This window comes from Corynebacterium sp. TUM25020, from assembly GCF_056388495.1.
In genome coordinates this window covers 1-115,343 of sequence record NZ_JBWJFG010000005.1, presented here as the reverse complement: position 1 = coordinate 115,343, position 115,343 = coordinate 1, and the positions used below count along the sequence as shown (strand labels likewise).

Sequence of the window (115,343 nt, the reverse complement as noted above, 5' to 3'; positions counted from 1 at the left end):
CTGGCAGCGCGACCAGTCGAGTTGGGCGGCCACAACGGCCGATCAGGTTAGCTCTGCTTGACGGCGGAAATGTCGAAGTTCAGCGCGATCTTTTCGGAAACAAGCACGCCCACCATCAAGAGCGGTGTTCCACTCCAGGCCAAAGTCACGGCGGTTAATGCTGGTGGAACCCTCGAAGCCGACGCGGGTCTGGCCCCACGGATCCTGCACCTCACCGGTGAAATCGAAGTCGATGGTGACGGGCTTTGTCACATCCTTAATGGTCAGGTCGCCGGTAACGCGGAGGGTGGATTCGCCGGCGGCGGTAATGTCCGTGGAGGTGAAGGTGATGTGCGGGTACTTCTCCGTCTCGAAGAAATCACCAGTGGTCAGGTGAGCGTCGCGGTCGGCATTGCGGGTATCGACGCTGTTGACGTCGATCTTGACCTCAATCTTTGCGCCTTCCAGGTTCTCGCCGGTGGTGGCGGTGCCCTCGAAGTCGGTGAATGCGCCACGAACCTTGGTGACCATGGCGTGGCGGGCGACGAAACCAATCTCGGAGTGCGCTGCGTCGATCTGGAAGTTGCCGGAGTAGTTGTTGACGTTGGTCATGTTGAACCTTTCAGTTGGTGTGTCAGTTGATTACTTCTTTTGATGCGCTGGCCTCAAAGCTACACCCTATTAGTTGATGTATCAACTATTTTGACCGATATGCGATACTGGTGCACATGACACAAGAAGACACCTCTCCCCCGCTACACAACGATGCGAACAAGGGGACAAAGTGGCTGAACAGTCGCGAACAGCAGGTGTGGCGAGCGTGGATCAATGCCCACATCAACATCAATGCCGAACTAGCGCAGCAGCTGTCGGCGGAAACGTCCCTATCCCTGGCGGACTACGAGGTTCTGGTCCACCTTTCGGAAGCACCGGACCACCGGCAGCGAATCGTCGCACTGGCAAACATGATGCAATGGAGCCGTTCGCGCCTTTCGCACCAGATCACGCGCATGTCTAAACGCGGTCTTGTGCGCCGTACAACTTGTGACGCCGACGGTCGCGGGGCCTACGTAGTCTTGGAACCCGCAGGCCTCGAGGCGATAGCCACCGCCGCCCCCGGCCACGTGGCAAAGGTGCGGGAGCTGGTCTTCGACCAGCTTAGCGACGCAGAGATCGAGCAGTTCTACGAAATCCTGGCGAAACTAAACGGGAAATCCTAGGCACTAGGCTCCTAGGTTCCTAGGTTCCGGCACTAGGGCATGGGGGAGATATCGCGGGCCATGTCGGAGAACTTAGAGAATTGCAGCTGGTTGGCAACAGTCACGGTGCCGATCGGGCCGCCACGGTGCTTAGCCAAGATAATGTCCGCCTCACCCGCACGCTCATGATCGGGGTTCTGGGAATCAGGGCGGTTGATCAGCATAACCATGTCGGCATCCTGCTCCAGCGAACCCGATTCACGCAGGTCAGAAACACGCGGGAGAGCATCGTCACCACGCGACTCCACACCACGGTTCAGCTGCGAAATCGCGATCACGGGGACGTTAACTTCCTTGGCCAGAAGCTTGAGCTGACGGGAAAACTCCGAGACCTCTTGCTGACGGGACTCCACACGCTTACCGGAGGACATCAGCTGTAGGTAGTCCACCACAATCAACTGCAGATCCACTTGTTGCTTCAAGCGGCGGGCCTTGGAGCGGATCTCCATCATCGTCAGGTTCGGCGAATCGTCGATGTAAATCGGTGCATCTTCAATCTCACCGATGCGCACCGTCAGCCGATCCCAATCATCGTCAGTCAACTTACCGCCGCGCATGGAGGCCAGGCGCACCTCCGCCTCTGCGGAAAAGATGCGCATCATCACCTCCGACTTGCTCATTTCCAAGCTGAATAGCGCCGATGCCTTGCCATGCTCAATGGAGGCAGACCGCATGAAGTCCAGCGCCAGCGTAGATTTACCCACACCGGGACGCGCCGCCACAATCACCATCTGTCCACCGCGCAAACCATTGGTTAGATCGTCAAGATCCTTAAAACCGGTGGGGATACCCATTTCGATGCCATCTTGGCTTTCCAGCTGCTCGATCTCCCCCACCGTCGATGCGACCAACTCCGCGAAGACTTCATAGTCCTCCTTCGCGGCATCGTTGGTAATGGCGAACATCTCCTGCTGTGCGCGGTCCACCACGTTGTCTACATCTGCACCCTCGGTGCCCGCATAGCCCAGCTGCACAATCGTGGTACCGGCCTGCACCAGGCGACGCAACGTGGCCTTCTCTCGCACAATCGAGGCGTAGTAGCCCACGTTTGCGGAGGTCGGAGTCTTTTGGATGATGCTATGCAGGTATCCTGCACCACCGATGAAACCCAGCACGCCGTCGCGGTCCAAGCGCCCGCCAAGGATGACTGGGTCGACTTCCTTACCCTCGCCGTAGAGCTGAAGTATGGCGTCAAAAATAGTCTTGTGCTTCGGCACATAGAAGTCGTCGCCGACAAGGACTTCTACGACATCCGCGATCGCGTCCTTGTTGAGCATCATGCCGCCGAGTACACCCTGCTCGGCCTCCGGGTTCTGCGGCATTTCGCGGACGATCTGCTGGGTGCCCGAACCTCCGCGACGCCCACCGCGGCCACTGCCGAAGTCACGACCGCCAGCGAAATCCTGGGATCCGCCGAAGTCATCAAACGGCTCGTCGGGCAGCGGGGCGCCGTCGTCGAAGTTCATGCCTGCATTCTTGCTCATGTCGACCACATTAGTGGCAGCAACGGACAACCTCGAACCCCCGCCCTGTGCCCGCTTTTTGTGCTCACCCGCCCCGTGCGAGAACAACTTGTGAGGGCATTGCAAATCAAGTTATCCACAGGCACTGTGAATATACCTGTGGAGGAAATGTGCATAACTTCCAATAGCCCAGGACGGGTTGTGGATAACCTGTGGACAGTCAACACTCTCACCTGCACTTTCTTCTATTATCGCAGGTCAGGGGCGTGTGACTGGTGTGAAAACCTCTTTTTTCATCGGTGGATAACTTGGGGATAAACAAACCCGCAGGCCAGGCGGTTGCCCTTCTGTAAACGCCCAGGTCGCCTGAAAGTTCAAAATATTCACGTATTATTCACCTTCGGCGCGGGGTTTTGCACAGCCCTTATCCCCTCCTCAGGCATTGCCTAATTTTCAGTTTGCTGAGCGGAAGCAAAATATTGGTTCTCCCACGAGACGCCACCATCGTGAACTAGCCTATTCTCCATGAACGCAACGCCCGACCACTCCACAGCCGACCCAACCTCCACCGCGACCACTCCCCTGCCCGCCCTCGCAAACGCTAGCGCCGAACACCCCCTCGACCTCCTTATCGTCGGCGCAGGCCTCTCTGGCATCGACATCGCCTACCACGTCTCCAAAAACTTCCCTTCCTGGAACTGGGCAGGCGTCGATTCCAACTACGACGTCGGCGGCACCTGGGCCACCTTCCAATACCCCGGAATCCGTTCAGATTCCGACATGGCCACGTTCTCCCTCCCCTTCAAGAAATGGCCACACAAGGGCACGCTCGGCTCAGGCAAGCAAATCCGCGACTACTGCCACGAAGCCGCCGCCGAAATCGGCATGCTCGACCGCCTACAGCTCTCCACCTGGGTCGAATCCGTAAACTTCCACACCAACCGCGGGCTGTGGGAGGTCACCATGCGCCTCGGTCGCACAGGCCGCGCAAACTCCGAAGGCACCGACGATTTCGGCCTCGCGCAGCCCACCCTCACCACGTGGACGCGCCGTCTCCACTTCGCCACCGGATACTACCGCCATTCGGAGGGCTTTACCGCGCACATTGAGGGCGTCGATACCTTCCAAGGCACCGCCCTACACCCACAACAATGGCTCCGCGACCTCGACGTGCGCGGAAAGAAGGTTACCGTGATTGGCTCCGGAGCCACGGCAATTACGCTGGTTCCGGCGCTGCATTCAATGGGCGCGGACGTCACGATGCTGCAGCGGACTCCCACGTACATTGCCCCGCTGCCGGAGACGGACACGATCAGCTCCCTCGTCGGCCTGGGTCTCAGCACACAGCCGGGCACATTCGGTCATCGTTTGGCCCGCAGCCTGCATATTGGGCGCGACATGGCGCAGTACCACCTATGCCAGACATTCCCCAGCATCGCGAAGTTGGTGTTCCGGGGCTGGAATCGTCTGTACCTGCCCGCTGACGAGGTGCGCCGGAACTTCACTCCCCCGTATGGGCCGTGGGATCAGCGCGTCTGCAAGTCCCCCGGCGGCGACTTCTTTAAGGCCGTGCGGGGTGGGGCGCGAGTCGTCACTGACCATATCGACCGCGTTGACGCAGGTGGGGTGCGGTTGCGCTCCGGCGGGTACATCGAGGCCGATGTTTTGGTGATCGCCACGGGGCTGCAGCTTTTGGCCTTTGGTGACGCCAACTTCTCCGTGGACGGCACTCCCGTACCGACCGAATCTCTGGTGGCTTATCGTGCCATGATGGCCAATCGCCTGCCGAATTTCTCGTACACCATTGGGTATTTGAACCAGTCGTGGACGCTGCGCGCGGATATGACTTCGCGCTATTTGGTGCAGCTGTGGAAGGACATGGAAGCGCGGGGCGAGCAGTGGGCTTGCCCGCTGTTGCCCGCCGGAGAGGCCGCTGACCTGCCGCTTTTGGAGATGTCCAGCGGTTATATTCAGCGGAGCGTGGCGACTCTGCCGCGTCAGGGTGCTGGGGATCCGTGGCGGATGGAGCAGGATTACATCAAGGAGCGGCGCACCTACACGGGCGCGGACAACAAGCATGACATGGCATTTGGCGTGGAGGCTTTGAAGGCTGCGGCGCCGCTGGCGGCTGGAGAGGGCGGCGGCGGTGCCGCTGAGCTGCGACAATAGCTCTGGCTGTGGTGGCCCTGGTTGCGGACACCGGCTCCGGCAGTGGTAGCCCTGGTATGCGGACCCTGGCTCTGGCTGTGGTGGCCCTGGTATGCGGCCAACAGCTTCGGCGGTGGTCCTTCCCCGTAGCATCAGAGGTCCTTCCCTAACCCCAGCGCGGGCGAGTTTGTGTGCTTCAGAACGGAAAATGTCGCTAGAACGGGAATCTATTAACCGCAGCGGTTTTCATTAATGCGAACCCGCAGGTCACAGCGCTGAAGAATTTTCTAAACTTTTCAGCCGCCCGCCACATTCCCGATCTAACGACATTCCTGGCCCGCCGGAGCCCCTCCAGGCACCAAACCGGCCCCACATTCCCGACCTAACGACATTCCGGGCAAGGTTCGCCGTGGCGTCCAAAAGCCCCAACCTGCACCCCGGTAACGGAAAAGACCCCACGCGTAGGTGCGTGGGGCCTTAACCTGCTGTTGTCTAAGTTAGAAAAGTTTTCTTCTGGTGCGTTCTAGTTATTGGCGCATCATCGCAGTTCAGGGCATTAAAATCCGACCGAGCCGCCGAAAAACCAGCCACCCGTGTTGTCTAGGCACGGGCAAAAGGGCTCGCAGGAATGCCATGACCTGCCGGTCACCGGAAAACGGCGAAACCGGACAGTTACGAACTTACGCGGAAACAACCTCGAAGCTCAGGGATGCAACGATGCCTTCGTGCAGCTGAACGTCCACAGAGTAAACGCCGGTTGCCTTAACATCGCCCTTGCGCAGCTTGATGCTGTGCTTGTCCAGGGAACGACCGTTGGCCTTCTTCACTGCATCAACAATGTTGTCTGCGGTGACAGAGCCGAAGATCTTGCCGGTCTCTGCAGTGCGGACCGCAACGGTCACGCCACTCAGGTTCTCCAGCTCTTCCTTAACCTCGCGTGCGTGATCCAGGTCGCGAATCTGTCGTGCTTCCTGCGCGCGCTTAATTCCTTCGATCTGCTTCTCAGCACCGCGGGTTGCAACGATTGCATAGCCGCGCGGAAGCAGGTAGTTACGTCCGTAGCCAGCCTTGACCTCTACGATGTCGCCGGGGACACCGAGGTTGTCAACGTTGGCGGTGAGGATCAGCTTCATGATCCAGCCTTTCGTTGTGCTTTGGTTCGACCAATTATGTTCAAAAAATTTAACGCTGACCAGCGACTTTTAAGCCAACCGATCAGAATGGCGGTTCGTCGTCGCCATCACCAAATCCGGACTGTGGTGCAGAGTTCCACGGGTCATCGTCCATGGCAGCGTTGCGGCCACCGAAACCCTGGTTGTTCTGTCCCCGATTACCCTGACCCTGGCCACCGGCATTGCCGCCACCAAAGCCACCCTGGCCGCCAGCATTGCCGCCGCCAAAGCCACCGTTTCCACCGTTGCCCTGACCCTGGCCACCCTGGCCTCCTCCACGGAACGACTTATTAATGTCCGCAGTTGCGAAGCGCAGCGACGGGCCTACCTCTTCGACCTCAATCTCGAAGACAGTACGGCGCTCGCCATTGCGATCGTCGTAGGAGCGCTGGCGCAGACGGCCAGTCACGATCACGCGGTCACCCTTGCTCAGGCTGTTGGCCACGTTCTCGGCAGGTTGACGCCACACGTTGCAGGTCAAAAACAGCGGCTCACCGTCGACGAATTGACCAGCTTGCTGGTCGTAGCGACGAGGTGTGGAAGCCACGCGGAAGTTTGCAACTGCAGCTCCGTTGGGCGTGTAGCGCAATTCCGGATCCGCAACGATGTTGCCGACCACAGTGATCTGGGTGTCTCCCTGTGCCATGTTTCTTTCCTAACGTTGTGTGGTGAAGGGCGGTTGAGCAGTGTTTAGTCCTGTTCGAGCCCCGTTAGAACCCTGTTCAGGTCTGTTTAGGTGTAGGTACAGTCCGTTCGGAGCCTGTAGCTCGCCTCAATGGCGATTGTAGCTACTGGTCCTTCCGCAGCACCTTGGTGCGCAGAATCTGGTCGTTGATGTTGAGCAGGCGGTCGATTTCCAGCACGGTAGCCGACTCACACTTCAGGTCGAGAACTACGTAGATGCCCTCGTCCTTCTTGTTGATCGGGTACTCGAGGCGACGCTTGCCCCAGATATCAACCTTTTCCACGGTACCGTTTTCCTTGCGGACAATATCCAAGTACTTGTCCAGCGACGGGGCAACGGTGCGTTCATCCTGGGAAGGGTCGATGATGATCATCATCTCGTATTGACGCACGGACCTCATCACCTCCTATGGTCTAGTGTTTCGGCCATACCCCTTTTGGGCATGGCAGGAGGGTCGTTGCGTCAGCAACGTTCCCAGCCTACCTGGTGCCCCCCCGATTTAAGAAATGCCCCGTCGCGCGACCTGACCCCGCGCTACTAACCCCTTGCTTCCCGTCCCCGCGCTACTTACCCGTATCGCCGACCATTACGCCGCGACGAATACCGCCAAGCTCACCGGCACAATTGTCAGGAACACGATGGCGATGCAGAACAACGTCCACACCTGCTTCTTCGACTTGCCGTACATAAAGCTGGCGAAGCTGCCGCCGAAGAACAGAAATCCCGTGAATACGCTCGCCATGGTGATCAATATGGTCGTGTTATCCATCGTTGCTCTCTTTCTTCGTAGCACCCACTTTTTTCTTTGTGACGCCCACTTCTCCGTCGCCACCATCGTCGAGTACACCGGCCAATGGATCACGGCCAGCGTGTGCATCACGTACCGGGTCGGGGATCCGTCCCATAATCTGTCGGATCACCAGCACCGCCATGTACACCAGCAGCGCCAGTCGCAGCACGGTCACGCTATCGACCAGCCAATTGGGTGCTGCTTGGTTGGAGGGTAGGAATTGCCACATGCGCAGGTACCAGTAGACGGCCTCCAGAGCCGCCCAGCCAAAGACGAGTCGCCAGCGGGGGAGTGCCAGCACCAGCAACGGCACGAGCCAGATGGAGTACTGGGGGCTCCACACTTTATTAGTAATCATGAAGGCCAAGGTGGCCAGGAATGCCACCTGAGCTACTCGCGGGGTCCGCGGCGCGGCGAAAATGACTAGCCATGCCAGTGCTAGCAACACGAGGAGAAGCAGTACGCCGGTCAGCAGGTTCAGCGCATCAGCGCCTTCAACGGACTTCGAGGGGGACACGCCGTTCCAGGCGTCATTACCCGTGATGTGTGCAATGACGGCATAGATGGTCGAGCCTTCCCAGCCGCGTTCAGAGTTCAGTCGGAAGAACTCAGACCAGCCTGTCGGCGCGAGGAGGATGATCGGCAGGTTCACAGCGATCCAACTGCCGAGGGTTCCGCCGACTAGCTTGGCCAATGGACCCCAGGCGCGCTGGCGCAGGCAGAGCAGGATCAACGCTCCGCCGATGAAGGCAGGCCACAGCTTCAGAGCCACGCCCACGCCGGTAGCCACACCCGCCCAGCCGGGGCGGCGGTTGGCCCAGAAGCTAAAGATAGCGACAGCGGCGGCGCAGGCCAGCAAGTCGAAGTTCGTGAATGCGTGGACGATGACCAGGGGAGAGGCGGCCATCAGCAGGGTGTCCCATACCCGGTTGCCGGTCAGCTTCGTCATGAGACCGGTCGCGACCATCCAAAAGAGGCCTAGGAAGAATGCGTTAACGCCGAAGTAGATCGCTGCAGAATCAGCCGTCGGCAAGGGGAGGAAGTCCCACACCACGCCTACCGGCTGGGCGATAACCGCCACGAGCCACTGGTACAAACCGGTAAGCACCGGGTATTCCATGTACCTGGTGGCGCCGTCACCGTCAGTAAAAGAAGTTAAATAGGGGAAGTCGAGTGTATCCAGCCCGTGACTGCCGAATAGCGAAATCGTGTCGGAGTAGCAGGCGGAGGTGAATTGGCGCTTCCCGGACCAGTCAATATAGGGGAGACCCTCAGGGTCAAAAGCTGTGCGGAGGCACTGGGCCTTCTGTAGCCATCCAAATGCCAGGAAGGTGGCAGCGGTGGCCAGAAGTACGCGTAGGGGAGTCCACCACCGGGCCCGCCCGATGAGGGCATGGGCGCCGGGTGGTCCGCCGATGAAGCGGATGAAGCCCTGCGCCATCGGCTCGGTGCGGGAGGGCAGTACTCGCTGCTCGGCGGTCATTTTTCTATTGGTTGAGGAATCCATCGATCAGGTCTTGTAGATCGTTGTTCGCCGGCGGGTTACCGCCCCGCGGGGCGGGTTGGCGCGGTGCCGGCTGCGGCGACTGGGGGGAAGGGGGCGCGGCTGGTGCAGGGGATTCTGGCTCCGTCTGTGCTTCGCCCTCGGTTCCGGCCCCAGCGGCCGCGCCAGCGCCAGCGTCAGCGCCAGTGTCAGCGCCACCGCCACCGCTGTAGGCACCGGAGCTGCCTGACGAGGCAGCTGCTCCGGTACCAAACTGCTCGATCTCGGAATCTGCCAGCTGGCGATCCAGCACACCCTTCCAAATCTGGGCGGGCAAGCCGGAACCGTACATAATGCCGCCGTAGCTGTTGTGAATTGGCTTGCCGTCGGCAGTACCAACCCACACTGCGGTGGAGAGCTGCGGGGTGGAGCCCAGCATCCAGGCATCCTTGTTCTCGCCCGTGTCACCCAGCTGCGCGGTACCAGTCTTGGCTGCAGATGGGCGACCACCGGCCAGCACGTTGCCATTGGAGTAGGCGGCGATGGGCTGCATCGCCTGGATCACTCCGTTGGCAACTTCCTCGGAGACTACGCGGTCGCCGTCGTCTTTAGTGTTATCCAGCAGGACATCACCGTTGGAGTTCTCCACCTTCTGTACAAAGTGCGGACGGTGGTAGACGCCGCCGTTGGTCATGGTCGCCAGGGCGGTGGCCATATCCAGCGGGCTGGACTGGTACATGCCCAGGGTAATGCCATCGGCGGGCTTGCCGTTCTTCTCCTGGAGCGTCTTGCCCACGCCCGGTAGCTCCTCTGCCACGCCCAGGCGGTGCGCCATATCGGCCACATCTTGCGGGCCGCCCTTCAGCGATTGGGTCAGACGGATGAAGCTGGTATTCAGCGACTGCTTTAGCGCCTCGGCGATGGAACAGGTGCCACAGCTGGCGCCACCAACGTTTGTAACCTGCGCATCACCGGTCATGACAGGGGAGGAGTCGAATTGGTCGTAGATGCTGCCGCCCTGGTCGAGGTATGCGGCCAGCGTGAAGATCTTAAACGTCGAACCAGTCTGTAGACCTGCACCGGCGAAGTCGAAACCGACTGGGTCATCGCCGCCGTACCAGGAGCGCACTCCACCGGTCTTCGGATCCACCGAAACAACGGCGGTGCGTAGGCCCTTCTGTTGGCCTTCCATCTTCTTGTGGATTTCATCCACTGCTTCGGCTTGCATCTTCGGGTCGATGGTGGTGGTGATCTTCAGGCCACCCGTGTTCACCTGTTCCTCGGTGATGCCGGCCTGCTCAAGCTCTTCAATAACCTTCGTCTTGATCAGTCCGTTGGTACCCGCGGCCTGAGTGCTCTCGGCGGTCTCCGCCGGATCCTTTACCTTCGGGTAAACGGCGTTCTTACGGTCGGCCTCCTTCATCGCACCAATGCCCACCATGCCGTCGAGCACATAGTTCCAGCGCGATTCGGCGCGTTCACGGTTCGTCCATGGATCCAGTCCAGAAGGTGCCTGAATAGTTGCAGCCAGCACCGCGCCTTCCTCCGGGCTGAGCTCCTTGACGTCCTTATCAAAGTAAGCATGCGCCGCTGCGCTAATGCCATAGGCATTGCGCCCGAAGTAAATGGTGTTCAGGTAGGCCTCGAGGATCTCGTCCTTCGACCATTCGCGAGCCATCTTTGCGGAAATCACCAGCTCCTTCGCCTTTCGGCTCAAGCTGAACTCGTCACCCACCAGCGCGTTCTTCACATACTGCTGGGTGATCGTCGAACCGCCACCTGCGCCATCGCGGCCCAGCACCTGGCCGACAGCTGCACGGGCAAAGCCGGAAACTGAGAAACCAGGGTTGCTGTAGAACTCGCGGTCCTCAGCAGCTAGAACGGCCTGGCGCACTGCCATTGGCACTTCGTCCAGTTTCACGTTCTGGCGGTTGCCCTCCGGCGGCACGATGCGCGCCAGCTCAGTGTTGTTATCACTCGCCATGATGTAGGAGATCTGGTTGTTCACCAGCTCTTCCGGCTCTGGCACCTTCGTCACCGAATAGGCCGTAAAGAAGGCCACCAGCGGCACGATAATCATGACCGCCATCACGGCAGCCAACCCTGCAAAAAAGTTGCGCAGGGTTCGCTTGTCGCGCCAACTGCGCTTCTTACGTGTTCTTGCCTTTAGCTTTCCTTCGCCCACGGAGCGGCTCCCATCCTTCTTCATCCGAGTCTGCGGACCATTCTTCTTCAGTCCGTTTCTTTGCGGACCGTTCTTTTGGGGCCTCTTGTTTTGTGACGCCACCGCGCCAGCAGCAGCTCGACGCTTGCCCGGCTGTGCACTGCGATTCTGCCCCGGCTTACGCGCGCCCGGCCTACCCGGCTGGCCTGCCTGGCTGACCCTGCTTCTCTGCCCGACCCGGTGCTGTCCAGACTTACCTGGCTGGCCCTGTCCGGCACGCCGCTGACCCGGTCTACCAGGCCTACCCGGCTGACCCGACCGACTTGGCTGGCCCTGTCCGGCGCGGCGCTGACCAGGCGCACCGCCTTGTGCAGCTTTGCGGGAACCCGGCTTGCCGCCCTTAGCGGCCCGGTGCTGGTTCAACCGGCCTGGCTGTCCAGACTTACCTGGCTGCCCCTGCCCGGCACGGCGCTGCCCCGGCTTGCCCGGTTGCCCCGGCTTCCGCTGTCCACTCCGGTCGTTGCTGGAGCGGCCACTACCGGAATTACCGGCACCACCGCGGGAGTAAGGGTTCTTGGACGGCTTGTCGCTACTCAACTAGACGAGTCTCCTGATTATCGATCGTGATTCCGATCAGCTCTTCTCGGATCAAGTGATTCCATCTACACTTCATGCACACTTCAACGGTGTGTATCGAAAACTCAGCATTCTGCTGTTTATCCACGAGTGTCTCAATCACACCATTGATCTCTCTTACACTACGCGCTGTACCCGACTTTTCACCTAATACAGTGCCGTGAATCCACTGCGTTTCCTTTAAATAAGGCTTTCCACACACCGGACACGGGCGATCAACTGCCCGTCCTAGAACCTCCGCCGAGGATAGGAGCCGCGGGGTGGCGTCACCAATAAAGCGCTCGACCGCACGCACCTCGGATAGGGCGCGACGGCGATCGAGTGACCTATCAATAACCCTTCGCGAAATCGACACACCCATATTGTAAACACGCTCCGGGCAACCCCTTCTCCCCGTAGCTTGATCGATAAACCGGGCTGGCTTGATCGGTTAACCTGCCGATGAAGAGCAGTTTTCCGCGGCTCTCGCCCTACGGTTGTCCGCATGACTACGAATACTTGCAACATCGCTATCGTGGGGCTCGGTAACTGCGCGACCTCGCTGATTCAGGGAATCCACCTTTATTCTGACGCCGATGCGTCCCAGGACGTCCCAGGTCTCATGCACACCAAGTTCGGCCCCTACTCGGTGGGCGACGTGCGCGTGACCGCTGCCTTCGACGTAGACGCGGACAAGGTTGGCAAAGACGTTTCTGAGGCGATCTATGCAGGCATGAACTGCACCATTAAGATCGCCGATGTCCCGCACACCGGCGTGACCGTCCAGCGTGGCCACACCTTTGATGGCCTCGGCCGCCACTACCAGGAGAGCATCACCGAATCCGACGCAGAACCCGTCGACGTGCCGCAGGCCCTGCGGGACGCGAACGTAGACGTGCTGGTCAGCTACCTGCCAGTCGGTTCTGAAGAGGCCGACCGCTTCTACGCACAGTGCGCCATCGACGCAGGCTGTGCCTTCGTGAACGCCCTGCCGGTCTTTATCGCCTCCGATCCGGAGTGGGCGGAGAAGTTCCGCGCCGCTGGCCTGCCGATCGTTGGCGACGACATCAAGTCCCAGGTCGGCGCTACTATCACCCACCGTGTGCTGGCACGTTTGTTCGAGGAGCGCGGCGTGCGCCTGGAGCGCACCATGCAGCTGAACGTCGGCGGCAACATGGACTTTAAGAACATGCTGGATCGTGATCGCCTGGAGTCCAAGAAGATCTCCAAGACCCAGGCCGTCACGTCCAACCTGCAGGAAGGCCCGCTGGCCGGCAAGGTACACGACCGGAACGTCCACATCGGCCCCTCGGACTACGTGGAGTGGCTGGACGATCGCAAGTGGGCTTATGTCCGCCTCGAGGGCTCCGCATTCGGCGAAGTTCCACTGAACCTGGAGTACAAACTGGAGGTCTGGGACTCCCCGAACTCCGCGGGCATCATCATCGACGCTGTGCGCGCCGCCAAGATCGCGCTGGATAGGGGAGTGGCCGGCCCGGTCGACGCTGCCTCTAGCTACCTAATGAAGTCTCCGCCCGTGCAGCTGCCGGACGATGTCGCCCGCGCGCAGCTGGAGGAGTTCATTAACGGGGCATAGCACCTTTACCCTGTCCCGGCGCAACAACCCTGTGCACCCTGCGCCCCTGTACCCCTGTACCCCTGTACCCCACCCAAGGCGGTGGGGTAATTCGTTTCGATGCACAGCTCCGCAACAGCGAACGTCACCGCTATTCACCGCTTTCAGATGGGGGCAAAACCTCCGTGTCCAGCGCCCCGCTTGTGCATTTACAACCAAAACTGTTGTATTTTAGTACCTATGGCTTCCACACCCTTAGAAATCGCCAAAGAATTGCGCCTCCCTCTGACGCGGCTGTACCTGCTGTACTTCCGCCAGACAGAGAACTCGCACATCAGTATGGCGCAACTTTCCATCCTCATGATCCTCGAGGAAAACGGCCCGATGCGCATCAGCCAAATCGCGGCCACCGAGACGATCCGGATGCCCACCGCCTCTAACGCTGTTAACCAGCTAGAGACAATGGACCTGGTCACTCGCGTACGCGACACCTCCGACCGCCGCGGCGTCAGCGTCACCCTGACCGATAAGGGACGCGAAGAGCTGCGTCGCCTTTCCGAAGAACGCGCCGAGCAACTCTCCAGCATGCTGGCTAGCCTCAGCGATGAAGAACTCAAGGAAGTAGCAAAGGCCACCCCAGTTATCGAACTGGTGCTACGTCGCTACACTGAGGCTATAGAGGCAAAGCTGAACAACGACCAGCACTAGAAGCTGGAGCTAGCGAGCAAACTTCCTTGAGCAACACCCCTAAGTCCCACGATCCCCTCCGCCTGCTCCTTACGTGGCGTCCGGAATCTGCCGGTGACGAAGCCGCGCAGGTCGCAGCCTGGCTCGGCCGCACGGAAACCGTGGCAGTGCGCACTGCAACCGTCATTTCGCGTTCCTGGACCGCACAGCCCGAGCTGGAGTTCGATAACTACTCACAGTGGATCGAAAAGGAATCAAAGGCAGTCTCCTCCGCCGCGCAGAAGGCTCTTGACCTGGCAAAATTGCCGGATTCTATGCTTGACGCCGACGAGCCCTCCTCCGTCACTGTCGATCACTCGGAGACGAAGGCTCTTATCGACGCCGCCACCGAGTTCAACGCCGACATGATGATCTTGGGCTCCCATCCTGCCGCGCCGCATTCTCGCTTTAGGATCGGCTCGACGGCGGATGCTTTGCTGCATTACGCTCCGCTGCCTTTGCTATTGGCTCCGCGGACGCCGAAGTTGTCGAAACGTGGCGTCACCAGGGTCAATTGCTGTTACATCGACACCGATCAGTCGCATGAGGCCCTGCGTCGCGCCGCCGATCTGGCGCACCGGTGGAATGTGCCGCTGCGGCTGGTGGCGTTTAGCCCACGCGGGGCAACGATGTACCCGACGGAGACGGAATTTATCGATAACTCCGACATGATGGTCGAATGGCGCGAGCAGGCGCTGGCACTACTGGATCGCGGACGTGACCGCGCGTTGAACCGGCACGGCGACCTGACTGTGCAGATGGAAGTCGGTAGCGGCTATGGCTGGTCCGGCGCGATCAATGCCCTGAAGTGGAAAAAGGGCGATCTGCTGGTCATGGGGTCCAGTACATTGGGTGGTTTCCACCGCGTGTTCATCGGCCCGTCGACAAACCAGATTCTGCGCCACAGTCCGGTACCGGTGCTGCTGAGCACGGTCTAAGCCTTAGGCCATTACCCGGCGTGTAGATTTGAGGGCATTATGAGCACTGATGGTTTGAACGATAGCCCCTCACCTGCTGATAAACCGGGCTCTGACGCCGATCCTCGTGCGAACGACCTGGATTTTCCGGGTGAGCTCTCCGACCTTGATCGTCCAGGCGCGCCCTCGGAGCTCGACTACGAAGCCGACCCTTTGCTCCGCCTGGAGCGCAACAATAAGTCCACCCGCCAGGCGATACGGTTCTTCATCGGCGTGATTGTGTCGACCACGCTATCCGCCATTTTGATTTGGGTGGCCTCGAAGGCCGTTGGCGGGCCGTACTGCGAGGCTGATTCCTCCGCTCAGCTGTGTAGCCGCACGTTCCAGCTGCTCTTCGCTATCGTTCCTACCTCGCTGGCGTTTTTCGGCCTGTTCGGCTCGGCCTTTATCACCTATTACAAGTGGAAGAAGCACCAGCGCTGGCGCCCATGGGTGGCGGTGATCTGGTTCATTATGCCGTTCTGCATGGCTTGGATCACGTCAGTTGGCGCCTACCTGATCCTCGACCACAACCTCTAAAAGGCGCCGCCGCGCGCTACTTTGCGACGACGTTCACCATCTTGCCCGGCACGACGATGATCTTCGCCACCGTCTTACCCTCGATGTGCGCGGCCACGTTCGGCTCTTCCAGCGCAGCGGCCTCAATGTCCTCTCGCGAAGCATCCGCTGCCACGTTGATACGGCCACGTAGCTTGCCCATCACCTGCACGGGCAGCTCGATGGTGTCATCCACCAGCCACTTCTCGTCCCACTCCGGGAAGGGAACGTACGTGATGCCATCGGCGTGCCCCAGCACCTCCCACATCTCCTCGGCAATGTGCGGAGCCACCGGTGCAAGCATCTGCACTAGCGGTTCCACGGCCGCACGCGGAGTCTGGCCCGTGGAGTACGTCTTCGTCAGGTAATTCACGTACTCGATCAGCTTCGCGACGGCTGTGTTGTCGCGCAGCTCTGCATAGTTCTCGTGAACGCCCTGGACGGTCCTGTGCAGGGCCTTCAGGTCATTATCCGTGAGGGCGTCATCGCTCACAGAGCACTCACCCGTGTTCTCATCCACGGCGAGGCGCCACGCGCGCTGCAGGAAGCGCTGCGCACCCACCACGTCCTTCGTCGCCCATGGTCGCGACGTGTCGAGTGGACCCATCGCCATCTCGTATACGCGCAGGGTGTCCGCACCGTAGTCATCGCAGATCTCGTCTGGCGAGACCGCGTTCTTCAGGGACTTGCCCATCTTGCCGTATTCCTGGAATACCTCTTCTTCCTTGTCGACGCCCTCAGCGTCATCGGCTGTGCGAACCCAGAAGAACTTACCATCGCGCTCAGTGACCTCTTCTGCAGGTACGTATACGCCACGGGAATCCGTGTAAGCATACGCCTGGATATAGCCCTGGTTGTACAGGCGGTAGTAGGGCTCGAAGCTGGAGACAACACCCAGGTCAAAGAGCACCTTGTGCCAGAAACGGGCATACAGCAGGTGCAGCACGGCGTGTTCCACGCCGCCCACGTACAGATCCACACCGCCAGAGGGGCGACCTTCGCGCGGGCCAACCCAGTAGCGCTCATTTTCGATGCCTACCAGGGCATTGTCGTTATTCGGGTCGATGTAGCGCAGCTGGTACCACGAGGAACCCGCCCACTGCGGCATGACGTTCGTGTCCCGGTAGTAGGTTTTCTCGCCGTCGCCGAGATCCAGGGTGACCTCAACCCACTCCTTAGCCTTGGCCAGTGGGGGCTGCGGTGCAGAGTCCTTGTCTTCCGGGTCAAAGCTGACGGGCTTGTAGTCCTCTACTTCCGGCAGTTCGACGGGAAGCATCTCCTCCGGCAGGGCGTGCGCCACACCGTTCTCGTCATAAACGACGGGGAAGGGCTCACCCCAGTAGCGCTGACGGGCGAACAGCCAGTCCCGCAGCTTGTACTGGATCTTGCCACTGCCGGTGCCCTTGGCTTCCAGCCATTCAATGGCCTTGTCGATGGCCTCGGCCTTACCCAGTCCATTGAGCTCCAGGCCATCGGAGTTGTTGGAGTTGATGTGCGGACCGTCTTCGGTGAACGCCTCCGTCATTTCGGCTCCGTCTCCGGCCTCAGAGCCAGCTTCAGCGCCCTCAGCGGACAGCACCGGCACAATTGGCAGCCCGAACTCGGTGGCGAACTCAAAGTCGCGCGTGTCATGCGCCGGCACGGCCATGATCGCGCCGGTGCCATAACCCGTCAGCACATAGTCCGCGATGAAGACTGGCACCTGTGCACCATTGACTGGATTGGTGGCATAAACGCCCAGGAAAACGCCCGTCTTTTCCTTATTCTCCTGACGCTCCAGATCTGACTTGGCGGCGATTGCCGCACGGTATGCCTCCACTGCAGCAGTCGGGTTCGCCTGCCCATAGGTCCACCGTGGGTCAACATCCGCGTAGGCGTCATCACCCGCAGAAGAACCAGCCTGCGCGACGAGGGTATCGACCAGCTCGTGTTCCGGGGCCAGCACCATATACGTCGCACCGAAGAGCGTGTCCGGGCGGGTGGTGAAGACATCAATGTCGTGGCCGAGGCAGTCAAATGTAACCTCCGCACCACGGGAACGGCCGATCCAGTTGCGCTGCATCGACTTCACCTTCTCCGGCCAGTCGAGGTACTCAAGGTCGTCGATCAGCCGGTCGGAGTACGCGGTGATACGCATCATCCACTGCTGTAGGTTTTTGCGGAAGACCGGGAAGTTTCCGCGCTCGGAGCGCCCTTCCGCCGTAACTTCTTCGTTGGCCAGTACTGTGCCCAGGCCGGGGCACCAGTTCACCGTGGAGTTGGAGCGGTAGACCAAGCGGTGGCTATCCAGGATCTCCTGCTTCTCGACAGCGCTGAGCTCCGCCCAGTCGGCACGCTCGGTGGCCAGCTTCTCTTCCAGCTCGGAGATGGGGCGGGCCTTACCCAGGGTGCCGTTGGCGTTCTTGGCCTCCGGGTCGAACCAGGAGTTGTAAATCTGCAGGAAAATCCACTGAGTCCAGCGGTAGTAGTCGGTATCCGTGGTGGCGAAACTGCGGCGCTTGTCGTGTCCCAGACCCAGGCGACCCAGCTGGCGTTCCATATTGGAGATATTCGCCATGGTGGTGGTGCGCGGGTGGGTGCCCGTCTGCACGGCATATTGTTCGGCAGGCAGGCCAAACGCATCATAACCCAGCGTATGCAGGACATTTGCGCCCTTCATGCGGTGGAATCGCGCGAACACGTCCGTGCCGATGTAGCCCAGCGGGTGGCCAACGTGCAGGCCCACACCGGAGGGGTAGGGGAACATGTCCTGGATAAACTTGCGATCCTCCGGCAGCTCCGTGCCCGGCTCGGCTAGGTCGCCCGTGGGGTTCGGGGCGTTAAATGTGCCGTTATCGGCCCAGTGCTTCTGCCACCTGGCCTCGATCTTGGCCGCGAGGTCAGGCGTATAGCGGTAGGAATTGTCTGCAGTGCTGCCGTTCGTCATGGTTAAACAGTCTAGTAGGTCGCCCGGACAGGGCAGGTTATTGCGTTTGGCTTGTTGGCCACCTGCGGTAATAGACTGTTTTCCATGATCGTCTTGACCGTCGTGTTGGTATTAGTGGGGCTGGCTTTCTTCGTCGCGGGGCTGCTGGGAGCAATGGGGAAGCTGCCGGGGAATCCAGTGGTTGGCCTGCGAGTTCCGGAGGTGCGTAAGTCCGAGGAACTCTGGATCACCGCACACAAGATCGTCGGCCCGGCTTGGATGGGCGCGGGTGCGGCATTCCTGGGCGCGGCGCTGATCACCTTGAAGGTGAGCGGCTGGATGTGGTTGGTCTTCGCATTGTTGCTGATCGGTGCCGTATTTTTGATCGGCCTGGGCTCTGCTCTGGGCGCCCACACCGTCGCACGCCTGGATGCCCGTGCCGCTCAGCTCGAGGCCGCCGATTCTTCCTGTTGCTCTAGCGGTGACGCCACCTCGGACTCCTGCTGCTCCAGTTCCAGCGAGGCCGCCGGCGCTTCCGACTCCGCTGGCGCTTGCTGTTCCGACGACTCTGGCGTTGGCGCAGACCAGAGTGCTGGCATTAGCGCTGGTCAGGCTGCGGGCTCCGGCGCCAAGGCCGGCACGGTGAGCGCGGAGGCGTGCGCAAGCGGCAAGGCCTGCGGCAGCTGCTCGCTGAATGGCTCCTGCGAAGGCGGCGGCGTGGACTGGGAGGCCGCCCAGCGGGCCGCCTCGGCGCAAGACTCCGCGCAGAACCCGGCACAGGCCTAGTCCAGCACCCCCTAGCCCAAGTACTGTTAGCCCAGCACGGGCCTCGCCCAGTACCGCCTCGCCCTGAGGCTCAAGTCCCAAGCCCCCGACTCCGTCGGGGGCTTGGTTTCTGTCTGCCTTATCTCGCCTCGCTATCTCTCCGCGAATCCTGCCCGCATTGGGGCTCCTAAAGGGTCAATGTCCCAAATCTACGAGTTATTGAAAGTAGCGGGTTTGAAGCTAAAAATGGCGGTCCTCTGACCTGCGAAAATAGAATAGTTATATTCTAAGACGTGGAATTTGGGACATTCACCCCTCCAGCCGGCCATCCAGCCAGCCATCGGCATCCCAAAACTACCCAGACTTCAGCCCGTCGCCCCAGCACCACTGCACCCATCAACCCAGCACCACTGCACCCGTCGCCGCGGCTCCACCACGTCCGCTGCCGCAGCTCCGCCGCCCCAGCTAACCCAGTATTCTCCAGTATTCTGGGGAACCATGAGAGACAGCAACGCCACCGTCGTCGTATCAGGCACCACGAACGTAGATACCTTCGTCACCGTCCAAAACTTCCCTCTACCAGGGGAAACTACCATTGCAAAACCCGGCATAGAGGGTCTCGGCGGAAAGGGCGCTAATCAGGCGGCAGCGTGCGCACATATGGGCGTCAATACCGTCCTTTTGTCTGCGGTAGGCAACGACCCACAGGGCGAGCTGGCTCTGCAGCAGCTGCGCGAACACGGTGTGAACACCGACTACTTGGTCACGAGTAGGCAGCCGACGGGGCGCGCATTCATCATGAACGATCCCAGCGGTGAGAACATCATCATCGTCACTTCCGGCGCAAACGAGCTGGTCAGCCCCGCCCAGCAGCGCGAAACTGTCGACGAGCTGCGACGCCAGGGGCCGGTGCCGATCGTCCTGGCGCAAGGCGAGCTCACCCCTGAACACAGTGCGGAACTGCCGAAGTTGGTGGCGAACTCGGACACTCGACTGGTGCTGAACCTCGCGCCGGTAACCACGCGCGATCCCGAACTACTGGCCGCTGCCGACCCACTAGTCCTGAACGAAGGCGAGGCCGCCGCCGTGCTCGACGCCGCCCCCGGAACTCCTGTCGAGGACCTTATCGAAGACCTGCGGGCCACGGCCCGCTCCGTCGTCGTTACTTTGGGGCAGCGTGGTGCGCTGATCTTGGAAAAGGACGCCGAACCGGTGCACATTCCCGCCGTCTACGTCGAACATGTCGTAGACACCACTGGTGCAGGTGATGCCTTCTGCGGCACGCTCGCCGCCGCGCTGGCACAAGGGGAGACCCTCGTGGATGCCTGCACGCTGGGAGCGGCAGCCGGGGCACTGGCCACGCAGAAGCGCGGAGCCGCTGGAAGCTACGCCACTGAAAACGAAATCCGTCGCCTAGGGGATGCTTAAATGACTGCAAATGCCAACACCGTGCCAGCTAACTCTGTGCCAACCAACACCGTGCCAACCAACTCCATACGAAAGATCATCCTCGACTGCGATCCTGGCCACGACGACGCCATTGCGATGCTGCTGGCCTGGGGAAACCCAAATCTCGACCTGCTGGCAGTCACCACGGTGGCAGGTAACCAGACGTTAGAAAAGGTCACCAAGAATGCGCTGGCACTGGCGAAAGTCGGCAACATCACCGGCATTCCCTTCGCCGCCGGAGCCGACCGGCCGCTGGTGGCACCGCAGATCATCCCGGAGGAAATTCACGGAGACAGCGGCCTGGACGGCCCCCAGCTACCCGCCCCTGGCGCTGAACGAGACCCGCGCCACGCAGTTAACCTCATTGCGGACATCATCCGGGACAACGAGCCGGGAACTGTCACCATCGTCCCGACAGGAGCTTTGACCAACATCGCCCTGTTCGCCCGCATGTATCCGGAACTGGTTGATCGGGTAGGTGGCGTCACCCTGATGGGCGGAGCGCACCACGCAGGCAACATGACTGCCAGCGCCGAGTTCAACATCCTGGCGGATCCGGAGGCCGCGAAGATCGTGTTCGGCGCGGGTTGGCCTGTGACGATGGTGGGGCTGGACGTCACTCACAAGGTGCTGGCCACCCCCGAGCGGATGGCACAACTGACGAACGTCGGCACTGATGTAGCGACCTTCATCGCAGAACTGGTGGAGTTTTTCGGCGCGGCCTATATGAAGGAGCGGCACTACCCAGGCCCGCCGATGCACGACCCTCTGGCTGTGGCAGCCGTCGCGGATCCGCAGGTCGTACACACTGTACTAGCGCCCATTGACGTAGAGACGCAGGGCCAGTTCACGCGCGGAGCGACTGTCGTGGATCTGCGGCGCACATGGGGCAGCCAGGAAGGTTGTCAGGATCCGACCGCACTGGGCACGGCCGATGATTCTGATGTTTCTAGTGCCGACGCCACTACGGCTCCGTTGCGCACACGCGTTGCGGTGGACGTCGACGCGGATCGGTTCTGGGATTTGCTGGTCGATGCGCTGCAACGCATCGGCAACACGGACTTTGCATAATCCCCACACTGCATAGTCCTCACACTGCACAGTCCTCACACTGCACAGTCCTCACACTGCACATGCTGGCGCGGAATGTGAGGAGGTGCTGTGCTTCTTAGCGCAGCCAGCCGAAGGCCAACAGGTAGTTCTCCGTGTCGAGGAGGTCTTCTACGCTGGCCTCATGCCCCAAGACAGTGCGGTAGGCGTTAGCGATATCACTGGTGGTCGCGGGGATCGTATCGTTCGCGAACAGCTCCATCGCAATACGCTCCTCGGTCTGAACGCCATTGAGCACGTCCAGGCCGGTCCCGGTGGAGCTCGTGAATGCTGTCGAAACCTTGCTGAAGATCTCGTTGAAGGTCATCATTTGGCTCACCTCTTTACTTTCGAATTTGAATGGTGCCTTCGCAATGCGGTGGCTCTTCTGGAGATACCGCATTTGTTACAACGGTTGAATCTACCAACAAATTTCCAAAAGTCCACAATCTTCCGCGATATTGACAGAAAATATACAAACGGCCTGCAAAGTGAAGTAGATCACTTCGCAGGCCGTTTGGCGATAGTCGTGTGTCTGAAGCCGGGGCTCTCAACCCCGGTGTTTTTAGTGGTGGCCAGACATACCTGGGAACAGGTTCCAGCCGAAGTAGTGGTTCAGGGAATCCTTCGCCACCCAGACGATACCCAGCAGGATCACGGCTGCCAGTACCGCGTACACGGTCCAGCCGAGAACCTTCATCTGCGTCGAGGCCTCGGTATCTCCAACGATGACACCGTTATCGTCGCGGATAGGGTCACCAGTCATGCAGCGCATGCCAAGGGAGAACAGAACAGGAATACCAGCGCCGAACAGAAGAGCCAGGGCAGCGACTCGGATGATGGCCTGGAAGATTTCAGGGGCAGTCATTGTTCTTCACACTTTCTGTGTTTTTAGCTTTGGCTCCAACGAGCCAAGGTGGGGCTTGTGTGCCTGTGTGTTGTGGCTACTTGCCGTCGTTGCCTAGGCCAGGGTGCTTGGGGTCTGCAACGACCTCAGCGACAGTGTCAGAAGGGGTGGGGTAACCGGCTCCGACCATCTCTGGATCATGCTCGGTAGTGGGCTGGCGATCGGTGGTCTTGGCAGCGGCTGCGGTGGTACCGGTCTTCATGGAGGAGTCGACAGACTCGGAGTCCGCATCCCAATCGTCGTTAACGTTGTTAGCGTCAACCGGGTTCATGCGGGCGCGGATGACGATCGCTGCAGCCATCGCGATCAGCAGGATGAAGTCAACGATCACGCCGCCCATGGTGTTGGTCATCTTGGACACGCCGGTGGCGACCCACCAGGACGCGAAGCCAACAAACGCGGCACACGGCAGGGTAATCAGCCATGCAGCGACCATGCGCATTGCCACGCCCCAGCGGACGTCCGCCCCCTTGCGGCCCAGGCCGGTACCCAGGATGGAGCCGGTGGAGACGTGAGTGGTGGACAGTGCCATGCCGCCTGCAGCGGAGGTCAGGATGATAGCTGCGGAGCTGGACTCTGCGGCCATACCCTGCGGGGACTCGATCTCGACCAGACCCTTACCCAGGGTGCGGATCACACGCCAGCCGCCGGACAGGGTGCCGGCTGCGATGGCAACTGCACAAGCAATGATGACCCAGGTCGGGATGCGGGCGGCTTCGTCGGCGGAGCCAGCTGCAACCAGCGCCAGGAAGATAACACCCATGGTCTTCTGCGCGTCACCAGCACCGTGCGCGAGGGAGACCAGGCAGGCCGTGACGATCTGTCCGTGGCGGAAGTGCTCGTTCTTCACCTTGTTCGGAATGGTGTTCGTCACCCAGTAGATCATGAAGGTGCCGACAGCGGAGACCATTGCAGCGATGAACGGGGAGGCAACCGCAGGCACGATGATCTTGCCCAGGATGGAGCTCCAGGCCACGCCGCCGGTGCCCAGGGCAGCGAAAGCTGCGCCGATGAGTCCACCGAACAGAGCGTGAGACGAGCTGGAGGGCAGACCCAGCAGCCAGGTAAATAGGTTCCAGAAGATGCCACCGATCAGACCGGTGAACACGACAAGGAGCAGCGCGTCGCCATCCCCGCTATTCGCCAAGTCATAAGAATCAAGGTTGACGATGCCCTTGGCGACTGTGGCGGCAACGTTGACGGACAAGAACGCACCGACCAGGTTTAGGGCAGCGGAAATAGCTACTGCAGTGAAGGGCTTCAGGGCACCGGTAGCGATGGACGTAGCCATCGCGTTAGCGGTGTCGTGGAAGCCATTGGTGAAGTCAAAAGCTAGTGCGGTGAGCACTACGATGACCATGATGATGAGCGTCGTTGTCACGACAGTGACCCCTTAAACATTAAGTTACTGCTATTAATGGCGATGAGATCGGAATAAGTTGGTCGCAGGCCACTCGCGTGGTTCCTGTAGTTTTCCGACAGTGAGTTAAGCTACTCCGCCCCTAAAGCCTCAACAACATTGCGGATCTTAACCCCTTCCTAGCACCAGCGACCCCCCAGGTATCAGACATAACTGCTGGTCAAGATGATTCTATGGGGTTCATTTCGCCCCCAACGCATCCTCAATCGACTACCTCTTTATCAATTTGTCCAACAATATTCACTCACGCGACGACCTTTATTAATACTCTGTTTACCTTTAGATAAGTGGCAAGCGCCTCAATGGCCAGACCTTATCGTCGCGCTAACTATGCATTACAGTGCTAACTACACGTGCTAGCTACACGTTTTGCAGAAATCTTTAAGCACTCTCGGGGGTTGCCCATGAATTCCACCAATCCGTCCTCTGCCGACCGCGCCCCGGCAGACGCGCCCGGCGCGACCACTGGCAAAACTGGCACTGGCACTGCCGTCTCGCCCGACCCGATAGATTCCCGCCCTGGCGGAATCGGCCTGCTGATGACTGTGCTCATCACCGCGGCAATCGCTTTCCAGCTCAATGCTTCCATGCTCTCCCCGGTGCTAGCGACTATGGCCCGCGAGCTAAATACAGATGAAGCCGCCACCGGCCTCACCCAAACCGCGTTCTTCACCGGCGGCGCGATGTGTGGCCTATTCCTACCGCGCCTGTCGGATATCGTCGGCCGCCGCAAAATCCTCGTCATCATGCTCGGCGTAATGTCCCTCGGCGGACTCATCGCCGCGCTGGCACCCAATATCGGCGTGCTGATGGTTGCCCGTGCCATGCAGGGCATCGCCGGCCCGACAATTCCCATGACCCTCATCATCTTGCGCAGCCAGGTGAAGGAAGAGGTGCGCCTCGGCACCCTCATGGGTCTGCTGGCAGCCATCAACGGTGGCGTAGCGGGCATCGACGTTATCCTCGCCGGCTGGCTGGCAGAAAACTACGGCTTCCGCTCTGTATTCTGGCTCATCGCCATTATTGGCATCATCGCCACCGTCGTTGTCGCATTCGGTGCACCGGAATCTAAGCCTTCGGACAATGTGAAAATGGACTGGGCTGGCGCTGCGCTGCTAGTGATTTCGGTGCTGTGCATCACGCTGGGCGTCAACGAGGCCGGCAAGGCCGGGGAGGCAAACTGGCTGTACGTCATTGCCATGCTGATCGTCGGCCCCGCGGTATTCCTGGCTTTCTGGAAGTACGAAGGCCGCCACTCGCAGCCGTTGGTCGCCCCGAAATACCTGGCACGCCGCCACACATGGGCGCTTCTGGCCACTACCGTGCTGACAATGACCGGCGTGTTCGCCGCAGTCAACGGTGTAGCAATCTCTCTGGCACAGAACCCAGATGCAGGTTTCGGCCTGGAGGCCGACAAGGCCTCGCTGTGGCTGCTGACCCCCTACGCCCTCGTCGGCTGGGCAGTAGGCCCCTTCGCAGGCCGTTGGGCGCCAAGGGTGGGCTATGGACGGCTGATCATCATCGCCAACATCGCCAGCGCGGTGCTGATGCTGGGGCTCGCATTCGTCGGCGTAAAGTCCCTGGCAGTTCTGGTTATCATCGTCATCCTGCTGGGCGTCACCTACGCGGGTGTCGGAAACATTGTCATCAACAACCTCGGTGTCGTGAACTCACCGAAGGATAACGAGGGCTTCCTGCCCGGCATGAACTCCGCGGGCTTCAACCTCGGCGCCGGCGTATCCTTCGCCATCCTGCCGGTTTTCCAGGTCGCCGGCTCTCCCCAAGGCTCGGACTCCGTAGCGGGCTACACCACGGCGTTTATCGCCGCCGCGGTCATCTTGGGCATCGCTGCGGCTGTAGCATCGCTCATCCCCAAGCAGACTGTCGCGGAGCTCGACCGCGCCATCGTCTAAGCCACACGCCCATTTAGCTGGCACACTCCGCCCCTATCCGGCGCCTGCAACGTTTCTCGACGTTTGCGGTTCGCGGGAATAGGGGCGTCAATAATATAGAGACACATGGCAGAAAAACTTCCGCTGTGGCAGCGCATCATCAATTACCGGCCAGACTTCCTCATTATCCTGATCGTCATCGCGGTCATGGCCGCGGTGATTGTGCCCGTGCGCGGCGAGGCCGCGGATGTCGCAAGTGTCTTGACGAAGATTGCCATCGCCTTCCTATTCTTTCTCTATGGCGCACGGCTTTCCCCACAAGAAGCGCTCAAGGGTCTGCTGCATTGGCGACTGCACCTGCTGATCATGGCGTTCACTTTCGTGGTCTTCCCACTCATCGGCGTAGCCATGATGCCGCTCAAGGGAATTGTCGGAAATGAGCTCTACCTGGGGATTCTCTTCTGTACCCTGGTGCCGTCGACGGTGCAGTCCTCAGTCGCATTCACCAGCATCGCGCGAGGCCACGTCGCCGCCTCGATCGTCGCAGCGAGCGTCTCTAGCCTGCTAGGTGTTCTATTCACACCGCTGCTAGTGCTGTTACTGATGTCTTCTTCGGACGGTTTTCATATTGACGCCAGCACTTTCCTGGACATCGGCGTGCAACTGCTGCTGCCTTTTGCCATTGGCCAGCTCTTGCGCAGGTGGGTGTACAAGTTTGCGGCGTCAAAGGCGACGAAAAAGGTGGATCAGATTTCCATCGGCCTGGTGGTGTACGTCAGCTTCTCGGAGGGCATTGTCTCCGGCGTGTGGGGCTCCGTCAGCTGGCTTACCATCGTTGGCTTGGTAGTGGGCTCCATCGCGCTGGTTCACGTGATGCTCGGGATTACCAGCTTCACCTCCCGAAAGTTGGGCTTCGACTATGCAGACCAGGTAGCTATTCAGTTCGCTGGCACCAAGAAGTCCCTGGCCTCCGGGCTACCGATGGCGGCAGTGATGTTCGGGGGAGCAAGCCTTGGCATGATGATCCTGCCGCTGATGATCTTCCACCAGGTGCAGCTTGTGATCTGCTCCATGCGCGCCAGTTCCTATGCCACGCGGTTCCCAGAGGGAGGGCAAACCGTCGGCGCGCACACCTGGTAAAGCGGAGAACTTCACGGCATAGCTATTCCGGTTTCTGCAGCCGCTTTACATATCCCATGCGCGGACGGAACCCGGCAGGGTGCTTCATCTGCGCCACCGCATCGGCCACAACCAGGCGGAAGCGCGGCTGCATCGGGGGCATTTGCGAGATCGAATACCAGCCAACCTGGGTGGACTCGTCGTCGCCAACCACTGGTTCGTCGTTGAACTCGCCGGTCTCGGGGTCGGGGATGACCGTGCAGCGCACGGTGGTATCCACATAACTCGTCACATCCCCGTTGGGATACTCGATCGGCCCAACTTGCCCCACGCCCAGCAACGCATCGACCTGCACATTTAGACCGGTTTCCTCCCGCACCTCGCGGATCGCCGCAAGATGGGGCTCTTCACGCGGATCAACAATGCCAGTCACGGGCGTCCACTGCCCGTCGTCGGCGCGCTTGACCAGCAGCACCTCTGGCACAGCCCATATTGGTGCATCCTCCGGGACGTCACGGATGACAATGGCCGTCACACCCGGCAGCCACAGCTCATCGTGGCCGATTTTCTTGCGCAGTTCGACGATAAATTCTGGGGTCGGCATGGGCGCTATTCTACGGTGCTGGGGCGGCAGGCGACGGGGGAGGGGGCGTCAAAAAACAAGGTTAACCAGGACTAGATACAGCACCGTGCCTAAAAGAATCGACAAAGTTGTCGAACGGCGCCAGAGATGCAAGGCGACGGTGAAAACCAGGGCGATGCCGACCGCCGTCAGTCCGCCCGGCGCGCTGGCCTGGCCGGAGACGGTGTAGATGACGAGGAGAGTCATCACGCCGACGGGCATTGCCAAGCCAAGCCATGTAACGAGGTCAGACTCGCGGAAGAAACGGAGGGCGGCGAAAGGCAGACCGCGGAGGGCAAGGGTCACCAGGAAGATTGCACCGAGGATCGCCAGGGTGGGTCCCAGCTGCACCCCTTCGGGCAGTCCAGCGGCGGCTAACAATTGCACAGTAGGCACGGGCTCAGCCATCTACTCGACCTCCCGGGACAGGACGTTATCCGCGCCGACCTTCAGCCGCAAAGCACGATCCAAGGGCGGGCACACGAAACGCACGATGAGGCTGAGGAAGTACAGGCTCATGCCAATCACCAGCATGTTGTCAGGTGAGATCAGCAGGCCCACGGCGCCACACAATACGGCCACAATCGGCAGGGAGAGATCCTTGAAGCTCACGAAAGCTTCAATCACCAAGACCGTGAACAGGGCGATCAGCGCAAATTCCATGCCCTGGATCTCGAAGGGAAGAGCGCTTCCGAACAAGGCTCCAACCAGGCCACCGCCGACCCAGCCGACCTGCAGCAGACTCTGCACTGCCAGCACGCGAGCCGTCGACCACCGCGCATCGCGCCGGGCTGCGAGGATCGCATACGTCTCGTCCGTCAGTGCATAGATGCCATATGCCTTAGCCAACCACCCACGCACATGGGCTATGGGGTAGTTCAGAGCGTAGAAGGCATGGCGAAAGTTCACCAAAAATCCGTATAGCGCTGCGCTCAGCGGACCCACACCGCCCGTGACCAGTGAGACAGCCAAGAACTCCATCGAGCCCGCGTAGATGACGAATGAGAAAATCGGCGTCCACCACCATGCAAAGCCGACCTGCGTAATCAGCAGGCCAAAGGCCAGACCCAGCGGCACCATGCCCAAGGCGACCGGCCAGGCGTCGGCGATCCCGGCGCGCCAGTCGCGGTGCGGGTTGCGGCGGTGCACGCTACGGTGCGAGTTGTCTGCGCCCATTTAATTACGCTCTGGGTGGCTCGCCCATGTCACGAACAGGTTGTCGGGGAAGGGGCGCTGCTTCATCAATTGACGCCACGTCTCCGCAGGTCTTTCCGTGAAAACATCCTCGGCGGTTGCGGCCTGCACACCAACGAGCCCGGCATCCACCCAATTACGCAAGTCCTGCATATCCAGCTGCACATAGCTATGGAAAAGCCTTAAGCCCCGCAGCATGGAGGGGTCCACGTGGCCAACGACCTCCGCGACTTGTTCATCCACGCTCGGCGCTTCTTCGGCAGTGCTGACCAGCAGAAATTGGCCGCGCTTTCCGAAACGCGTGGGGGCGGAGGCGGTGGTGGCGTCAAGTTCCAAACGATCCACATCTAGCAGGCCAACCGCGAGCACAACAGGTTCGTTGTTGCCGCCAATGAAGAAAACCTTTGGCTTGGTGAGCTTGTCTGCGAGAGCGGGGAGGTGATTGGCGGCGGCTTCGCTACTCATGAGGCCTAACTGGACTGCCACGATGGTGCCGCCAGCATCTTCAGAGTCGCCCTGGACCTCCAACACCAGCAGTGCATCCGCGCCAGGCAATCCCGGTTCGGCCAGCACCCCCGGCGCATTGCCGAAGACGGACATGTATTTCTGCAGGTTCTCGGCGGTTGCGTCGATAGATTCGACGTATCCTGCGGGATCCACGACGGTGGCCGGGGATTGGAAGATAACGTCCCCGGGTTGCACGTCGAACGGCAGGTTGGCGTTCAGTTCTTGCTGGTCAGCGTTCACGTCTGCGATCTGCCTTTCTGGGCTTAGTCATTCTGCGCTCAGTCATTGTGCGCTCAGTCATTCTGCGCAGCCCACCATTCCTGCAGTGCGGCGACGGCGTCGTCATGATCCATCGGCCCGCGATCCAACCGCAGCTCCTTCAGGTACGCCCACGCCTTGCCCACATCAGGGCCGGGTTTGAGGTTCAGGATCTGCATGATCTCGTTGCCGTCCAAGTCGGGGCGGACGGCGGCGAGGTCCTCTTGTTCCTGCAGCTGTTCAATGCGCTTTTCCAAGTTATCGTAGGTGCGCTGCAGCCTCTGGGCTTTCCGCTGGTTTCGGGTTGTGCAGTCCGCACGGACCAGCAAGTGCAGCAGCGGCAGCAGTTCGCCTGCGTCGTTGACGTAACGGCGCACCGCCGAGTCAGTCCAGGTGGATTCGTTGTTATCCTTTTCGCCCGCGCCGCGTGGGGCGTCCTGGTTTTGGCCTTTGCCCTGGTTATCTGCGTAACCGTGGAAACGCATATGCAGGAACACCAGCTGTCCAATGTCTTGGACATGCTGCTTGGAGTACTTGAGCTTCCGCAGGCGACGTCGGGTGATGCGCGCGCCAACGACCTCGTGTTGGTGGAAGGTCACCGCCCCAGATTCGGTAAAAGCCCTGGTATCCGGCTTGCCAATGTCATGCAGCAATGCCGCCATGCGCAGTTCCAGCGAAGGCTCCAGGCCGCGTTCCGCCTCCAGATTCACGGCGTTGCGCAGCACCTTTAGCGAATGCCAGTAGACGTCCTTGTGCTGGCGGTGCTCGTCCTGCGTGAGCTTCAACGCAGGCAGTTCCGGTAGCACGTGGTCAGCCAGCCCAGTCTCGACCATTAGATCCAGGCCCACCCACGGCGCGGCCCCGAGCATCAGCTTGTTCAGTTCCACAGCCACACGCTCGACGGTGATGCGGTTTATCTGCTCGCTCATCGCCGTCATCGCTTGCTGTACTCGTTTGGTGACGCCAAACTCCAGCTGCGAGACGAACCGGCATGCGCGGAGCATACGCAGTGGGTCGTCGTTGAAACTGATCTCTGGGCTGTCCGGGGTGTCTAGCACTCCGGCCTGCAGGTCTTCGAGTCCGTTCAGGGGGTCGCGGAGCTGGTGGTTGCCGTCGGGGGAAAGCTCCAGTGCGATGGCGTTGGCACGGAAGTCCCGGCGGATGAGGTCTCCGTCGAGGCTGTCGCCGAAGGATACTTCGGGGTTGCGGGACTGGCCGTCATACTGGTCGGCGCGGAAGGTGGTGATCTCTAGGATCTGACCCTTGACCAGTGCAGATACCGTGCCGTATTCAATACCCGTGTCCCATACGGTTTCTGCCCGCGGCGTGACGATATCGACGATTGCCTGCGGCCGGGCGTCGGTAGTGAAGTCCAGGTCGTGGGAGAGGCGCCCCAGCAGGGCGTCGCGCACCGACCCGCCGACGAGATAGAGGCTATGCCCGGCCTCGTTGAAGGCCTGCGTAAGTGGCAGCAGGTCGCGGTCGAGCGCGCGCAGGGAGGTGAAGGCCTCCTGCAGCATGCCGTCGATGGTTCGCTGATTTGCTGCGGTATCGGCTGGCTGTTCCTGTTGTGCCGGGTGTGTCGAGTATGTCCGGTGTGTCAGCTTTGCCTGATGGGCTGGCTGTTCCTGTTGTGCTGAACCGGTCTGTGCACCCGACTGCACAGGACGCTTGCTGGAAGGGGAGTGGGCGGGGTTTGTCACGCTGCCAGATTCTACTAGCCCGCGGTACGGAGCCAACCAGCCCCTAGCTTCCACACCTCACAAGTCCCAAAGCAGTCCCACAACAGCCCCAAAGCGAGTCCCAAAGCGAGTCCCAGATGTCGCTAGATCAGGAATGTGAAAGCCGGAATCCGGATCTCCAAAAATTCACAGCTCTCTGACCTGCACTAATGCAAGGTCGACATTGGTTGTCAATAACAGATTCCCGTTCTAACGACATTTGGCCTCACTGTTGACCACCCAGCCTGCGGATACCTCTCCATCGCTGGTTACATATTCAGTTCCACATTGTGCAGTTAACCGGCTATCGTTATCAGAATGAGTGGAAACGACAGCACCGGAAACGGCACGCCCCGCCGCCGGCGCCGCCGTTCAAGAAGAAGGTCGCGCTCCGGCGGCGGCCAAAGCCAAAACCAAAGCCAAAACCAAGGCCAAAACAACCGCAATAACCAGGGCAAAGGCTCCAATAACAACCAGCCAAATAACAGCCAGCCCAACAGAAACCAGCCCAGCAAAAACAAAAACAAGGGCAAAGGCAAAAACCAGTCGCGACGCGGACGTGGCTCCGGGTCCAACAACCGTCGCCACAACTCAAGGCCTAATTCCTTCGACGAGCACTCCAACCTGCCGACTTCCGTGGAAACCTCCGCGGGCGGCCTCGTGCTCTCTGGCCTGGCCGAAGCTGTGCAACCCAACGGCGACGTCGACTTTTCTTCGATTTACGTAGCTCTGATCGGCCGTCTAGATCGCCGGGGCAGGTTGCTGTGGTCCATGCCAAAGGGCCACATTGAGCCGGACGAATCCCAGCACGCCACCGCCGAACGCGAAGTGTGGGAGGAAACAGGCGTCGCCGGCAAGGTCATCGCAGACCTTGGAACCATCGACTATTGGTTCGTGTCTGAAGGCATCCGCATCCACAAAACCGTCCACCACCACCTGCTCCGCTATGTCGATGGTGACCTCAATGACGAGGATCCCGAGGTCACCGAGGTCCGCTGGTTGCCGGTCAACCGCCTGATCGAACACCTTGCGTATGCTGACGAGCGTCGCCTTGCCCGGCAGGCCTTCGATAGCCTGGCGGATCTCGCCCGCGCAGAGGCCGACGCTGGCCGTGCCACGCCACGCTAAAGAATCGACAAGGTCGGACTGCTAGAACTAGTAGTACTGAATAGAAGTACTTAAGTAAGCATGTAATCGTGCAAAAGGTGAGCGCAATGTCTAGATTCCCCCACGCCTGCATGGCGTTTGGTGTCTCTGTCGCGCTCTGCGGACTCTCCGCCCTCCCGGTCGCCCCGGCAGTTGCGAACCCTATTTCTGACGCCACCTCGGCTCCCGCCACCCACACCTCAGCCCAAGGCGCCGAATCTGCAGCCCAAGGAGCGGACTCCGCGAACCGGTCACAACCCACCACCGCCCCGGATCCGATGAACCCCGAGGCTCGCGACGATACCTACTGGGCCAATCCGCTGGCCCGTGCGACAGACCCGCAACAGGACGTGAACCTGGAGATCACAGGTATCGACACCGCTCCAGCCGATCAAACCAACCCAAGTGCGTCGAGCAATCCCAACAGCTCCGCCAACCAGATCTACACCCTGCGCATCCGCAATGACCGCTCGCACGCCCTGAGCAACCTCTCGCTCACGCTGTACTACCGCACGGCTGCTACCGCCGCCGAAGTCCGCGTCGCACAGCTCGCTAACCAGGGCGAATACTCCCTCAGCAGCCAGCCTTTACAACTCGAAGGCACCCTCAGCCCCGGCGAGACTCGCGAAATCAAGATCTCGTTGCCTGTCGGAAAAGCTGCAGGAGAGGCTGGATCCGCTGATTCTGATGACGCCTCCTCGGCTCAACCGCTCAGCATTCCCGCAGACGCTTTTCGTGAACCCGGCGCTTATCCCCTGTTGTTTAGCCTAAGTGGTCAGGATACGAACCCGGAAGCTGCCAACGAAGGGGGTGTGCAGTACCTGGCGGTGGCGCGCACCACTCTTAGCGTGGGGGCGTCAAAAAGAACGGAGGAACAGCCCAGCTCTCCGGTGACCGTCGTGTATCCGCTGGCCGGGCCTACGTATATGGCGGCCGGACAGACGGGTGACGCGCCCAAGCGCCGGCCCGCGTTTGTCACAAAGGACGTGCTGGCCAAGGAGGTCGCCGAGGGTGGCAGACTGCGTGGCCTGCTGGATGCCTACCGTGAAGCGAAGTCGAAGAAACTCAAGCAGGCGACGTGTATTGCGATCGATCCGGAGCTGCTGGATACCGTGAACCGGCTGGCAGAGGGTTACTTCGTGGGCGAGCGCACACCCGACCCGGTAGAGGAACAGAAACGTCTGCGCGACTCCTGGGACGAGATTTTAGGCGGCAAAGACATCAACGCCCAGCACATGCCCGGCAATGCAGATGCGAAGAAATGGATTGCTGACCTGCGGGAAGTCGTGCAGGGAAACTGCTCGGTGGCATTGCCCTATGCGGGGGCTGACATTAACGCTTTGGGACGGGTCAATTCTGACTGGCTCCGAGTGCGTGGGCTCGGCATGGGTGCCGGGGTAATCCAACGAATCCTGGGTGTGGTGCCGACGCAGAACGTGGTGATTCCCGATGCTGGCTACGTGTCCCCGGAGGCGCAGAAGATTCTGGCGGCGGGCATCAGCAAGTCGCCGGAAGGCGCGCAGCCTGTGGAGTCCGACGAATCGCGACGCTTTGAGCAGACCGTGCAAGGCGAACCGGCTATTCCATCTGCTGGGCATGTCACTGCGCTGGTGGCGGAGAATACCGTCAACGTCGAGTCCCCGGCGTTGCCGCCGGAGGCAACGTCCGCGGCTGACCCGAACCAGCCCGACCAGTCCAGCCAGCCCGACCAGCCCGACCAGCCCGGCCAGCAGCCCAACGAACACCAGCAGCCGAGCGCCGAGGACAATGCTTGGAACCACCGCCTGGTAAATCTTCCCGGCGCGACCCTCAAGAGTGGGAGTACCTCTGCTACCGCCACCGCCCTGACGTATTCCGCGGATCTTGGCACGGTACTCAAGGCACTGGGCGAGCACCCGGATGTTGCGGCTTATTCAAACCCTGAGCTGCGCTTTAACCTCAGCGACGACAGTTCCGCTTCCCGTCTCGCCACGGCTCAGGCTGTGCTGGATCTGGAACTCGACTCCGGGCGCCCCACCTTGGCCGTCCCGCCCGCTGCATGGTCCGTCAATAAGACCCAAGCAGCCGGCTTCCTACAGACGATCAGCCAGCATCTGGAGAACAGCTCTGCTCGTCCCGCGCCGCTGCCGGAGGCCGTACGACCCCGGGGTATCGACATTGCCCGGGTGGCTTCTGGCACCACGACGGTGCCATACACCGACCCTGGCGAGTACTCTTCGCCATATCTCGACACCCTGACGGATGCGACCCGCAAGCTGCGGGAGCTAACGCTTTTTATGCAGAACGATTCCGCCATTGCGCTGACCCGCGAGGGCTTCACCAGCCCATTATTTGCCGATTTGCTGCGTGGCGTAACCACTTATCGCAAGCGTGAACGCCACTATGCCGAAGTGCAGCGTGGGGAACTCAGCACCAAGCTAGGTCGTGTGGAGCAGGTCACCACGCAATTGCGCCGTTCGATCTCTCTGCTGCCACCAGGCAACGTCTTCACCCGCACCTCCGATTCCTCACCGTTGCTTGTCGTTGCGCGCAACGGACTGCCCCTGCCTGTGACGGCCGAGGTTGATTATCGTTCTGACGCCAACACGGATGTCACCGTTCATGTGGATTCCACGGCCTCGCCGATGATCCCGGCGAAGGGCTCCATCACTTGGTCGCTGACCACAGATATCGCGGACACATCCCAGCAGGTCAACCTCTCTTTATGGTTGGCGACGACGAAACAGGACGGAACTGCGGATCTGCAGGAGGGCACCCGCATTTCAGATCCTGTGGAGCTGCGCGTGCAGTCCGTCCCCGGTCTTTCCACGCGTAGCGTAGCGATCATCGGCATTCTCCTACTGGGCATCGGCATGGCGGGCAAGTTCTTGTGGAATCGCCGCAGCGGACGGGGCGGAGGAGATCTCAGCCCTAAGCCGCTGGAACGCGTTGCTCGCCCAGTAGAGGGCGAACAAAACTAGACACGCCCACTTCTCCGTTAGGCAATATACGGCTGGTGCATAAAGATGGAGTAGTGACTTCTGAGCAAGAGAGGGAAGACCTACCAGCTAGCCCCTCGGCTGGGCAACGTGGACGTTTCCGCGCAACCCAGCCGCCGGCGCTAGCGCCGAAGAAAGACCGCGCTAAGACTGATGTGTCGGCGGGCGGAGACGGGGCGTCACAAAGCTCCACAGAGGTAAACCCGACCTCCGCTAGTGGCCACGGCGATGTTGCCATGGTTGGTGACCAAGCATCCGGTGCCCACAATGCGGCAGCCGTTGGCGATAGCAACCCGGCCGCAGGCAGCACGGTGAGTGCAACGACCGAGCGCGAAACCAGCCTTCGCACTGCCACAAGCGGCGGCGACCACAGCAGCGACCACAGTAACGACAACAGCGGCAACTACGGTGGCAACGAAAGTGGTGAGCAGGGCAGCGGGCACAGCAACGGGCAGGCCAGCGATCAGAACGATAAGCAAAGTGACGAGCAGATCGTACGCGCTGGCGGCTCTATGGCGATTGCAACGCTGATTAGCCGCATCACGGGCTTCCTGCGCACGGTATTCATTGCCTCGGCGCTGGGTGGCGCGGTGGCCAGTGCGTTCAACACCGCCAACACGCTGCCGAACCTGGTGACCGAGCTGGTTCTCGGTGCCGTGTTGACCTCGCTGGTGGTGCCAGTGCTGGTGCGCGCCGAGAAGGAGGACGCGGATCGCGGCGAGGCCTTCATACGAAGACTTTTGACGCTTACGTTCTCACTGACCGTTGTCATTACCTTGGTCTCCGTGGCGTGTGCACCACTGCTGGTGCGCATGAGTCTGGATTCCGAGGGCCATGTAAATGTCGGCATGTCCACGGCATTTGCCTACCTGGTACTGCCGCAGATCATGTTCTACGCGATGTTCGCGGTGTTCATGGCGATCCTCAATACCAAGGGAGTGTTCAAACCCGGCGCGTGGGCGCCTGTGGTGAACAACGTGGTCACACTCGCGGTGCTGGGACTGTATATGTTCCTGCCGCGGGACACGAAACTGCAGCCGACGGACAATGTGACCATCACGGATCCACACGTCCTGCTGCTGGGCCTGGGCACCACTGCGGGTGTGGTCATGCAGGCACTGATCATGGTGCCTTTCCTGCGCAAGGCCGGCATTAACCTGCGCCCCCTGTGGGGTATCGACGAGCGCCTGAAGTCCTTCGGCGGCATGGCCATCGCCATCGTCGTGTACGTGGCTATCTCCCAGGTCGGCTGGCTGCTCAACAACCGCATCGCCTCCGATACATGGGAGGTCGCGCCGACAATCTACATGCAGGCCTGGCAGCTACTGCAGATGCCCTACGGCGTGATCGGCGTAACGCTACTTACGGCTGTGATGCCGCGCCTGTCCCGCAATGCGGCGGAGGGCGACGACAAGGCTGTGGTGCGCGACCTAACTGTCGCCTCGAAGCTAACGATGCTGGCAATGGTGCCGATCATCGTGTTCTTCACTTGCTTCGGCACGCTGATTTCCGCGGCACTTTTTGCGTATAAGGAGTTCTCGCTGGATGACGCGAACGTGTTGGGCTGGACCATCAGCTTCTCCGCGTTCACCTTGATTCCCTATGCACTGGTTTTGCTGCACCTGCGCGTGTTCTATGCCCGCGAGGAAGTCTGGACGCCGACCTTCATCATCGCCGGAATTACCGTAACGAAGCTGGCCTTCGCCTACATTGCCCCACAGATCGCCACCGAACCTCGCTTGGTCGTGGTGCTGCTGGGTGCGGCCAACGGCCTGGGCTTCATGGCCGGTGCCATTATTGGCGATCGCCTGCTGCGGCGTTCACTAGGTGATCTACAGTTCCGCAAGGTGACGATGACGGTGCTGTGGGCGCTGGGTTCCTCGCTGGTCGGTGCTCTGATCGCCTGGCGCGTAGATGTGGTGCTGGCGCGCTACGCATTCCAGACACTAGCTAACCCCTGGTTTGTTGTCCGCCTGTTTATCGCTGGTGTGCTGTTCCTCGGTGTTACCGGGTTGATCCTCGTGCGCGCCCCACTGCCAGAGATTCAAACTCTGGTGGGGGCTCTGTCGCGCATTCCGGGGTTGTCTCGGGTTCTTCCTTCTCGACGCCCACTCCCCAGCGACGAACAATCCACCGTCGAGGCTGGTCCCCGTCGTCTCTCGCCTCAAGAACTGGCTGCCCGCGAGGCCATTGCTCTGGACCACATGATGGCGGGCGTGGCGCTCCCACCATTGGCAGCTGGCCGGGTGCGCGGCCCACGCCTGGTACCGGGTGCGCCGCTGCTGGAAGGCCGCTACCGTCTGCTGGCCGACCACGGAGGCTGGTCCGCCGCCCGCTTCTGGCAGGGGCGCGAACTGGCGACGGGCGACATTGTGGGTCTCACGATCATGGATCCGGTGGCCTTTGCCCGTTCGCAGGTGGAACCCGGAGTATCCGTGCCTGTAAACGGCCCGGCAGTGGCCCACGCAAAGGACGAAATGCTGCGTCGCTCGGCCAAGCTCAAGCAGTTCGATGCGCCGGGCATGGCGCAGGTCAATCGTGTCATCGACTACGGCAATCTGGTTGTCATCGTTTCCAGTTGGGTACAGGGCTCGCCTCTGACGAAGGTGGCGGAGAGCCAGCCGGAGCCGCTGGCCGCAGCTTTCGCCGTAGCCTCTCTGGCAGATGCTGCCGCACAGGCGGAGGCCAGTGGCACTGCGTTGGGCTTGGATCACCGCGATCGTGTGCGCATCGGCACTGATGGAGCAGCCGTCCTGGCCTTTCCGGGTGTTCTGCCCCACGATGACACGGCACAGGATGCCCACGGCGTGGCCGTCGCACTGCGACTGCTGCTTGAGCATGTCCCGTATGAACAAGTACCGGAGGAGCTCACCCGTATCTACAAGAAGATCCACGAATTCGATGGAGAGAAGGTCGAACCGGAGGATCTGCAAAAGGCTGCGAAGAGCCTGCGAGACCTGAAGTCGGGTCAGCTGGCGATCCAGGAAGATCAAACCCCGGATCCAAGTGCTCGTTCTGGTTTCGGCGCCGAGGGCAACCGTCCGGTCGGCATGGCTGCTGCGGCGGCTATCGCTTTCATCTCCGTCGTCATCATCGCTGCTTTGGTCGCAGCAGTGGTCAGTGTCGTCGGCGGCGACCGCAAGGATTCGCCGTTGTCCACCGACTCGCTGCGTCAGGGTGCGCAGGCCGTGCGTGGCGTGGATCCTGCGGATGTCCCTTTGAGCAAGCCGCTCGAGTGGCTCCCCGCCGATGTGGACTGGCCGCTGGATCGACCGGACTTGGCGCGCCTGATTACCGACGGAGATCCGGAGACGTTCTGGCAGTCCAACCCCGCAACTGTGCAGCTCGGAGGCGAGCCTGGCACCACTAAGCCTGGAATCGGACTGCTTATGACGCTGCCAGAGGGCACCGCCCTGTCGCAGGTTCAGCTGCGCGGTCTGACCCGCGGAACCACCATGGAACTGCGATTGGCGACCGCCGACAGCAACGGCAAGTTGGCGTCTCTGGATCAGACTCAGCTGCTCAAGACCGTGAAGGCAGATTCTGCCGACATGACCGTGAACCTCGCCGGTACTGGCAGCGCCAGCGATTCCAACTGGGGCGCGGGTAATACGAGCCGTGGCGCAGATGGTGCAGATGGTAACGACACCGGAGCATCTGCCGCAGCGGGGGAGGGCGATGGCAACGAGAATGAAAACGAAGAGAGCAATCGAGAAAAAGGTAAGTACGATACCGACAAGGTCAGCGCAGCAAAGGGCAATCGCCTGCTGATCTGGATTACGGGGCTGCCGCTTCCGAAGCCCGCGACGATCAGTGAGGTTTCCGCCGCCGGCAACTGGCTCGACCAGGCGACTTCCGACGAGGATTCCAGCGCTACTCAGCCGACCCAGCCCTCAGAGCAGCGCCAGCCGGCACAGCCAAAACCGTCGGCACAGCCGGCACAGCCGGCACAGTCACGCCAGCCCGCGCAGTCGATTCAACCCGTCGGCTGACCTGCACTGTGGCTGAGCCAAACCCATAGCGCATAGCGGCGCCCACCTCAACTGTGAAGTTCACAATGAGGTCGGCGCCGTTTGCAGTTATCCACAGGTTCAGTTCTTTGCCCCCACACTTCATTCAGCACAGAATAAAGTGTGTGACACGGGGGCGGCACGGCTCCGACGTCATACTAAGGGGGAAGATGATGCAGGGGGCGTCACCAAGAAAAACGGCTCATAAACGGCCAACAGAGCAAACCGACCACGAGCTACTACGCGGACATAACGAGGGGCAACCCGGCGCATTTCGTGAACTGATCGACCGCCACCAGCGCACGCTGTGGTGGGCTCTTCGACGGGTGAATGTGCCCGAAGCCCATCAAATGGACGTTTACCAGGAGGGGTTGTTGCGAGTGCACCGCTTTGCCTCGCGCTTTAGTGGAAAACGTTCAGCGAGCGTGAGCACGTGGATGGCCACGATTATGCGCAACGCAGCACTGTCTTACATGCAGCGCTATAACCGTGAGGCCCAACCGGGGCGGGAGGACTTCAGTGAGCGGACGCGGACGCTGCCGGCGCTAGGAGCGCGGGAAGAAGCAACGGTCGCACGGCTGGATGTGCACCGCAGCCTGCGACAGCTATCCCCCGAGATGCGCGACGTGGTGGTACTGACGGAGATCCGGGGACTCAGTGAGGCTCACGCAGCAGCACAGCTAGGCATTCCAATCGGCACCGTGAAATCACGAAAGAACCGCGCGAAGCGGATGATGTGTGAACATCTCGGTGGGGCAGAGGAATACGGAATGGCCGCAGCCGGTTAGACTGGGGTGAACGACATCTTCGACCTCAAAGGATAATCATGAACCAGCCATTCCTGCAGGCCAGCGGTATTCTCAATAGCGATTCAACGGAGGCCGCGAGCGCGGACGCCGGCACCCAGAGTGCGGGCCAGGTTCATGACGTCATCATTATCGGGTCAGGACCCGCAGGCTACACCGCGGCAGTGTACGCAGCGCGTGCCGAGCTGAACCCGGTTGTGTTTGAAGGCGTGGAGTACGGCGGTTTGCTGATGCAGACCACCGAGGTGGAGAACTTCCCCGGCTTCCAGAAGGGCATTATGGGCCCGGATCTTATGGAGGAAATGCGCGCACAGGCCGAGCGCTTCGGTGCTGATCTGCGCCAGGAGGAGGTCGAGAAGGTCGACCTTTCCGGCGAGATCAAGAAGGTGTGGGTCTACGGGGAGGAGTACCAGGCTCGCGCGGTGATTCTGGCTACCGGTGCCGCCCCGCGCTATCTGAACGTTCCCGGCGAGCAGGAGCTGCTGGGGCGCGGTGTATCCGCCTGCGCAACCTGCGATGGTTTCTTCTTCAAGGACAAGCAGATCGCTGTGATCGGTGGTGGCGATTCCGCGATGGAGGAAGCCGACTTCCTTACAAAGTTCGGCGAAAGCGTGACTATCATCCACCGTCGCGATGAATTCCGCGCCTCCAAGATCATGGAGGAGCGCGCCCGTAACAATCCGAAGATCAAGTTCCTGACCAACGCCAAGGTCGTAGAGGTTAAGGGCGACAAGAGCGTAGAAACACTCGTTGTGGAGGATACGCAAACCGGAGAGCGTACGGACGTGCCAATGGATGCGATGTTCGTTGCAATCGGCCACGACCCGCGCACGACGGTCTTCGAAGGCCAGGTGGAACTACAGGACAATGGCTATGTGAAGGTCGAGGAGCCTTCCACCCGCACCAGCCTGCCCGGTGTGTTCGCCGCTGGTGACCTGGTGGATTCCCATTACCAGCAGGCCATTACCGCGGCTGGCTCCGGCTGCCGCGCCGCCCTGGATGCCGAGGCATATCTCGCAGCCCAGTAACGGAACGGTCACATTCGGTCACCTTTAGGTAAATTCCACCGTCTGCGCATAGGATATTTACACGTTGAAGGGTAACCTCCAACCTAATGAGAATGTGCCTCAACCAGGAGTTTTGTCACTCTTATGTCCGAGATTGTGAACGTTACCCAAGCCACCTTCAAGTCCGAGGTAGTGGAATCTAGCCAACCCGTTCTGGTCGACTTTTGGGCCGAATGGTGCCGCCCTTGCCTAGCCATGACGCCCATTCTCGACGAACTGGCGGCTGAGTTCGATGGCAAGGCCACAATTGCCAAGGTCAATATTGATGATGAGCGCATGCTGGGCGCCATGTTCCAGGTGATGTCGATTCCGGCTCTCTTAGTGTTCAAGGATGGCAAGAAGGTCGCCGAGTTTAGTGGCGCCCAAGATAGAGACACTCTTCGAGCTGCCATCGAGAAACAACTTTAAACACGCCTGACCTGCCTATAAGGCAGATTGGCGCAATAGACCCTAGAATTGCACCTATGGCTCGACTCTATTCGCAGGGGAATGCGGTAGTGATCTAGATCACAATAAGAGTGGGCGAGAACAAGGCGAGATCAATACCTCGTCGCACATAACTTAGAACAGCGCTAAGGGTGCTCGACCAGCACCAAAGAGCTTTAGAGAATTGGAGTGTTGAGCCCAGTGGATCGTTTGCTTCTCCACGTCGGAGACCGCAGTCCGCGCGTCGCTGAGGTACGCGGTACCTTGGCACGCTTGGGACTGCTGGAAGGGTACGCGGGGGACGCGACCGGTAGCAAAGCACAGCGCTGGACTAGTGAAGAAGAGGTGTTTGACGAGGTTCTGGCTGAAGCGCTTCGAGCGTTTCAGCAGCAGCGTGGAATCATCGCAGACGGTGCCATTACCCCAGGCACCCTGCGTGCCCTTCGAGAAGCCTCCTACACCTTAGGCGCTCGAGTGCTTTCCCTGCAGAGCAATCAATTTGTCGGCGACGATGTTGCGCAGCTGCAAACACAGCTTCACGACCTCGGCTTTTATACGAGCCGTATCGATGGTCACTTCGGCCCGCGCACGCATTCCGCCGTTGTCAATTATCAGCTGAACTACGGTCTGACTAACGATGGCGTGGTGGGGCCCGACACGCTACGTGCCCTGTCCTATCTAGGACGACGCATTACCGGCGGTTCCCCGCAATCGATCCGGGAAAAGGAACAGATCCGTTCTGCCGGACCCCAACTCACGGGCAAGCGAGTTGTGATTGATCCTGGTCTTGGTGGCGCTGACAAAGGCTATATCGTCGATGGTCCTTATGGGCAGATCTCCGAGGAGGAGATCCTTTGGGACCTTGCGGGCAGGGTAGAAGGGCGCATGATTGCCGCTGGAATGGAGACTATTCTGTCTCGGCCACGATCGGCTAATCCAACGAATCAGGATCGTGCGAACATCGCAAATGCTTTTGGCGCAGATGTCATGATTAGCCTGCGTACCGATATTTACCCTAATGAGAAAGCCAACGGTGCAGCCTCCTTTTACTTTGGTTCGCTGACTGGCTATTCGTCCATGGTGGGTGAAAAGCTCTCCGGTTTTATCCAGCGCGAGATCGTTGCCCGCACCTCATTGCAGAATTGCTACAACCACGGGCAGACGTGGGATATCTTGCGTCTGACGAGTATGCCAACTGTGCAAGTTGTGCCAGGCTATTTGACCAGCCCTCGCGACATGAAGATCCTCAGTGATCCCGCCATGCGTGACACCATCGCTGAAGCGATCGTTGTGGCTGTAAAGCGCCTTTACCTATTGGATAAAGATGTCCACGAGACGGGCACGTTTAGCTTTGTTGAGCTTCTACAGGAAGAGCTTCCGCAGAAGTAGGTTCCCCATTGGGCCAGGTGCTTGTTTGCCTCCGATTACGGTAGATAGCTTTTCAGGTCCATTTACCCTTGCATGATCCTCTTCTGCGAAGTCGCTAAACAAGGAATTATTTCCATTGATTTCAAAGCGATAGCGGGGGAAACGCCGATGGTGTTTTACCACTTTGAAGCCCTCCGCTTCCAATATGTCTTCGGAGAGCATGGGAGCAATATCTAGAACGTCTTCATCCGCGGCGTCATGTACTTCGGCAGCCGCTTCCCATCCCCGATAGGACTCCGGAACATACTTCAGGGATTCTAGGGCGCTGTATTCGCCCTCTTTGTCACCAGCTTGATCGTACTGGCGGCTTACACCTCCTCGATCCGTCTCCGTCACCGAAGCACTGCCCAATTGCCTCGCAAGATCTTCGTCAAAGTCCTCTACACGAGCAAAAGCCTCGACGGCTTTCACGCCACGCCTGTGGGCCTCCGTAATCACCGTATCGATTAGCTGGTGTTCCAGGTAGAGACCCATGTATGGGAGGGCTACATGAACCGTACTCAGCAAGATTGCATCGGGTGAAATTGGCCCAGTTGGAAACTTGGAGATGCCCTGCATATACCGCGCAGGGGCAAAGAACACGGTCGCTGCAGGCACAGAGTGCGTACCCGCGTCTCCAGTGCCCACAAACGCCGTATAGCCGCAGATTCCCCATTCCATCATGACGTTATGCAGCCATAGTTGCTTGTCAAAAATCGGATCGCAGTTTTCATTCCCCTTCCTGCCGTAGTCAGCTGGGAACGGCCAAAAAGTCGATATAGCAGCACCTGATTCTAGATCCTCGGAACGCTGAGGGGTTATGGCGCGGATACTTACTTCCACATCTTTTCCTTTCAGCGTTCAGACGATCAATGATGCGCAAGCTGCAGGGTCCTTACTTTCCATAAATCCGAAGGATCCAACAACGTGAATCCTATAGCGCTCATCCCACGGCCGGGCGGAAATGAAGAGTTTTCTCAAAGCCGAATCCCCGATGTTTCACGTGAAACATCGGGGATTTCTAACCGAATTCGTTCTTCTTAGTATCGATCATCCACGCGCCTGTTTAGCGCACGGCCAGGGTGAACGGGTTCTTCGTCCGCGTAACCCGCCGCGATAACCAATGCAATTGAGCGATCTTCTCGCCCCTCCAGTCCGATAGCCTTCTTGACGCCCTCCTCGTTCCATCCAGTGGTAGGGGAGGTAGACAATCCTTGTTCCTGAGCCGCAAGGAGCAAGAACCCGGCCACCAACATTGCATCACGAATACCAATTTCGCGTAGCTTGGCCGCAGAGGCGTTGCCATTAAAACCGCGAACCTTTTCCGTTAAATCTGCGCCAAGGATCTCTTCTGCATCCTCCGGAACTACTCCAGATCGTCCTACCACCACGAAGACCACTGGCGCATCTAGGAATTGCTGCTGGCCAGAGGCATCAAAAATTGCCTGCTTGACACTCTGATCCTGGACAACTACCAGATCTCGCATTTGTGCGTTGAAGGCACTAGGAGCCTCCAATGCATTCCTCACAACCCGGTCCAGAACCTCTTTGCTTAAAGGCTGGCTCTTAAACTTTCGTGTAGCTCGGCGCTGGTCAATTGCTTCAGTCACGCTCAAAGGCATGGGATACCTTTCATTTTAAATATTGGTACTCTATTGATTCGCTGGAGCCCGACTAATGCTTTTTGAACTTCAAAAGCTCAATAATCCTGTCGAAATCCTCAGGCCCACCGAACTCAACAACGATCTTTCCTTTTTTCTTCCCCATCTGCACTGAAACCTTGGTTTCCAGCGCATCTGAGGCGGTATCTACCCAGTTAGAAACCTCATCCGGAAGTTGTTGAGGCTTTCGGATGGTCTTCTTGGAGTTCAATTCGCCGCTATCGCCCCGGTTGAGCAAAGTGACCGCTTCTTCAGTGGCTCGAACACTCATACCCTCTGTCACAATGCGATTAGCCAAGTTCTCCTGAGCTTCAGCCCCGAGCTTCAAACCCAAGAGCGCTCTGGCATGACCGGCGCTGAGTACACCTGCACCGACTCGTCGCTGTACAGAAACGGGTAACTGCAGTAGACGAATCATATTCGTAATGAGCGGCCGTGAACGTCCGATCTTTCTTGCCAGCTGCTCTTGAGTTACACCGAACTCCTCCATGAGCTGCTGATACGCAGCCGCTTCTTCCAACGGATTGAGTTGTACGCGATGAATATTCTCCAGGAGAGCGTCACGGAGCATCTCATCGTCAGCGGTCTCGCGAACGATTGCAGGAATTACGTCGAAGCCTGCGCGACTAGCGGCACGGTATCGGCGTTCACCCATGATGAGTTCATAGGTCGAGTTCTCATCGGGAGCACGACGCACCACAATCGGTTGCATAAGGCCGAATTCCTTGATGGAGTGCACCAACTCTTGTAGCGCTTCTTCATCAAAAACTTCACGGGGCTGCTTCGCGTTCGTGCGAATAGCCTCCAGCGGGATCTCTTGGTACGAAGCACCAAAATCCTCTGTCGATGTTTCACGTGAAACATTGTCTTCTGTGTTCGGCTCGTCGAAGCGACCGGAAATTGATCCTCGACTATTTTGGTCGGCTGCGTTGGGACCATCCGAAACGTCACTGTGACGTTTCGCTCCTATACCTGAGGTACCCCTCTCAACACCTTCTTGAGCAGGTTTTTCCGAGGCAAAATTCTTTACATCATCTGATGTACGATGCTCGCCCTTCTTAATACTGGGGGAGGTAGATGGCGTATCCGTAGTGTTGACTTTTGACTGGGGGAACGAAGCGTTATTTTCACCAGCCGCAGTTGTTAAGCCGTTCGCCTCAGACGTAGACCTAGTCGCCGAGCTATTGCCGAGAACTATGTCTGCGGCACCATCGCCAAGAGACGGTCGAGCTGGCCCAGTCGGGATGAGGGCGGCCAAGCCGCGACCCAACCCACCGCGACGCTGATTGCCAACGGCACTGGGGGAGGGCATTTGTGGCTTTCTATTCCTCGGAGAAGGCATGCGCTGAGTAGCAGTAGCCGCATCTCCGTTTGGATTGTCAGCTGGTTTACTAGGTTGAGGCATCATCTTCGAGTCATCAGCGTTCGAAGGATTCAAAGGCGCTTTGTCATCTTTTGACTTCACTTGTTTGGAGCTCTTCTTAGACAATTTTGAACCCGCTTTATTGTTTTTCCCCACTATTGAACACCACCGTCGTGGAGTTCTGGGGCAATCCCAATGGGGGCCGTTTCTGGGGATGGAACGTAGTCGCCACGTTCCGCAAATTCCTTAGCCGCGTCATAGTAGGCAAGGGCACCGGGAGCACCGCCATCGTATTGAAGCACGGTCATGTTATAACTTGGCGCCTCGGACACCTTTACGTTGCGAGGTATGTGGTTATCCAAAACAACCGAGCCGAAATGCGTGCGCACATCATCACTAACGTTCAGTGATAGCTTCGTACGGCCATCATACATGGTTAGGAGTACACCAGAAATATGAAGATTTGGGTTCAGACTCTCACGAATCATGGCGATATTATCGATAAGCTGGGTCACGCCCTCGAGCGCATAGTATTCACACTGAATCGGAATCAGAACCTCATCTACGGCCGCCATGGCGTTAATAGTCAACAGTCCAAGCGACGGGGGACAGTCAATAAAGACGTAGTCAAAACCTTGTTCTTCCAACCATGAGTCATTCAAAGCCGTGGCAAGTCGGTACTCACGACGTACCTCATTAACAAGGTTAATTTCGGCTCCCGCGAGATCAATCGTTGCAGGCACACAGAAGATATTGTCGTTGTCTCTGTTGCCCTGCATAACCTCATCGATAGTCATCTCATTCAAGAGAACCTCGTAACTTGAGGGAGTCCCAGCATGATGAACAGCATCTAACGCAGTGGAGGCGTTTCCCTGCGGATCAAGATCAATAACAAGCACCCTCATACCCATCAGCGCTAAAGACCACGCCAAATTAACGGTAGAAGTCGTCTTACCTACTCCACCCTTTTGATTGGCGATGGTAATCTTTCTGCACTTTGGCGGCTTCGGAAGCTGGTTCCGATTTGGGTTCTTCATTCGCGCCGCTTGTCGAGCTGCGCGACCAATGGGTGTGTCATCCATGTCGATATTCGACATTTACGTCCAATCCTGAAGTCGAGAACCGATGTTTCACGTGAAACATCGGGGTGTACGTAAAGAATAATGCAGCCTGTCCTACGTCTCAACGAGAGCACAAGGCTAGGAATAGGTGGCACGTTCAAGGAGATCATGGCGTGCCCCTGAGTCTTTTACCAATATTGAAACTTGAAGGTCTCCAATGAATCGATGCCTATTTCACGCGAGGAATTATGATGACGTGAGTCGGCTCAGCAACCTTAGACTCACCAACCAGCTCAATGGTTCCCTCGCCACCACCGGCCTTTGAAATCTCCTTTGCGTCACGCTCCAATTCCTCTGCGACAGAACCACCTTTCAAAGCCTTCATCGCACCACCGACTCGAACTAGGGGGATAGACCAACGAGCCAGTTTCCCTAAAGGCGCAACTGCGCGGGAGGTAACTACATCGGCGCCACCAATGGCTCTTACCACATCTGGTTCTTCCGCACGGCCACGGATAACATCGCAACCCAGCTCAAGCTCATCATTGATCTCTTGGAGAAAGTTATAACGACGCAACAGCGGCTCTAGAAGTTGAACCTTAAGATCCGGGCGTGCGATAGCCAACGGTATGCCCGGAAGACCCGCACCAGATCCAACGTCGATCACTCGCTGACCCGGATCGATTACTTCGCCAAGGACTGCAGAGTTAAGAACATGACGTTCCCAGATACGCGGCACCTCTCTCGGACCGAGCAAACCTCTCTCTATCCCGGCAGATGCTAGAAACTCTGCATATACACGAGCGAGGGGAAGCCGATCCCCAAACACGTCCTCGGCTATCGCTGGTGGTTCACCCAACTGAGGGTTGGCAACGGTGGAATCGTCCTGATTCGCCATCTGGGCACTCCTTCAAAAGGTGGGAGGATGGGCATGTTTCACGTGAAACCACGCCGAATGTTTCACGTGAAACATTCAAACTGATGTACTCCGCCCATTCTATAGCCACTAGCCGGAACGACAGCACCCGGGAAGGGGAGCAGGGCAAACAAAAAACCGCCACCTCATAGGTGACGGTTCTATAAGTAATTGGCAACGTACAGTAGCGAGCTACTTCCGCTTCTTGCCCTTCTTCTTTGGATTATTCGGACGCGCTCCGACCTTAGGAGCAGAGGTACGCTTCGAAGCGGCAACTGCCTCCTTCTCGGCCTCTTCTTCTGCATCCATCTTCTTGTAGAGGAAGAACTGCTGCAAGTAGGACCACGTCATGTTCGTGACCATGTACAGAGCCAGGCCAACCTGCCATGCGAAACCACCCAGCAGGTAAAGAACCGGCATAACCCAGAGCATGAGTTTCTGCATCATGTCCATCTGCATCTGCATCTGCTGAGCCTTGGGATCATTCCCCTTAGCCGGGGATGCCTTGCGGCGCTTTGCAGCGCGATCCATAGACATGCGTGCGGAGAAGTGCATCAGAACAGACGCTACGAGCATCATCGGCACGACAACAACAATGATGTTGGTTCGCGTAAAGTCCACCACGCCATCAGCGGAGAACGCGCGGTAGTTCTGAGGATCCATGGAAATGAAGCCAGAAATCGGGGTACCGAAGATACGCGCATCGAGGAACGATTGAACCTCATCTACTCCGAAGAAATAGTTTGGCGTGTTTCGGGTTTCCTCAACGGACATCCCCAACTGGCCCACACCATTACCGGTACGGTTAAAGGAACGCAGCACGTGGAACAGGCCAAGGAAGATCGGCATCTGCACCAGCATCGGCAAGCAGGAAGCCAAAGGGTTAACGCCCATTTCCTTCTGCAACTTGCGCATCTCGATCGCTAGCGTCTGTCGATCATTCTTGTACTTGCGTTGCAGCTCCTGCATTTTCGGCTGCATTTCTTGCATTTTGCGGGACGAGCGCAGCTGATTGGCCATCGGCTTCACCAACAAAATACGGATGGTGAAAACGAGGAACATGATCGCTAGCGCCCACGTGAATCCCGAGTCCGGGCTGAGGACGTAGCTGAACAGCTTATGCCAGAACCACAAAACGCCGGACACTGGATAATAAATAAAATCCATGGCGACTCGAGGTTTCTCCTGATATTGGTCTAGTAAGGCCTATGTTGCTGACGACCCAGCTAGCAGTTCCACAAACGAACAGCCTAACGGTGTCGCCTGCTCCACAGGCGCAAGGGACGACGAGGAGGGACAGGATCCCAACCTCCCGGATGCCATGGCCCACAGCGGGCCAATCGACCTAGCGTAAGTATTGACCCTTTAATCAGACCATGTCGGCCGATAGCGATTAAAGCGTAGTTACTGCACGTAGGTTCAAAACGGCACGTTGGCCCCATTTTAAGGGGTGAAACATAACTTTGGTAACCAAGGATTACTCGGCGAGCCATTCGAGCTCCGAGGCCGCGCTTCCGCGACTTACCCTCGTGCGCGTTAACCGTGCCTTCTGCACCGTCACCGGGGGAGGGCCCGTCGGATGCAGCTACGCACATCACCGACCAACTCCTCAAAGCTTGCCTCGGCGCTCTTCGGCAAAGCGCGGATCACCAAAGTTGTTCCAACTGGGAAATCCAGTTTGCCTTCATCTAATACAGTCCGAAAGGCATGGCGAATCTTGCGTGATGTATTATGCCTGGTCACAGCGTTTCCAACGGCTTTGGAGACAACCAGTCCCATTCGCGGTCCAGCTGTGGCTGCCTCTTGTAAGGGTGCCGGCAAAGCCTCGGCCCCTTCACCCCCCACTAAAACGTGAACCACCACAGTGCGGCTACCTTTCTTCCGGCCGTTCCGGATCGTCTTCCCAAAAAGGGAAGTTGACCGAAGCCGGTGCTTAGGAGCTAGCACTGTGGTGGCTCTTTCTTTTAATTGACGCCCCTACGACAATCCACCCCAAGATTCTTGGGGTGGAGGGGACGTCAATGCCTTACTTAGGCAGTCAGGGACTTGCGACCCTTGTTGCGGCGTGCGGAAACGATGGCACGGCCAGCGCGGGTACGCATGCGAGTACGGAAACCGTGCACGCGTGCACGACGACGGTTATTGGGCTGGAAAGTACGCTTGCCCTTGGCCACGGTACTTCACTCCTTAACATTCATTAGCTGTGCGCACACCGCATATGACGACAGCAGGCTGCCCAGCGCTAAAGAAGCTGGGATATTGCTTAGCCAGCGATGCGCCCACAAATTTAAGTGGACAGTTGTACCGGCAAACTCCGAGAAGAATGGCGCCGATACCGGAGGCACCCGATAGGCAGCGTGGTGAACTGCTGCCACATATGGGTTGCCATAGACGAGTCAAGGATACGTGCTGTGACGTAAGTTATCCAAATTTTAGAGACGGCGCCCTCGAAGAGGATGCAGCTGCCTCTAATAAATACTCGTCAGAACATCATTGGATGTCTCCAGAAAGCACCTTCCCGTTTCGACGAAACCAACGGGGTGGAAGTAGGTGTGTAAAGCCTAGATCTAACTTCGTCAAATGACGATGGACCTTGTGGAAAACTCCCTCACCCCCAAACACTAAACCTTTACTTTACACCCTATTTATGCAGGTAAAGTGAATATTGAGGCTCTGATTAGAGTTATCCACAAGGAGCCTGTACCTTGGGGATAACATGTGAAGAGAAGTTATCCACAGGTGTGCATAACTATGTGCAAATGCAGGATATACGGCATTTCCCACTGTGTACGACGAGGTGAACAACTACATAAAAGACGGAATTGAGAACTACCGCTGGTTTAACCCCCCGTTTACCTCTACGCCACCCCCGAAAACTCTTACGCTAAGAACAGCCCTGACCCTGGAGCCCCTATGAGCAACTCGAATTTCTCTATCGAGGAACACTTTCCCGACATGTGGGATGCCATCATGCACGATTGGCTCGCGGATAGCTCCTCCGCCAATCCCGACCCCGATCTTCCACCTATCTCCCCCAAACAGCGTTCACTTCTGCGCAAGGTCAAACCGGTGGGGCTTATGGGACGGATCGTCGTGCTTGAAACACCCAATAAGTGGACCAAGGAATCGATCGAAAAAGACCTCATCGATCCCATCAAGCATGTCCTCAAAGCTCGTTTGGATCTTTCCGTCAGCCTTGCGATCACCAGCACGAATGGGGAATCCGTAGAGGCAGAATCAGAGGAACCCAAGCAGGGCACACAGTCTGAGAGTGACACCGAAACGACAGGCGATATCCACGAAGGGGCGTCAGAAAAAAGTTCGGTAGCTACCGCAGACGACCTATCAACCTTCCAGGTAGAAGCACTGGTTCACCAAGCACAGGAAAAAGACGGCTCGGCGGCGGAGACTGAGGAAGAAGCTGCTCAGCGACGGGAGCACGATGCCGATGCTCTCGCAGGACAATACGCTGCGACGGAAAACCACATCGATCCGAACCCATCCCCAACGCCGAAACATTGGACAAATAAGGAACAAGCCCACCGGGTGCCGCCGCGACAGAACGTTGCGCCGCAGCCTTCATCGAACTTCAACGATGGGCTGGATGGCGATTCTCTGCTGAACAAGAACTACACATTCGACAGCTTCGTTGTTGGCTCGTCGAATAACTTCGCCGCCGCAGCCTGCCGGGCTGTTGCAGAAGCACCCGCAAAGGCCTACAACCCTCTGTTTATCTGGGGTGAGTCTGGGTTGGGGAAGACCCACTTGCTGCATGCAATTGGACACTATGCCAAAGAGCTACAGCCAAACATGCGGGTGAAGTACGTGAGTTCCGAAGAGCTGACGAATGACTTCATTAACTCCATCGCCAATGACACTCGTGAATCCTTCAAGCGGCGCTACCGCAATCTAGACATGCTGATCGTTGACGATATCCAGTTCCTTCAGAACAAAGAATCGACGCAGGAGGAGTTCTTCCACACATTCAATGCATTGCACCAGGCAAATAAGCAGATTGTGCTGAGTTCCGACCGACCTCCACGACAGCTGACCACGTTGGAAGATCGCCTGCGCACTCGCTTTGAAGGCGGACTGATTACCGATGTTCAGACTCCGGATCTAGAAACGCGCATTGCGATTCTCACGAAGAAAGCAGAATCCGACAATGTGCAGCTACCTGAGGACGTCAAGGTACTGATCGCGAGCCGCTATGAGAAATCGATTCGTGAGCTCGATGGTGCTTTGATCCGCGTGACGGCCTATTGCGCGCTTAGCCATGAACCGCTGACGGTCGAAACCGCAGAAATTGCGTTACGCGATATTTCGCCGGCCGATCAGGATGTGGAAATTGTTCCTCAGCATGTGATTGAGGTGGTGGCGAACTACTTCAATCTCACCACCGATGAGCTCATAGGCAAGGGTAGGGCCAAGAAGTTTGTGCAGGCTCGGCAGATCGCAATGTATCTCTGCCGAGAACTGACGGATCTTTCTCTGCCGAAGTTGGGAAGTGCTTTCGGCGGACGCGACCACACCACGGTGATGTATGCCGAACGTCGCGTGCGCGAATCCCTCTCGGAGAACAAGAAGGTGTTCGATCAGGTGCAAGAACTCACACAAAAGATCAAGTCCCATGCCCGGGATTAGCCCCGTCGTCTGACCTTTCCACCCCCTATAGAGCGGCCGGGGAGCGAGTTACCCACAGTTTTCCCCAGCTTTACTGAGTTATCCACAAGCAGCCTGGGGATAACTCACGATTCCCTGACCTTTGGTAGACCGGGATTCAATCGAGTTATCCACAATTCCACAATGTTTTCCACAGATGTAATTCCAAACTTGTAATTCAAGGGGTAGCAACGATGTGTCTTAAGAATTCTCGAAATCAACATGGAGAGTTGGATGGCTCACACCACAGCCCAATGAACCCTGGGGAAAACTGCGTCTAAACTGGGTAAACAGCAGTGGACAGATTGTGTACAACTCGCAGGGCAACCGAGTTATCCACATTGCAAATGCGTTATTCACAGTTCATCCACCGACGCATCAACATCCGAACCCACGTCCTGACATGCATGGATTAGGGTTTGTGCACAGGATCCACAACACCTACTACGACTGCTATCTCTCTAAATAAAAGGGAATAAACAGAAATAGAGCTTGTGGGTTAATCTTGATCAGACGAACCTCGAGAAGAACGAGACGCTCGAGCACGACGAAGACACGGAAGTTAGATTGAGCATGGATAGCCAGACAGTGAGTTTCATTGTTCCCAAGGATGACTTCGCATCTGCCCTCGGTTGGGTAGCCCGCTCCCTTCCCAGCAAGCCCACCCAACCCATCTTGCGCGGTGTGATGATCGTTGCCGATGACGAGGGATTGGAACTTTCCGGATTCGACCGTGAGGTCTCTACCCGAGTACGCATCAACGCCGAGGTCAACGAGCCCGGAAAGATTCTGGTTGCCGGAAAACTGGCTTCCGATATTGTCGGCTCCCTGCCTAACAAGCCAATCAATATCGAGTTCGATGGCACGACTGTGACTCTGAAAACAGGTAAGTCCAAGTTCGAGCTCCCGGCAATGACGATCGAGGATTATCCAGTACTACCGGATCTGCCGGATGTCACAGGCACTATCGATCCAAACCTCTTTGCTGAATCTATTGCGCAGGTCGCTGTTGCAGCTGGTCGTGATGACACGTTGCCAATGCTTACTGGCGTACACGTAGAAATCGACGGCGAAGATGTGATTATGGTTGCTACCGATCGCTTCCGTCTGGCGGTCCGCAACTTCCAGTGGAATCCCGCTCAGGCTGATGCGCAGGCAAAGCTGTTGATTCCAGCTCGGACTCTGGCAGATACCGCCCGTTCCATGGATCCGGCCAACACGGATCCAATCGAGATTGCCGTCGGTACAGGCGAAGATATTGGTGCAGATGGCCTTCTGGGTATTTCCACTGAATCGCGTCACACCACGACACGCCTGTTGGATGCAGAATTCCCGAAGTTCCGCCCACTGCTGCCTAAGACGCACACGGCTTTGGCAAGTGTGGAGATTGCTCCTCTTCAAGAGGCCATCAAGCGCGTCTCCATCGTCGCTGAGCGGAACTCGCAGATTCGGATGGATTTCAAGGACAACACCGTTACCCTTTCTGCAGGCGGTAGCGATGTTGGCTCCGCAACGGAAACCTTGGATTGTGCTTTTGCCGGCGAACCACTGGTTATTGCCTTTAACCCCAGTTACCTCAAGGAGGGGCTGGCGGCCATCCACACTCCGCGCGTGGTCTTCGGTTTCACCATGGCTTCTCGCCCCGCGATCCTTCTCCCCGATCCAGGCGAGTTGCCGGAAGCAGACGCTGAGGGGAACTTCGCTACCCCGGAAACGGACTTCACCTACCTGCTGATGCCAGTGCGCCTGCCGGGCTGATCCCGAAACTACGAAAACCAAGGCAAGCCTTTAGCTAACTGTGTACGTCTCCAATCTCCGTCTGAGCAATTACAGGTCGTGGGAGGAACTCGACCTGCAGCTTAGCCCTGGTATTACGATCTTCTCTGGGCCCAATGGCTACGGAAAGACCAATATCGTTGAGGCACTCGGTTACCTTGCACACCTCAGTTCCCACCGTGTGAACTCGGACGCAGCCCTTGTGCGACGCGGTGAAGACATCGCCAATGTGTCCGCCACGGCCGTGAACAATGGCCGCGAACTCACAGCCCACCTCGCCATTCGCGCTCGGGGTTCGAATCGCGCTCACATTAATCGCACGGCCATGAAATCTCCCCGTGATCTGCTGGGTGTGGTGCGAACGACGTTGTTCTCGCCAGAAGACCTGGCCTTGATTAGAGGCGAGCCGGAGCAACGTCGCCATTTCTTGGACACAATCATGATTGCCCGCTACCCGCGCCTGGCGGCGGTTAAGGCGGACTATGATAAAGCTCTACGTCAGCGCAATGCACTTCTCCGGCAGTCTGCTTTTGCCCTGCGCCTTGTTGTCGGTGCTCCGAAGGGAGCCAGCCACAACCTATCCGAGGAGATCAAGGCCGACGCGGAATCTGCGTTGGCCACCCTTGATGTCTGGGATAGCCAATTGGCCGCCTTGGGTGGACAGATCATGTCTGCACGGGTGCAAATCGTCCACGATCTAGCTCCACATTTACAGCAGACCTACCAATCGTTGGCACCACAGTCGCGTCCGGCGCACATGTCCTATACGTCCACCATCGACACTGAGCTGACCGAACTGGGAATTCATCTAGGTGTGAGCGAACCCGACCAGCCCACCGCATTGCTTAGCCCGGAGATTGCCGAGGCTACCTTGCTGCAAGCCTTCGCCACGAAGCGTCCTCAGGAGGTCGAGCGTGGTACCACACTTCTTGGCCCCCACCGCGATGACGTTAACCTGATGCTGGGTCATCAACCGGCGAAGGGATACGCATCTCATGGTGAATCATGGTCTTTTGCTCTTTCCCTGCGCCTCGCCGCGTTTTTTATGCAGCGCGGTGATGGGGTCGAGCCCGTCGTTATTCTCGATGATGTTTTTGCGGAACTCGATGCTTCTCGACGCCACCATCTCGTTAACCTCATCTCCAGCGCTGAGCAAGTGTTGATCACGGCGGCAGTGGATGAGGACATTCCCGAGGCCTTGCGGGATGTTGCGCAGATTTACACTATTGAGGAGTTGAAAGCTCAACCTCAAGAAGTGTCTGACAAAGCGGTGAAGGGTGGCGAAGACAGTGTCGATTGATCCTGTTGCGCAAGCCCTCGATGCTATGAAACAGGCGGGTGGTTCTCCCCAGGCCGAGTTGCCGATGGTGGCGTCACCACGAAAAAAGAAGAAGAAAACACCGGGTGGGCCGTCAAGATACAAGACCCGAATGGATGGCCGATTAGATCGCAGCTATCGGGATCCGAAGCGTTTTGGCTCGTTGATTGGGTTAGAGATCAAACGGCAAGGTTGGCAGCAGCGAGTAAGCGTTGCCAGGATTATGAATGCATGGCCAGAGCTTGTGGGTGACAAAATTGCCGAACACACTCGGCCTGTGCGTTATGAAGAGGACTCGCAGGTGCTGGTAATTGAGTGCGATTCGACTCCGTGGACTACCCAGCTGCGTTATATGCAGACTGTTATTCTGCAGGCGATCGCGAAGCGCGCAGGGGAGGACGTGGTGGCTCAACTTCGCATTGTGGGTCCCAATATTCAGCGGCCGAAGTATGGCAAGCTCCGCGTGCAGGGACGGGGGCCACGGGATGACTTCGGATAAGTCAGTTGGGAGTGTTAACTGATTCTGAATGGCCCAAACGGCCTGTCCAATGGCACCTTTTGGCCTCCAACGCGCTAGAATAGGGTGGTTATTTACGCGCGAGAGAAGGAGTTTGACCCACCGTGGCTGAACCACAGAAGCAGAGCGACTACGGCGCGAATTCGATTACGATCCTCGAAGGCCTGGAGGCCGTTCGAAAGCGCCCCGGCATGTACATCGGTTCCACCGGTGAGCGTGGCTTGCACCACCTGGTGTGGGAAGTTGTGGACAACTCGGTTGACGAGGCCATGGCAGGTTATGCCAAGGAAGTTAGCGTAACGCTATTGGCCGATGGTGGCGTAGAGGTCATCGACGATGGCCGTGGTATCCCGGTAGAGGATCACCCGACCGGCCCGCCGACCGTGCAGGTAGTTATGACGCAGCTGCACGCAGGCGGCAAGTTCGACTCGGACTCTTATGCAGTATCCGGTGGTCTACACGGTGTGGGTATTTCGGTGGTTAACGCCCTGTCCACTCACATGGAGACTGAGATTAAGCGCGATGGCTACCTGTGGCTCCAGAACTTCAACGCGGCTGTGCCTGATGAGTTGCAGCGCGTAAAAAAGGCTCGGGGCACCGGCACGACACAGCGATTCTGGCCGGATCCAGAGATTTTTGAAACCGTTGAGTTCAACTTCGACACGGTGGCTAAGCGCCTGCAGGAGATGGCTTTCCTAAATAAGGGTCTGACCATCAAGTTGACTGATGAGCGCGAACATCTTGAGGACGATGAGGAGCTGGAGAGCGCAGCAGAGGATGCCGCAGCTCCAAAGTCCGCGGAAGAGAAGGCTGCGGAGGCTGAAAAGAAGAAGGGGCCGCGTACCCGCGTATTCCACTACCCAGAGGGTCTGAAGGATTACGTTGCGTACATCAACCGGAAGCGCACCGCGATCCACCCGACGATTGTTTCCTTCGAAGCGGTCGGCGAGGATCACGAGGTTGAGGTTGCTCTGCAGTGGAACAGTGGATTTAGCCAGTCTGTTCACACTTTTGCTAACACCATCAATACTTTTGAAGGCGGTACTCACGAGGAAGGTTTCCGCGCGGCCTTGACCTCGTTGATGAACCGTTATGCTCGTGATCACAAGCTGCTGAAGGCAAAGGATCCGAAGCTCAGCGGTGATGATGTGCGCGAAGGTCTAGCAGCCGTCATTTCCGTTCGCGTTGGCGACCCGCAGTTCGAGGGTCAGACGAAAACCAAGCTTGGAAACACCGAAATCAAGGGCTTTGTGCAGAAGGCTGTGAACGAGCACCTGGCCGATTGGTTGGATGCGAACCCAGCAGAGGCAAAGGCCATCATCGACAAGGCAGTCGCTTCTGCCCACGCACGCGATGCCGCACGCAAGGCTCGCGACATGGTGCGCCGCAAGTCGGCCTCCGATATCGGTGGCCTGCCGGGCAAGTTGGCCGATTGCCGTTCGCGTGACCCGAAGCTCAGCGAGCTGTACATCGTGGAGGGTGACTCTGCAGGTGGTTCCGCTAAGTCCGGCCGCGATTCCATGTACCAGGCCATCCTGCCGCTACGCGGCAAGATCCTGAACGTGGAAAAGGCACGCATGGATAAGGTGCTGAAGAACAATGAGGTTCAGGCCATCATTACGGCTTTGGGCACCGGTATTCACGACGAGTTCGATATTAAAAAGCTGCGCTATCACAAGATCGTGCTGATGGCCGACGCCGATGTGGATGGCCAGCACATCGCCACCCTGCTGCTGACCCTGCTGTTCCGCTTTATGCGTCCTCTGGTGGAGGAGGGCTACGTGTACCTGGCCCAGCCGCCGCTGTACAAATTGAAATGGGCTAAGGGCGAGCCGGGCTTTGCCTTTAGTGATCGCGAGCGTGACGAGCAGTTGGAAGAAGGCTTGGCACAGGGACGCAAGATCAACAAGGATGACGGCATCCAGCGCTACAAGGGTCTGGGCGAGATGAACGCCAAGGAGCTGTGGGAGACCACCATGGATCCGACGGTACGTACGCTGCGCCGCGTGGATCTGGAAGATGCTGCTGCCGCCGATGAGATCTTCAGCGTGCTGATGGGTGATGATGTTGTGGCACGCCGCAGCTTCATCACTAAGAACGCCCGCGACGTGCGCTTCCTGGACGTTTAGCTCCAGCCGGCATCGCCGAAGCGCTCGTGGATTTGCGCCGTCACCTCACCGAGGCCATCACGAACGCCCACCGAAATGGTGAGCGTGAACAGGCCATCGCCTGAATACCCCGCGACGTGCGCTTATTTGTTGTTTAATCGAATGTTGTGAGCGATTCGAAACCCCAAGCGAAGTACACTTCCACGCCGGCACGTCGCCAGCCCACTCTGGTGCCAGTCACGATGGCCGACGGCTCAACCTCGCAGATGCGTATCTTCCTGCCCGGCACCCCACGGGTAGGGGAGAAGGTTGTTAATGACGCCACCGCCTCCAGCTCCGCTGAGAATCCCGTGCAGGATCTGGTGAATGCTGGGTGGGATCGTACTCGTCCCCTCATTGTGATCTGGCCTGGTTTTGGAATGGGCGCTCGGTACTACGACCCCATTGCATGGGAGCTGGCCGACCGCGGCTATCCGGTGATCTCCGGTGAACTGCGCGGTCAGGGTACATCTACGGCGGTAGCCACTCGGAAGCATAAGTGGGGTTATCACCACCTGGCCTCTGGGGATTATCCCCGAACGATCCGCGCGGCAAAGGAAGCGTTGGGCGTCAATAAGAATCACCCGACGCTTATGCTGTGCCATTCGATGGGTGGACAGATCGGCTCGCTGTTCCTAGCTAGGCCTGAGGCTAAGGAGCTGGGGATTCGCGGCATGATGGGTGTCGGCTCTGGAACGCCTTACTACCGGGGCTTTAAGGGGAAGCAATACGCGCGATTGCGTTTCGGAACGTACCAGATCATGCTGAATATTCTGTTATTCGGCTATCAGCCTGCGGGTTTTTTGGACTTAGCGGGTTATGGGCGCCAGTCCGGCGTGCAGCTGCGCGAGTGGTTCCGCTATGGGCACACCAACCGTCTGCACAAACTGGCGGATCAGGATATGGATTACGAAGAAGCTAAGAAAGCTGTTCGTATTCCTGTCTTGCTCACCCGCTGTACGAATGACGAGGACTGCCCGCTTGCTTCCGCAGAACACCTGGGGGCAGAGTTGCCCGCGGATATGGTGACGATTGAGGAACTCGACGCGCCGCTGGGACACAATCGCTGGGCGCGTGAACCGCAGGTCGTGTCGGATCGGCTGGAGACGTTCTGGCGCGAGATCTCTGCCTAGGAGGTAAAACAAAACCCGCGCTCCCGGTAGGAGAGCACGGGTTTTAGTAGGAGAGTTCTTTATGCCTCGCGGCGGGAGAACATCATCCAAGCGCCCGCGATCATGGAGATCAGAGCCAGACCAGCCAGGATGGAGATCTCCGGCTTAACACCGGTGTTAGCCAGCTGAACGTTGCGCTCAGCGGCCGGTGCCTCGGCTGCAGGTGCCTCAGCGGCCGGTGCCTCAGCTGCAGGTGCGTCTGCGGCCGGAGCCTCGGCAGCCGGAGCCTCGGCAGCCGGAGCCTCTTCACCCTTCATGTCGCCCTCGCCCTTCGGAGCCTCAGCCTTAGCGTCGTCCTTCTTCTCACCCTTAGGTGCCTCAGCCTTGGCGTCGTCCTTCTTCTCGTCCTTCTTTTCCTCGGCCTTGTCGCCGGCGTTGCCCAGGACTGCACCCAGAACGCCCAGGCCGACGATGGCGCCGCCGACGCCAGCAGCGATCTTCTTTTCCTTGCTCATGTTGGAGGAGCCGGCCGGCTCGTTCTCGTCGCCAGCGCCCGGCTGCTCGTCGCCAGCGTTGGTGTCGTTCTCGGCCGGAGCTGCCGGAGTGCCGGTGCCGTTCTCAGCGGTCTGAGCGTTAGCAACCGGGGTCAGCAGGGCTGCGGAAGCCAGAGCGGTAGCAGCGGCGGTAGCGGTGAACTTCTTGGACAGCTTCATGTCATTCTCCTGTGTTCTCGTGTGTCGCCGAGATTTGGCATTGTGGGGTGAAACGTTTGACTTTCTTAAAGTAATCTTTGCCAAGGTATTTAGCAGTGCTAAGAATTACAAAAGTGCCTGTTCAGGCGCGTTTAGGAAGAATTTTCACTAAACAAGCTGGTCAACGCGAGATTGCATATATGCGCAAGTATTTTCATCAGTCACTTTGATTTACCCCCGTATGGAGGAGTGAAAAGGCCTTTCCCTAGAAAGTCATCTTTCGCGGCGACCCCTGGGAATACATAGAAGTACCCACCTCCATACGGGCGGATGTAATCCGCCAAAGGCTCGCCCTCAAGCCGCTTTTGCACGGTAATAAACTGCCGCTGAAGATCCTGCTGAAAGCACACAAACACCAAACCTACGTCCAGCGTGCCATTGTCCAACACGCCGTTGTCATAGTTATAGGCGCGCCGGAGCATCAACTGGTTCGCTGTCTCCTCGGTGCGTGGGTTCGCTAGGCGAATGTGTGCATCCACCGGAATCACATCACCTGTAGGGTCATCGAGGTAGTTTGGCTCCTCCCACTCGTCGCCACCGGAAAGCGGTCCGCCGCTGAATCGTTCGCGACCGAAGATCTGCTCCTGTTCCGCGATGGAAATGCGATCCCAGAACTCCGTCAGCATCACAATTAGACGCACGGCCATGTAGCTGCCACCGGCTGCCCACTTCGGCTCGCCAGTGCCTGCCCACACCAACTCATCGTGCTGTTCGGGCGTCGGGTTAACGATTCCATCCTTAAACCCCAGGTGGTTGCGTTGGGTACCGCTCGGACGCGGCGGGTTTTGGTATCCCGACTGGCGCCACCGCACCGCCATTGCCCCGCGCGTGTGGCGCAGAATGTCGCGGAGCGCGTGCATTGCCGTGTCCCGGTTGTGTGCACAAATCTGGATCACCAGGTCGCCATGGCACTGCGTGGGATTCAGCGAATCATCCGCGAAGGCCTTCATGGTCTTGAGGTGCTTTGGCTTCTTGGCCTTCAACCCGAAGCGTTCGTCGAACAGCGTTGCGCCCGCCCCGAGCGTGATCGTCAGTCCGTCCACCGGCACGTCCTCGCCCAGCTCCCCGGAATCCGTCGCTGGGTATGCGATCCCATCAGGCGCCGCCGGCCCACCGGTGGTCAGCACGCGCGCCCGCTTGGTGATTGTCTGCAGCAGGTTCTTTAGCCCCTCGGGTCCCTCTGCGAGTACATCTAAACCGCAGATAATCAGCTCTTTTTGCGGTGGAGTAATTACGCCCTGCTGGTGCTCGCCTTCAAACGGATAGTCGGGCAGATCGTCGTCGTTGTCGTGGTATTCCTCGGCGGTGGCGCCGGTTTTTGCAAGGGTAGTGACGCCACCCACTCCAGCCAAGCCAAGCATTCCGCCCAACATTGTGCGCCTCGAAACCCGGGCGCCTTCGGGACGGTTTTTCTGCTCGCCGTGGTCGTCTGCGGTGGCACGGGAATGAAAAGGACAGTTCACTACATCCTCCTGATCACGGTCATGGTTGCCAGCGGGGCAAGCAGTTCGTTTAGTTTGCCGATGGCTGCCCCCAACTCACGCTGATCGGCTTGATCCCACGCGGTGAAGGGTTTCTTTCCGTCGTATTTAGCGGCCATCTTCTTGGCTACCTCGTCCGTCCGATCCAGTTGCCGATCCAATTCGTGCAGCTCTGCCCCGCGGTCTTCCACCAGTTCGCGCAGTGGTTCGAGGGTAGACCGGGTGGAATAAAGGGCGGCCCGTACTGCGCTGCCCGTGATGTGTGCTCCAAAATCGTTGTGGCTCTTCAGGTCAAAACGTTCGACCTCCTCGGTGACCTCGTGGGTTCGCAAACCGTAGTTGGGTGCAAAAATCGCAAAATGCTCGATGCCGTCCGCCACTTCGTGGACGTCTTCGTTCAGATTCTCGGCTGGGTCGAGCAGATCGCCCATGGACGCGCCGTGCCACAGTCCCCACTCCAGCCCGTGATAGCCCGAAAGATCCTTGGCCTGATTGCCGTTGGCCTTCGAACTGGTGCCGAAGTCCGCGATGTCATCCACCGGCCCCGGCCACTCGTGGTTGGAATCATCTAGCCTGCGGTAGGCCAGGTAAGCTGTCTTCCAGGCTTCTTTGGCGGCTGTGCGGTCGCCGGAACGCACGGCGCGCAACAGCGCGTCGTCTTTAGACACCCAGTCGCGCACCTGAGGTTTTTGTGCACGCGCATGGGCGATGGATATGGCCGTGACCTCTTTCTCCGTGATCGGTTTCATTTTTGGGGCGTCACGAAGAGAAGAATCGGTGACCTTAAACTCGTCGCTAGAGATCGCCTTTTTACCCTGGAAGACGCAGGTCAGGTGGTATGTGCCGTCGGTCAGCTTCACGGACCAGGAGCGGGTGGCGGAACTGCCGACGCGCTCGAGGGTCTGGTAGGCGAAACCCTCCTGGTCGGCGACGTAGACCGTGGTGGAGGCGTCCGCGGTGTTGGTCACTCGGATGTGGTTGAGGTCGCCGTGCAGATCGCCGGGGGAGGGGCAGGCGCGGCGGCTCTTGATGTGAATGTCGGCGTCAGCGTTTGTGCCGTTGTCGCTATCCTCGCTAGAGCAGCCGGATAGCAGCAATGCGCTCGCCGAGACAGAGGCCACGGCGAGGGCTGCGACAACCCGGGCGGGCTGCCGCCGCGGGCGGGGTCGATCCGATGATTCAGGGGAGGTCATAGCTGGTACCGATGGTGGCTAATAATGGCGCCTATTAGTTCTAGCTCTCGGATCCGCCCTTGCGGTTGGAAATCCAGGTGAGGAAGCCCAGTACTATTACGGCTACTGCGCCCATGCCCAGCCAGGCACCGAGGTGGTTGGAGTCATCGGATCCACCCGCAGCATTGTTCTTGCTGTTGGAAGCTGCAGCGTTCTGCACGTCCTTCTCCGTGACCTTCGGGTCGTTCATACCCTCGGCGACGTCCTTCAGCTTCTTGCCCGCGCGGTCGCTGTCATCCACCCGCTCGATGGAGTCGTAGTCCTTGGCGACGGTGCCATCGGTCTCGTTGAGGAACAGCTTCTCGGCGCTGGCATTGTCGAAGTCGAACATGTTGTCCAGCTTGCCCGCGCGGTTATCGAAGCTGTGCTCGCTGAGGCGGCCCAGCTCCCAGTTGTCCTGGATGAACTTCGTCACCGAGGTCTGCTCGGTGTAGGTGCTGTCCACGTGGTTGACCTTAGAGTACGGGGAAATAACCAGCATCGGCTGGCGGGTACCCGGGCCACACTGGCCGTTCTCGTCACCGGCTACGCCGACCTTCTTGGCTGCAGTGGTGCAGATCTTGGAGTCGATCGGCTTTCCGGTTTCCTCCAGCTTGGTCGTGTCCTTGGAGCCATTCAGAACCTTCGGGGCACGGTGGTCGTACCAACCATCGGAGTCGTCGTAGGCGATGACGATGGCGGTGGAATTCCACTGATCAGAGTTCTGGATCTCGTTGATGTAGTGGGTCATGAAGGCCTGCTCATCCAGTGGGTTGGAGTAGCCCGCATGGCCGTCCTGGTAGTTGGAGGCCTTCAGGTAGCTCACGGCCGGCAGGTTGTTGTTCTCCAGGGCGGTATCGAAATCCTGCAGGTCGTACTGGTGGTTGGCCTGATCGGACTTGCCGATCATGTCCGGGTTGCTGGGCTCCAGGTGGTGCGGGTTGGCGGTGGATGCGAAGTATTGGAACGGCTGGTGGTGCGGGTTGTAGTCTGTCTTCTCCTGGCCGGTCAGGGTCTTGTGGGTGGCGCCGCAACGAGCGCGGGCATCGTCCGTGGCCTTCTCCGTCGGGCGGAAGCCACCCTGGAACCAGCCCCAGGTGATGTCCTTCTCGTTTAGCTGGTCACCGATGTTCTTGTTGTGCAGCGCAGCTACCTCGTCGGTCTTGGAGGAAGAGCTGTTGGAACAGTCGTCGTACAGCGGATCCGGGTCGCCTACGACGGTAACGGTTTTGCCGTCCTTGGATACTCCGGCGAACTCGTCGGACTCACCCGGTGTGATCTTCACCTGCTCGCCGTTCGACGGATCGTGGATGGTGGCGCCGGCGACGGTGGCGCCCACCAGGTTCAGCGCGCCGGGGGTCGACGGGCCGAAGATGGTGGAGTAGCTGTTGTCGTTCATGGCGTAGTGCTGCGCGTAGTTCCACAGACCCGTGACGGTGTTGCCGTCGTAGTAGCCCATGGTCATGCCCGGGCGGGCGTATAGACCCTCGTTGTCCTTATCCACGTCGGTGGAGACGGTCTCCGGGAACTTGTCCATCTTGCCGTTGTTAAAGGCCTCCTGCAGCGCAGAGTATTCGTGATTCTGGTCCACGGTGACGGCCTGATCTGGTCCCAGTCGGAAAGGCTTAACGGAGTTGGGGTTGTTCTTGCCTAGGAGATCTTCGCTAGCCAGGTTGTTGACCTTCGGGGTGTCCTTCTTCGCCTTGAACTTCGGGGCATTTTGGTCGTTGGACTGTAGCTTTTCGCCGTCCTTGTTTGCGGCCTTGGGGTAGGTGGCGAAGTAGTGGTCGAAGGAGATGTTTTCGCTGTAGATGACGACGACGTGCTCGATGGGAGTCTTCGGCTTGGCCTGAGCGTCGTCGGCGGCGGCAACACCCATACCGCCGGTGGCTGCAGTAAGCAGCAGGGCGCTGGAGGCGGCCATCGACGCGACCTTGCGAAATGCGGTGAGGGGCTTAGGAGAGTTCATGATTGGGGTTTCCTCTTGCGATAGCGGTCATAGCTGCGAATCGACTATGGCTGCAATAGGGTCAGTGCTCTAACATCTTTGATCTAACTCCTGGTTTGTCTGCCGTGCAGCACGAGAATGGAGCTTCCGCGCGTGTTTAACAGTTATTTACCTATGCGACATCTCGAATTCACCTCAAGGGGCGGGAAACGTGGCGTCACAAAGCCTCCAAAGCACAGTAAACCCGCAACTAGGGGGTAGAATAGATAGGTCTGAAGGCTAAACAGAAAGGCTTCTCAAAACAGTGAGCGACGACAATAACGGTAGCGACAACCTCTTCGATCGAGTCACACCGATCGATCTGCAGGAGGAAATGAAGTCCAGCTACATCGATTACGCCATGAGCGTGATCGTCGGACGCGCCCTGCCCGAAGTCCGCGATGGTCTTAAGCCCGTGCACCGGCGCATCCTCTACGCGATGTTCGACAACGGCTACCGCCCCGAGCGCAGCTACGTGAAGTCCGCAAAGCCCGTCGCTGACACGATGGGTAATTACCACCCGCACGGCGACAGGGCGATCTACGACACCTTGGTGCGCCTGGCACAGCCATGGTCTATGCGATACCCGCTGGTAGACGGTCAGGGTAACTTCGGCTCCCGCGGTAACGATGGCGCGGCCGCTATGCGTTACACCGAGTGCCGCATGACGCCCCTGGCGATGGAGATGGTGCGCGATATTCGTGAGAACACCGTCGAGTTCCAGCCCAACTACGACGGCAAAACCACCGAGCCGACCGTGCTGCCGTCCCGCGTGCCGAACCTGCTGATGAATGGCTCCGGCGGCATCGCCGTGGGCATGGCCACGAACATTCCGCCACACAACCTGAACGAGCTGGCAGAAGCCATCTACTGGTTGCTCGACAATCCGGAGGCGGAGGAGGCGGACGCACTGGAAGCCTGCATCGCGCGGGTCAAGGGACCGGATTTCCCAACCGCTGGCCTGATCGTCGGTGACAAGGGCATCCAAGACACCTACCGCACAGGCCGTGGTTCGATCCGCATGCGTGGTGTGACCAGCATTGAGGAAGAGGGCAACCGTCAGGTCATTATTATCACTGAGCTGCCATATCAGGTGAACCCGGACAACCTGGTGGCCTCGATTGCGGAGCAGATCCGCGATGGCAAGATCGCCGGCATCTCCAAGATCGACGATGAATCCTCCGACCGCGTTGGCATGCGCATCGTCATCACCCTGAAGCGCGACGCTGTACCGCGCGTGGTGCTGAACAACCTGTATAAGCACTCCCAGCTGCAAACCAGCTTCGGATCCAACATGCTGTCCATCGTCGACGGCGTGCCGCGCACTTTGCGTTTGGACCAGATGCTGCGCCACTACGTAGATCACCAGATCGACGTGATCGTTCGCCGTACTCAGTACCGCCTGGACGAGGCCGAGAAGCGCGCCCACATCCTGCGTGGCCTGGTGAAGGCCCTGGACATGCTGGATGAGGTTATCGCCTTGATTCGCCGTTCCCCGACGGTGGATGAGGCCCGCAGTGGCTTGATCGACCTGTTGGATGTCGACGAGGTGCAGGCCGATCACATCCTGGCAATGCAGCTGCGTCGCCTGGCCGCCATGGAGCGCCAGAAGATCATCGACGAGTTGGCAGAGCTGGAAGAGACCATCGCCGACCTAAAGGCGATCCTTGCATCCTCGGAGCGTCAGCGCGAGATCGTTCGCACTGAGCTGCAGGAGATCGTAGAAAAGTACGGTGACGAGCGTCGCACCCAGATCATCGCGGCGTCCGGAGATGTGTCCGAAGAAGACCTCATTGCCCGCGAGAACGTGGTCGTCACCATTACCTCCACCGGCTATGCGAAGCGCACGAAGGTGGATAGCTACCGCAGCCAGCGTCGCGGCGGTAAGGGCGTGCGCGGAGCCGAGCTGAAGCAGGACGATGTGGTGCGCCACTTCTTCGTCTGCTCGACGCACGACACCATCATGTTCTTCACGAACTTCGGCCGGGTATACCGCCTGCGTGCTTTCGAGCTGCCGGAGGCTACTCGTACCGCTCGTGGTCAGCATGTGGCCAACCTGCTGGAGTTCCAGCCGGGTGAGCAGATCGCACAGGTCATTCAGATTCAGTCTTACGAGGATGCCCCGTATCTGGTGCTCGCCACCGCACACGGCCGCGTGAAGAAGTCCCGTCTGACGGATTACGATACGGCGCGTTCCGGTGGCCTCATCGCCATCAACCTCAACGAGGGCGATCGCTTGGTCGGCGCCCAGCTGTGCACCGCCGAGGATGATTTGCTGCTGGTTTCCGAAGAGGGCCAGGCCATGCGCTTCACCGCGGATGATTCCACGCTGCGGCCGATGGGTCGAGCCACTGCTGGTGTGAAGGGCATGCGATTCCGTGAGGAAGACCAGCTGCTGGCGCTGACGGTCGTGGCTGAAGACTCCTCCTTGTTCGTGGCTACTTCTGGCGGCTACGGCAAGCGCACCCCGATGGAGGAGTACCCGTCGAAGGGCCGTGGTGGCCTGGGTGTGGTCGCGTTTAAGTACGACAAGAAGCGCGGCAAGCTGATCGGCGCGCTGACCGTCAACGACGACGACGAAATCCTGGCCATGACCTCCAACGGCGGCGTAATCCGCACCGAGGTGCGTCAGATCCGCAACAGTGGCCGTGCGACGATGGGCGTACGTCTTGTGGACCTGGCGAAGGGCAACGAGCTGGTGGCCGTGGACCGCAATGTGGAGGAAGAGGCAGAAGAGTCTGCCGAGGCCACCGCGAAGGCGGAAGCCGACTCTAAGTAAGTCGTCTACGGAAAGCCCAACAAGTAAGTCCAAGTAGCCTGGCGGTTAAAACCGCTAGGCTACTGTCGTAATTGCACAAAAATCTGAACGAGTAACAACAAAGTGCCGAACAAGCACCAAACAGGCACCAACCAAGCACCGACAAGCACGGAGATGCGATGACGCACCAAACGCCCCCGCCGAATGCGAAGAATGCGAAGAACATTCAGAACTCCAAGAGCGCGCAGGCAAAGAACGCGAAGAATGCGAAGAACGCAAAGCCAACCGCGGAGGAGACAAAGAATGCTCAGGTAGCTGGGCAAACCACGGCGAAGGATCAAGCCAAGGCAGAAGCCCAGGGCACCGTAAAGCCTGGTAACAAGGCCTCGGAGACTGTTGCGTCCAGCCAGCCCGACCAGAGTGCTGTGTCCACTCAGCCGGAGGCGAAGCCCGATGCGTCAGGCAAGGCGGGCAAGCCCAGTAATCCCGCTAAGCGTGGCGTGCAGCGAACGATTACGTACATCGAGCCCGTCAGTGCCCTGAAGATGGCGCTCATCTTCAATCTGGCGTTGTTTGCCGTGTGGTTTGTGGCCATGGCGCTGATCTACATTGTCCTCAGCGTTGCGGGCACGTGGGATCGTTTGGACTCGCTGGTGGGTGACCTGACGAGCTCTGATGGTTTCTCTGCGGGCATGTACTTCGGCGGCGTGATAGCGATTGGGCTTTTCGAGGTTGTGTTGTTCACTCTTCTAGCGCCGGTTGCCGCATTGATTTACAACGCCTCGTCGAGCATCCTCGGCGGTGTTCGCATCCAGCTGGATCGCTAGTTCTTCTGTTCTTTGTGACGCCTACTTTTCAGCGATAAAAAAGCCATCTGACCAGCCGATTTGGTGATTGCCTGGATTGGTGGGTAATGTTTCTACTCGTTCGAGGGCCTATAGCTCAGGCGGTTAGAGCGCTTCGCTGATAACGAAGAGGTCGGAGGTTCAAGTCCTCCTAGGCCCACCAATCGAACACCTTTCGCTAGAGAGTCAAAGCATCTGATATAGTTTCGGAAGCTTCGTTCGATAGTCAAGGGGCATTAGCTCAATTGGTAGAGCATCTGCTTTGCAAGCAGAAGGTCAGGAGTTCGATTCTCCTATGCTCCACAACAAAACACGGTGAAGGCCCTCCCGGAAAGTAAACCCGGGGAGGCCTTCATTTTTGCTTGTTCGGCTTTTCCTTCTTGCTTTCAGCGATGCGTTTACGAAGGAACTTGGCACGTTCGCTGTCGCCGTAACCGTGTCGTTCCAACACTTCCAGTACAGCTTCGTCGCCGGTGATTTCTCCTTGGAAGATACGTCGGACGTCCTCTTCGTCTTGGGTTGTCATGGTATATCCGGCCATGGTCATGGAGGCGCGGACAGCGGCTACTTTTTGATCTTCGGTGCGATTGTCGGCGGTCATGTCGTGTTCCTTCTGATCTGCTGTGCAGTTGTCTACGGCGGGCAGGTGCTTAGACATCTTTGGTGGGTGTAGAACTCAGTTTAGTGGCGGGGAGCGACGTCCCAGTTGGTATGCCATTCAATATCGAACACTTATCTGCCGGACTGTCTTGTAGCGAAAGGTCTGTGGGATACCGCAGATCCCGCCAGCACTACCCAAACGTCAGCGAGTAAAACTCCACACCTTTGCCAGCCCGCACGCTCAACTCACCCTGGTGCTGCTCGCGTTCGCGCAGGATATCCACCGTGCCATCCGCGTTAACCGGGAACCGGCGAGTAGTGCCGTCGCTGTAGTCCACTGAGATCTCACCCCGGCCAGAGACCACCAGCTGTACCCGGGCAGCCCTGTAGTTCAGGTGCAGCACCGCCGGCTCTTTCACGGGCCGGATGGATTGCTCAGCCAACTCCCACGTGCCCTCCAAGCTGTAGTGCAGTGCCTTTGGCTGCACCTTCCGAAACGTATGGGTACCGTTCTTATACTCATCCGCGGGATTAGAAAAATATTCCGCGCGCCGCGTGCCCAGGTACGTCTCCGGGTTCCGCTGGCGGGAACTGGTGGCGTCATTAGAAGAATCCCCACCTTCCTCTACCGGCGAAGGCAGCTCGATACCCGGATTGGCCGCCGAGAGTAGCTCGCGGACCAGGTGTTCGGTCTCGGCATAAGCGCCTTCGCCCTCGTGGATCTGGCGCACCTTGCCCGTGTGATCCACCAGGTAATGCGCAGGCCAGTAGCGGTTATTGAAGGCTCGCCACGTGGTGAAGTTGTTGTCCTGCGCGACGGGGTAGTGGATGCCCTGGTCGCGGATGGCGGCGGTGACGTTGGAGGCCTCGTGCTCGAATGCGTACTCCGGTGCGTGCACGCCCACTACCTGCAGGCCACTGTCCCGGTAGCGGTCGAAAAGCTTGGTGACGTGCTCGTTGGCGCGCTGGCAGTTGATGCAGGCATAGGCCCAGAAATCCACCAGGGTGATGCTCTGCTTGCCGTTTACCTTCGCCGGGTGGCGCGGGTCCACCGGGGTTTCCGTATTTATCCAACCCTCCAGGCCAGTGAAGGCCGGCACGGGGCCGCAATCGCGGAGCTGATCCGGGGAGGCCGTACGGCAGGTTTCCAGCTTTCCATCCGCGCCGTGTTCACCGGTGCTTCCCATGCCGTTGGCCTGCTGTAAAGCATTCTGCGTGCGATCGGAAGCGTTGAATTTTTCCTGCACACCCGCCGTCCAATCCGGAAGCGCCCGTTGCAGCGCCGCCGGAGCGTTGAACGCTATCGCCACCGCCAACACAATCACCAGTGCACCCGCGCCGTAGGAGATGCCCTTGCGGTGAGCACGTACGAAATCCGCCCGCGTGCCGATTCGCTTGCCCGCCAGCGCAAAGAAGAACAACGGCGTGCAAGCACCGATGGCAAAACTGATCGCCAGAATCACGTTGCCCCAACCGATCTGCCCCGTCGCACCCGCCACGGTAACCGCCGCCAAAACCGGCCCTGCACAGGGGGAATACACCGCACCTAGCGCCAGACCGATGCCAAAACCGGAGCCTCCTCCCGTGGTGAGACGTTGAATCCACTGCGGAATGCGAATCCGCGCAAAAGGCCGTTCCAGCTGGTCGCTCAGCGCTGGCCACAGCATGCTTACACCGACCAGTACCAAAAGCACGACGCCCGCCCAGCGCAGCAGATCCTTCGGCAGCCCCAGAGCACTAAGAACCACAGTGCCCAGCAGGGTGACCAGCGTAAAGCTCAACGCAATACCTGCTGCCACCAGCCACGGTTTGCGCCGTCTATCTGCACTAACCGCCAGCACAATCGGCAGCACCGGCAGGATACAAGGCGAAAGTCCCGTCACCAGCCCGCCGATCAACCCGATGAGTGCTATCTCCCATGCCATGTCTCCCGTGCTCCTTCTTGTTCTTTGTGACGCCACGACGTGCGTTGCCGGAGTGGTTTTAAAACGAGTTATGTGAATGATTACGGAGCGTTTGCGTGAAATGGATTGGAGAAAAATTTTTTTAGCTGCCGTCCAATCCGCCGTGGGGGAGGGTGCCGTATGTACTCATGACACGGTCCTTAAGGAGGCTGTGTGGAACCCGAAAACTACTCCCGAAGGAGACTTAAAAATGATGATTCGCAAGACCAACTCTGGGAATGACCAAGCAGCTGGATTCTCTGTAGGTCGCGCCGCCGTTGCTGTGGCACTGACTGGCGTAATGGGGCTGGGTCTGGTGGCCTGCAATGATTCCGACGATAAGGGCTCCGAGGGTAAGTCTTCTTCCAGCTCTTCCTCCGAGATGACGACTGAGGAAAAGATGAGCGAAGAGAAGATGACCGAGGACATGAAGGGAGGCGCACAGATGTCCGGCAAGAACGACAACATGATGGAATCCGGGGAGAACATGATGCCGAACAAGCCCGCAATGTCCGAAAAGATGCCTGAGAAGATGTCCGACAAGATGGACGGGAAGACGGACGGCAAGATGAAAGACAAGGTCGAAAACATGATGGAGACCGACGAAAGCATGATGCCGGACCTGCAGGGCAAGCACAATCACTAACAAACACGTAGTTTGCCCAACGCACTACGATGAAAATGGTGGCCATAGTCGATAGAGAAACGCCTGAGAGTTTGATGCTGCTCGCCCAAAAGGGCGATGCGGCGGCTTTCGCGCGCCTTTACGACCGGATCGCCCCGAACGTCCTGGGTCTTGCCCTGCAAATCATCCACGACCAGGCACAAGCAGAGGAAGTCACCCAGGAAGTTTTCATCGAACTCTGGCAGCACGCGGCAGACTTTGACCCTGCGAAGGGCTCAGCCAAGGCCTGGATTCTCCGTCGCGCAAGGCTCCGCGCAATTGATCGAGTTCGAAGCGCCATTGCCACCCTGAAGCGGGATGACCGGGAGGCCTTCCTGGTGGCGTCAATAAAACAAGAAAGCGTGGAAGACGAAGCATTACGGAACGTGCAACGGCATGCCGTGCGAACCGCGTTGGACATCATGGGCGAGCCGCACAAGACTGCGATTCTCTTGGCTTACTTCGGTGATATGACTCATGCTGAACTGGCCGCAACGACTGGTGTGCCACTCGGAACTGCGAAGACGCGTGTACGCGACGGGCTTCGTAAGTTGGAGAAAATCCTGAAAGAACAACGCGATGCCCTGGCGAAAGGGGGTGCCTCATGAACGAAAACAAGCCGAAGTTTGGGGAGCTGGAAAGCGATTTGGCTGCATTGGCCGAACCTGTCGCGCCTCCGTCACAGTTGAAGTCGGACATTATGGATGCAATTACGTCGGGCAAGTTCCCGCAGATCCCGCCGGGTGATGAGGTCGCGCCGGGCGAAGACAGCGCAGCAAGCAACGTAGTGCCTTTGTCGAAGGCAGCTGTGTCGAAGGCAGCTGGCTCCCGCCGGGGATTCGCACGCGCAGCGTTTGCTGCAGCTGCCGCAGTCGTCCTGCTGGCCGGCGTAGGGATCGTCGGAACCACCAGCGGATTGTGGGGCAGCTCTAGCGAGGACTCCAACGTGGCGGAAAGCAACTCGAAGCAGCCCACGCAAAACGTTGAGGAAGAGGCCCCGGAGGTGTTCTCGGACGGCGAGGGCGCAGCCCGTGCGGACGGCGACGAACCGATGCAGGGCAAAGAAGCGGAAGACCACATGCACTCGATCATGGCAATGGGTGATGTACGAAGCGTTTCGCTTAAAGCCGATGGTTCGACACTCGATGTCGTGGTTTCCGCGAAGATGGATTCCGGCGGTGCGATGGTCAATGGTGCGCCCGACTTGAAGAACGGCATGGGCGCCCAGGTGTGGTCCATCGACGAAAAAGGATCCGCCCGCTCGGCCGGTGTGATTGGTCAGGATCCGCACGACAATGTGTGGATGCCATTGCCGGCGGACACGATAATGGTGCGCGTTACCGAGGAGCCGATGGCCGGAAGTAAAGAACCGGGCGGGACGGTCTTGGCCGAGGGGAAACTTTAGGCGCGATGCCCTATGCAGAAGTGGGAAAAAACAAGGGGGACGGGACCGCTTCAAACATTCCCGAAACGGTCTTGGTATCAGCGCCTCTTGCTTGTGGTTGCCGCCACGGTCGGGGTTTGGATCCAAGGTCTTATTGCGACTTGTGTGTTCGCCTCCCTTGGGTTGCTCTTTGGCGTGGATCTTCTCCGGATTGAGGACAGTGAGCACCTTGGCGAGAAAGTCGTGGAACTACCCGTAATCCACGTTGTCGAGGGGGACATGACCAATGCTTCGGTCACCTACTGGGATGAGAAAGAGAACCGCATTCAAATTGATGGGGTTTCGGCTGATTGGAGGCAAAGTGTGTACCTAGAAGACGGTTACTTGCGCGCAGATCTAACTGCCACCAACGGGCCTCAAGATCGAGGGTCCATCACCTGCAAGCTCATGCAGAATGGCAACATCATCATGCAGCAGACTGCGACTGGTCCAGGCGCGAGTGTTAGATGTGCGACTAATTGGCATCGCATACCTGAACACATTCCGGATAATCCAGACATTCTCTACGCTCCACGTGGTGGTGTCCCATCGGCAGCAAGTAATGTTGAAGAAGCGAGCTAGACAACCCCCAACCAACGGAGCGCCACGACCCATGACCAGCATGAACACCACGTATCGCTACACCGACCCCTTCACCGGTACGCCACAGACTATCGACGGACCTGAAGGCAAGGCGTACCTCCTGGTCGAGCGCGGTGCGGAAGTTCGCCCAGGTGCGCCGATGGAGTTCTACAACGATCGCGAGAGCGCCCGCGAGGCCGTCATGGCCCGACTGAATGAGAAGGCCCGCACCCTGCAGGACTACGAAGAGTACTACGTCACCCACGCCACTCTGCGTGGTGCCCAGCTCTAGCACTATCCATGCGCAACCTGCGGCAAAAGATTCTCCCGGTTCTGCAACGGCGGGCAAAGTGGGCCTCCTTCAAGACACTTTCCTATTCTTTCCGAGCCGCCGCAACTGCTGTTGAACTCTACGCAAATCTCTTCCCCGGAGTGCGCCTGAACAGGCTCTATGCCTTGGATCCCCGCCGCGGTTTCGCCATCATTGGCGCGGAAATCGGCATGTGGAATGCCTTTTCGCCCTCCCTACTTCCGCACCCCTGGTGGGCGGTTGCTGGCAATGCCTCCACGTCGCAGGCAGTGGGGCATCTTAACGGCACCATCATTGCCAGCGCCGCTTTGCCAGCCTTGCGCGCAGCAGGGTTGGACCTGCAGGAACTGGTAAACAAGCCTGGCTATCGCACCGCCTACCGCGGGATCCACGGTGCCTTTACCCTGGCAACCGTTGCTGCTGCCTATCGCTTTTACAAGCGGCAGGGCGACTCTGCCGGGTTGGTTCACAGCCAACGCCTGGGCGCTCCCTCTGCCTTCATCGGAGTGGCCGTCAGCACCCTTGGCTATGGTGCGTTCCTACTGCTTGGCGAGCTACTTCAATCCAGCTTCGACCTCACCCGGCACTCGCTACGCCGATTCGTCCCCGCTCCTGTGGCGGTGCCTGTAGCCGCGGGAGCAGTGGGCGTCATCGCTTATCTCATCTCCGACAAGATCTTGCTGCGGCAGTTCCTAGAGAAGTTTAACGAGAAAGCCGAACTAGTAAATCGCCGCGTGTACTGGGGTTATCAGCAGCCATGGGAGCCCGAGCGGTCGGGCTCGGTGTGGTCGCATGAACGCTGGATCTCGCTCGGCGCGCAAGGCCGCGTACTGGTCGGCGGCGGGCCACGGGCGCGCGACATCACAGAGGTCACAGGTTGTACCGACGTGCATGAGCCGATCCGAATCTACGGTGGCTTGGCTCCGGGACGCACGCTCGAAGGCATCGTTGACCTAGTAAAACGGGAGTTACTGCGCACCGGGGCGCTGCACCGTTCCGCCATCATCATCCACACCTCTACCGGCACGGGATGGGTACCGGACTGGCAATTGGATACCGTGGAGTTCCTCACAGGCGGAAACTGCGCCAATGTGACCATGCAGTATTCCTACGTGCAGTCACCCGTCGCTTATGCGCTCGATCGCGATACGCCGGTGCGCGCCGCGAAGTTGCTTATTGACGCCGTGTTTGAGCTGCTGGACGGCATGCCAAATGCGCCGAAGGTGTTCGTAACGGGCGAATCCCTGGGAGCGTATGGCACGGCGGCAGCTTTTGACGGGCTGGAGGACATGCTGGCCAAGGTGGATGGGGCAGTGCTTTCCGGAGCTCCACGGTTTACCAAGATGATCCGCGAGATCACGGAGTGCCGTGGTGAGGGTTCGCCGGAGCGACTGCCGCTCTATGACGGGGGGCGTCACGTGCGTTTCCTCAGCCACCCCGACCATCTAGACCATGATTGGCGCGGACAAGAATACGTCGAGAAGTGGCAACACCCACGGGTCGCGGTAGTGCAGCACGCCTCCGATGCGATTGTCTGGTGGGGTCCGGAGTTGTTTTGGCGGGAACCGGATTGGCTGCGCGAACCGGGTGCCAGGGGAGTCCCGGCGCCAGCCACTCAGCACAGTGACGTGGTGGATAAGCTGCGTTGGATTCCGTTCACTACCGGCTGGCAGGTAGCGATGGACATGCTGAACTCCAAGCAGGCTCCAGAAGGTCACGGCCATAATTACCGTGGCATCATGGTGCCTACGTGGGAGCGCATCCTCGGCCCTGACCTCGTGCGAGTACCGCTCGATCCTGCGCTGCAAAAGCGCATCACCGATTGGATTACAAAGCATTCACGGGATACGCGGCGGGAAGAAGACCGCTTCCTCGATCGCTTTGGTTTCGGAGTAGCGCGCGAGGACTAGGCTGCCGACTGTGGCGGGTAGGGATTACTTCGGCGGGTTGAGGTAATCGTCGATGGGGCGTGCAATGGCTTGCCGCGCACGTTCCTCCGAAACACCCAGCATTCGCAGCAGATCGAGCGCAAGATCATCCCCAGCTGTTCTGCTGTTCAACGTCGGATCCTGATGCAGGCGCTGGCCCAACATCGCGGAAGCACCAAAAATGATAGCTGCCGCTGTTTCGGTGCTTGCGACGTGGAACGATCCATCTTCCACGCCTGCGCTGATACGCTCGCGTAGTAGTCTGACCAGCTCATTTGGCATGGTGTAGAAGTCGGGGGAACGCCGCACAATCGTCTTCGACAACGTGGGCACGAGGCGGTGTGCATAAGCCAGGATGCGGATGTTCGTGGCCGCCGCATCGATGGAATCAAGGTCCTGATCCGTGGCCATTTCAAAAATGATCGCCAAGTGGTTCACTGCATATTCGGCGACTTCGTCGAAGAACTGCGTGCGGTCTTTGAACGCATTGTAGAAACTGCCGTTAGACACCCCGGCCTTTTGGGTAATCGCCAGGATGGAAAGATCCGTCCGCTCTTCCGCAATCAGCTCGATTCCGGCGCGCAGCAGCGCCTGTTTAGTCCGCTCGCGGCGCGTATCCACCTGTTCGCTGCGGTTGAAGATAGCCTGCATCCACGCGGCGGTATCGATGTGTTGTTCGCCTGCTCGCACGCGCGGATTCACCCCTTTTCTTGGTGACGCCTACCTGTTTCAACCACACCCACCCCAGCAAGGGCTCCGGTGCGCGAATCTATAGCTTTCTATCAGGTTAACTCACCGGCGGCTCAGGCTAAGAAGGCGCATCTGCTCGTCGTGAGAGTTGACGATCCGCTTGCCATAGGGGAAGCACGTCACAGGGATGAGCTTCAGGTTTGCCCAGGCCAGCGGGAGGCCAATAATGGTGACGGCTTGGGCGGCGGCGGTGGCGATGTGCCCGACTGCCAGCCACACGCCCGCAACAATAAACCAAATGATGTTGCCGAAAGCTGCCAGGCCGGTCGGCATATCGGTTTCCACAGCTTCGCGGCCAAACGGCCAGATCACAAAGCTGGCGAGGCGGAAGCTTGCCACGCCAAAGGGGAACGTAACGATGAGCAGACAAGCCAGGAGGCCGAAGACAACATAGAGAAGTGCGAGCCACAGTCCAGCAGTGATAAACCAGATGATGTTGAGGATCAGACGAATAAGTTCCATAAATCCACTATATTCCGGGAACCCGGCAGGGGAGCAGGGTTAGACATCACACAATCTGACCACCGAGCGCTTCGAGCAGCGCCGCGGCTTTCACCAGCGTTTCCTCGTGTTCTGCCAACGGGTCGGAGTCCGCGACTATCGCCCCGCCCACCCCGAACGAGCACTCCCTGCCATCGTTGACGAGAGTTCGGATCGTAATGTTCAGCTCCGCTGCGGTGTTTGGCGAGATCCAGCCAATTGCGCCGGAGTACAGTCCGCGCGGCCGTGGCTCAAGCTCTTCAATGATCTGCATCGTGCGGATTTTCGGCGCTCCCGTCATGGATCCACCAGGGAAGCTGGCCTCGATCACGTCGACGGCCTCCAGTCCCGTGCGCAGTTGTCCCGTGATGGTGCTAACTAGCTGGTGGACATGAGAAAAACTCTCCACCGAAAATATTTTCGGCACCTGAACGCTGCCCGGTTCACAAACCCTCCCGAGATCATTGCGCAGCAGGTCGACGATCATCAGATTCTCCGCCCGATCCTTCGGGTTGCTCTGTAATTCATGACGCCCCTTCGCATCCGCCACCGCATCTTCCACGCGGGGTCGGGTGCCTTTAATTGGCTTGGCCGAGACCTCACCGCTGGGCGAGATTTTCAGGAATCTTTCCGGGGAGGCGCTGAGAATATGCAAGGGCGCCTGACCGGGACGGTGGAAGCGCAGAAACGCCCCATAGGGCACAGGGCTAACTTCGCGGAGCCGCAGGTAGGCGCGGAGCTCAGCCGACTCACACGACGCAGACGACGCAGCCGATGGGGAAGGGGCGGGAGTGGTGGCGGAGCGAAACTCTGGCAGATCGCGTAGCGCCGGCCCCCGGGCGGTGTTAGTAAGACAAACCTCGTAGCTATCGCCTGCAGCGATGTAATCCAGGCAGCGTTGAATACTGTCTAGGTACTGCTGTTTGGACTGGTCGAAGTGAAAAATGGCAGTGCGAGGTGCCGGGGTGGAGTGCGCGAAATCTTCGGTGGAAAACGGTACACGAGCGATGCGTTGCACCTCTGCCACGGTTGCATCGAGCCATGCCAGCTGCTGGGCGTGTGCGTCCTGCTCGTTGTTCGCGTCCGGCAGTATCGCCATCGCGTAGGTCACAGCAGCCGCATGGTCAATCACCACGGCTCGGTCGGCGTATAGCAGGGCTGCGTCCGGGTGATCTTCGTAGGAGCGAGCGATGTCCTCCACCCCGTAGCCCAGCGCGCCCACCCAGCCAAGTGCAAAGTCGCAGGGCCAATTGTCGGGCACTTCCACCCGTGCGGAAAGACTCTGCCGAAGTTGGGAGAAGAACGCCTTCGAGCTATCTACCTGGGGCAACCAAGTGTCCGCGAGCGGGCCAGCGTTGTTTGCCAGCACACTGATGTTTCCGCCATTGCCGGAGGAATCAAGCCAGGCCGCGGTGGGGGCGTCATTAAACAAAGACAAAAAGACCCGCGACGCGACACATCCGGTGCCTTCCCCAGAGCCTGTCGGCTGCAGGGGGATCGTGCGGAATGTGAGGCGGCGCGGGGTCATGTACGCCATTATCGCGCGCCGGGTTCAGCGCGCGGCCTGGGGGTGTGGATTAGAGGCGGTGCTTGCCGCCCTCGTCCGGATCCTCACCCGGGCCCTCGGCCAGTGGGAAGTCGGCCTCGGCGGCGTCCTCAGCGTCGGTGGTCTCGGCGGCACCCTGGGCGCTACCTGCCTGCGGAGCAGCCGGAGCACCCGGAACAGCAACGCCCGGTCCGGGAGCGCCTGCAGCCGGAGCGGCTGGAGCTGGTGCTGCCGGAGCAGCCGGTGCAGCCGGAGCGCTGGAGGTCTTCTGGTTCTCAGCCTTATCCTCGGCCTTGTCTTGGGCCCTTTCTTCGGCCTTATCTTGAACCTTGTCCTTTACATCGTTCTTCACATCGGCAGCCTTGGCCTTGGCCTTCTCGGCAGCACCAGTGGCCTTGTCAGCGAAATCCTGAACCTTCGGGGAGTTCTGCGGAGCATTCTCGCCCTTGCGCAGGAAGTTCACCACTGCCGCCCCAGCAGCAATGAGCACGGCGAGCAGCAGGAACTTACCGAACACGCCGCCCTTCTTTTCCTGCTTCTTCAGGCCCTTCTTCTCAGCCTTGGCCAGCGCCTTGTTCTGAGCCTTGCTGGTGGCGCGAGATACCTTCTTATCCAGCTTCGCAGCACGCTTGCGCGCATCCTTGTTCGCGCCCTTTGCCTGCTTCTTCGCGCGCTTGGCAGCCTGCTTCTTGGTTGCCTCGAGCTTCTTCGTCAGCTTCTTCTGGTTCTTCTTGGCGCTCTTCGTCAGATCCTCGGTGCGGGCTTCCACGTTGTCGCGCAGGTTACTGGTGACCTCCTGGCTACGAGCCTGGAGATCCTGAGCATTGTCCTTCAGCGCTGCGGTGAGCTGAGCGATCTTCTGCTCGCGCTTGTCAGCCTGCTTCTTCGCCTTCTTCTCGGCCTTTACCTGCGCCACGTCGAAGCGATCACGCAGCTTCTGGGTGCGCTTATCGATCTTCTTGCGCAGCTTCTCTGCATCTACGCCGAGCTTGTCGGCCAGGTCAATGTTGTTCACGTTCTCGCCCTTCTTCTTTAGTGACGCCACCGACTTCGCTGCCTTGGCGCGAGCCTTCTCTGCCTTCTTAGCTGCTTTATCTGCAGTTTTCGCTGCCTTGTTGGCAGCCTTGTCGGTGGACTCAGCGGTGTTGTTCTGGAAACCGGTAGAAGCCATGTCGTCAACATCCGCAGCGGTGTGCTCATCAGAGACATGTACCTGGTGGTGCCTGCGAGCTGCTGCCGCCGCGCGAGCCTTCTCCAAAGCTGCCGCTGCGCCCTCTTCGTTGCGCATAAGCTCCGCCACAGCCTTTACGTGGGCAGGAGAGCCAGCGATAATGCCTTCCCGCTCCTCAGCGGCGAGGTTGTCGCGAAGCTGCTGCAGAGCGTCAAACTCCTGGCGACGCTTAAACTCCTGGCGATTTTTCAACATGGTGCGACCCTGCTTGGCGCCACGTAGCGCCAGCCTTAGCGTGGTGGGGTTCATCGTGCGGGATGCTCCTTGAAGATCTATTTGAATGACTAATTTTGTTCGTACTTTTACCCATCCTAAAGAAAATTCCCCACAAAGGATGGGCATTACGCCTTATTGTGCGTATAGGCCAGGGCGGATGTAGGCAATCGTCAATTTCCCGTACAATGGCTCACTGTGAGTAACAAGACTGCAACCGCAATTCTGCACACCAACCACGGCGATATCGCCATCGAACTGTTCGGAAACCACGCTCCGGAGACCGTGGCTAACTTCATCGGCCTGGCTCGGGGCACGAAGGAGTACTCCGAGGCGAACGCTTCCGGTACCAATGAAGGTCCGTTCTACGACGGTGCGATTTTCCACCGCATCATCGACGGTTTCATGATCCAGGGTGGCGACCCGAAGGGCACCGGTCGTGGCGGCCCTGGCTACCAGTTCGGCGACGAGTTCCACCCGGAGCTGCAGTTCGACCGCCCGTTCCTGCTGGCTATGGCTAACGCTGGCCCTGGCACCAACGGCTCCCAGTTCTTCATCACGGTGACGGCCACTCCGCACCTGAACAACCGCCACACCATCTTCGGTGAGGTTACAGACAAGGAGTCCCAGAAGGTCGTCGCCAAGATTTCCCGCGTGGCCACCGATCGTATGGATCGCCCGAACGACGATGTCGTCATTGAGTCGGTAGAGATCCAGGAGTAAAAACTTCTTGCCCGTCCAAGAAGTCACTATCCGCCGGCCCTATCGGCGGTATTCCGTCACCAACGTCTTCATCGCAGCCTGCTGCCTTGTTTTCGTGGTGACGGTTTTTCAATCCGGCAACATTGTCAGCCCCCTCGAAGGACGCTCGACACTAGGTTCCGGAGCTGAGAATCTCGGACTGAAGATGATCTTCAACGCCGCCAATGTCACCCTCTACGGTGAATGGTGGCGAATCCTCACGGCCGCGCTAGTGCACTTGAGTCCAGTACACCTGGGTTTCAACATGCTGCTGATTTTCCTGATTGGCCGCGAGGTCGAACGGTCCTATGGGGCGGTTGTCATGCTTAGCCTCATCGTCGCCAGCGCTGCCAGTGGAGCCTTGGCCTGCATGTACTTTCAGCCGGAAGTCCCTGTCGGCGGAGCCTCTACCGTAGGTTATGGGCTTTTTGCCATGCTTATTTCACTATCCCGGGTTAAGCAACGGGACCTACGCGGTCCCATCACCTTACTCCTGGTGAACCTCGGATACTCCTTTATGCTCACCAATGTTTCAGTGTGGGGGCATATCGGTGGGCTCGCTGGAGGCACCATCATTGCACTTGCCACCAGTGCCACTGGAGCGGATAGCAACGGTGGCGAAAGGGCGTCCACAAAAAGAAAGACCATCGCAGCAACAGCCGCGACGGTCATTTTGGCCTTTACGATATGGACCGGCCTGGGGTGGCACTACTAGAGCTAGCTACTTCCATCCCATAGTCATTAACAGACCGACGATCAACAGGGCGAAGCCGATCAGGTAGTTCCATGCGTTGAGCTCAGCCATGAACGGGATCTGCGGGCCAGCAATGTAATTAACAACCAGCCAGGCCAGACCCAGAATCATCAGCCCGAGCATCAGCACAATGTACCAACGCGGAGTACCGCTGGAGTTCAGCTTCACGGGCGTGCGACGATCCGCGGAGGAAGAACTGGAGTAGTTCTCCTCCGCGGAATTAACCTTGGACTTTGGCATTGTTCAAAAACCTCAAAGGGATTGACTGCGAAGCGGACGGTAGGCGAGGTACCGAGCGCCCATGGGCAAAATATGTACCCAACGATATTAGCAGCACACCCCGGCAATGCTATGCACGCTGCACGCTAGACTCTTTGTTATGCGCATTCTCGTGATCGATAACTACGACAGTTTCGTATACAACCTCGTGCAATACATCGGACAGCTGGGGTTTAGCGGAAACGACTGTGTAGTTCTGCGCAATGACGCCCCCGAACTTGCGGACGCAGGAGCCGATAACGAGACCAATGCCGATGGCCTGGCTGCGATGTTGCAGGAGTTTGATGCGATCCTGCTCTCTCCTGGCCCAGGCGAGCCGAGCACCGCGGGGCGCATGTTGGATGTGCTGAAGATCGCCGTTGAAAAGCAGATTCCGCTGCTTGGCGTCTGCCTTGGACACCAGGCGATCGGTATGCACTTCGGCGCAGAAGTGGTGCGTGCAGATGAGCTCTTCCATGGCAAGACCTCCCCGGTCACCCACGACGGCACCGGTGTACTGGCCGGGGTGCCGAGCCCGTTCCGCGTGACTCGTTACCACTCCCTGACAGTCGATCCCGCGACGGTACCGGAAGAACTACAGGTCACGGCCACTTCCGATTCCGGGATGATCATGGCGATGCGACACCGGGAGCTGCCAATCCATTCTGTGCAGTTCCACCCCGAGTCCGTGATGACGCAATACGGCCACCTGATGCTCGCCAATTGGTTGAACGAGGCAGGGCGACGTGGGCCGGGTGCGGAAGCCGATGTGGTACCGGCCGACCTAGTTAACCGACTGGTTCAGGAGCAGCTAGAAGTAACGGGCGCTATCAGCGCCGAAGCGTCAATGCTGTAGCGCTAGGGCAGAAGGTTAAAGACATACACCGTGACGGTGATGTCTGCGTCACGCTTGATGACCTCACCACTATGGATTGATTGCTGCGCGACCTCATCAACACGCGCAAGATCCGGGGTGTTCTTATTCTCTCGGTGCAGCTGCTCCGGGGTGCCGCGCCAACCGGCGGCCTGCAGTGCGCGGAATACATCGCCGTACTTTTTACCTTGCAGGGAAGGCATCTCGAACTGGTTGCCCAGGGATACCTCTAGTGTGATCTCGCTGCCCTTGGGCAGCTTCTCTCCCTCGTTCGTCGCGGAGAGCACCTGACCCTTCGGCTCGACCGAATCCACCTGTTCGACGATCACCTTGAATCCGGAGGATTCCAGGTTCTCCCGTGCATCCTCTATCTGCTGGCCGGTTACTACCGGCACTCGAATATCCTCCGGGCCAGTCGAGACGGTAATCGTTACCTTGGTGCCAACGGATACCTGCGAACCTTGCGGCGGAGTCTGCGTGATGATCTTGCCCTTCGGCACATCCTCGCTCGCCTCTTCCTTGACCTCCGTGTTCAGCGCCAGCTTCGCCTGCTTCAGGAGCTTCTGCGCTTCCTCGGTGGTCTTACCCGTCAGATCCGGCACATCGGTAATCTCACGGCCGTTGGAAACCAGCAGTTTAATCTCGGTGCCCCGTTCGATCGACGTTCCCGCCGCCGGGTCGGTGCTGATAGCTTTGCCGCGGGCGATCTTGTCGTGCGTCGTTTCCTCGACAGTCACCTGGAAGCCTGCGTCCTCTAGCAGCTTCTGCGCTTCGGCGCGATCCTTGTTAGCAACGTTAGGGATCTTCACCTGCTCGACCTCGACGGGCTTATCGTTTCCGTCGTCAGCGGAGATCGATTGGTAGGCGAAGTAACCACCGGCAATCAGAGCAGCGATACCCGCAACCCAAGCAATGGGCGCCCACCAGCGGCGCTTGGGCTTTTCCTCGTAGTATTCACCGTCGTACTGATCGTCATAATCGCCGTCGTAATCGTCGTTGTAGCCGCCGGCATAGCCATCGTCGTAGTCGTCCTGGTACTCGCTGTCGTACCCGTCGCTATAGTCGCTGCTGTAGTCATCGCTGTGGGCAGACTGCTCGTAATGCCCAGCAGCTACCGCTCCGCCATTGGCAGGCAGCACAGTGGTCTGGGGATCTTCGTCCCAGTTGCCACCGGATCCATTGCCACGCGCCGCGTGGGCGCCGGCAGCTCCCGCAGCGGCACCGGCGGCTAGTCCCGCAGCACCCGCACCGCGGGAGCCTGCATGGTGGAATCCCGTGCCGGCCGAGTCGGCGTCATTGGCATAAGCCTGAGCGACGAGCGGCAATTGATCCTCAGAAAGGCGCTTGAGATCCGTCGACATCTCCTGCGCATCGTCGTAGCGATCCGCAGGAGACTTCGCCATAGCGGTAAGGGCGATGGAGTCCAAGCTCAACGCCTCACGCTTGGAAAGGTGCATACCAGGAACCTTGGACGGTGGTTCCGGGTTCTCCTGTACGTGCTGGAAGGCAACGGAAAGCGGAGACTCACCGTGGAACGGTGCTTTGCCGGTGGCCAGCTCGTAGAAGACACAACCCGCGGCGTAGATGTCGGAGCGCGCGTCGGCGGACTGGCCTCGCGCCTGCTCGGGGGAAAGATACTGGGCAGTGCCAATGACGGCAGCGGTCTGCGTCATCGCCGAGGAACTGTCGCTCAGCGCTCGTGCAATGCCAAAGTCCATGACCTTCACTGCGCCGGTATTCGTGATCATCACATTGGCGGGTTTAATGTCACGGTGAATAATGCCCGCTTCGTGGGAAAAGTACAGCGCGGAGCACACCTGCGACATCACAGATGCGGCTTCGGTGAGACTCATCTTGCCTGAGTCTTGAATGATGTCGCGCAGCGTCTCGCCGTGGACGCGCTCCATGACGATATACGGCACTGCGCCGTCCTCGTCGGGAGTCTGACCCGTGTCGTACACCGCGACGATGGCGGGGTGGTTCAACTTTGCGGCGTTCTGTGCTTCGCGGCGGAAGCGCTCCAGGAAGGTTGTGTCGCGCGCCAAGTCGGGGCGCATCATCTTCACCGCAACATCACGGCCCAGGAGTTCGTCGGTAGCGGCGTAGACGTCAGACATGCCACCCGTGCCGATGGTGGCACCTAGGCGGTATCGGCCACCCAAGGTTGTGCCGTTTCGGTCCACGCCGTTGCTCCTTTGTCTGCCTCGTCGTATGGGTCGTGTGCGACTTAACTCTCGCTATGCTCTTGTTGGGCCTAGCTCGTTGGGACGCTAGCCGGAGTGCTAGCCCGGATACTTTGTGGAGTTGCCAACTGAACCCAGAATACGTTTTTTGTCACTTTGATTGACGAATAATAGTCGAATTTGTTGTGCGGACATAGTTGCTTACTCATGGGCGCTGTCGGTGTGGACTTAATCCAGTTCTTTTCCAGAGCCCATTTTCTACAAGACTGGCTGGTTCTCGGCATTGTTTGTCATGCTACGGAACTCGCTCGGCAGGTTGTTATCTGCTGAGGTCGCGTTGTCGTTCGTGTTTGGGCTATTTGGGCGGTTGGGAGAGTTTTGCGGGTTTGGTGCGGCGGTAGGCTCGGCCGCCCCGCCAGCATCTCCGCCGTTGTTGCCGTTACCGTTGCGATTGCCATTTCCGTTGCCGTTATTGTTGCCACGCCCGCCACCGTTAGGGAAGTGCGGGAGCGACGGGAACAACGGGCTACTCTCTCTGGAGCTTTCGGTCTCCTCTCGCGTGGACTCGGTCGTCCGGTCATCGCGATCATTGGTCGTGTCCGTCGGAGCTGGGCTATCCGTTTCGGCGGGTACGCTTCCACCGCCCTGGCTCGTCGGCTGTTCCTCACCAGTCGGCTCGGTCGTCACCTCGTTGGTCACGGTCATAGTCTCGGGGTTCGGTGCGGCATCGTTATTGCCACGAGTGAGGAGGAATGTTGCCAGTGCCAGCGCAACGATGCTGACGAGCGCCAGAATAACCACGATAATGTGGTTCTTTTTTCGTGACGCCCCCTGCGAATCCTTCGCTCCACGTGCCATCGCGGCATTGCCGGTGCCCACGGCCGGTCCGGGTTCACCCTGGTAGGCCGGTTGGTACGAGGAACTCGGGTAGTTGGAGTTCGGTACCGACGGCACTCGGGTGCCCGGGCCGGTGGCCACATCTCCCAATTGCTCGGTGAGCGGATGCGGATCGGCGCTGACGTTCGGCACGTTATGAGGAGACGGGGGTTGCTTACCTTCTGAAACCAGCACAGTCGCGGCGGCTAGCTCTGCACCGTCTGCGTAGCGCGTGCGTGGATTCTTGCGCAGGCATACCCTGATGAGTTCTCGGAGGTTGGGGTCGATCGTATCCGGCAGTTCCGGGGGAGTCTCCGAAATATGTTTGATCGCCACTGACACCGTGGAATCGCCAGAGAACGGACGGTAGCCCGCCAGCATTTCGAATCCCACAACACCGAGGGAATATACGTCACTGGCAGGGCCGACCTGATCGCCCTGGGCCTGTTCGGGGGAAACGTACTGGGCTGTACCGACCACCATGCCTGTGCGCGTGAGCGGTACGGCGGCAGCTGCCTTGGCGATGCCAAAGTCAGTGATCTTGACGAAACCGTCGGAGGTGATCAGCAGATTGCCTGGCTTGATGTCGCGGTGCACTAGGCCGGCATCATGGATTGCCTTAAGACCCGCGGCGGTTTGCGTCAATACGTCAAGCGCCAGATTCTGGGGCAGCGAGGCTTCGCGCGACAGCACATCGGCAAGGGACTCGCCACGGATGTACTCCATGATGATGTAGCAGAACACCGTCCCGTTGTCTGGGGCCTCGACCTCACCGGAGTCATAAGTATTGACGACATTGGGGCTGGAGAGATGCTGAGCGGCGGAGGCCTCATTGCGGAAACGAGCACGGAATTCTTCGTTTTCCGTGTACTCAGGTTTGAGGATCTTAACGGCGACGTCGCGTAGTTTTTCCGTATCGTGAGCCAGCCACACCGTAGACATGCCTCCGCGGCCAATGATCCACTGCAACTCGTAGCGTTCGCCCAGTAGTCGTTGCGTGCGCTCGATCTCGGTGCGGTCGGGTTGACGGGAATCGCTCATGGCTACTGCTGCTCCTTTTCAGCTGCGTGGATCACGGCACGCCCAATGGGGCCGGCAAGTGAACCGCCGGTGGCGGCACGGCCACGGTCACCACCATTTTCCACTAGAACGGCGACGGCGACATCGGCGGAAGTGGAAAAAGCAATGTACCAAGCGTGGGGGTTCGAGTTGCGGGAATCCTCGCCGTGTTCGGCCGTACCGGTCTTCGACGCGATGGTGGCGTCCCCGCCGGCCCAGTTTTCAGCATCCACCATGAGTTCCTTCAAGGTATCTGCTGTCTTTTCCGGTATCGCACGGCCAGCCTTCTGCGGCTTGGTGGTCCGCAGCGTGGACAAATCGCGGCCCGTGATTTTGCTAACGAGGTACGGCTTCATGCGCACCCCGCCGTTGGCGATGGTGGCGGCAATCACCGCGTTCTGCAGCGGAGTCAGAGCCACATCACGCTGACCGATGGAGGACTGACCCAGTGCTGCGCCATCCGGGATGTCGCCCAGCCGGGAGGGTTCAACGGGCATACCCAGGTAGTCGTCTTTTTCGCCGATACCGAACTTGCCGGCAATGTCCTTGAACTTGTCCGCTCCGTGGCGGGTGGAAATATCCACAAAGGCGGTGTTACACGAGCGCTTGAATGCTTCGCGGAGGGTGGTTTGGCCTCCTCCGCCACATGCGGCGCCACCGTAGTTCTCCAATGTTGTGGCCGTATCGGGCAGCGTGATCTGGGGAGCGGCGGTGACGGTTGTGTCCGGAGTGTCGCCCTCCTCCAGAGCCGCAGCGGTGGTGATGACCTTGAAGGTCGAGCCCGGCGGCTGGATCTGCTGAGTGGAGCGGTTCAACAGGGGAGCGTTCTCATCGTTGGCGTAGTTTTCGAAGTTAGCCTTCGTTTCTTCAGCAGGCGGGCCGACAAGCTTAGCCGGGTCGGTTGACGGGGTGCTGGCCATTGCCAACACCTCGCCCGTCGATGGGCGAAGTGCCACCACGGAACCCGAATAGCCCTTGTTAGCCAGCTGGTCGTAGGCGACTTCCTGCACCTTCGGGTTCAGTGTCAGTTCGACATTCGCTCCGCCGAGTTCCTTGCCCGTCAGCATGTCCCACGTGCGGGTTGCGAATAGCGAGTCGTCCTCGCCGGTCAGGATTGAGTTTTGGGAGGACTCAATGCCCGAAGCGCCGTATTGATCCGACAGGTAGCCGATCACGGAGCCGTACTTCGCGGACATGTAGGGGTATTCGCGATCATAAAAGTCTTCGGAGTCCTTCACGGACTTAGCCAGCACCTGGTCGCCGGCGATGATGCTGCCGCGCTCCTTTGACTTAGCCTCAAGGAATTGACGCGAATTCAGCGGATTCTGTGCCAGCGACTTTTGTTGGAAAGCCTGGATATAAGTCAGGTTTGCGATCAGGGCCATCACCAGGATGAAGCTAAAGATGGCTACCGCGCGGATGGAGCGATTCATGCTTCCTCTCCTTCCTTGATGGCCAGTGGTGTGCGGGCGTCATGCGAGATGCGCAGAATAATCGCCAACAGTATGTAGTTCGCCAACAGTGACGAACCACCGTGCGACAGGAACGGTGTTGTCAGGCCAGTCATAGGCAGAAGTCGCGAAATGCCGCCGGTGACAACGAAAATCTGGATGGCGATGGTCAGCGACAAACCGGCGGCAACGAGCTTGCCGTAGGAATCGCGGGCACGCATTGCGGTATTAAAACCACGGGAGACGAACACGATGTAGGCCAACAACACAGCAGCCAGACCGATAAGCCCCAGCTCTTCGCCGATGGCAGCCAGAATGAAGTCCGAGTGCGCGACCGGAATGTTGTTCGGGTAGCCCTCGCCGAGCCCGCGGCCGGTCACACCGCCGAAGGACATGCCAAAAAGCGCTTGGGAAAGCTGGAAGCCGTTGCCGTCGTAGTTCGCCAATGGATCGACGAAGTTAGAGACGCGATCCTGGATCTTCGCCGAGATCTGGTACACGCCGAATGCGCCGATGAAAGCTAGCCCCAGACCCAGCACCAGCCAGGAGGCGCGGCCTGTCGCCATGTACAACATGCCCAGCACAGTGCCGAATAGCAGCAGCGCGGGCCCAAAGTCGTTTTGCGCTGCCATGATCATCAGCGCGATGCCCCACACTAGAAACAGCGGCCCTAAGTCACGCAAGCGAGGAAACTGCAGTCCCAGGAAGGACTTTCCAGCCACCGTGAAGAGGCGTCGCTTATTCACCAGCAGAGTGGCAAAGAACAGCAGCAGCATGATCTTTGCGAACTCGCCCGGCTGAATGGAGAACGGGCCGATGCTGATCCACACGTTTGCATCAGCATTCAACGACGTGGGCCACACGATCGGCAGCGCAATCAAAATCAGACCCGCAAGACCCAGCAGGTACGAATAGTTCTGCAAGGATCGATGATCCCTTAAAAAGCTGATGACCAGGCAGAAAAGCACCACGCCGATGGCGGTCCACATGATTTGGGATTTCGCCAGGCTAAGACCTGAGCCCAAATCCAGCCGGTAGATCACAACCAGACCAATGCCGTTGAGGAGTGCCGCGATGGGAAGCATGATCTGGTCGGCCTCTGGAGCCATCCAGCACACCACGAGGTGGGCGACCAGGAAAGTGGCAAAAAATCCGCCGACGAGGTAAAACACCTCGGAACTAATTTCATTGCCCTGTGAGATCTCCAGCGCCACGATGGCGAGCAGCAAAATGATTGCGGCCAGAAGCAAAAGCCCGGCCTCTGTACGTCGGCTAAAAAGCTTCATAGGTTAGTTCACCTCGCGGCAGGAAACTCCGGGGGTGGTGAGGTCTTCCGGCGCTTCGGTGGGTTTCTCAGATTCCGAGTTGTTGTCCTTTTGGTTGTCCTCGGACTTCTTCTTATCGTCCTTCTTGTCAGCTTCCTTGTCGGTTTGCTTGTCAGACGGCACGCGCGTTACACACACTGGCAGTGTTTGTTCCGCCAGGCGAGTGATCTGGCCGGAGACTTTGTCATAAGAGTCCTCCGGCAGATCCGCCAGCGCACCCTGAGCAGCCGGGGTCAGATCGGAAGTCTTAAACAGGTGGCAATCACCGCCTGCACCGGGCTCGACAAAGGTTGCCTTGCCATTGTCATCCAGGCAGATGTCTTGGTGCACGGAGTTCAGTTTGATCCCTAAGACGGAACTATCCGTACCGTTCATCAACTTGAGCTGTGAGTTTTCCTCGGCCACGTAGTACGTGTCCTTGATGCGCTGGTACGTCACATATCCCACCGCACCTGCGGCTGCGATGACCACCAACACAATTGCGAGCGTTACCCACAGGCCGCGCCGGGACTTCTTCGGCTTTTTGGTTTTTGCTGTGCCGGTGGGTTCTACACCTTCGCCGTCATCCTCGCCGTGACTCTGATGAGTCCGTTTGCCTGCTGGTGTAGCCGTCGCAGGTTCAGGGTCTTCTTCTGTTGCGTCCTTTTTTGGTGACGCCGCCGGCGTGGTCAAAAGCCCTTGAATTGCCGCGGCGCGAGCTGCCGAAGAATCCGGACGTGGCATTTCTGCCTCCTCGCCCGCGATAGCTCCTGCTAGTACCGGGCGAGATGGCAGAGTGAGTTCTGGATCGGTCGGCGAGTTGGACTGGGCGTCAAACCCAACAACATCAGCGACAACAACCGTGACATTGTCAGGTCCGCCACCGCGCAGTGCCATTTCGACGAGTTTGCGGGCTGCCTTTTCCGGGGTGCCACGGGAGAGGACTTCGCGGATCGTCTCGGGGCTTACCGGGTCGGATAGACCGTCGGAGCAGAGCATGAAGCGATCGCCGATTTGTGTCTTTTCGCGCCACAGAGTGGGCTCGACGGGGCGCCCAGCGAGAGCCTTGAGGATGAGGGAGCGCTGCGGGTGACTGTTGACGTCTTCCGGCGCGAGCTTGCCTTCGTCGACGAGAGACTGAACGAAAGTGTCGTCCTTCGTCACCTGGCGAAGCTCGCCATCGCGCAGACGGTAGCCGCGAGAATCGCCGATATGGCAGATGGCAACTTCATCCTCGCAAAAGAGCATGGAGGTCAGGGTGCAGCCCATTCCGTCCAGGTTCGGGTGCTCATCTACGTGAGATTCGATGTCCTGGTTGCCTTCGTCGACGGCAGTAGCCAGCAGGTTCTCCAGCTGGTCATGGTTGTCAGACTCGTCGATAAGCGGGGAGTCCAGGGGGCTGAGAGCATTAATGAGGAACTGAGAAGCAACCTCGCCGGCCGCGTGGCCGCCCATGCCGTCGGCGAGCGCGAGCAGGTGTGGGCCCGCATAAGCGGAGTCCTCATTATTGCCGCGAACGAGGCCGCGGTCGGAGCACGCGGCAAAGTTTAGAGTGCGATCGGTAGCCCTGGCCTTGCCCTCGGTCATGCATCCATCCTCACGTGGGTCTGGCCGATGCGGATTTCCATACCGGCGGAGAGTTTAACGGGCTGGTCTAGGCGTTCATTGCCAATCCAGGTTCCGTTGCGGGAATCGAGGTCTTCGACGTACCAATCCGAGCCCCGGCGGAGCAGCCGGGCATGGGAACCGGAGGCGAAGTCATCCTCCAAAACCAATGTGCACGACTGGGAACGGCCGATCGAAACGTCCTGGTAGCCCTTTAGGTTGAGCGTGGTGCCAGCCAGTGGGCCGGAAGTGAGCTCCAAAGAGGTGGGCGACTTGTGACGCCGGAAGGAGTGACCGGATGATGATGGCTCGTTCATCGGAGCGTTGTAACCCGCGACGATAGGTGCCCCGCCGGCGGGGGCTAACCCGGAGGTGCGGTCTGCATCCTTTTTGAGGGAGCGAACAGTCATCCAGATGAAGAACCACAACAAAAGCAACAGGCCAATCTTGACCAGCAAAAGCAGTGTGGTCTGCACGGTTTCAACTCCTCAACAAGGTAGGGGCCCAGGACTCACATGTCCGACAAGGGCACATGTGTATGTGAATAGCCTAGTTTAGATGACCCCTGAGGAGTAGACGAGAAAGAAAATGACTTCTAAAAACGCGGGATTTTAGTGGAACTCGACGCCGATCTCGGAGTGACCAAGCGAGATAACGTCACCGCTTGCCAGCAGCCAATTTTCAATCGGAGTGCCGTTGACGGAGGTGCCGTTGGTGGACTGCAGATCTGTCAGCACAGCGTCGTACCCATCCCATGTGATGTCTGCGTGCTGACGGGAGACACCCGTATCGGGGATGCGAAGATCCACGCCGTTTCCGCGTCCGATGATGTTGCTGCCCTTGCGTAGTTCATAGGTGCGGTCGGAACCATCATGCAGAGTGAGGGTGACCTTGAGCTCCCGCTCGTTGCCGTCCGCGCCTACGCCGCCGCGTACCGGAGCGGGGGTGCTTTGCACGATAACTTCAGTGCCCGGGTAGCTGGCTGGACGCTCAAAGCTGTCGCCTGCCTGCTGGTTGTGTTGGTTCTGTCCGTAATGCACGGCGCTGTCTCCCTGGTTCTGTGACTGTTGTGGTTCTTGCTGCTCGTGCTGTTCGTACTGTTCAGGCTCCCTAGACGGTTCAGGCTCACTGGTTTCTTCGTACTGTTCAGCCTGTTGATTGCGCGCGAAATCTGGTGCGGCGTGGTGCACAGCGGCTGCCCCGCCGAGTCCTGCGGCGCCCGCCGGGGACACTAGATCTCCCAGGGACTTGCTTGCACCGTTCGCGCCCGTAGCGTCCGAAGCGTTTGCGTCGCTGGAGTGGTTGTCGTTGGGGCTGTAGGCGTCGTAATCCTGCGATACCAAAGAGCGCTCCTCAGACTGCGAATATGGCCACTCCGGGTGCCCCTCATGTGGTCCAGCCTGTGGGTAGGAATCTTGATAGCCGCCGTCTGGATTGCGGAAGGGATTGACGCCCCCCTGCTCAGTCGCATTAGCCTCCCCAATTGCGACATTTCCTCCTGGGATGTCGTTGGTGCGGGGGACGTCGAAACGCGCATCTGCGCGCATTTGACCCGAGTGCAGGCCGTCATGAGGTGCAAGATTCACCTTGACTGGTTCGTTGGTGCGCCAGCCTTGGTTACGGATGAAGCGGCTTAGGCGGTCGCCCATTTCTTCTGCGAGGCGGGGACGAGACTCGGTGAGGCTGGCGTAGTCGCGGGTGCTGACGAGAACCTGGAAGTGGCTTGGGGCGAGGCGCTGCCCCTGTGCATCCGTCATGACGGATTCCTCGGCGTATTGCTTGAGAACCTCGTCGATCTCGGTCGGGACAACCTCTCCGCCGAAGACGCGCGCGAAGCCGTTATCCAACCCGCGCTGAAGCGAGCTGTCAAGCTTCTTGAAACGTCCAAATAGGCTCATTGTCCGTAGTCCTCCTATGTGGTCTTGTGTTTTCCAGTACTGTCCCGTGCCTGTGGCGCAGGGCGTGGAAGCCAATCGACCTATAGGTCGTGGGGCGCCGGAATAGCAGGCTGTACAGTGCAGTCGCTGCTCCGCTGCCGCGAGTTCAAAGCGGAGTGGATCTGCGTGAAAACAGCTACAATGCGAGCATTTAGTTGGCCATTATAAGGGTAATAGTGTTGTGCGTGCATTTTCCCGCAGGTCAAGTGTGTTTTTTGGAAGCATGCATGCATCGTGCTAGAGTTTCATTTCGTTGCCAGCGAGCATCGCTCCTGAAAAGGAATGTGCGGCTTTAGCAGGTAAGACAGTGTAAAGACCATGTGTCCTACATAGTCACTCGGGCGAGTGGCGGAATGGCAGACGCGCTGGCTTCAGGTGCCAGTGTCCTTCGGGACGTGGGGGTTCAAGTCCCCCTTCGCCCACAGAATAAACACCCCGCTGGGTTGAGATCTTAAGGATCTTGGCTCCGCGGGGTGTTTTGTGTTGCTCGGGGCTATCGATGGGTGCATGGCGGTCGGGTGTAGGATCTCACACTGCAAACGGGTCGTGGTCGGCATCGCGATGAGCTTGGATTTCTAGATCGTGAGCGATCTTCTCGGCAAGAGGGGCGCCGAAGTAATGAGAAACAAATGCAATGGCCATGTCTGTGCCTGCCGCAACGCCTGATGAAGTCCAACGATCACGGTCATGAACCCAGCGAGCTGATCGTTTCCACTCGACATTTCTGCTGAAGCTGCTGGCCCAGTTAAAAGCACGTTTGTTGCTGGTGGCGGAATACTCTTCCAATAAACCGGCCGCAGCCAGGATCGCGGACCCTGTACATACTGAACAGATGAGAGACGCTGAGCTCGCTATCGAATTGATCTGAGTGAGGAAAGCAGAATCCTTCACAAGAGCTCGCGTGCCCTCACCGCCAGGAACTACAACGGTGTCGCAGGTCAAGGTGCTGAAAGCCGTGTCTGGAACAACCTCCACACCTTGAGAACTAGCAACGTTGTTTCCGTCCACGGAGGAGAACTCCAACTCCAGACCGGGTACCTTGGCGAAGATTTCAGCGGGGCCAAAGACATCCAGCAACTCGAATCCGTCGAAAAGAATAAATGCGATGCGCTTTGGCTGCTCGTTATTCATCTACCTGCTCCTGAAGTTGTGCTAGCTCCTCGTGTAATAAGGACTGATCGATCGCGATCGCAGTAGCCACACCCGCGCCCATCGCCTGTGAAACCTGATCCGGCGAACTGGTGACATTGCCTGCGGTCCAGAGTCCGGCTACCGAGGTCTGGCCTAGGGCTTGCCGCAATACCCAGCCGTTTTCGGTTTCGCACCCGGCAGCAAGGAGGAGTTGATCGTTGGGGTGGAACTCTGGGCCTGTAAAGCAAGCCTCGAAGGCATGGATGGCACCTGGAGTCGTGGAACTTGGATCATCGCTAGTGCTCACCAATACTCCCGATTCCGATTCTGGGTCTGGTTGTATGCCGGAGACGGGGGCGTCCAAAAGAACAACACCACGCTTTTCGAACAGCGCACGGTCAACCTCCGAGAGGGAAAGACCGTTGGTGAAGAACGTGAGGCTATCGGTCCATTTACGCATGAGATGCACCATGTGCACCGTGAACCCAGGGTTCTTGCCGCCAATGACGGCAAGCTTTCGATCGCGAACCTCGTAGCCGTGGCAGTAAGGACAGTGGAAGACTCGGGATCCCCAGAGCTCGGCCAGTCCCGGAACATCTGGCAGTTCATCAGTGATGCCAGTTGCCACGAGAATCTGTTTGGCATGGAGGCGTGAGCCATGTGCGATTGTTGCCTCCCAGGTGCTGCCAACTCGTTCGAGAGCGGTGACTTCCCCGGGGATTACGGTGCCGCCGAAGGAGGTGAACTCGCTGCGACCTTGGTCTAGTAGATCCATGGGGTTAGCGCCATCGCGCCCCAAGATCCCGTGCGCATGTGCACTGAAGCGGTTGCGGGGTGTGCCGTTATCCACAATTGATACGTGCCGCAGAGCGCGGGCAAGGGTGATGCCCGCTGCTGTGCCCGCGAATCCGCCGCCGACAATGAGTACGTCGAGCGGGTCGGTGGTGTTGTTTTCCATGGTTTCGCGCTCCCTCCAAACGTTGTACGTGGCCACTCTACCTACGCAGCTACGTGTGTCTTTGGGTGTTTGATGTCGCGGTTTGGCTCGGCGCTGCGTGAAAGTCTCGTCCGGGATGCCCCAGTTCAGGCAGGTTATTGAAAACTTTTTGAAAACTCTAATGAAAACGTATTGACAACATGGCAGGTGAGGGGCATCATGGAAAGTGTCAAAGCGACCTGCTAGCCCACCTGGCGAAGAGGAATTGGCTCCATGGTTGCCCTCAAATAAAAGGAGTTCATAATGAGCTGCACCACCCACGCCGACCACGATCACAAGCACGGACCGAACTGCGGCCACGTTGCCGTTCCACACGAGGATCACGTTGATTACGTACACGATGGTCACCTGCACCGCGAGCACGATGGCCACTACGACGAGTGTGAGACCTCCGAGCACCACGTCCACGAGGGGCACGACCACCAGCACGGCCCTAACTGTGGCCACGTTGCCGTTCCGCACGGTGACCACGTCGACTACATCCACGACGGCCACCGCCACGCTCAGCACGGCGACCACTGGGACGATCACTAAACCCCAAGCCCTCGTAGCAATAGTTTTTGTCGCGTAGCGAGATAGCGGCCACACAAGTATCTACGGCACTTGCTGTATCTACTGTGTGGTCGCTTTTTCTTTGTGACGCCCAGCCTCCCCGGCCGTGCATAGTCCTTTGAGCCTTCACGGTGATAAAGGAGGTGACTACCCAATAGTCACTCGGGTAACATTGGCCACCTAAATCGCCGGTGAAAGGAGTGTCGGGTGACCTACCCGCAAGGAAACGACGATCAGACGCGCATGTTCAACACGCAAGGCAACGGTGGCTATGGCGGGAACTATGACCGGGGCTATAGCAATCAGAACTACAGTAACCCGAACTACAACAACCCGAACTACTACAACCAACCACAGCAAGATCCTCGCGAGGGGCTACTAGCCGGTCGTTACGACGGCAAGAAGGTTGCAATGAACCTCATCGTTCTTGCCGTGCTGGCTGCCGCGGTCACCTTTGCTGCGGTGTTCATCGTGGACCTTTTGGTGGGCTTTATCCCAGGTGAAGCGTCGTCGGGCGTGGGTCCCGCCGTGCTGACTGGCGTGATTGCGGGCGTCATCGGCGTACTTGCCGGACTGCTGTACATTCCAGTTTCCGGCACAGGTAACGAGCATCTCTTTGGCATGGCGGTGATCGCGCTAGCCGCCGTTGCTGCGATTGCGTGGGTGCTGGCCGGTGGCTTGCTCAGCGGTGATTGGGGGACGTTGGTCACGCTGACAGGCATTGTCTGCACTGCAGCCATTGCCTATGTGGTGCCGACACGCATCGAGTCGGCAGCGGTGTACGGGCCGCGTCGCTAAAAGTCCTTTAGCTGTGAAGTACAAACCCCCGGGATGTCCCGGGGGTTTCGTCGTGAACAGGGGCGGAAAGCCAGGTTTCGGGCAAAGGCAGGTTGATAGCGCAGGTTGATGAGGAGTACCTGAGTATTCGTTATCAATTCGAGATTTTTTGCTGATTTAGGGCTTTTTCGTTTGACGTACCCCCGGGGAGGGTGCGTAAGTTAGCGAACTCAGTGGCAGATTGCCTCTAAACGAAAGTCCCCTAAAAAGGAGTGTTCGACTACATGAAGAAGTCCGCGAAGACCGCTTTTGCCCGTATCGGCATGGCCGCAGGCCTGATTGCCGCCCCGGCTGCCGCAGCTGCAGCCGCTGCTCCGGCTGCGGAAGCCGCTCCTGTCAGCGCCTGGGATCAGGTCGCGCAGTGCGAGTCCGGCGGCAACTGGAAGATCAACACGGGCAACGGCTACTACGGTGGACTGCAGTTCAACGCACAGACCTGGGCTGGCTTCGGCGGAACGAAGTACGCACCGACGGCTAACCAGGCCACGAAGGCGCAGCAGATCGAGATTGCCGAGAAGGTGCTGGCCAAGCAGGGTGCCGGCGCATGGCCCAACTGCGGCAAAGTGCTGGGATAACCAGCGACATGCCTGACCTGGGCGGGCGCTAAGCGTCCAGGTATTTTTCGGGAATATCCAGAGCCACCAAGTCCTCCCGGGACTTGGTGGATTTTTCTAGCGCAACCTTAACGACATGGCGCATCTGCTCCTCCGGGTCGGGGATGCGCCTCTGCTCGGACATGAGGACAGTCAGTATCTCCGGCTGATCCTTGAAGCAGTGCCACACTACGGCGTTGGCCAGCGATTCCAGCACCAAGCCCCGTGGCTGCAGAGCCTGCTTGGGGCGCTCGGCGCGCTTTCCGCCGCCGCGAGGGCGCACGTGGAGATCCTGTTGGCCGATACCAACGACGGAGCCATCCGTGTTGTAGATGATCGAGGTGTATGGCACATTGCAGTAACCATCTTCTTCGACGGTGGCGATAATCCAGTTGATCAGTTCGGGGCTGAGTTCTACGTCCATGTATGCCCCGCTGCGGCCTGGCTTGAGGAATTGGAAGGTGCCGGTGCGCGTCCACGCCTCATATTCGGTGCCAAGGCGGCGGGCGATAAGGGTGCCGAACAGCACGTCGGTCATGGAAAATAGCGTGCCGCCGAATGCTGCTCCGTGCATGTTCGCGTTCCACCAGCGTAGGTTCAGCACGATGCGTGCGAAGGACCAGTCGTCCGAGACGCGTGTCATCTTAATGCCGGAAAACAGCAGTGGTGGCCAGAGGTTCATCATTCGCCGCATGCGGTTCGGCTTCTTCGTCATTTTGTTGACGAAGCCCGGAACTGCCTTCATCTGTGCTTGGTAAATCTTCTTTAGAGGTTTCATGATGCGTTTATGCTACCGCGCCCGGTGAAGGCGGGCAGGTATAAAAGTATTCTCTTTTTATGACGCCACTACGTTCGCGCCGGGTCGCACGCGTGTTCGAAACTATAGACGGATACCACGCGGGTATGTCTGGAGCGATTGCTAGCGTGATGAACTATGAGCAATAGGTTGAGTGGTGGCGCACTGGCGCTAATTGCAGGAGTGAGCCTGCTGCTCGGCAGTTGTGCAGAGGGAGCGGAGTTTCTAGAGGGCGCAAGTTCAGCGTCACAAACTTCGCACGCTCCCATAGAACAACCTGCCGAAACGGTGACAGCTGAGCCGGAGCAGCCGCAACAACCACAAGAGCCGCAACAATCAGAGCAACCGGTCACGCCCGAACGGTCGCTTCACCAGCAGAACATGCTCGACCTTCTGGAGACGTTGGCGGTGAAGGGCCGTGCGCCGAAGACGGGTTATAGTCGCGACCAATTTGGTCAGCGCTGGAAGGATATCGACCGTAATGGTTGTGATCAGCGTAACGATATTCTTGCCCGCGACCTCACCAATGTGGAAGCTCCGAAGGGTTGCCGGGTGCAAAGTGGGGACTTGCAGGATCCCTACACCGGCCAGCTGATTCATTTTGTCCGTGGGCAGAACACCAGCCAGGCGGTGCAGATCGACCATGTGGTAGCGCTTGCCGATGCGTGGCAGAAAGGAGCGCAGCAGCTCACGCCGGAACGGCGCGAAGAGTTCGCCAATGATCCGTTGAACCTGCTGGCCGTGGACGGGCCGTCCAATATGCAAAAAGGCGCTGGTGATGCCGCCACGTGGCTGCCGAAAAACAAGGGATTCCGCTGCATTTATGTCTCTACCCAGGTGCGGGTAAAAGCGGAGTATCAGCTGTGGGTCACCCCGGCGGAAAAGGAGGCTATTCAGCGCGAACTGGGGCGTTGCTAGTAGAGCGCGGGCATCGCGCCTGTGAGTTTCGATCTATCCATTATTGCCGCTAACTAGACTGCTTGGTCTATACTTGTTGAAACATTGCGCGCTGAATCGTCAGACGCAGCGCCACCTAAGCACTGACAAGCGATAGTTCGAAGAGGAGTTTCCATGGCCCACAACACAGATGCCATCCATGCAGGGTACGAGCCCGACGAGTTCATGGGCTCCATCAATATCCCGATCTACGCATCCACCACCTTCGCTCAGAACGCGCCGAATAACCTGCGCGGCGGATACGAGTACGGACGAGTAGCTAATCCAACCGTGGACTCGCTTGCCCGTACCATCGCAGCCCTTGAGGGCGGGGAGTTCGGCCGCGTGTATGCCTCTGGCATGGCCGCAACTGATCACCTTTTGCGGGTTTTGCTACGCCCCGGCGATCACTTGATTATGGGACACGACGCCTACGGTGGCACATACCGCCTGATTGCGACCGCTTTCAAGGACTGGAACGTGGACTTCACCGTAGTGGACACCACCGACGCAGAGGCAGTGCGCGCCGCGCTGACCCCGCAGACGAAGCTGGTGTGGTTGGAGACTCCGACGAACCCGCTGCTCGCTGTGTCCGACATCGCCGCCATCGCCGATGTTCTCGCCGATGAATATGGTGGCGACGCCCCCACACGCCCGAAGCTGATCGTGGATAACACCTTCTTTAGCCCCTACCTGCAGCGACCTCTAGACCTGGGGGCGGACGTGGTGCTGCACTCGACCACAAAGTACATTGGCGGGCACTCCGATGTGGTGGGTGGCGCGATTGTAAGCAATGACGCGAAACTGGATGAAGATCTGGAGTTCCTGCTCGGTGGAGCCGGCCCCATCGCCTCGCCTTTCGACGCTTATCTCAATGCCCGTGGTTTGAAAACCTTGGGTGTTCGCATGGATCGTCACTGTTCGAATGCACAGGCCATTGCGGAGTACCTCGACGAACGCGCGGAGATAGCGACCGTTTTGTACCCTGGCCTGCCACAGCATCCGGGTCATGAGGTGGCTAAGCGCCAGTCCACGGGAAAGGGATTCGGCGGAATGATCTCCGTTCGTTTCCACTCGGAGGAGGCAGCGTTGAAGTTCTGCCAGTCCACCAAGTTGATCTGCCTGGCTGAGTCGCTGGGCGGAGTGGAATCTCTCCTGGAACACCCGGCGACTATGACCCACCAGTCGGTGGCAGGTTCGCAGCTGGAGGTTCCCCGCGATCTGGTTCGCATCTCCATCGGTATTGAAGATCTAGAGGATCTGCTCGCAGATATCGCACAGGCTCTGGAGCAGCTCTAAACTATTGGACTTATGAGGATCTTTTCTTCTTCCAAGTCCCTAACCGCACTAGTCACCGCAAGCACCATCACCCTCGGCGCGGTCAGCGTCGCCGGCGCTGCTCCGGCGCAAGCGATCGCACCGTCGGAGGGCAGGGGGTCCAGCACCGCGCCGATTACTCAGCCGGTCGACCCAGATCACAACCCCACAAACCCACAGGCAACCAACGAAGGTTCGTTGGCCAGCAGTGTGGAGTCGGCGAACCCGGGCGCAGAATGGCTGCTGAAGACCTTCCCCCTGGGTAGCACTGACCCGGCAGGTTCTTTGGGCAAAGAAGCGCCGCCGATCGCAGGCATCCTAGCCTGGGTCGGCGGCATCGTTGGCGCAGTTGCGCTGGGTGCTGCAGCGGTTGGCGGCTACCAGTACGCCGTGCAGCAGGGCTGGATCAAGCCACTCTAAGAAGTCTTTCTACTTCTTGTAGCCCAGCTGCTCCATCAGCTGCTCAGCTTCTTCGGTGTCGCCACCGAAGAGTTCAGACTCCATGGTGATGTGCTTGTCCTTATTGATGACAAAGACATAAATCTTGGCGGTTTCTTCGATGTAACCCGCGAATGCGTTCGGGTCATCGTTGATAATTGTCGCATTGTGGTCTTTGAGATCCTTTGCCTGCTGATTGGCGTACTCCGTGTCATCAACGAAGTCCACGGACCAGTAAGCCCAAGGGCTGTCCTTTACGCCCTTACACTTAGCGCCCTTAACGTCGCGGTTGGACTTGGAGCTGTAGTCGTAGCGCAGGTTGAAAGTGCCAGTCTCGCACTTGTTGATCAGGTCGTTGATCTTTGAAGGCATTGCGCCCTTGTACGGCTCGGTGAGAGTATCGTCCGGGCCACCAATGTCGCCGCGTTGTGCCGCAGTCGACGTAGAGGCACTGGAGCTGCTCGACGAGCTACTGGAAGAACTGCTGGTCTCCTCAGAACTTGTTTCTGAACCCGGATCTTCCTCAGCGGTGGTGGTCTCGGATTCCTGTGCGCTGGTGTTTTCTTCGCTTGAACCGTCATCCTTGGTCACGAAGAAGTAGCCACCTACTGCTAGGCCGATGACAAGGACGAGCGCAGCGATGATGCCAATGACCTTTCCGCCGCCTCCGCCGCCACTCGGGGCCTGGCCATAGGCCGTGTGCTGATTACCGGCAAAAGGATTCTGCCCCGGCTGGCCGGAAAAGCCGGGCGCAGCTTGGTTGCCTTGGTTACCCGGGGTGCCTTGTGCGCCGTAACCATTCTGAGAAACGGGCTGGCCATAATTGCCGGGTTGGCCTGGCTGTTGGCTCTGTGGCTGTGCTTGGTTTTGGTTCCACTGGGTCGTCTCATTCGACGCGTTGGAACCGTTGCCGAAGGGGTTAAAGTCGCCATTATTCTCACCCGGATTGGGGGTGTTACCGAAAGGGTTATTGTTCGTCATGTGGGGTAAATCCTTTAGACCTCATAGAAACGTATCAACCTTGTGGGCGCGCCTTTTTCAGCGCGTTCAGTAGTCGAATGCGTTTGGCTGCGTGCGATGTTCCGCGCTGGCGAACATCAGAGAGATAGGGGTAAACAACGGGGGTACGCGGAAGCGTTAGTTCTTCTTGTAGCCCAGTTCCGTCAGGACCTTTTCCAAATCGTCCTTCTTCTTCAGGGGCATCTTGGTCTCCATGACGATTCCCTTGTCCTTGTTGATGACGAAGACAATCGGCGAGATATCGCTTTCCAAGTATCCCGCGAAGTTATTCGGGTCATCGGACCAGATTTGCGCATCGTGGTTCTTCAGGTAGTCGATCTCATTCTTTGCGAACTTGGGATCGTTGACGAAGTCGACGAGCTTGAATTCCCAAGCGGTGTACCAAACGCCGTTGCACCGCATTCCGTCGACCTTGCGGTTGTTCTCTCGTGCAAGCTCAAAGCTTCCGGATTTGCAGTCTTGAACCATGTCCTTCATCTTCGCGGGCATCGCATCGGCGTACTTCTTCAGCATCGAATCATCCGGCCCGCCGATATCACCACGCTTTGCCGGTTCTTTTGTGGAAGACGTCGAGGACTCAGAAGACTCAGAGGAAGACGACTCACTGCTGGACTCGGAAGAGCTGGAGGACGTCTCCTCGCCGGTGTCTTCTGACGAACTGGAGGATTCGGACTTCGCGGTGTTCGAGTCATCGCCACCATCGTCCTTATTCAGTAAGAAATAGCCACCAATGACGAGACCGATGACGAGAAGTGCGGCGACGATGATGCCGATGATCTTGCCGCTGTTCCCATTGCCGCCGTTTCCACCGGAGTTATTTGGCTGGCCATAAGCGCCATAGGGCTGAGAGTTGAAGGGATTGTGAGCCTGCTGACTTGGCTGGCTCTGCTGCCCATAATCCTGCTGGCCGTAACCTGGCTGGCCCTGTTGGCCATAGCCCGGCTGTCCCTGTTGCCCATAACCTTGTTGACCATATGGCTGCTGGCTTTGGTTCTGTGCTCCCGGGTACTGCTGTCCACCCTGAGGCTGCTGACCAAATGGGTTCTGGTTTGAGTTTTGGCCAGGGTTGTTCTGGGGGTTGTTGCCGGGATCCGGGAAGCCCCCGCCATTGTAATTGTTAGACATGGCAGATCCTTAGGGTTAATTAAACGCTACTTATTACCCAAGAGGTTAATGCATAGGTTAGAAACCCGCATTGCGTTGGATGAATCCCTAACACCCGTTATGGAATAACGCTTTCCCGGACTTTTCTAGCAGCTACATTGGAGCCTATGACCACTAACAATGCAGCATCCACGATCACCCCACCGTCTCACACTCGCATCGCTGTCGTGACCGGAGCCAGCGCAGGAATCGGCGAAGCTACTGCGAAGCTTTTAGCTGCAGATGGTTGGTACGTCATTCTGGCGGCTCGTCGCCTAGAAAAGCTCGAGGAAGTTGCGCAAGACATCGCTCAGGAGGGCGGCAAGGCAACGGCCCTTGCACTCGATGTGACGGATAAGGCGTCAATAGATAATTTCACCGCCGCCCTGGCTGAGCTGACGGGCTCCAAGCTGGATCTGCTGGTCAACAACGCGGGTGGCGCTCGCGGACTAGATCCGGTTCTCGAAGCTGACCCGGCGGATTGGCGCTGGATGTTTGAGGCGAATGTGATGGGCACGCTGGAGGTTACCCGTGCGCTTTTCGATCAGTTGAAAGTCGCAGAGGCGCCGCAGGTGGTCAATGTTGTTTCCGTTGCAGGTCGCGGCGCATACCGTGGCGGCGCGGGCTACAATGCCGCCAAGTTCGGACAAACTGCATTGACCGACGTAATGCGCATGGAGTTCGCCGAAACGGGTGTGCGTGTGTGTCAGGTCGATCCGGGGCGGGTTGCCACGGACTTCAGCCTAAATCGTTTTAAGGGAGACGCCGAGCGAGCCGCAGAGGTATACGCCGACAAACTAAACTTGCAGGCCGAAGACATCGGCGAGGCTATTCGTTGGATTGCGGATCGTCCCCGCCACATGGACGTCGAATCGATTATGATCCGCCCGCTCGACCAGGTGTAAGCCCGGCTCGCACCGGGTTAAACGTCCTTACTGAAAAGTGACGGCAGTGCCGGTTGCGCTGACCATCACCATGCCACCCTGCCCCAGGGTTTCGTAGTCCACATCCACACCGACGATGCCGTGCGCGCCCATCTCCAGGGCGCGATCCACCATTTCCTTCAACGCGGTCTCGCGAGCCTGCAGGATCTCGCCCTCGTAGCTGGAGGAACGGCCACCGGTGAGGTTGCGGAAGCCCGCGCCGATGTCCTTGAACATGTTGATGCCGGCAACGGTCTCGCCCGAGACGATGCGCAGGTACTGGGCGATGCGGTGCCCCTCGACGGAGTTAGTGGTGGTGACGATCATGGTGTGTTGACCTTTCTGCGATTCTCTCTTAGTGGCTCTGTCCTAGTGACGCCCACATTTCCGCGGGCGCGCCTATGCCACCGACTATAGAGGACTGTGGTGGCGTTATGCCCTCAAAAACGTCACTTGGTGGTGGGGTGTTTTGTGAAGTACTCGTACAAACCTGGTGAAACAGGGTTCATAAGATCGAGGCGCATATTCACAATGGGCATAGGTTTTTTGGCTGTTGGAATAGTCGTCTCCACGGCATCACGCGAGTGGGCTTGTCCGAGGTAGTGGAAGCCGTTTCCCTCTGCGTCATCCTTTTTCACGAATACCTCCAGGGTGTAGTCCCCGGAAACGATGCGCGCTTCTATTTTGCTATTTAGGCGCCGGTTGGACTTCGTAAACCAGCTGATTGCCGATGGGCTGTCAAACTTATCTTCGTATTTTGTGGAATCTGAGATGTCATCTGCCTTGTGGTAGGTGATGAAAATCGGGCAGGTTTTGGTGACTTCATTAGCGGAGTAGCCATACATGGTGGAGTATTGGTTGGTTTCCCAATTCAACATGCGACATACATCTTTGCGAGAATACTGCTTACCGGAAATCAGGTTGCCCTGGGACTTGTAGTGCTCGCGGTTAGAGCGGAGACCAGTTTCGATTACGTCGTCCACATGGCGCGCGAAAAGTGGCGAGGAGTCATAGCATTCGCGAAGTTTCGAGCTGATGGTGAAACAATCGTTGTCGAAATTGGCTAGGGGAAGTTTGCCGTATTTGGCCCTTTCGCTGCTAGTGAAGAAGCTTAGGTCCAGAATCCTGCTTACTGATTGCAAGGCTATAGAATCCAGCCCTTGTGCTTTCTGCTGTGGGCTGTAACCCCCTAGAAGAGCTCGGAATTCTTCCACGGAGACGCAATCCTTTTTGAGCAGCTGTCTTATGAGCAACAGCTCATGAGGTCGGAGGCCGTTAAGTAGTTCCTTGTCAAGGAAAGTTAGAAAGGCATTCTCGTCTGCAGTAGGGAGTTGGGTTTCCTTCTTCACGCGGACCAAAAATTCCCAATAATTGTTTGACCTCGAGGTCGCGATAATTGTGGGCTGAACGGTATCGTGCAATGCAAAATCGATACGCCAAGGTTGACGTCCTAAGCGGAACGCCAGGTCGGAGAATGATTGCTTCAGCTGGGGGAGTGTGTCAAGGGTGGTTTGGGCAAGGCTTTCCAAGATTCGTTGTTCAGAGATCTTGTCGAAGCTAATGCTGCTAATTCCTGCGATTGATCCTGCTTCGTCGGCATCGCGTATCCGCTTGCGGATGAGGTCCTTGCTGAGGGAACTATCGCCAAAAAGCGCGATGGGGACAAGGAAATTGTTTTTGTAGTTACCGATGAAGTCGATGACCCGGAGATGATCCTTGCCAACCGCTTTGCGCAAGCCACGGCCGAGTTGTTGCGTAAAAACAATGGCAGATTCGGTATTGCGGAGCATGACTACTTGGTTCACGGAGGGGATGTCGATCCCCTCGTTGAATATATCGACAGTCAGTACGTAATCCAGATCGCCCGATTCGAGTTCTTCGATAACGGCGTTGCGTGTTTGCGCTGAATCACTACCGGTAAGCGCCTTGGTACGAAGGCGATGGCCGAAAATCGTTTCTCTGTTGAGAAGGGCAGAGAGTTCTATCGCTTCCTTTCGAGATGAGCAGAACATGAGCCCCGTTACTTTGTCCGCCCGTCCGTAGGTGGTCAGCATGTCGCAGAGGTACTTCACTCGGTCTGTCGACAGGAGCTGAGAAAGAGAGCTAGTCTCCTCGATGGATTTCCCTTGTTCATCGACATAATCTGTAACGCCGTAATAGCTGAACGGCGCAAGCATCTTTGATTCCAGGGCCTTTTGAAGCCGAATTTCGTAGGCCACGTTGTAATCGAAAAGTTCGAACACATTAAAGCCGTCGGTACGTTCCGGCGTTGCTGTCAGACCCAGGAGGAAACCGGGTTGAAAGTGCTCCAGAATGCGCAAGTAGCTTTCAGCGCCTGCACGGTGGACTTCGTCGACGATGATGAAATCAAAGTCCGAAGGGTCGAAGTCCTGCAGATTCGTCTCACGTGAGAGTGATTGAACACTGGCAAAAACGTACTTACGGTCTTGTTGCCTTATGGAACCGACGTATTTACCGAAATCTTCTGCCGGGGCTTCTAGGACCTTTTGGAATTCCAGGATTGCCTTGTCCAGAATCTGCTCGCGGTGGACAATGAACAGCATTCTTTCCGGCTTGGCCTCGCGAACACTGAGTGCGGCGAGGATCGTCTTACCCGTGCCGGTCGCTGAGATCACGATTGCGCGCCGAGCATCCGATTCTCGGATCTGTTTGATTCTCCCCAACGCCTCCGACTGCATTGCATTGGGTTGAATACGGCCAACGGGGATGACCTCGTCCTTTTCTCCAAGGATTAGCCTCCGCTGAGGAACTGGCTTCCAAGATTTCTCGTAATTTTCAATCCACTGAGCAGTCAGTGGATCGGAGCGTTCTTCCAACCGAGTTATGGCATCGCGAACCTGAAGTGCAATGTCGCCGTCTGGCATAGCCGAGAAACGAAGGTTCCATTCCGAGTTGCTAATCAGTGCACCGCGCGTGAGATTGGAGCTGCCGATAATGGCAGTCGTTCCATCGGCATGCTCAAAGACATACCCCTTACTGTGAAAGGCATCGACCGAATCTTTAAGAACTCTCACCTCGACATTTGTAAGCTGCAGTAGTTCTTTAAAGACCGCAGGTTCGTTGAATTGCAAATAGGTCGAGGTAATGATTCGGCCACGACCTTCGAAATCTAGAAGATCTTGCTTTAGTAGCGCCAAAGCAGAAGCGGTGACGAAAGCGATTGAGAAGTCGAAGCTCTGTGCGCGCTTAAGCTCGTGCTTGATCGCACGCAGCATATCGTTGTCCGGGGTATTTGAGATCAGCTTTGGGTTGAATACTCGAGCAGATTCCAATTGCCGATTTAGGTACCCGAAAGCTGTATCTAGCCCCACGCCAGTGCTGAAAACCGACATATAGTCACATCCCCTCAGCCTGGCTCTTAGCCGAGCTGGTGAACGATCTTCTGGACGGCAGGAATGTCAGCTGGTGCCCAATCCAGGTCGAGGAGATTATCGACCGCTACCCACCGAATCTCCTTGTGCTCCGTGATCTGCGGATCAGCACCATTTAGAGTGCAAAAGTAGGTACTGAGGATAACGGTTCCAAAGTCGTATTCATGCTCTGTCGTTTCGACGTGTTCTCCTACGACTGCATCGCAGAGTAGTTCTTCCTTAAGTTCTCTTCGGAGCGCTTCGACTGGGGTTTCGTTCTGCTCAATTTTTCCGCCAGGGAATTCCCACATGAGGGGAAGCGACATCGACGCGCTACGTTGGGCTGCCAGAACCTTGCCATCGCGAACCAAAACGGCTCCGACTACATTGATTCTCTTCAAGTCATGACCTCCCGAACTGCACATTTTTTCCGTAGCCTATCAGGCATTCTAATTCCCTGCCGCTCCGAAGTCCTCAGTCCCACTATCCCGCTAGCCTGGGGGCATGGTCACAGTGATTACCAGCCCAGAATCCACCGCCGGGAGGGTCCATCCATTGCAAAAAGAGGATCTCCCGGAAGACCTCGTTGCGGTAGTCCGCGCAGCGAAATATGTAGAAGTATTCACCGGTGCGGGCATGTCTGCCGACTCTGGTTTGGATACCTTCCGCGATGCGCAGACCGGCATTTGGTCACACGTTGATCCACAGGCAATGGCCAGTTTGGATGCCTGGGCAAAGGATCCCGAGCCCATGCTTGCCTGGTACCTCTGGCGGGCGGTGCTTTGCCGCCGCGCCGACGCAAATGCGGGGCACCGAGCGATAGGTCAGTGGGCGGAACGAGGGGGCGTCACCGTACACGTAACCACCCAGAACATCGATGACCTGCACGAGCGTGGCGGCAGTAAGAATGTGGCGCACTTACATGGGAGCCTGTTTCGCTATCGCTGCAGCATTTGTAGTAAGCCCGCGCGAATGCCGGAGCTGCCCACAGAACAGATTGAGCGCGCAACACCCCCGACGTGCACGCTGTGCGGAAATCCGGTGCGCCCAGGCGTGGTGTGGTTCGGCGAGCCACTACCGCACCGGGAATGGGAAGCCGCGGAAGAGGCCATGCGGATGGCGGATTTGGTGGTGATTATCGGAACGTCCGGAGTGGTGTGGCCGGCTGCGGGGCTACCCAGTATCGCGGCTCAGCGTGGCACCCCAATAGTGGAGATCTCTCCTGCGCGCACCGACCTGACGGATATGTGTACGTGGTCGCTGCGCACTACCGCGGCGAATGGGGCGCCATTGCTGGCGCAGGCAGCCGAAGAAGCTAGAGGATCCGGCGACTAGCCCCGCTAATCCTCAGCTAGTTCTGCTGGTTCTGCGGGTTCGGCGGCTGGGGCTGCTTGGGCATGAGCCCAACATTCATCGGGGGGATCTTGTGGTTCGGGTCAAACATCTGCGCTTCCATCTCCGGGGCGAGGGTTTCGGCGAAGATGTTGTTGAAGTGGTGCGCATCGCGGTATACCGCCATGTTGCCGATGATGGACGGGCACCAATCCTCGCGACAGATCGCCGCCGTCAGATCCATCAGGGTCACGTCCATGCCCTTATAAGCCTCGATCGAAGGATCCACTGGCAGGAGGGAGTCCCATACATTCTGACCACACTCGGCGTTAATGGCCAGGACCTCATCGAAGTTAGGTCGACCAGGGTTGGCAAGGCCGGGGAAGTCCGTGTTCTCGGAGGCTTCGCCGCTCTTGCCCTCCATCATCTCCGCCACGCAGGTGCGCATGTCGCGGGGTGCGCCGTTTGCATTGGTCTGCCAGGGGTTATCGCGCATCAGCCAGCTGTGGATGCCCTGGTCGGTAAAGCTCTGCACCAGGTCCTTGTACTCCTGGGGCACGACTTCAGGGCCCTTGCCGCTGATGGAGGCCGGGCGCGTACCGGTCATGAAGATGCCCTCTGTCGGCGGATTCTCCTTGATGTAGTCCACGACCTTCTCCGACCAACTGATGCAGGAGGGGTACTCTTCGCCATTGACGCGCGTGATCTTCGCATTCACCGGGCAGCCCATCTTCAGGATGGGGATCATCTTCACGTGCCGGTTGCGGCCCACGATGTCCAGCGCCGGAATGTAGTGCTCGGAGTGCGAACCACCGATGACGTAGATCGTCTTATCGGAGTGAATATCGCCATAGGCGCACTCTTCGTCGGAGCGGTTGTAGTTCTTCTTCAGAATCAGCGCATCGCTATCGAAGCCGATCTGGCACCCATCCGGTTGAGTCTGCGGCAGGAGGGAGTGGAAGTCCTCTAGTGGCGGAACCAGCGGCATGTTCTCCGGCACTGGGGCATTCACCAGGAAGCTTGCCGCACCCGGGTAGATTGCCTTGTCCTTGGCTAGATCCCACAGCTGTTCGCTGTTTACATCTTCGCGGTGTTGTAGATACTGGGGCGACGCCACCACAGCGCCAGCGATAACCAGAATCAGAACGGCGTAAACAGCCTTCGGCCAAGCGGACAGGGACTTAGCCCAGTATCGGGGACTAAACAGAATCCAGCTGCGCTCGGGCTTCTTACCCTGACGTAGCGGACGCTCCACCAGCTTGTTGGAGATCCAGGCCAAAACAACGCTGCCGGCGATCACCGCTGCGCCGAGGGCAGGCGTGACCTTGGGAACGTTGAAGTAGTAGACGCACAGCACCAAGATCGGCCAGTGCCAGACATACAGTGCATAGCTGATACGTCCCAAGAATTGGAATGGGCGAGTCAGCAGCAGTCGAGTAACACCTACCGGCTCGCCGGAGTGGCCAGCCAGTACAACCAGCAGTGCGCCGATGAGCGGAACGAGTGTCCACGGGCCGGGGAACTGGTCAGCACCGTCCAGGAACAGGCCGGTGCTGATGATCATGGCCAGACCCACAATGCCCATGATGGTGCGCGTCCAGCGACCCATGGGGCGCAGGACAGGATTGCCGTTCTCGTCGCGGCGCAGCAACAGCATGCCGAGCAGACCACCCAGGCCGATCTCCCAGAAACGGCTCAGTGTGGAGTAGTAGTTGATGGTCTGGTCTTCCATGTGGAAGTACGTCGCGTAAGCGAACGAAAGCACAGTGGCAGCAGTTAAGACCACCAACAGTGCCTGGCGGGCGTACTTCCTGAAAATCAGGGCAAGTAGAGTCACTACCAGGAGAGATCCGACGTAGATCTGCAGCTGTGCGGACATGGACCACAGGTGTTGGAACGGACTGACTGTGGTGCGAACGGAGGTGTACTCACGGCCGGAATATGCAAGCTGCCAGTTGATGTAGTAGCCCAGGGAAGCCACTGCATCCTTTGCCATCTGCACATGCACAAGCCGGTTCATCAGCAGCAGCGATGCCGCCAGCACGCTGGCGACAACCACCGCAAGCAGTGGGAAGAGGCGTCGAATAATACGAATCAGGGACTGTAGGAACGTGAGTCCCTTCGGGTTCTGTGCATTGCGCAGCTGGCTGCCGAAGGAGAAGATGCCGCCGAGCAACAGGAACACGTCCACACCAGAGCTGACCTTGCCAACAAAAACGTGGAAGATCACGACCAGGCCGATGGCTAGGCCACGCAGTCCCTCGATGTCGTAGCGCATCGTGGAAACACGTGCGCCGGATTTACCGGAAGTGCCCGCTTTAGCAGCTTTCTCCGAGCCGCGGGGCTCCGTCGGTTTCTTGATTTTTGTGGAGTTCGACTGTTCGGTCGAATCGTCCGTCGAAGTTTTTCCCTGTTCCATAACTCGAATAAGTCTATTGACCAGCGGGATAAAATTCGAAACGACTCACCCGGCGAGCCTAAAGGGAAGGCGTTAAGAGCCTCACAGTTTGTTATAGGTGCGTGGCGTGTTAGTCGAAGTACACGTCTTCCAGAGATAGCGCTTCAGCCGGATTTGCCTGGTTGCGCGCCGTTTCTACGTAGCGTGCCGCGTGGGCAATGAACCCTTCTCGCTCTTGCTCGGAGAGTTCGCGCCGTACTTTCGCAGGCAGGCCAGCTGCCAGGGATCCGGCGGGAATTTCTTGCCCTTCCAGCACCACTGCGCCCGCGTTCCACATGCATCACCGAGTTGTCTTGAACGTTTGTGCGCTCGCCAATGCGGATCGCTCCGACATCACCGCGCAGAACGCAGCCATAGAACACCGAGGAATCCGCCCCGATTTCCACATCTCCAATGATGGTCACGCCAGGGGAGATCATTGCGCTGCGGTGGATCCTTGGCGCCCTGCCCTGAAACGGAAGGATAAGCGGTGCTGCATTCATGTTTCTCATCCTAACTATTTATTGACGCCCCCACGCCCCCTTTCCCTGAATAGTCCACGCGGAATCACAGGATCTGTAGCGTTGGCGTCATGAGCGAAAACCCTGTGACCGCTAAGTCAGTAACAATCCTCGTCGTCCACCACAGCCCGACTGAAAAAGCTCAGAAGTTGGCAGACACAGTACTTTCGGCGGCGCGCGCCGCTGCTGACGAGGTGAATACAGAGCTCGACGGTGCTGCCGTGGAAATCGTGGAGCGGCAAGCTCTAGAACCGGACGTGGAGGAGCTGCGCGGGGCGGATGCTGTCATCTTGGGAACCACCGCCAACTTCGGCTATATCTCCGGTGCGCTCAAACACTATTTCGACACGGTGTATGTGCCCGTGCTCGAAGAGAAGAAAGCCACTCCGACTAGCTGGTGGATCCGCGGAGGCTACGACACGACAGGCGCGGAGAAGGCGATGCGCTCCATCCTCACGGGACTGGAATGGGGCATAGTCGCCGAACCCGTCGAGTTCACTGGAGATATTGAGCCCCACCTGGCGGAGCTGGAGGCGATGGCTCAAGCTGTGGTGGGCCAGGCGGTGGCGTCACAAATATAGGTGCCTTTAACGGAGGTCGGACAGAACACAAGCGGCACCGGCAACCGCGGTGGTGACGGAGAGAACCGCAGGCCAGGGACCGATCTTCTTGGCGAGTGGGTGGGAGAGGCCAAACGCGGCGATGTACCCGGCAGTCAGCCCAGCAGCTACGCCCGCGCCGGCCTTTGCGTTCCACGAACGGGCAGCGTAACCGCCGGCAGCGGCCAGAATTACACCACCGAGGGGCCGGATGCCGGTCTCGCGGGCTGTCAGCCAGCCACCGACCAGGCCAGTAATGACGACGGATGCGGTGTTGACATCCTTGGCGGGCTTCAGGGTGGAAGTGGGCTTAAGTTTATTCAGCGTGTTCTTCTGTGCCATGCTTTCCACCTTACGCGCGAGACTCTGTGAGGTTTTCGGCAATAACTTTTCGGCAATAACACAGAAGGAGGACTAGGGTGGTGGCGGAAAGATTATCCATGCCATGAGTCCAACGCCATGAGTCCAACGTCATGAGGAGGAAGATTTCATGATTGAACGCCTCGATACCCGGCTGACCAAGCTCTGGGGAATCGACAAGCCAATCATCGGTGCTCCAATGGCGGGGCGCTCAGACGGCAATCTGGCCGCGGCCGTCAGCCGAGCTGGTGGCCTGGGAATGTTTGGCGCAGGTGCGGGCACTAAGCCCGAGTGGATTCTGGAAAATGCACGCATCGCCGCAGAAGCCGGGCCTTATGGAATTGGCCTGATGGTCTGGGCGCTGGAAGATAACCCCGCACAGTTCGACGCAGTGCTGGAGGCCAAGCCGACAGTAGTGAGCCTGGGCTTCGGCGATCCGAAGCCCTACGTGGATCGGGCTCACGAGGCCGGGATCTCCGTCGTCGCGCCGATCAACACTATGGCGCAGCTCCGCCAAGCACTTGCGGCGGGAGTCGACGCTATTTGTGTGCAGGGTACGGATGCTGGCGGTCACACCGGGCATATCGGCACCCTGCCACTAATCCAGATTGTGTTGGAGTACATGCAAGTCAACGCCCCGGGTGTGCCGATCGCGGTTGCAGGTGGCATTGCTACGGGCCGAGGCGTGGCGTCCATGCTGGTCGCGGGAGCGGATGCGGCGTGGGTCGGTACGGCACTGTTGGCCTCCCCAGAGGCTGCCGGCGCGCCAGAACTGCGGCAGGCTGCGATTAAGGCCACGGCCAGCCGAACGGTACTGACGGATATCTATGACCGTGCCGAAGCACAGAAATGGGATACCGAGCAATGGCCTACCCGTACTGTGCGTAATGCTTTCGTGGATGTGTACCACCCCTTGTCCGAGGCGGGGGAGGTTACCGACGAGGAACTGGTCGTGGCCCGCGCCGAGGGCGGAGACTTTGCAGGCGAGTTGAAGCTGCACGCGGGGCAGGGTGTGGAACTGCTGCGGGCAGAGGTGCCCGCCGGTGAGGTCGTGCAGGGTATGTACGACGAAGCGCTGCACTGCCTCGGACGTTTCTCCTAAAACGTAAGCCCCGAAGCTAAACCTCGGGGAGCCCCAGAAAAAATCTTGGTGCTCGAGCTGGAGAGCTCTCGAAACTTCAAATGTTTCAAAAGCTTCAAAGTCTAAGGAGGAAACCGCATGGACATCGACCGCGTGTACAACTGGCGCGACCGACAGCGCCAAGGTCTGTATTTAGTGGACCGGTTGTGGCCTAGGGGCGTCAAGAAAGAAAGCCTAGATTTGGCCGGCTGGCCGAAAGAACTAACGCCCAGCAGCGACCTGCGCCGAGAGTTCCACAATGGCTTGAGCTTTGCCGAGTTCCGTGAGAAGTACGTGGCGGAGCTGGAGGAACGGAAAGTCGCAGGGGAACTGGACGATGCCCTGACCGAAGTGCGCGACTACCAGAAGCGGGCGACCGATGAAGGCGCTCCGGAGCTCCTGCTGCTGTATGCCGCGAAAGAAAAAGAGCACAACCATGCGGTTGTGCTCCGAGATTGGCTGGCGCCCCAGCTGGAAAGCTAAGGCGCCGGCTAACTAGCCGGCCGCACTAGAGGCGCTGGCGGGAAGCCACAAGCGTTACGTCGTGCGTAGCTATTAACCAGGTCGCGGACAGCCATGTAGTGGGCACCGTTGTGGCGGTAACTGCGGTAGGGAGCCCTGTGGGTTGTCTTCGCAGCATATCGATTAGCCGTAGAAAAATACTGTGAGGGTCGGTACAGTAGGGGGTATGACTACTGAAATCCTCGCCGCAAATTCTTTCCTGCTTGCAGAAGGCTCTGCCGTCCCGCCGCTGGGCATGGTCGGGTGGGTTGTCATCGGTGGCCTAGCTGGCTGGATCGGTTCCAAGATCATGGGTACCGACGAGCAGATGGGCTTCTTCCTCAACATCATCGTCGGTATTATCGGTGGCTTCCTGGGAGGTTGGGTCCTCGGCCTGCTGGGTATCGGCAGTGGTGGCTGGTTCTGGAGCTTCCTGACCTGCCTGCTGGGTGCCTGCCTCCTTATCTTCATTGTGGGGCTTGTTACGGGCAAGCGAGGGAAGTAGGAACTTCCCGGATTAAAGTCGGCACCGGCGACAGGCTGGTGCTAGAACAAACGTAAGACTGATTGCGCACCTTCACTGAAGCGTGCGCTTTCGTTTTCTAGGCCGTGGCCGAGCCATAGGACAAGAAGCAGAATGATCAGCGCGCAGATAATAAAGATCAGCGTGCCGATGAAAAAATAGGAACGGAAGAGGCCGATTTTGGCTTCTTCCTTTAGGGGCGCCTCGACGGACGGTCGGGCGTCCTTTTGGGTTAAGTAAAGAAAAGTGTGTCTTTTCCGGGCGTGTTGCGGTTATTTGATCCAGCCTTTTTGGATGCCGAGGTTGTGTTGGTAGCTGGTGTCGATGGCGGTGTCGTATTCTGCTGGTGCACCGA

General features: G+C 58.5%; 101 protein-coding genes, 3 tRNA genes and 2 pseudogenes. 50 read left to right on the top strand and 56 right to left on the bottom strand.

What is annotated here, in order from left to right:
• Positions 1–47: 47 nt before the first annotated feature.
• Positions 48–591, bottom strand: a pseudogene (locus tag AC05K6_RS07570) (YceI family protein).
• Between the two features lie 116 nt (positions 592–707).
• Here AC05K6_RS07570 and AC05K6_RS07565 point away from each other — a divergent pair.
• Positions 708–1,199, top strand: coding sequence for a MarR family winged helix-turn-helix transcriptional regulator (locus tag AC05K6_RS07565; protein ID WP_476728223.1), 492 nt, complete (start codon positions 708–710; stop codon positions 1,197–1,199).
• Positions 1,200–1,231: 32 nt separating this feature from the next.
• On the opposite strand, the gene dnaB is transcribed toward AC05K6_RS07565, so the two are convergent.
• Positions 1,232–2,722, bottom strand: a complete 1,491-nt coding sequence (gene dnaB, locus AC05K6_RS07560; protein WP_448307875.1) for a replicative DNA helicase — start codon at positions 2,720–2,722, stop codon at positions 1,232–1,234.
• Positions 2,723–3,226: 504 nt separating this feature from the next.
• Here dnaB and AC05K6_RS07555 point away from each other — a divergent pair.
• Positions 3,227–4,870, top strand: coding sequence for a flavin-containing monooxygenase (locus tag AC05K6_RS07555; protein WP_476728222.1), 1,644 nt, complete (start codon positions 3,227–3,229; stop codon positions 4,868–4,870).
• A 659-nt stretch (positions 4,871–5,529) separates the two neighbouring features.
• On the opposite strand, the gene rplI is transcribed toward AC05K6_RS07555, so the two are convergent.
• The 7 genes from rplI to AC05K6_RS07520 all read right to left on the bottom strand — a co-directional run bounded on the left by rplI (position 5,530) and on the right by AC05K6_RS07520 (position 12,140).
• The gene (rplI, locus tag AC05K6_RS07550) at positions 5,530–5,982 is read right to left on the bottom strand and encodes a 50S ribosomal protein L9 (protein ID WP_476728221.1); all 453 of its coding nucleotides are present in this window, start codon (positions 5,980–5,982) and stop codon (positions 5,530–5,532) included.
• 82 nt (positions 5,983–6,064) lie between these two features.
• Positions 6,065–6,667, bottom strand: a complete 603-nt coding sequence (locus tag AC05K6_RS07545; RefSeq protein WP_005292478.1) for a single-stranded DNA-binding protein — start codon at positions 6,665–6,667, stop codon at positions 6,065–6,067.
• A gap of 142 nt (positions 6,668–6,809) precedes the next feature.
• Positions 6,810–7,106, bottom strand: a complete 297-nt coding sequence (gene rpsF, locus AC05K6_RS07540; RefSeq protein ID WP_293792073.1) for a 30S ribosomal protein S6 — start codon at positions 7,104–7,106, stop codon at positions 6,810–6,812.
• A gap of 186 nt (positions 7,107–7,292) precedes the next feature.
• On the bottom strand, positions 7,293–7,475 hold the full coding sequence (locus tag AC05K6_RS07535) for a hypothetical protein (RefSeq protein ID WP_293792045.1): 183 nt from the start codon (positions 7,473–7,475) through the stop codon (positions 7,293–7,295).
• Positions 7,468–9,003: a glycosyltransferase family 87 protein gene (locus tag AC05K6_RS07530; RefSeq protein WP_476728220.1), complete on the bottom strand. Its 1,536-nt coding sequence runs from the start codon at positions 9,001–9,003 to the stop codon at positions 7,468–7,470. Before AC05K6_RS07530 ends, AC05K6_RS07535 begins: the two co-directional genes overlap by 8 nt.
• Positions 8,984–11,740: a transglycosylase domain-containing protein gene (locus tag AC05K6_RS07525; RefSeq protein ID WP_476728219.1), complete on the bottom strand. Its 2,757-nt coding sequence runs from the start codon at positions 11,738–11,740 to the stop codon at positions 8,984–8,986. The genes AC05K6_RS07530 and AC05K6_RS07525 overlap by 20 nt, the downstream gene beginning before the upstream one ends.
• Positions 11,733–12,140: a DUF5318 family protein gene (locus tag AC05K6_RS07520; RefSeq protein ID WP_293792049.1), complete on the bottom strand. Its 408-nt coding sequence runs from the start codon at positions 12,138–12,140 to the stop codon at positions 11,733–11,735. Before AC05K6_RS07520 ends, AC05K6_RS07525 begins: the two co-directional genes overlap by 8 nt.
• 123 nt (positions 12,141–12,263) lie before the next feature.
• On the opposite strand from AC05K6_RS07520, the gene AC05K6_RS07515 reads away from it, so the two are divergent.
• The 4 genes from AC05K6_RS07515 to AC05K6_RS07500 all read left to right on the top strand — a co-directional run bounded on the left by AC05K6_RS07515 (position 12,264) and on the right by AC05K6_RS07500 (position 15,556).
• Positions 12,264–13,355 (top strand): inositol-3-phosphate synthase, encoded by a 1,092-nt coding sequence (locus AC05K6_RS07515; RefSeq protein ID WP_448307882.1) that lies wholly within the window; start codon positions 12,264–12,266, stop codon positions 13,353–13,355.
• A gap of 219 nt (positions 13,356–13,574) precedes the next feature.
• Positions 13,575–14,042 carry a MarR family winged helix-turn-helix transcriptional regulator gene (locus AC05K6_RS07510; RefSeq protein ID WP_448307883.1) on the top strand — a complete coding sequence of 156 codons (468 nt, stop codon included), beginning with the start codon at positions 13,575–13,577 and terminating at the stop codon, positions 14,040–14,042.
• A 26-nt stretch (positions 14,043–14,068) separates the two neighbouring features.
• Positions 14,069–14,998 (top strand): universal stress protein, encoded by a 930-nt coding sequence (locus tag AC05K6_RS07505; RefSeq protein ID WP_448307884.1) that lies wholly within the window; start codon positions 14,069–14,071, stop codon positions 14,996–14,998.
• 39 nt (positions 14,999–15,037) lie between these two features.
• Positions 15,038–15,556 (top strand): hypothetical protein, encoded by a 519-nt coding sequence (locus tag AC05K6_RS07500; RefSeq protein ID WP_476728218.1) that lies wholly within the window; start codon positions 15,038–15,040, stop codon positions 15,554–15,556.
• A gap of 16 nt (positions 15,557–15,572) precedes the next feature.
• Here the strand turns inward: AC05K6_RS07500 and AC05K6_RS07495 are convergent, their stop codons facing one another.
• Entirely contained in the window at positions 15,573–18,500 is a 2,928-nt protein-coding gene (locus AC05K6_RS07495) for a leucine--tRNA ligase (protein WP_476728217.1), read from the bottom strand.
• 84 nt (positions 18,501–18,584) lie between these two features.
• Here AC05K6_RS07495 and AC05K6_RS07490 point away from each other — a divergent pair, with 84 nt between their 5' ends.
• The 3 genes from AC05K6_RS07490 (at position 18,585) to AC05K6_RS07480 (ending at position 21,764) form a co-directional block, all read left to right on the top strand.
• On the top strand, positions 18,585–19,265 hold the full coding sequence (locus AC05K6_RS07490) for an SdpI family protein (RefSeq protein ID WP_476728216.1): 681 nt from the start codon (positions 18,585–18,587) through the stop codon (positions 19,263–19,265).
• Between the two features lie 477 nt (positions 19,266–19,742).
• A complete protein-coding gene (locus tag AC05K6_RS07485; protein WP_293792060.1) occupies positions 19,743–20,672 on the top strand; it encodes a ribokinase in 930 nt (309 codons plus the stop codon).
• Positions 20,673–20,738: 66 nt separating this feature from the next.
• Positions 20,739–21,764, top strand: coding sequence for a nucleoside hydrolase (locus AC05K6_RS07480; RefSeq protein WP_476728235.1), 1,026 nt, complete (start codon positions 20,739–20,741; stop codon positions 21,762–21,764).
• A 97-nt stretch (positions 21,765–21,861) separates the two neighbouring features.
• Here the strand turns inward: AC05K6_RS07480 and AC05K6_RS07475 are convergent, their stop codons facing one another.
• From AC05K6_RS07475 to AC05K6_RS07465, 3 genes are all read right to left on the bottom strand, one after another.
• Entirely contained in the window at positions 21,862–22,113 is a 252-nt protein-coding gene (locus AC05K6_RS07475) for a hypothetical protein (protein WP_293792063.1), read from the bottom strand.
• A 234-nt stretch (positions 22,114–22,347) separates the two neighbouring features.
• Positions 22,348–22,650, bottom strand: coding sequence for a hypothetical protein (locus AC05K6_RS07470; protein ID WP_293792064.1), 303 nt, complete (start codon positions 22,648–22,650; stop codon positions 22,348–22,350).
• 76 nt (positions 22,651–22,726) lie between these two features.
• On the bottom strand, positions 22,727–24,070 hold the full coding sequence (locus tag AC05K6_RS07465) for an inorganic phosphate transporter (RefSeq protein WP_476728215.1): 1,344 nt from the start codon (positions 24,068–24,070) through the stop codon (positions 22,727–22,729).
• Positions 24,071–24,648: 578 nt separating this feature from the next.
• Between AC05K6_RS07465 and AC05K6_RS07460 the strand changes: the two genes are divergently transcribed.
• Entirely contained in the window at positions 24,649–26,022 is a 1,374-nt protein-coding gene (locus tag AC05K6_RS07460) for an MFS transporter (RefSeq protein WP_476728234.1), read from the top strand.
• Between the two features lie 105 nt (positions 26,023–26,127).
• Positions 26,128–27,141 (top strand): bile acid:sodium symporter family protein, encoded by a 1,014-nt coding sequence (locus tag AC05K6_RS07455; RefSeq protein WP_448307891.1) that lies wholly within the window; start codon positions 26,128–26,130, stop codon positions 27,139–27,141.
• Positions 27,142–27,163: 22 nt separating this feature from the next.
• Here AC05K6_RS07455 and AC05K6_RS07450 read toward each other — a convergent pair whose 3' ends face one another.
• The 5 genes from AC05K6_RS07450 to AC05K6_RS07430 are packed head-to-tail and all read right to left on the bottom strand — an operon-like array spanning position 27,164 to position 31,221.
• Positions 27,164–27,724: an NUDIX hydrolase gene (locus tag AC05K6_RS07450; RefSeq protein ID WP_293792068.1), complete on the bottom strand. Its 561-nt coding sequence runs from the start codon at positions 27,722–27,724 to the stop codon at positions 27,164–27,166.
• A gap of 48 nt (positions 27,725–27,772) precedes the next feature.
• Positions 27,773–28,150, bottom strand: a complete 378-nt coding sequence (locus tag AC05K6_RS07445) for a branched-chain amino acid transporter permease (RefSeq protein ID WP_293792069.1) — start codon at positions 28,148–28,150, stop codon at positions 27,773–27,775.
• Complete coding sequence (locus AC05K6_RS07440) at positions 28,151–28,918, bottom strand: AzlC family ABC transporter permease (RefSeq protein ID WP_476728214.1); 768 nt, start codon at positions 28,916–28,918, stop codon at positions 28,151–28,153.
• Complete coding sequence (locus tag AC05K6_RS07435) at positions 28,919–29,683, bottom strand: hypothetical protein (protein ID WP_476728213.1); 765 nt, start codon at positions 29,681–29,683, stop codon at positions 28,919–28,921.
• Between the two features lie 53 nt (positions 29,684–29,736).
• Positions 29,737–31,221, bottom strand: coding sequence for a CCA tRNA nucleotidyltransferase (locus tag AC05K6_RS07430; RefSeq protein WP_476728233.1), 1,485 nt, complete (start codon positions 31,219–31,221; stop codon positions 29,737–29,739).
• Between the two features lie 519 nt (positions 31,222–31,740).
• Here AC05K6_RS07430 and AC05K6_RS07425 point away from each other — a divergent pair.
• The 7 genes from AC05K6_RS07425 to AC05K6_RS07395 all read left to right on the top strand — a co-directional run bounded on the left by AC05K6_RS07425 (position 31,741) and on the right by AC05K6_RS07395 (position 43,244).
• The gene (locus tag AC05K6_RS07425; protein WP_476728212.1) at positions 31,741–32,550 is read left to right on the top strand and encodes an NUDIX hydrolase; all 810 of its coding nucleotides are present in this window, start codon (positions 31,741–31,743) and stop codon (positions 32,548–32,550) included.
• Between the two features lie 86 nt (positions 32,551–32,636).
• Entirely contained in the window at positions 32,637–35,528 is a 2,892-nt protein-coding gene (locus tag AC05K6_RS07420) for a hypothetical protein (protein WP_476728211.1), read from the top strand.
• A gap of 53 nt (positions 35,529–35,581) precedes the next feature.
• Positions 35,582–39,538 carry a murein biosynthesis integral membrane protein MurJ gene (locus AC05K6_RS07415; RefSeq protein WP_476728210.1) on the top strand — a complete coding sequence of 1,319 codons (3,957 nt, stop codon included), beginning with the start codon at positions 35,582–35,584 and terminating at the stop codon, positions 39,536–39,538.
• Between the two features lie 143 nt (positions 39,539–39,681).
• On the top strand, positions 39,682–40,344 hold the full coding sequence (locus AC05K6_RS07410) for an RNA polymerase sigma factor (RefSeq protein WP_448307899.1): 663 nt from the start codon (positions 39,682–39,684) through the stop codon (positions 40,342–40,344).
• A gap of 38 nt (positions 40,345–40,382) precedes the next feature.
• A complete protein-coding gene (gene trxB, locus AC05K6_RS07405; protein WP_473963791.1) occupies positions 40,383–41,390 on the top strand; it encodes a thioredoxin-disulfide reductase in 1,008 nt (335 codons plus the stop codon).
• A gap of 123 nt (positions 41,391–41,513) precedes the next feature.
• Positions 41,514–41,837 carry a thioredoxin gene (gene trxA / locus AC05K6_RS07400; RefSeq protein ID WP_448307901.1) on the top strand — a complete coding sequence of 108 codons (324 nt, stop codon included), beginning with the start codon at positions 41,514–41,516 and terminating at the stop codon, positions 41,835–41,837.
• A 219-nt stretch (positions 41,838–42,056) separates the two neighbouring features.
• Complete coding sequence (locus tag AC05K6_RS07395; protein ID WP_476728209.1) at positions 42,057–43,244, top strand: N-acetylmuramoyl-L-alanine amidase; 1,188 nt, start codon at positions 42,057–42,059, stop codon at positions 43,242–43,244.
• On the opposite strand, the gene AC05K6_RS07390 is transcribed toward AC05K6_RS07395, so the two are convergent.
• From AC05K6_RS07390 to rpmH, 9 genes are all read right to left on the bottom strand, one after another.
• A complete protein-coding gene (locus AC05K6_RS07390) occupies positions 43,218–44,105 on the bottom strand; it encodes a hypothetical protein (protein WP_476728208.1) in 888 nt (295 codons plus the stop codon). The two genes, AC05K6_RS07395 and AC05K6_RS07390, sit on opposite strands and share 27 nt — an antisense overlap.
• A 197-nt stretch (positions 44,106–44,302) precedes the next feature.
• The gene (locus AC05K6_RS07385) at positions 44,303–44,884 is read right to left on the bottom strand and encodes a nitroreductase family protein (RefSeq protein ID WP_476728207.1); all 582 of its coding nucleotides are present in this window, start codon (positions 44,882–44,884) and stop codon (positions 44,303–44,305) included.
• A gap of 52 nt (positions 44,885–44,936) precedes the next feature.
• A complete protein-coding gene (locus AC05K6_RS07380; protein WP_476728232.1) occupies positions 44,937–46,265 on the bottom strand; it encodes a ParB/RepB/Spo0J family partition protein in 1,329 nt (442 codons plus the stop codon).
• Positions 46,266–46,441: 176 nt separating this feature from the next.
• The gene (locus AC05K6_RS07375; RefSeq protein ID WP_476728206.1) at positions 46,442–47,383 is read right to left on the bottom strand and encodes a ParA family protein; all 942 of its coding nucleotides are present in this window, start codon (positions 47,381–47,383) and stop codon (positions 46,442–46,444) included.
• Between the two features lie 193 nt (positions 47,384–47,576).
• Positions 47,577–48,245 (bottom strand): 16S rRNA (guanine(527)-N(7))-methyltransferase RsmG, encoded by a 669-nt coding sequence (gene rsmG, locus AC05K6_RS07370; protein WP_476728205.1) that lies wholly within the window; start codon positions 48,243–48,245, stop codon positions 47,577–47,579.
• 210 nt (positions 48,246–48,455) lie between these two features.
• Positions 48,456–49,430: a membrane protein insertase YidC gene (gene yidC, locus AC05K6_RS07365; protein WP_448307907.1), complete on the bottom strand. Its 975-nt coding sequence runs from the start codon at positions 49,428–49,430 to the stop codon at positions 48,456–48,458.
• 83 nt (positions 49,431–49,513) lie between these two features.
• A complete protein-coding gene (yidD, locus tag AC05K6_RS07360) occupies positions 49,514–49,756 on the bottom strand; it encodes a membrane protein insertion efficiency factor YidD (RefSeq protein WP_293792289.1) in 243 nt (80 codons plus the stop codon).
• 64 nt (positions 49,757–49,820) lie between these two features.
• The gene (rnpA, locus tag AC05K6_RS07355) at positions 49,821–50,210 is read right to left on the bottom strand and encodes a ribonuclease P protein component (RefSeq protein ID WP_476728204.1); all 390 of its coding nucleotides are present in this window, start codon (positions 50,208–50,210) and stop codon (positions 49,821–49,823) included.
• 83 nt (positions 50,211–50,293) lie between these two features.
• Positions 50,294–50,437 (bottom strand): 50S ribosomal protein L34, encoded by a 144-nt coding sequence (rpmH, locus tag AC05K6_RS07350; RefSeq protein WP_005292556.1) that lies wholly within the window; start codon positions 50,435–50,437, stop codon positions 50,294–50,296.
• A gap of 739 nt (positions 50,438–51,176) precedes the next feature.
• On the opposite strand from rpmH, the gene dnaA reads away from it, so the two are divergent.
• The 6 genes from dnaA (at position 51,177) to AC05K6_RS07320 (ending at position 59,816) form a co-directional block, all read left to right on the top strand.
• Positions 51,177–52,907 carry a chromosomal replication initiator protein DnaA gene (dnaA, locus tag AC05K6_RS07345; RefSeq protein WP_476728203.1) on the top strand — a complete coding sequence of 577 codons (1,731 nt, stop codon included), beginning with the start codon at positions 51,177–51,179 and terminating at the stop codon, positions 52,905–52,907.
• A gap of 591 nt (positions 52,908–53,498) precedes the next feature.
• The gene (dnaN, locus tag AC05K6_RS07340; protein ID WP_473963783.1) at positions 53,499–54,683 is read left to right on the top strand and encodes a DNA polymerase III subunit beta; all 1,185 of its coding nucleotides are present in this window, start codon (positions 53,499–53,501) and stop codon (positions 54,681–54,683) included.
• A gap of 40 nt (positions 54,684–54,723) precedes the next feature.
• Positions 54,724–56,001 carry a DNA replication/repair protein RecF gene (gene recF / locus AC05K6_RS07335; protein ID WP_476728202.1) on the top strand — a complete coding sequence of 426 codons (1,278 nt, stop codon included), beginning with the start codon at positions 54,724–54,726 and terminating at the stop codon, positions 55,999–56,001.
• The gene (locus AC05K6_RS07330; protein ID WP_476728201.1) at positions 55,991–56,518 is read left to right on the top strand and encodes a DciA family protein; all 528 of its coding nucleotides are present in this window, start codon (positions 55,991–55,993) and stop codon (positions 56,516–56,518) included. Before recF ends, AC05K6_RS07330 begins: the two co-directional genes overlap by 11 nt.
• Positions 56,519–56,640: 122 nt before the next feature.
• On the top strand, positions 56,641–58,665 hold the full coding sequence (gyrB, locus tag AC05K6_RS07325) for a DNA topoisomerase (ATP-hydrolyzing) subunit B (RefSeq protein ID WP_476728200.1): 2,025 nt from the start codon (positions 56,641–56,643) through the stop codon (positions 58,663–58,665).
• 146 nt (positions 58,666–58,811) lie between these two features.
• A complete protein-coding gene (locus AC05K6_RS07320) occupies positions 58,812–59,816 on the top strand; it encodes an alpha/beta fold hydrolase (RefSeq protein ID WP_476728199.1) in 1,005 nt (334 codons plus the stop codon).
• 59 nt (positions 59,817–59,875) lie between these two features.
• On the opposite strand, the gene AC05K6_RS07315 is transcribed toward AC05K6_RS07320, so the two are convergent.
• From AC05K6_RS07315 to AC05K6_RS07300, 4 genes are all read right to left on the bottom strand, one after another.
• Entirely contained in the window at positions 59,876–60,508 is a 633-nt protein-coding gene (locus AC05K6_RS07315; protein ID WP_476728198.1) for a cell surface protein, read from the bottom strand.
• A gap of 200 nt (positions 60,509–60,708) precedes the next feature.
• A complete protein-coding gene (efeB, locus tag AC05K6_RS07310; RefSeq protein ID WP_476728197.1) occupies positions 60,709–62,010 on the bottom strand; it encodes an iron uptake transporter deferrochelatase/peroxidase subunit in 1,302 nt (433 codons plus the stop codon).
• Positions 62,010–63,221 carry an EfeM/EfeO family lipoprotein gene (locus AC05K6_RS07305; RefSeq protein WP_476728196.1) on the bottom strand — a complete coding sequence of 404 codons (1,212 nt, stop codon included), beginning with the start codon at positions 63,219–63,221 and terminating at the stop codon, positions 62,010–62,012. Before AC05K6_RS07305 ends, efeB begins: the two co-directional genes overlap by 1 nt.
• 40 nt (positions 63,222–63,261) lie before the next feature.
• Positions 63,262–65,208, bottom strand: a complete 1,947-nt coding sequence (locus tag AC05K6_RS07300) for an alkaline phosphatase family protein (RefSeq protein WP_476728195.1) — start codon at positions 65,206–65,208, stop codon at positions 63,262–63,264.
• 283 nt (positions 65,209–65,491) lie between these two features.
• Between AC05K6_RS07300 and gyrA the strand changes: the two genes are divergently transcribed.
• From gyrA to AC05K6_RS07280, 4 genes are all read left to right on the top strand, one after another.
• Complete coding sequence (gene gyrA, locus AC05K6_RS07295) at positions 65,492–68,005, top strand: DNA gyrase subunit A (RefSeq protein ID WP_476728194.1); 2,514 nt, start codon at positions 65,492–65,494, stop codon at positions 68,003–68,005.
• Between the two features lie 158 nt (positions 68,006–68,163).
• The gene (locus AC05K6_RS07290; protein WP_476728193.1) at positions 68,164–68,811 is read left to right on the top strand and encodes a DUF3566 domain-containing protein; all 648 of its coding nucleotides are present in this window, start codon (positions 68,164–68,166) and stop codon (positions 68,809–68,811) included.
• A 104-nt stretch (positions 68,812–68,915) separates the two neighbouring features.
• A tRNA-Ile gene (locus tag AC05K6_RS07285) sits at positions 68,916–68,992 on the top strand.
• A gap of 67 nt (positions 68,993–69,059) precedes the next feature.
• Positions 69,060–69,132, top strand: a tRNA-Ala gene (locus tag AC05K6_RS07280).
• A 49-nt stretch (positions 69,133–69,181) separates the two neighbouring features.
• Here the strand turns inward: AC05K6_RS07280 and AC05K6_RS07275 are convergent.
• Both AC05K6_RS07275 and AC05K6_RS07270 read right to left on the bottom strand, forming a co-directional pair.
• The gene (locus AC05K6_RS07275) at positions 69,182–69,430 is read right to left on the bottom strand and encodes an antitoxin VbhA family protein (RefSeq protein WP_448307920.1); all 249 of its coding nucleotides are present in this window, start codon (positions 69,428–69,430) and stop codon (positions 69,182–69,184) included.
• A 190-nt stretch (positions 69,431–69,620) separates the two neighbouring features.
• A complete protein-coding gene (locus AC05K6_RS07270) occupies positions 69,621–71,354 on the bottom strand; it encodes a cytochrome c biogenesis protein CcdA (RefSeq protein ID WP_476728192.1) in 1,734 nt (577 codons plus the stop codon).
• Positions 71,355–71,583: 229 nt separating this feature from the next.
• Between AC05K6_RS07270 and AC05K6_RS07265 the strand changes: the two genes are divergently transcribed.
• Genes AC05K6_RS07265 through AC05K6_RS07240 form a run of 6 tightly spaced genes read left to right on the top strand, consistent with a single transcriptional unit; the run spans position 71,584 to position 76,261 of the window.
• The gene (locus AC05K6_RS07265; protein WP_476728191.1) at positions 71,584–72,018 is read left to right on the top strand and encodes a hypothetical protein; all 435 of its coding nucleotides are present in this window, start codon (positions 71,584–71,586) and stop codon (positions 72,016–72,018) included.
• Positions 72,019–72,047: 29 nt separating this feature from the next.
• On the top strand, positions 72,048–72,644 hold the full coding sequence (locus tag AC05K6_RS07260; protein WP_293791742.1) for a sigma-70 family RNA polymerase sigma factor: 597 nt from the start codon (positions 72,048–72,050) through the stop codon (positions 72,642–72,644).
• Positions 72,641–73,441, top strand: coding sequence for an anti-sigma factor (locus tag AC05K6_RS07255; RefSeq protein ID WP_476728190.1), 801 nt, complete (start codon positions 72,641–72,643; stop codon positions 73,439–73,441). Before AC05K6_RS07260 ends, AC05K6_RS07255 begins: the two co-directional genes overlap by 4 nt.
• A gap of 12 nt (positions 73,442–73,453) precedes the next feature.
• Complete coding sequence (locus AC05K6_RS07250) at positions 73,454–74,041, top strand: MmpS family transport accessory protein (protein ID WP_476728189.1); 588 nt, start codon at positions 73,454–73,456, stop codon at positions 74,039–74,041.
• Positions 74,042–74,072: 31 nt separating this feature from the next.
• Positions 74,073–74,333: a hypothetical protein gene (locus AC05K6_RS07245; protein ID WP_293791737.1), complete on the top strand. Its 261-nt coding sequence runs from the start codon at positions 74,073–74,075 to the stop codon at positions 74,331–74,333.
• A gap of 8 nt (positions 74,334–74,341) precedes the next feature.
• The gene (locus AC05K6_RS07240; protein WP_476728188.1) at positions 74,342–76,261 is read left to right on the top strand and encodes an alpha/beta-hydrolase family protein; all 1,920 of its coding nucleotides are present in this window, start codon (positions 74,342–74,344) and stop codon (positions 76,259–76,261) included.
• A gap of 24 nt (positions 76,262–76,285) precedes the next feature.
• On the opposite strand, the gene AC05K6_RS07235 is transcribed toward AC05K6_RS07240, so the two are convergent.
• The 4 genes from AC05K6_RS07235 to AC05K6_RS07220 form a co-directional block, all read right to left on the bottom strand.
• Positions 76,286–76,969, bottom strand: coding sequence for a TetR/AcrR family transcriptional regulator (locus AC05K6_RS07235; RefSeq protein WP_476728187.1), 684 nt, complete (start codon positions 76,967–76,969; stop codon positions 76,286–76,288).
• A 102-nt stretch (positions 76,970–77,071) separates the two neighbouring features.
• Positions 77,072–77,491 (bottom strand): YccF domain-containing protein, encoded by a 420-nt coding sequence (locus AC05K6_RS07230; RefSeq protein WP_476728186.1) that lies wholly within the window; start codon positions 77,489–77,491, stop codon positions 77,072–77,074.
• A gap of 46 nt (positions 77,492–77,537) precedes the next feature.
• The gene (locus AC05K6_RS07225) at positions 77,538–79,037 is read right to left on the bottom strand and encodes an anthranilate synthase component I family protein (RefSeq protein ID WP_476728185.1); all 1,500 of its coding nucleotides are present in this window, start codon (positions 79,035–79,037) and stop codon (positions 77,538–77,540) included.
• Positions 79,038–79,086: 49 nt separating this feature from the next.
• Positions 79,087–80,535 (bottom strand): hypothetical protein, encoded by a 1,449-nt coding sequence (locus AC05K6_RS07220; protein WP_476728184.1) that lies wholly within the window; start codon positions 80,533–80,535, stop codon positions 79,087–79,089.
• Positions 80,536–80,697: 162 nt separating this feature from the next.
• Between AC05K6_RS07220 and AC05K6_RS07215 the strand changes: the two genes are divergently transcribed.
• Positions 80,698–81,222, top strand: a complete 525-nt coding sequence (locus tag AC05K6_RS07215) for a peptidylprolyl isomerase (RefSeq protein WP_448307930.1) — start codon at positions 80,698–80,700, stop codon at positions 81,220–81,222.
• 7 nt (positions 81,223–81,229) lie between these two features.
• A complete protein-coding gene (locus AC05K6_RS07210) occupies positions 81,230–81,955 on the top strand; it encodes a rhomboid family intramembrane serine protease (RefSeq protein ID WP_476728183.1) in 726 nt (241 codons plus the stop codon).
• Positions 81,956–81,961: 6 nt separating this feature from the next.
• On the opposite strand, the gene crgA is transcribed toward AC05K6_RS07210, so the two are convergent.
• Positions 81,962–82,234, bottom strand: coding sequence for a cell division protein CrgA (gene crgA / locus AC05K6_RS07205; protein WP_293791727.1), 273 nt, complete (start codon positions 82,232–82,234; stop codon positions 81,962–81,964).
• Between the two features lie 139 nt (positions 82,235–82,373).
• On the opposite strand from crgA, the gene AC05K6_RS07200 reads away from it, so the two are divergent.
• Entirely contained in the window at positions 82,374–83,108 is a 735-nt protein-coding gene (locus AC05K6_RS07200; protein ID WP_476728182.1) for an anthranilate synthase component II, read from the top strand.
• A gap of 2 nt (positions 83,109–83,110) precedes the next feature.
• Here the strand turns inward: AC05K6_RS07200 and pknB are convergent, their stop codons facing one another.
• The 7 genes from pknB to AC05K6_RS07165 all read right to left on the bottom strand — a co-directional run bounded on the left by pknB (position 83,111) and on the right by AC05K6_RS07165 (position 93,502).
• The gene (gene pknB / locus AC05K6_RS07195; RefSeq protein ID WP_476728181.1) at positions 83,111–85,309 is read right to left on the bottom strand and encodes a Stk1 family PASTA domain-containing Ser/Thr kinase; all 2,199 of its coding nucleotides are present in this window, start codon (positions 85,307–85,309) and stop codon (positions 83,111–83,113) included.
• A 258-nt stretch (positions 85,310–85,567) separates the two neighbouring features.
• Positions 85,568–87,226, bottom strand: a complete 1,659-nt coding sequence (locus AC05K6_RS07190; protein WP_476728180.1) for a protein kinase domain-containing protein — start codon at positions 87,224–87,226, stop codon at positions 85,568–85,570.
• A gap of 2 nt (positions 87,227–87,228) precedes the next feature.
• Positions 87,229–88,677 (bottom strand): peptidoglycan D,D-transpeptidase FtsI family protein, encoded by a 1,449-nt coding sequence (locus AC05K6_RS07185; RefSeq protein ID WP_448307935.1) that lies wholly within the window; start codon positions 88,675–88,677, stop codon positions 87,229–87,231.
• Entirely contained in the window at positions 88,674–89,981 is a 1,308-nt protein-coding gene (locus AC05K6_RS07180; protein ID WP_293791722.1) for an FtsW/RodA/SpoVE family cell cycle protein, read from the bottom strand. Before AC05K6_RS07180 ends, AC05K6_RS07185 begins: the two co-directional genes overlap by 4 nt.
• 3 nt (positions 89,982–89,984) lie before the next feature.
• Positions 89,985–91,586, bottom strand: coding sequence for a PP2C family protein-serine/threonine phosphatase (locus AC05K6_RS07175; protein ID WP_476728179.1), 1,602 nt, complete (start codon positions 91,584–91,586; stop codon positions 89,985–89,987).
• A complete protein-coding gene (locus AC05K6_RS07170) occupies positions 91,583–92,080 on the bottom strand; it encodes an FHA domain-containing protein FhaB/FipA (RefSeq protein WP_293791719.1) in 498 nt (165 codons plus the stop codon). Before AC05K6_RS07170 ends, AC05K6_RS07175 begins: the two co-directional genes overlap by 4 nt.
• Before the next feature lie 135 nt (positions 92,081–92,215).
• Positions 92,216–93,502 (bottom strand): DUF3662 and FHA domain-containing protein, encoded by a 1,287-nt coding sequence (locus AC05K6_RS07165; RefSeq protein ID WP_476728178.1) that lies wholly within the window; start codon positions 93,500–93,502, stop codon positions 92,216–92,218.
• Between the two features lie 378 nt (positions 93,503–93,880).
• Here AC05K6_RS07165 and AC05K6_RS07160 point away from each other — a divergent pair.
• Positions 93,881–93,963, top strand: a tRNA-Leu gene (locus AC05K6_RS07160).
• Between the two features lie 106 nt (positions 93,964–94,069).
• On the opposite strand, the gene AC05K6_RS07155 is transcribed toward AC05K6_RS07160, so the two are convergent.
• Together AC05K6_RS07155 and AC05K6_RS07150 are read right to left on the bottom strand one after the other, a co-directional pair.
• Entirely contained in the window at positions 94,070–94,672 is a 603-nt protein-coding gene (locus AC05K6_RS07155; protein WP_476728177.1) for a DJ-1/PfpI family protein, read from the bottom strand.
• Positions 94,665–95,630, bottom strand: coding sequence for an NAD(P)/FAD-dependent oxidoreductase (locus AC05K6_RS07150; RefSeq protein ID WP_476728176.1), 966 nt, complete (start codon positions 95,628–95,630; stop codon positions 94,665–94,667). Before AC05K6_RS07150 ends, AC05K6_RS07155 begins: the two co-directional genes overlap by 8 nt.
• Positions 95,631–95,912: 282 nt before the next feature.
• Here AC05K6_RS07150 and AC05K6_RS07145 point away from each other — a divergent pair, with 282 nt between their 5' ends.
• The 3 genes from AC05K6_RS07145 (at position 95,913) to AC05K6_RS07135 (ending at position 97,633) form a co-directional block, all read left to right on the top strand.
• Positions 95,913–96,203, top strand: coding sequence for a hypothetical protein (locus tag AC05K6_RS07145; RefSeq protein WP_293791712.1), 291 nt, complete (start codon positions 95,913–95,915; stop codon positions 96,201–96,203).
• Positions 96,204–96,428: 225 nt separating this feature from the next.
• The gene (locus tag AC05K6_RS07140; RefSeq protein ID WP_448307939.1) at positions 96,429–97,019 is read left to right on the top strand and encodes a hypothetical protein; all 591 of its coding nucleotides are present in this window, start codon (positions 96,429–96,431) and stop codon (positions 97,017–97,019) included.
• Between the two features lie 263 nt (positions 97,020–97,282).
• Positions 97,283–97,633, top strand: a complete 351-nt coding sequence (locus tag AC05K6_RS07135; protein ID WP_293791710.1) for a transglycosylase family protein — start codon at positions 97,283–97,285, stop codon at positions 97,631–97,633.
• Between the two features lie 28 nt (positions 97,634–97,661).
• Here the strand turns inward: AC05K6_RS07135 and AC05K6_RS07130 are convergent, their stop codons facing one another.
• The gene (locus tag AC05K6_RS07130) at positions 97,662–98,429 is read right to left on the bottom strand and encodes a PaaI family thioesterase (RefSeq protein ID WP_293791709.1); all 768 of its coding nucleotides are present in this window, start codon (positions 98,427–98,429) and stop codon (positions 97,662–97,664) included.
• A 156-nt stretch (positions 98,430–98,585) separates the two neighbouring features.
• Between AC05K6_RS07130 and AC05K6_RS07125 the strand changes: the two genes are divergently transcribed.
• From AC05K6_RS07125 to AC05K6_RS07115, 3 genes are all read left to right on the top strand, one after another.
• Positions 98,586–99,365, top strand: a complete 780-nt coding sequence (locus AC05K6_RS07125; RefSeq protein ID WP_476728175.1) for an HNH endonuclease family protein — start codon at positions 98,586–98,588, stop codon at positions 99,363–99,365.
• A gap of 153 nt (positions 99,366–99,518) precedes the next feature.
• Positions 99,519–100,682 carry a cystathionine gamma-synthase gene (locus AC05K6_RS07120; protein WP_293791708.1) on the top strand — a complete coding sequence of 388 codons (1,164 nt, stop codon included), beginning with the start codon at positions 99,519–99,521 and terminating at the stop codon, positions 100,680–100,682.
• Positions 100,683–100,694: 12 nt separating this feature from the next.
• Positions 100,695–101,120: a hypothetical protein gene (locus AC05K6_RS07115; RefSeq protein WP_293791706.1), complete on the top strand. Its 426-nt coding sequence runs from the start codon at positions 100,695–100,697 to the stop codon at positions 101,118–101,120.
• Positions 101,121–101,129: 9 nt separating this feature from the next.
• Here the strand turns inward: AC05K6_RS07115 and AC05K6_RS07110 are convergent, their stop codons facing one another.
• Positions 101,130–102,119 carry a hypothetical protein gene (locus AC05K6_RS07110; protein WP_476728174.1) on the bottom strand — a complete coding sequence of 330 codons (990 nt, stop codon included), beginning with the start codon at positions 102,117–102,119 and terminating at the stop codon, positions 101,130–101,132.
• Positions 102,120–102,275: 156 nt separating this feature from the next.
• Positions 102,276–103,283 (bottom strand): hypothetical protein, encoded by a 1,008-nt coding sequence (locus AC05K6_RS07105; protein ID WP_476728173.1) that lies wholly within the window; start codon positions 103,281–103,283, stop codon positions 102,276–102,278.
• A 146-nt stretch (positions 103,284–103,429) separates the two neighbouring features.
• Here AC05K6_RS07105 and AC05K6_RS07100 point away from each other — a divergent pair, with 146 nt between their 5' ends.
• Entirely contained in the window at positions 103,430–104,206 is a 777-nt protein-coding gene (locus AC05K6_RS07100) for an SDR family oxidoreductase (protein ID WP_476728172.1), read from the top strand.
• A 27-nt stretch (positions 104,207–104,233) separates the two neighbouring features.
• Here the strand turns inward: AC05K6_RS07100 and AC05K6_RS07095 are convergent, their stop codons facing one another.
• From AC05K6_RS07095 to AC05K6_RS07085, 3 genes are all read right to left on the bottom strand, one after another.
• Positions 104,234–104,551, bottom strand: coding sequence for a YbjQ family protein (locus AC05K6_RS07095; protein ID WP_448307946.1), 318 nt, complete (start codon positions 104,549–104,551; stop codon positions 104,234–104,236).
• Positions 104,552–104,673: 122 nt separating this feature from the next.
• Positions 104,674–107,577 carry a DEAD/DEAH box helicase gene (locus AC05K6_RS07090; protein WP_476728171.1) on the bottom strand — a complete coding sequence of 968 codons (2,904 nt, stop codon included), beginning with the start codon at positions 107,575–107,577 and terminating at the stop codon, positions 104,674–104,676.
• 26 nt (positions 107,578–107,603) lie between these two features.
• On the bottom strand, positions 107,604–107,996 hold the full coding sequence (locus AC05K6_RS07085; protein WP_293791697.1) for a (deoxy)nucleoside triphosphate pyrophosphohydrolase: 393 nt from the start codon (positions 107,994–107,996) through the stop codon (positions 107,604–107,606).
• 235 nt (positions 107,997–108,231) lie between these two features.
• Between AC05K6_RS07085 and AC05K6_RS07080 the strand changes: the two genes are divergently transcribed.
• The gene (locus AC05K6_RS07080; RefSeq protein WP_476728231.1) at positions 108,232–108,930 is read left to right on the top strand and encodes an NAD-dependent deacylase; all 699 of its coding nucleotides are present in this window, start codon (positions 108,232–108,234) and stop codon (positions 108,928–108,930) included.
• A gap of 16 nt (positions 108,931–108,946) precedes the next feature.
• Here AC05K6_RS07080 and AC05K6_RS07075 read toward each other — a convergent pair whose 3' ends face one another.
• Together AC05K6_RS07075 and AC05K6_RS07070 are read right to left on the bottom strand one after the other, a co-directional pair.
• Positions 108,947–111,346 carry an acyltransferase family protein gene (locus tag AC05K6_RS07075; protein WP_476728170.1) on the bottom strand — a complete coding sequence of 800 codons (2,400 nt, stop codon included), beginning with the start codon at positions 111,344–111,346 and terminating at the stop codon, positions 108,947–108,949.
• A 109-nt stretch (positions 111,347–111,455) separates the two neighbouring features.
• Positions 111,456–111,867: pseudogene (locus AC05K6_RS07070) on the bottom strand (gamma carbonic anhydrase family protein).
• A gap of 89 nt (positions 111,868–111,956) precedes the next feature.
• Between AC05K6_RS07070 and AC05K6_RS07065 the strand changes: the two are divergent.
• A complete protein-coding gene (locus tag AC05K6_RS07065) occupies positions 111,957–112,466 on the top strand; it encodes an NAD(P)H-dependent oxidoreductase (RefSeq protein ID WP_476728169.1) in 510 nt (169 codons plus the stop codon).
• A gap of 6 nt (positions 112,467–112,472) precedes the next feature.
• On the opposite strand, the gene AC05K6_RS07060 is transcribed toward AC05K6_RS07065, so the two are convergent.
• Positions 112,473–112,826 carry a hypothetical protein gene (locus tag AC05K6_RS07060; protein WP_476728168.1) on the bottom strand — a complete coding sequence of 118 codons (354 nt, stop codon included), beginning with the start codon at positions 112,824–112,826 and terminating at the stop codon, positions 112,473–112,475.
• 148 nt (positions 112,827–112,974) lie between these two features.
• Between AC05K6_RS07060 and AC05K6_RS07055 the strand changes: the two genes are divergently transcribed.
• The 3 genes from AC05K6_RS07055 to AC05K6_RS07045 all read left to right on the top strand — a co-directional run bounded on the left by AC05K6_RS07055 (position 112,975) and on the right by AC05K6_RS07045 (position 114,970).
• Positions 112,975–113,946 (top strand): NAD(P)H-dependent flavin oxidoreductase, encoded by a 972-nt coding sequence (locus AC05K6_RS07055; RefSeq protein ID WP_476728167.1) that lies wholly within the window; start codon positions 112,975–112,977, stop codon positions 113,944–113,946.
• Between the two features lie 117 nt (positions 113,947–114,063).
• The gene (locus AC05K6_RS07050; RefSeq protein ID WP_476728166.1) at positions 114,064–114,447 is read left to right on the top strand and encodes a DUF488 domain-containing protein; all 384 of its coding nucleotides are present in this window, start codon (positions 114,064–114,066) and stop codon (positions 114,445–114,447) included.
• 205 nt (positions 114,448–114,652) lie between these two features.
• Positions 114,653–114,970 carry a GlsB/YeaQ/YmgE family stress response membrane protein gene (locus tag AC05K6_RS07045; RefSeq protein WP_476728165.1) on the top strand — a complete coding sequence of 106 codons (318 nt, stop codon included), beginning with the start codon at positions 114,653–114,655 and terminating at the stop codon, positions 114,968–114,970.
• The last annotated feature ends 373 nt before the right edge of the window (positions 114,971–115,343 follow it).

Excerpts from the sequence above, each read along its gene's own strand:
- AC05K6_RS07115 (WP_293791706.1), top strand. The coding sequence starts at position 100,695 with ATGAGGATCTTTTCTTCTTCCAAGTCCCTAACCGCACTAGTCACCGCA.
- crgA (WP_293791727.1), bottom strand. The coding sequence starts at position 82,234 with ATGCCAAAGTCCAAGGTTAATTCCGCGGAGGAGAACTACTCCAGTTCT.
- AC05K6_RS07530 (WP_476728220.1), bottom strand. The coding sequence starts at position 9,003 with ATGGATTCCTCAACCAATAGAAAAATGACCGCCGAGCAGCGAGTACTG.
- AC05K6_RS07220 (WP_476728184.1), bottom strand. The coding sequence starts at position 80,535 with ATGAACCCCACCACGCTAAGGCTGGCGCTACGTGGCGCCAAGCAGGGT.
- AC05K6_RS07120 (WP_293791708.1), top strand. The coding sequence starts at position 99,519 with ATGGCCCACAACACAGATGCCATCCATGCAGGGTACGAGCCCGACGAG.
- rpsF (WP_293792073.1), bottom strand. The coding sequence starts at position 7,106 with ATGAGGTCCGTGCGTCAATACGAGATGATGATCATCATCGACCCTTCC.
- AC05K6_RS07175 (WP_476728179.1), bottom strand. The coding sequence starts at position 91,586 with ATGACCGAGGGCAAGGCCAGGGCTACCGATCGCACTCTAAACTTTGCC.
- AC05K6_RS07305 (WP_476728196.1), bottom strand. The coding sequence starts at position 63,221 with ATGACCTCCCCTGAATCATCGGATCGACCCCGCCCGCGGCGGCAGCCC.
- AC05K6_RS07555 (WP_476728222.1), top strand. The coding sequence starts at position 3,227 with ATGAACGCAACGCCCGACCACTCCACAGCCGACCCAACCTCCACCGCG.
- AC05K6_RS07245 (WP_293791737.1), top strand. The coding sequence starts at position 74,073 with ATGACCAGCATGAACACCACGTATCGCTACACCGACCCCTTCACCGGT.
- AC05K6_RS07155 (WP_476728177.1), bottom strand. The coding sequence starts at position 94,672 with ATGAATAACGAGCAGCCAAAGCGCATCGCATTTATTCTTTTCGACGGA.
- AC05K6_RS07475 (WP_293792063.1), bottom strand. The coding sequence starts at position 22,113 with ATGATGACCTTCAACGAGATCTTCAGCAAGGTTTCGACAGCATTCACG.
- AC05K6_RS07135 (WP_293791710.1), top strand. The coding sequence starts at position 97,283 with ATGAAGAAGTCCGCGAAGACCGCTTTTGCCCGTATCGGCATGGCCGCA.
- AC05K6_RS07050 (WP_476728166.1), top strand. The coding sequence starts at position 114,064 with ATGGACATCGACCGCGTGTACAACTGGCGCGACCGACAGCGCCAAGGT.
- dnaB (WP_448307875.1), bottom strand. The coding sequence starts at position 2,722 with ATGAGCAAGAATGCAGGCATGAACTTCGACGACGGCGCCCCGCTGCCC.
- AC05K6_RS07565 (WP_476728223.1), top strand. The coding sequence starts at position 708 with ATGACACAAGAAGACACCTCTCCCCCGCTACACAACGATGCGAACAAG.
- AC05K6_RS07265 (WP_476728191.1), top strand. The coding sequence starts at position 71,584 with ATGATGATTCGCAAGACCAACTCTGGGAATGACCAAGCAGCTGGATTC.
- AC05K6_RS07260 (WP_293791742.1), top strand. The coding sequence starts at position 72,048 with ATGAAAATGGTGGCCATAGTCGATAGAGAAACGCCTGAGAGTTTGATG.
- AC05K6_RS07470 (WP_293792064.1), bottom strand. The coding sequence starts at position 22,650 with ATGACTGCCCCTGAAATCTTCCAGGCCATCATCCGAGTCGCTGCCCTG.
- AC05K6_RS07495 (WP_476728217.1), bottom strand. The coding sequence starts at position 18,500 with ATGACGAACGGCAGCACTGCAGACAATTCCTACCGCTATACGCCTGAC.
- AC05K6_RS07230 (WP_476728186.1), bottom strand. The coding sequence starts at position 77,491 with ATGGAACTTATTCGTCTGATCCTCAACATCATCTGGTTTATCACTGCT.
- AC05K6_RS07125 (WP_476728175.1), top strand. The coding sequence starts at position 98,586 with ATGAGCAATAGGTTGAGTGGTGGCGCACTGGCGCTAATTGCAGGAGTG.
- AC05K6_RS07450 (WP_293792068.1), bottom strand. The coding sequence starts at position 27,724 with ATGCCGACCCCAGAATTTATCGTCGAACTGCGCAAGAAAATCGGCCAC.
- AC05K6_RS07510 (WP_448307883.1), top strand. The coding sequence starts at position 13,575 with ATGGCTTCCACACCCTTAGAAATCGCCAAAGAATTGCGCCTCCCTCTG.
- AC05K6_RS07090 (WP_476728171.1), bottom strand. The coding sequence starts at position 107,577 with ATGTCGGTTTTCAGCACTGGCGTGGGGCTAGATACAGCTTTCGGGTAC.
- AC05K6_RS07255 (WP_476728190.1), top strand. The coding sequence starts at position 72,641 with ATGAACGAAAACAAGCCGAAGTTTGGGGAGCTGGAAAGCGATTTGGCT.
- trxA (WP_448307901.1), top strand. The coding sequence starts at position 41,514 with ATGTCCGAGATTGTGAACGTTACCCAAGCCACCTTCAAGTCCGAGGTA.
- AC05K6_RS07300 (WP_476728195.1), bottom strand. The coding sequence starts at position 65,208 with ATGAACTCTCCTAAGCCCCTCACCGCATTTCGCAAGGTCGCGTCGATG.
- AC05K6_RS07425 (WP_476728212.1), top strand. The coding sequence starts at position 31,741 with ATGAGTGGAAACGACAGCACCGGAAACGGCACGCCCCGCCGCCGGCGC.
- AC05K6_RS07055 (WP_476728167.1), top strand. The coding sequence starts at position 112,975 with ATGATTGAACGCCTCGATACCCGGCTGACCAAGCTCTGGGGAATCGAC.
- AC05K6_RS07535 (WP_293792045.1), bottom strand. The coding sequence starts at position 7,475 with ATGGATAACACGACCATATTGATCACCATGGCGAGCGTATTCACGGGA.
- yidC (WP_448307907.1), bottom strand. The coding sequence starts at position 49,430 with ATGGATTTTATTTATTATCCAGTGTCCGGCGTTTTGTGGTTCTGGCAT.
- AC05K6_RS07185 (WP_448307935.1), bottom strand. The coding sequence starts at position 88,677 with ATGAATCGCTCCATCCGCGCGGTAGCCATCTTTAGCTTCATCCTGGTG.
- AC05K6_RS07500 (WP_476728218.1), top strand. The coding sequence starts at position 15,038 with ATGAGCACTGATGGTTTGAACGATAGCCCCTCACCTGCTGATAAACCG.
- AC05K6_RS07060 (WP_476728168.1), bottom strand. The coding sequence starts at position 112,826 with ATGGCACAGAAGAACACGCTGAATAAACTTAAGCCCACTTCCACCCTG.
- yidD (WP_293792289.1), bottom strand. The coding sequence starts at position 49,756 with ATGGCTCGCCGAGTAATCCTTGGTTACCAAAGTTATGTTTCACCCCTT.
- AC05K6_RS07075 (WP_476728170.1), bottom strand. The coding sequence starts at position 111,346 with ATGGAACAGGGAAAAACTTCGACGGACGATTCGACCGAACAGTCGAAC.
- AC05K6_RS07460 (WP_476728234.1), top strand. The coding sequence starts at position 24,649 with ATGACTGTGCTCATCACCGCGGCAATCGCTTTCCAGCTCAATGCTTCC.
- AC05K6_RS07375 (WP_476728206.1), bottom strand. The coding sequence starts at position 47,383 with ATGTCGAATATCGACATGGATGACACACCCATTGGTCGCGCAGCTCGA.
- AC05K6_RS07430 (WP_476728233.1), bottom strand. The coding sequence starts at position 31,221 with ATGCTGCAGGAGGCCTTCACCTCCCTGCGCGCGCTCGACCGCGACCTG.
- AC05K6_RS07095 (WP_448307946.1), bottom strand. The coding sequence starts at position 104,551 with ATGATCGTCACCACCACTAACTCCGTCGAGGGGCACCGCATCGCCCAG.
- AC05K6_RS07145 (WP_293791712.1), top strand. The coding sequence starts at position 95,913 with ATGAGCTGCACCACCCACGCCGACCACGATCACAAGCACGGACCGAAC.
- AC05K6_RS07240 (WP_476728188.1), top strand. The coding sequence starts at position 74,342 with ATGCGCAACCTGCGGCAAAAGATTCTCCCGGTTCTGCAACGGCGGGCA.
- AC05K6_RS07250 (WP_476728189.1), top strand. The coding sequence starts at position 73,454 with ATGCAGAAGTGGGAAAAAACAAGGGGGACGGGACCGCTTCAAACATTC.
- AC05K6_RS07445 (WP_293792069.1), bottom strand. The coding sequence starts at position 28,150 with ATGGCTGAGCCCGTGCCTACTGTGCAATTGTTAGCCGCCGCTGGACTG.
- AC05K6_RS07485 (WP_293792060.1), top strand. The coding sequence starts at position 19,743 with ATGAGAGACAGCAACGCCACCGTCGTCGTATCAGGCACCACGAACGTA.
- AC05K6_RS07225 (WP_476728185.1), bottom strand. The coding sequence starts at position 79,037 with ATGACCCCGCGCCGCCTCACATTCCGCACGATCCCCCTGCAGCCGACA.
- dnaN (WP_473963783.1), top strand. The coding sequence starts at position 53,499 with ATGGATAGCCAGACAGTGAGTTTCATTGTTCCCAAGGATGACTTCGCA.
- AC05K6_RS07420 (WP_476728211.1), top strand. The coding sequence starts at position 32,637 with ATGTCTAGATTCCCCCACGCCTGCATGGCGTTTGGTGTCTCTGTCGCG.
- AC05K6_RS07315 (WP_476728198.1), bottom strand. The coding sequence starts at position 60,508 with ATGAAGCTGTCCAAGAAGTTCACCGCTACCGCCGCTGCTACCGCTCTG.
- AC05K6_RS07190 (WP_476728180.1), bottom strand. The coding sequence starts at position 87,226 with ATGAGCGATTCCCGTCAACCCGACCGCACCGAGATCGAGCGCACGCAA.
- AC05K6_RS07065 (WP_476728169.1), top strand. The coding sequence starts at position 111,957 with ATGAGCGAAAACCCTGTGACCGCTAAGTCAGTAACAATCCTCGTCGTC.
- AC05K6_RS07490 (WP_476728216.1), top strand. The coding sequence starts at position 18,585 with ATGATCGTCTTGACCGTCGTGTTGGTATTAGTGGGGCTGGCTTTCTTC.
- AC05K6_RS07275 (WP_448307920.1), bottom strand. The coding sequence starts at position 69,430 with ATGACCGCCGACAATCGCACCGAAGATCAAAAAGTAGCCGCTGTCCGC.
- AC05K6_RS07045 (WP_476728165.1), top strand. The coding sequence starts at position 114,653 with ATGACTACTGAAATCCTCGCCGCAAATTCTTTCCTGCTTGCAGAAGGC.
- AC05K6_RS07200 (WP_476728182.1), top strand. The coding sequence starts at position 82,374 with ATGCGCATTCTCGTGATCGATAACTACGACAGTTTCGTATACAACCTC.
- AC05K6_RS07105 (WP_476728173.1), bottom strand. The coding sequence starts at position 103,283 with ATGTCTAACAATTACAATGGCGGGGGCTTCCCGGATCCCGGCAACAAC.
- AC05K6_RS07380 (WP_476728232.1), bottom strand. The coding sequence starts at position 46,265 with ATGCCTTCTCCGAGGAATAGAAAGCCACAAATGCCCTCCCCCAGTGCC.
- AC05K6_RS07100 (WP_476728172.1), top strand. The coding sequence starts at position 103,430 with ATGACCACTAACAATGCAGCATCCACGATCACCCCACCGTCTCACACT.
- AC05K6_RS07520 (WP_293792049.1), bottom strand. The coding sequence starts at position 12,140 with ATGGGTGTGTCGATTTCGCGAAGGGTTATTGATAGGTCACTCGATCGC.
- AC05K6_RS07080 (WP_476728231.1), top strand. The coding sequence starts at position 108,232 with ATGTCTGCCGACTCTGGTTTGGATACCTTCCGCGATGCGCAGACCGGC.
- AC05K6_RS07180 (WP_293791722.1), bottom strand. The coding sequence starts at position 89,981 with ATGAAGCTTTTTAGCCGACGTACAGAGGCCGGGCTTTTGCTTCTGGCC.
- AC05K6_RS07150 (WP_476728176.1), bottom strand. The coding sequence starts at position 95,630 with ATGGAAAACAACACCACCGACCCGCTCGACGTACTCATTGTCGGCGGC.
- AC05K6_RS07455 (WP_448307891.1), top strand. The coding sequence starts at position 26,128 with ATGGCAGAAAAACTTCCGCTGTGGCAGCGCATCATCAATTACCGGCCA.
- AC05K6_RS07440 (WP_476728214.1), bottom strand. The coding sequence starts at position 28,918 with ATGGGCGCAGACAACTCGCACCGTAGCGTGCACCGCCGCAACCCGCAC.
- AC05K6_RS07165 (WP_476728178.1), bottom strand. The coding sequence starts at position 93,502 with ATGAGCCTATTTGGACGTTTCAAGAAGCTTGACAGCTCGCTTCAGCGC.
- AC05K6_RS07290 (WP_476728193.1), top strand. The coding sequence starts at position 68,164 with ATGACGCACCAAACGCCCCCGCCGAATGCGAAGAATGCGAAGAACATT.
- dnaA (WP_476728203.1), top strand. The coding sequence starts at position 51,177 with ATGAGCAACTCGAATTTCTCTATCGAGGAACACTTTCCCGACATGTGG.
- AC05K6_RS07385 (WP_476728207.1), bottom strand. The coding sequence starts at position 44,884 with ATGCCTTTGAGCGTGACTGAAGCAATTGACCAGCGCCGAGCTACACGA.
- rplI (WP_476728221.1), bottom strand. The coding sequence starts at position 5,982 with ATGAAGCTGATCCTCACCGCCAACGTTGACAACCTCGGTGTCCCCGGC.
- rsmG (WP_476728205.1), bottom strand. The coding sequence starts at position 48,245 with ATGGCGAATCAGGACGATTCCACCGTTGCCAACCCTCAGTTGGGTGAA.
- AC05K6_RS07545 (WP_005292478.1), bottom strand. The coding sequence starts at position 6,667 with ATGGCACAGGGAGACACCCAGATCACTGTGGTCGGCAACATCGTTGCG.
- AC05K6_RS07110 (WP_476728174.1), bottom strand. The coding sequence starts at position 102,119 with ATGACGAACAATAACCCTTTCGGTAACACCCCCAATCCGGGTGAGAAT.
- AC05K6_RS07130 (WP_293791709.1), bottom strand. The coding sequence starts at position 98,429 with ATGAAACCTCTAAAGAAGATTTACCAAGCACAGATGAAGGCAGTTCCG.
- AC05K6_RS07515 (WP_448307882.1), top strand. The coding sequence starts at position 12,264 with ATGACTACGAATACTTGCAACATCGCTATCGTGGGGCTCGGTAACTGC.
- AC05K6_RS07270 (WP_476728192.1), bottom strand. The coding sequence starts at position 71,354 with ATGGCATGGGAGATAGCACTCATCGGGTTGATCGGCGGGCTGGTGACG.
- trxB (WP_473963791.1), top strand. The coding sequence starts at position 40,383 with ATGAACCAGCCATTCCTGCAGGCCAGCGGTATTCTCAATAGCGATTCA.